Source organism: Microbulbifer rhizosphaerae (genome assembly GCF_014191725.1).
Classification (GTDB): domain Bacteria; phylum Pseudomonadota; class Gammaproteobacteria; order Pseudomonadales; family Cellvibrionaceae; genus Microbulbifer; species Microbulbifer rhizosphaerae.
This window is the reverse complement of the sequence record NZ_JACHWZ010000015.1, coordinates 1-115,343: the sequence shown is the minus strand read 5'-3', so window position 1 is coordinate 115,343 and position 115,343 is coordinate 1. Positions and strand designations below refer to the sequence as shown.

At 60.8% G+C, this 115,343-nt stretch carries 92 protein-coding genes, 1 other RNA gene, 1 pseudogene and 1 riboswitch (1 of these 95 running past the window's edge); of the genes and pseudogenes, 64 read left to right on the top strand and 30 right to left on the bottom strand.

The window, feature by feature from the left end; translation table 11 throughout:
- Positions 1-435, top strand: the 3' end of a protein-coding gene (locus tag FHS09_RS15710; RefSeq protein WP_183461625.1) for a U32 family peptidase. 468 nt of this gene lie to the left of the window's left edge; 435 of the gene's 903 nt are visible here — the last part of the coding sequence; the start codon falls outside the window, past its left edge; it ends in the stop codon at positions 433-435.
- A 36-nt stretch (positions 436-471) separates the two neighbouring features.
- Here FHS09_RS15710 and FHS09_RS15705 read toward each other — a convergent pair whose 3' ends face one another.
- The 3 genes from FHS09_RS15705 to FHS09_RS15695 all read right to left on the bottom strand — a co-directional run bounded on the left by FHS09_RS15705 (position 472) and on the right by FHS09_RS15695 (position 4,687).
- Complete coding sequence (locus FHS09_RS15705) at positions 472-1,341, bottom strand: universal stress protein (RefSeq protein WP_183461623.1); 870 nt, start codon at positions 1,339-1,341, stop codon at positions 472-474.
- A gap of 88 nt (positions 1,342-1,429) precedes the next feature.
- Positions 1,430-3,190 carry a bifunctional protein-serine/threonine kinase/phosphatase gene (locus FHS09_RS15700; RefSeq protein WP_343057501.1) on the bottom strand — a complete coding sequence of 587 codons (1,761 nt, stop codon included), beginning with the start codon at positions 3,188-3,190 and terminating at the stop codon, positions 1,430-1,432.
- A gap of 21 nt (positions 3,191-3,211) precedes the next feature.
- Entirely contained in the window at positions 3,212-4,687 is a 1,476-nt protein-coding gene (locus FHS09_RS15695) for a NarK family nitrate/nitrite MFS transporter (protein WP_183461618.1), read from the bottom strand.
- A gap of 321 nt (positions 4,688-5,008) precedes the next feature.
- Between FHS09_RS15695 and FHS09_RS15690 the strand changes: the two genes are divergently transcribed.
- The 16 genes from FHS09_RS15690 (at position 5,009) to FHS09_RS15615 (ending at position 19,127) form a co-directional block, all read left to right on the top strand.
- Positions 5,009-6,295, top strand: coding sequence for an MFS transporter (locus FHS09_RS15690; protein ID WP_183461616.1), 1,287 nt, complete (start codon positions 5,009-5,011; stop codon positions 6,293-6,295).
- A gap of 145 nt (positions 6,296-6,440) precedes the next feature.
- Entirely contained in the window at positions 6,441-7,652 is a 1,212-nt protein-coding gene (locus FHS09_RS15685) for an alginate export family protein (protein ID WP_183461614.1), read from the top strand.
- A gap of 59 nt (positions 7,653-7,711) precedes the next feature.
- Positions 7,712-7,851: riboswitch (molybdenum cofactor riboswitch) on the top strand.
- Positions 7,840-8,817, top strand: coding sequence for a GTP 3',8-cyclase MoaA (gene moaA, locus FHS09_RS15680; protein WP_183461612.1), 978 nt, complete (start codon positions 7,840-7,842; stop codon positions 8,815-8,817). It overlaps the preceding riboswitch by 12 nt.
- Positions 8,818-8,820: 3 nt before the next feature.
- On the top strand, positions 8,821-9,387 hold the full coding sequence (mobA, locus tag FHS09_RS15675; protein ID WP_221192042.1) for an NTP transferase domain-containing protein: 567 nt from the start codon (positions 8,821-8,823) through the stop codon (positions 9,385-9,387).
- A gap of 16 nt (positions 9,388-9,403) precedes the next feature.
- Positions 9,404-9,943 (top strand): molybdenum cofactor biosynthesis protein B, encoded by a 540-nt coding sequence (moaB, locus tag FHS09_RS15670; protein ID WP_183461608.1) that lies wholly within the window; start codon positions 9,404-9,406, stop codon positions 9,941-9,943.
- A gap of 4 nt (positions 9,944-9,947) precedes the next feature.
- Positions 9,948-10,460 (top strand): cyclic pyranopterin monophosphate synthase MoaC, encoded by a 513-nt coding sequence (moaC, locus tag FHS09_RS15665; RefSeq protein WP_183461605.1) that lies wholly within the window; start codon positions 9,948-9,950, stop codon positions 10,458-10,460.
- The gene (moaD, locus tag FHS09_RS15660) at positions 10,460-10,705 is read left to right on the top strand and encodes a molybdopterin converting factor subunit 1 (RefSeq protein WP_183461603.1); all 246 of its coding nucleotides are present in this window, start codon (positions 10,460-10,462) and stop codon (positions 10,703-10,705) included. The genes moaC and moaD overlap by 1 nt, the downstream gene beginning before the upstream one ends.
- A gap of 1 nt (position 10,706) precedes the next feature.
- A complete protein-coding gene (gene moaE, locus FHS09_RS15655; protein WP_183461601.1) occupies positions 10,707-11,171 on the top strand; it encodes a molybdopterin synthase catalytic subunit MoaE in 465 nt (154 codons plus the stop codon).
- On the top strand, positions 11,156-11,914 hold the full coding sequence (gene modA / locus FHS09_RS15650; RefSeq protein ID WP_183461599.1) for a molybdate ABC transporter substrate-binding protein: 759 nt from the start codon (positions 11,156-11,158) through the stop codon (positions 11,912-11,914). Before moaE ends, modA begins: the two co-directional genes overlap by 16 nt.
- A complete protein-coding gene (gene modB, locus FHS09_RS15645; RefSeq protein WP_221192041.1) occupies positions 11,895-12,623 on the top strand; it encodes a molybdate ABC transporter permease subunit in 729 nt (242 codons plus the stop codon). Before modA ends, modB begins: the two co-directional genes overlap by 20 nt.
- Positions 12,614-13,687 (top strand): ATP-binding cassette domain-containing protein, encoded by a 1,074-nt coding sequence (locus tag FHS09_RS15640; RefSeq protein WP_183461595.1) that lies wholly within the window; start codon positions 12,614-12,616, stop codon positions 13,685-13,687. The genes modB and FHS09_RS15640 overlap by 10 nt, the downstream gene beginning before the upstream one ends.
- Positions 13,688-14,021: 334 nt before the next feature.
- The gene (locus tag FHS09_RS15635; RefSeq protein WP_183461593.1) at positions 14,022-14,651 is read left to right on the top strand and encodes a bactofilin family protein; all 630 of its coding nucleotides are present in this window, start codon (positions 14,022-14,024) and stop codon (positions 14,649-14,651) included.
- 144 nt (positions 14,652-14,795) lie between these two features.
- Entirely contained in the window at positions 14,796-16,019 is a 1,224-nt protein-coding gene (locus tag FHS09_RS15630) for a hypothetical protein (RefSeq protein WP_183461591.1), read from the top strand.
- 3 nt (positions 16,020-16,022) lie between these two features.
- On the top strand, positions 16,023-17,330 hold the full coding sequence (locus FHS09_RS15625) for a MotA/TolQ/ExbB proton channel family protein (RefSeq protein WP_183461589.1): 1,308 nt from the start codon (positions 16,023-16,025) through the stop codon (positions 17,328-17,330).
- Positions 17,320-18,024: an OmpA/MotB family protein gene (locus FHS09_RS15620; protein WP_183461586.1), complete on the top strand. Its 705-nt coding sequence runs from the start codon at positions 17,320-17,322 to the stop codon at positions 18,022-18,024. Before FHS09_RS15625 ends, FHS09_RS15620 begins: the two co-directional genes overlap by 11 nt.
- Positions 18,024-19,127: a hypothetical protein gene (locus FHS09_RS15615; RefSeq protein WP_183461584.1), complete on the top strand. Its 1,104-nt coding sequence runs from the start codon at positions 18,024-18,026 to the stop codon at positions 19,125-19,127. Before FHS09_RS15620 ends, FHS09_RS15615 begins: the two co-directional genes overlap by 1 nt.
- 222 nt (positions 19,128-19,349) lie before the next feature.
- Here the strand turns inward: FHS09_RS15615 and FHS09_RS15610 are convergent, their stop codons facing one another.
- Positions 19,350-21,293 carry a cytochrome c/FTR1 family iron permease gene (locus FHS09_RS15610; protein ID WP_183461582.1) on the bottom strand — a complete coding sequence of 648 codons (1,944 nt, stop codon included), beginning with the start codon at positions 21,291-21,293 and terminating at the stop codon, positions 19,350-19,352.
- Positions 21,294-21,459: 166 nt separating this feature from the next.
- Between FHS09_RS15610 and FHS09_RS15605 the strand changes: the two genes are divergently transcribed.
- The 8 genes from FHS09_RS15605 (at position 21,460) to FHS09_RS15570 (ending at position 30,196) form a co-directional block, all read left to right on the top strand.
- Positions 21,460-21,939, top strand: a complete 480-nt coding sequence (locus tag FHS09_RS15605; RefSeq protein ID WP_183461580.1) for a glutathione peroxidase — start codon at positions 21,460-21,462, stop codon at positions 21,937-21,939.
- 22 nt (positions 21,940-21,961) lie between these two features.
- Complete coding sequence (locus tag FHS09_RS15600; protein ID WP_183461578.1) at positions 21,962-22,432, top strand: MarR family winged helix-turn-helix transcriptional regulator; 471 nt, start codon at positions 21,962-21,964, stop codon at positions 22,430-22,432.
- A 267-nt stretch (positions 22,433-22,699) separates the two neighbouring features.
- Positions 22,700-24,115, top strand: coding sequence for an MBOAT family O-acyltransferase (locus FHS09_RS15595; RefSeq protein ID WP_183461575.1), 1,416 nt, complete (start codon positions 22,700-22,702; stop codon positions 24,113-24,115).
- Positions 24,090-25,301: a hypothetical protein gene (locus FHS09_RS15590; RefSeq protein WP_183461573.1), complete on the top strand. Its 1,212-nt coding sequence runs from the start codon at positions 24,090-24,092 to the stop codon at positions 25,299-25,301. The genes FHS09_RS15595 and FHS09_RS15590 overlap by 26 nt, the downstream gene beginning before the upstream one ends.
- Positions 25,302-25,663: 362 nt before the next feature.
- Entirely contained in the window at positions 25,664-27,199 is a 1,536-nt protein-coding gene (locus FHS09_RS15585; protein ID WP_183461571.1) for a 2-isopropylmalate synthase, read from the top strand.
- The gene (locus FHS09_RS15580; protein ID WP_183461568.1) at positions 27,199-27,990 is read left to right on the top strand and encodes a hypothetical protein; all 792 of its coding nucleotides are present in this window, start codon (positions 27,199-27,201) and stop codon (positions 27,988-27,990) included. Before FHS09_RS15585 ends, FHS09_RS15580 begins: the two co-directional genes overlap by 1 nt.
- Positions 27,987-28,463 (top strand): ribosomal protein S18-alanine N-acetyltransferase, encoded by a 477-nt coding sequence (rimI, locus tag FHS09_RS15575; RefSeq protein WP_183461566.1) that lies wholly within the window; start codon positions 27,987-27,989, stop codon positions 28,461-28,463. The genes FHS09_RS15580 and rimI overlap by 4 nt, the downstream gene beginning before the upstream one ends.
- 344 nt (positions 28,464-28,807) lie before the next feature.
- Positions 28,808-30,196, top strand: a complete 1,389-nt coding sequence (locus tag FHS09_RS15570; RefSeq protein WP_183461564.1) for an MATE family efflux transporter — start codon at positions 28,808-28,810, stop codon at positions 30,194-30,196.
- 93 nt (positions 30,197-30,289) lie between these two features.
- On the opposite strand, the gene FHS09_RS15565 is transcribed toward FHS09_RS15570, so the two are convergent.
- Complete coding sequence (locus FHS09_RS15565; protein WP_183461562.1) at positions 30,290-32,074, bottom strand: aminopeptidase P family protein; 1,785 nt, start codon at positions 32,072-32,074, stop codon at positions 30,290-30,292.
- A gap of 262 nt (positions 32,075-32,336) precedes the next feature.
- On the opposite strand from FHS09_RS15565, the gene FHS09_RS15560 reads away from it, so the two are divergent.
- The 13 genes from FHS09_RS15560 (at position 32,337) to rtcA (ending at position 45,967) form a co-directional block, all read left to right on the top strand.
- Entirely contained in the window at positions 32,337-33,920 is a 1,584-nt protein-coding gene (locus FHS09_RS15560) for a peptide chain release factor 3 (RefSeq protein WP_183461560.1), read from the top strand.
- 133 nt (positions 33,921-34,053) lie between these two features.
- Positions 34,054-34,662, top strand: coding sequence for a lysophospholipid acyltransferase family protein (locus FHS09_RS15555; protein ID WP_343057500.1), 609 nt, complete (start codon positions 34,054-34,056; stop codon positions 34,660-34,662).
- A gap of 17 nt (positions 34,663-34,679) precedes the next feature.
- Positions 34,680-35,447 carry a TSUP family transporter gene (locus FHS09_RS15550; protein ID WP_343057499.1) on the top strand — a complete coding sequence of 256 codons (768 nt, stop codon included), beginning with the start codon at positions 34,680-34,682 and terminating at the stop codon, positions 35,445-35,447.
- A 3-nt stretch (positions 35,448-35,450) separates the two neighbouring features.
- Complete coding sequence (locus FHS09_RS15545; protein ID WP_183461559.1) at positions 35,451-35,795, top strand: hypothetical protein; 345 nt, start codon at positions 35,451-35,453, stop codon at positions 35,793-35,795.
- Between the two features lie 25 nt (positions 35,796-35,820).
- Positions 35,821-37,227, top strand: a complete 1,407-nt coding sequence (locus FHS09_RS15540; RefSeq protein ID WP_183461557.1) for a M20/M25/M40 family metallo-hydrolase — start codon at positions 35,821-35,823, stop codon at positions 37,225-37,227.
- Between the two features lie 375 nt (positions 37,228-37,602).
- Positions 37,603-38,046 carry a hypothetical protein gene (locus FHS09_RS15535; RefSeq protein ID WP_183461555.1) on the top strand — a complete coding sequence of 148 codons (444 nt, stop codon included), beginning with the start codon at positions 37,603-37,605 and terminating at the stop codon, positions 38,044-38,046.
- 674 nt (positions 38,047-38,720) lie between these two features.
- Positions 38,721-39,044 carry a hypothetical protein gene (locus tag FHS09_RS15530; protein ID WP_183461553.1) on the top strand — a complete coding sequence of 108 codons (324 nt, stop codon included), beginning with the start codon at positions 38,721-38,723 and terminating at the stop codon, positions 39,042-39,044.
- Positions 39,045-39,742: 698 nt separating this feature from the next.
- Entirely contained in the window at positions 39,743-40,273 is a 531-nt protein-coding gene (locus FHS09_RS15525) for a reverse transcriptase domain-containing protein (protein ID WP_221192040.1), read from the top strand.
- A 128-nt stretch (positions 40,274-40,401) separates the two neighbouring features.
- Entirely contained in the window at positions 40,402-41,364 is a 963-nt protein-coding gene (locus FHS09_RS15520) for an acyl-CoA desaturase (RefSeq protein ID WP_183461550.1), read from the top strand.
- A 236-nt stretch (positions 41,365-41,600) separates the two neighbouring features.
- A complete protein-coding gene (locus tag FHS09_RS15515; RefSeq protein WP_183461548.1) occupies positions 41,601-42,434 on the top strand; it encodes a sulfotransferase in 834 nt (277 codons plus the stop codon).
- 143 nt (positions 42,435-42,577) lie between these two features.
- The gene (locus FHS09_RS15510; protein WP_183461546.1) at positions 42,578-44,023 is read left to right on the top strand and encodes a catalase; all 1,446 of its coding nucleotides are present in this window, start codon (positions 42,578-42,580) and stop codon (positions 44,021-44,023) included.
- A 196-nt stretch (positions 44,024-44,219) separates the two neighbouring features.
- On the top strand, positions 44,220-44,933 hold the full coding sequence (locus FHS09_RS15505; protein WP_183461545.1) for a DUF72 domain-containing protein: 714 nt from the start codon (positions 44,220-44,222) through the stop codon (positions 44,931-44,933).
- On the top strand, positions 44,930-45,967 hold the full coding sequence (gene rtcA, locus FHS09_RS15500; protein WP_183461542.1) for an RNA 3'-terminal phosphate cyclase: 1,038 nt from the start codon (positions 44,930-44,932) through the stop codon (positions 45,965-45,967). Before FHS09_RS15505 ends, rtcA begins: the two co-directional genes overlap by 4 nt.
- Before the next feature lie 99 nt (positions 45,968-46,066).
- On the opposite strand, the gene FHS09_RS15495 is transcribed toward rtcA, so the two are convergent.
- On the bottom strand, positions 46,067-47,950 hold the full coding sequence (locus tag FHS09_RS15495) for an MFS transporter (protein WP_183461540.1): 1,884 nt from the start codon (positions 47,948-47,950) through the stop codon (positions 46,067-46,069).
- A 197-nt stretch (positions 47,951-48,147) separates the two neighbouring features.
- On the opposite strand from FHS09_RS15495, the gene FHS09_RS15490 reads away from it, so the two are divergent.
- Positions 48,148-48,570: a hypothetical protein gene (locus tag FHS09_RS15490; RefSeq protein ID WP_183461538.1), complete on the top strand. Its 423-nt coding sequence runs from the start codon at positions 48,148-48,150 to the stop codon at positions 48,568-48,570.
- On the top strand, positions 48,567-48,758 hold the full coding sequence (locus FHS09_RS15485; RefSeq protein ID WP_183461536.1) for a helix-turn-helix domain-containing protein: 192 nt from the start codon (positions 48,567-48,569) through the stop codon (positions 48,756-48,758). The genes FHS09_RS15490 and FHS09_RS15485 overlap by 4 nt, the downstream gene beginning before the upstream one ends.
- A 255-nt stretch (positions 48,759-49,013) precedes the next feature.
- On the opposite strand, the gene FHS09_RS15480 is transcribed toward FHS09_RS15485, so the two are convergent.
- Complete coding sequence (locus FHS09_RS15480; RefSeq protein ID WP_183461534.1) at positions 49,014-51,071, bottom strand: M13 family metallopeptidase; 2,058 nt, start codon at positions 51,069-51,071, stop codon at positions 49,014-49,016.
- A gap of 204 nt (positions 51,072-51,275) precedes the next feature.
- Complete coding sequence (locus tag FHS09_RS15475) at positions 51,276-52,448, bottom strand: TonB family protein (protein WP_183461532.1); 1,173 nt, start codon at positions 52,446-52,448, stop codon at positions 51,276-51,278.
- 306 nt (positions 52,449-52,754) lie between these two features.
- Here FHS09_RS15475 and FHS09_RS15470 point away from each other — a divergent pair, with 306 nt between their 5' ends.
- The 4 genes from FHS09_RS15470 (at position 52,755) to FHS09_RS15455 (ending at position 58,916) form a co-directional block, all read left to right on the top strand.
- The gene (locus FHS09_RS15470) at positions 52,755-53,465 is read left to right on the top strand and encodes a Crp/Fnr family transcriptional regulator (protein ID WP_183461530.1); all 711 of its coding nucleotides are present in this window, start codon (positions 52,755-52,757) and stop codon (positions 53,463-53,465) included.
- 521 nt (positions 53,466-53,986) lie between these two features.
- A complete protein-coding gene (locus FHS09_RS15465; protein ID WP_183461527.1) occupies positions 53,987-55,174 on the top strand; it encodes an efflux RND transporter periplasmic adaptor subunit in 1,188 nt (395 codons plus the stop codon).
- Entirely contained in the window at positions 55,171-57,963 is a 2,793-nt protein-coding gene (locus tag FHS09_RS15460; RefSeq protein WP_183461525.1) for an efflux RND transporter permease subunit, read from the top strand. Before FHS09_RS15465 ends, FHS09_RS15460 begins: the two co-directional genes overlap by 4 nt.
- A gap of 32 nt (positions 57,964-57,995) precedes the next feature.
- A complete protein-coding gene (locus FHS09_RS15455) occupies positions 57,996-58,916 on the top strand; it encodes a phosphoribulokinase (RefSeq protein WP_221192038.1) in 921 nt (306 codons plus the stop codon).
- A 159-nt stretch (positions 58,917-59,075) separates the two neighbouring features.
- On the opposite strand, the gene FHS09_RS15450 is transcribed toward FHS09_RS15455, so the two are convergent.
- Positions 59,076-59,786 carry a hypothetical protein gene (locus tag FHS09_RS15450; RefSeq protein WP_246395069.1) on the bottom strand — a complete coding sequence of 237 codons (711 nt, stop codon included), beginning with the start codon at positions 59,784-59,786 and terminating at the stop codon, positions 59,076-59,078.
- Positions 59,787-60,027: 241 nt separating this feature from the next.
- Between FHS09_RS15450 and FHS09_RS15445 the strand changes: the two genes are divergently transcribed.
- On the top strand, positions 60,028-60,870 hold the full coding sequence (locus FHS09_RS15445) for a hypothetical protein (RefSeq protein ID WP_183461521.1): 843 nt from the start codon (positions 60,028-60,030) through the stop codon (positions 60,868-60,870).
- A gap of 46 nt (positions 60,871-60,916) precedes the next feature.
- Here the strand turns inward: FHS09_RS15445 and FHS09_RS15440 are convergent, their stop codons facing one another.
- The gene (locus tag FHS09_RS15440) at positions 60,917-61,321 is read right to left on the bottom strand and encodes a hypothetical protein (protein WP_183461519.1); all 405 of its coding nucleotides are present in this window, start codon (positions 61,319-61,321) and stop codon (positions 60,917-60,919) included.
- A 206-nt stretch (positions 61,322-61,527) separates the two neighbouring features.
- Here FHS09_RS15440 and FHS09_RS15435 point away from each other — a divergent pair, with 206 nt between their 5' ends.
- From FHS09_RS15435 to FHS09_RS15425, 3 genes are all read left to right on the top strand, one after another.
- Entirely contained in the window at positions 61,528-62,517 is a 990-nt protein-coding gene (locus tag FHS09_RS15435; RefSeq protein ID WP_183461516.1) for a metallophosphoesterase, read from the top strand.
- A 64-nt stretch (positions 62,518-62,581) separates the two neighbouring features.
- Complete coding sequence (locus tag FHS09_RS15430) at positions 62,582-63,043, top strand: methylglyoxal synthase (protein ID WP_183461514.1); 462 nt, start codon at positions 62,582-62,584, stop codon at positions 63,041-63,043.
- Positions 63,044-63,220: 177 nt separating this feature from the next.
- Positions 63,221-63,643, top strand: coding sequence for an ExbD/TolR family protein (locus FHS09_RS15425; RefSeq protein WP_183461511.1), 423 nt, complete (start codon positions 63,221-63,223; stop codon positions 63,641-63,643).
- 195 nt (positions 63,644-63,838) lie between these two features.
- On the opposite strand, the gene FHS09_RS15420 is transcribed toward FHS09_RS15425, so the two are convergent.
- A complete protein-coding gene (locus FHS09_RS15420; protein WP_183461509.1) occupies positions 63,839-64,621 on the bottom strand; it encodes a tryptophan 2,3-dioxygenase in 783 nt (260 codons plus the stop codon).
- Between the two features lie 127 nt (positions 64,622-64,748).
- Between FHS09_RS15420 and FHS09_RS15415 the strand changes: the two genes are divergently transcribed.
- From FHS09_RS15415 to FHS09_RS15395, 5 genes are all read left to right on the top strand, one after another.
- Entirely contained in the window at positions 64,749-65,999 is a 1,251-nt protein-coding gene (locus FHS09_RS15415; protein WP_183461507.1) for a Zn-dependent hydrolase, read from the top strand.
- 126 nt (positions 66,000-66,125) lie between these two features.
- The gene (locus tag FHS09_RS15410; RefSeq protein ID WP_183461505.1) at positions 66,126-67,049 is read left to right on the top strand and encodes a dimethylarginine dimethylaminohydrolase family protein; all 924 of its coding nucleotides are present in this window, start codon (positions 66,126-66,128) and stop codon (positions 67,047-67,049) included.
- Positions 67,050-67,217: 168 nt separating this feature from the next.
- Positions 67,218-67,997, top strand: a complete 780-nt coding sequence (locus FHS09_RS15405) for an enoyl-CoA hydratase (RefSeq protein WP_183461503.1) — start codon at positions 67,218-67,220, stop codon at positions 67,995-67,997.
- Positions 67,998-68,285: 288 nt separating this feature from the next.
- Positions 68,286-69,944 carry a glucose-6-phosphate isomerase gene (pgi, locus tag FHS09_RS15400; RefSeq protein WP_183461657.1) on the top strand — a complete coding sequence of 553 codons (1,659 nt, stop codon included), beginning with the start codon at positions 68,286-68,288 and terminating at the stop codon, positions 69,942-69,944.
- Positions 69,945-70,115: 171 nt separating this feature from the next.
- Positions 70,116-74,294 carry a GH32 C-terminal domain-containing protein gene (locus tag FHS09_RS15395; RefSeq protein ID WP_183461501.1) on the top strand — a complete coding sequence of 1,393 codons (4,179 nt, stop codon included), beginning with the start codon at positions 70,116-70,118 and terminating at the stop codon, positions 74,292-74,294.
- Positions 74,295-74,422: 128 nt separating this feature from the next.
- Here the strand turns inward: FHS09_RS15395 and FHS09_RS15390 are convergent, their stop codons facing one another.
- The gene (locus FHS09_RS15390) at positions 74,423-75,664 is read right to left on the bottom strand and encodes an MFS transporter (RefSeq protein ID WP_221192037.1); all 1,242 of its coding nucleotides are present in this window, start codon (positions 75,662-75,664) and stop codon (positions 74,423-74,425) included.
- Positions 75,665-75,691: 27 nt separating this feature from the next.
- Complete coding sequence (locus tag FHS09_RS15385) at positions 75,692-76,729, bottom strand: LacI family DNA-binding transcriptional regulator (RefSeq protein ID WP_183461499.1); 1,038 nt, start codon at positions 76,727-76,729, stop codon at positions 75,692-75,694.
- A 251-nt stretch (positions 76,730-76,980) separates the two neighbouring features.
- Between FHS09_RS15385 and FHS09_RS15380 the strand changes: the two genes are divergently transcribed.
- From FHS09_RS15380 to FHS09_RS22890, 7 genes and pseudogenes are all read left to right on the top strand, one after another.
- Positions 76,981-78,447 (top strand): glycoside hydrolase family 32 protein, encoded by a 1,467-nt coding sequence (locus tag FHS09_RS15380; RefSeq protein ID WP_281383163.1) that lies wholly within the window; start codon positions 76,981-76,983, stop codon positions 78,445-78,447.
- A gap of 14 nt (positions 78,448-78,461) precedes the next feature.
- Positions 78,462-79,415 (top strand): PfkB family carbohydrate kinase, encoded by a 954-nt coding sequence (locus FHS09_RS15375; RefSeq protein WP_183461494.1) that lies wholly within the window; start codon positions 78,462-78,464, stop codon positions 79,413-79,415.
- 8 nt (positions 79,416-79,423) lie between these two features.
- Positions 79,424-81,652: a glycoside hydrolase family 32 protein gene (locus FHS09_RS15370; RefSeq protein WP_183461492.1), complete on the top strand. Its 2,229-nt coding sequence runs from the start codon at positions 79,424-79,426 to the stop codon at positions 81,650-81,652.
- Positions 81,653-81,805: 153 nt separating this feature from the next.
- Positions 81,806-84,604: a TonB-dependent receptor gene (locus tag FHS09_RS15365; RefSeq protein WP_183461490.1), complete on the top strand. Its 2,799-nt coding sequence runs from the start codon at positions 81,806-81,808 to the stop codon at positions 84,602-84,604.
- Between the two features lie 287 nt (positions 84,605-84,891).
- Positions 84,892-87,015: a cadherin repeat domain-containing protein gene (locus FHS09_RS15360; RefSeq protein ID WP_183461488.1), complete on the top strand. Its 2,124-nt coding sequence runs from the start codon at positions 84,892-84,894 to the stop codon at positions 87,013-87,015.
- 170 nt (positions 87,016-87,185) lie between these two features.
- Complete coding sequence (locus tag FHS09_RS15355; RefSeq protein ID WP_183461486.1) at positions 87,186-89,936, top strand: TonB-dependent receptor domain-containing protein; 2,751 nt, start codon at positions 87,186-87,188, stop codon at positions 89,934-89,936.
- A gap of 34 nt (positions 89,937-89,970) precedes the next feature.
- A pseudogene (locus FHS09_RS22890) lies at positions 89,971-90,323 on the top strand (hypothetical protein); the annotation flags it as partial.
- A gap of 171 nt (positions 90,324-90,494) precedes the next feature.
- Here the strand turns inward: FHS09_RS22890 and glpQ are convergent.
- From glpQ to FHS09_RS15280, 15 genes are all read right to left on the bottom strand, one after another.
- Positions 90,495-91,556, bottom strand: a complete 1,062-nt coding sequence (glpQ, locus tag FHS09_RS15350) for a glycerophosphodiester phosphodiesterase (RefSeq protein WP_183461484.1) — start codon at positions 91,554-91,556, stop codon at positions 90,495-90,497.
- A gap of 68 nt (positions 91,557-91,624) precedes the next feature.
- On the bottom strand, positions 91,625-92,980 hold the full coding sequence (locus tag FHS09_RS15345; RefSeq protein WP_183461482.1) for a GntT/GntP/DsdX family permease: 1,356 nt from the start codon (positions 92,978-92,980) through the stop codon (positions 91,625-91,627).
- Positions 92,981-93,313: 333 nt separating this feature from the next.
- A complete protein-coding gene (locus FHS09_RS15340; protein WP_183461480.1) occupies positions 93,314-94,768 on the bottom strand; it encodes a M48 family metalloprotease in 1,455 nt (484 codons plus the stop codon).
- Positions 94,769-94,799: 31 nt separating this feature from the next.
- The gene (locus FHS09_RS15335) at positions 94,800-95,477 is read right to left on the bottom strand and encodes a hypothetical protein (RefSeq protein ID WP_343057498.1); all 678 of its coding nucleotides are present in this window, start codon (positions 95,475-95,477) and stop codon (positions 94,800-94,802) included.
- Between the two features lie 12 nt (positions 95,478-95,489).
- Positions 95,490-96,161, bottom strand: a complete 672-nt coding sequence (locus FHS09_RS15330; RefSeq protein ID WP_183461478.1) for a hypothetical protein — start codon at positions 96,159-96,161, stop codon at positions 95,490-95,492.
- A gap of 191 nt (positions 96,162-96,352) precedes the next feature.
- Complete coding sequence (locus FHS09_RS15325) at positions 96,353-97,357, bottom strand: vWA domain-containing protein (protein ID WP_183461476.1); 1,005 nt, start codon at positions 97,355-97,357, stop codon at positions 96,353-96,355.
- The gene (locus FHS09_RS15320) at positions 97,354-98,436 is read right to left on the bottom strand and encodes a vWA domain-containing protein (protein ID WP_183461474.1); all 1,083 of its coding nucleotides are present in this window, start codon (positions 98,434-98,436) and stop codon (positions 97,354-97,356) included. Before FHS09_RS15320 ends, FHS09_RS15325 begins: the two co-directional genes overlap by 4 nt.
- Complete coding sequence (locus FHS09_RS15315) at positions 98,426-99,730, bottom strand: hypothetical protein (RefSeq protein ID WP_183461472.1); 1,305 nt, start codon at positions 99,728-99,730, stop codon at positions 98,426-98,428. Before FHS09_RS15315 ends, FHS09_RS15320 begins: the two co-directional genes overlap by 11 nt.
- A 148-nt stretch (positions 99,731-99,878) precedes the next feature.
- Positions 99,879-100,673 carry a MotA/TolQ/ExbB proton channel family protein gene (locus FHS09_RS15310; RefSeq protein ID WP_183461470.1) on the bottom strand — a complete coding sequence of 265 codons (795 nt, stop codon included), beginning with the start codon at positions 100,671-100,673 and terminating at the stop codon, positions 99,879-99,881.
- A 12-nt stretch (positions 100,674-100,685) separates the two neighbouring features.
- Complete coding sequence (locus tag FHS09_RS15305; protein ID WP_183461468.1) at positions 100,686-100,895, bottom strand: hypothetical protein; 210 nt, start codon at positions 100,893-100,895, stop codon at positions 100,686-100,688.
- Positions 100,892-102,997 (bottom strand): SUMF1/EgtB/PvdO family nonheme iron enzyme, encoded by a 2,106-nt coding sequence (locus FHS09_RS15300; protein WP_183461466.1) that lies wholly within the window; start codon positions 102,995-102,997, stop codon positions 100,892-100,894. Before FHS09_RS15300 ends, FHS09_RS15305 begins: the two co-directional genes overlap by 4 nt.
- Before the next feature lie 421 nt (positions 102,998-103,418).
- Entirely contained in the window at positions 103,419-104,978 is a 1,560-nt protein-coding gene (locus FHS09_RS15295; RefSeq protein WP_183461464.1) for a tetratricopeptide repeat protein, read from the bottom strand.
- A 125-nt stretch (positions 104,979-105,103) separates the two neighbouring features.
- Complete coding sequence (locus tag FHS09_RS15290) at positions 105,104-106,315, bottom strand: hypothetical protein (protein ID WP_183461462.1); 1,212 nt, start codon at positions 106,313-106,315, stop codon at positions 105,104-105,106.
- A gap of 17 nt (positions 106,316-106,332) precedes the next feature.
- On the bottom strand, positions 106,333-107,532 hold the full coding sequence (locus FHS09_RS15285) for a hypothetical protein (protein WP_183461460.1): 1,200 nt from the start codon (positions 107,530-107,532) through the stop codon (positions 106,333-106,335).
- A 216-nt stretch (positions 107,533-107,748) separates the two neighbouring features.
- On the bottom strand, positions 107,749-109,047 hold the full coding sequence (locus FHS09_RS15280; protein WP_183461458.1) for a hypothetical protein: 1,299 nt from the start codon (positions 109,045-109,047) through the stop codon (positions 107,749-107,751).
- 632 nt (positions 109,048-109,679) lie between these two features.
- Between FHS09_RS15280 and FHS09_RS15275 the strand changes: the two genes are divergently transcribed.
- Together FHS09_RS15275 and FHS09_RS15270 are read left to right on the top strand one after the other, a co-directional pair.
- Positions 109,680-110,756 (top strand): branched-chain amino acid aminotransferase, encoded by a 1,077-nt coding sequence (locus tag FHS09_RS15275; RefSeq protein WP_183461456.1) that lies wholly within the window; start codon positions 109,680-109,682, stop codon positions 110,754-110,756.
- A 314-nt stretch (positions 110,757-111,070) separates the two neighbouring features.
- Positions 111,071-111,667: a Yip1 family protein gene (locus FHS09_RS15270; protein ID WP_183461454.1), complete on the top strand. Its 597-nt coding sequence runs from the start codon at positions 111,071-111,073 to the stop codon at positions 111,665-111,667.
- 140 nt (positions 111,668-111,807) lie between these two features.
- Here the strand turns inward: FHS09_RS15270 and FHS09_RS15265 are convergent, their stop codons facing one another.
- Complete coding sequence (locus FHS09_RS15265) at positions 111,808-112,284, bottom strand: hypothetical protein (protein ID WP_183461451.1); 477 nt, start codon at positions 112,282-112,284, stop codon at positions 111,808-111,810.
- 167 nt (positions 112,285-112,451) lie between these two features.
- Positions 112,452-112,524: non-coding RNA, sX9 sRNA (locus FHS09_RS15260), on the bottom strand.
- A 123-nt stretch (positions 112,525-112,647) separates the two neighbouring features.
- Here FHS09_RS15260 and FHS09_RS15255 point away from each other — a divergent pair.
- On the top strand, positions 112,648-113,949 hold the full coding sequence (locus FHS09_RS15255; protein ID WP_183461449.1) for a parallel beta-helix domain-containing protein: 1,302 nt from the start codon (positions 112,648-112,650) through the stop codon (positions 113,947-113,949).
- Entirely contained in the window at positions 113,942-115,075 is a 1,134-nt protein-coding gene (locus tag FHS09_RS15250) for an SO2930 family diheme c-type cytochrome (RefSeq protein ID WP_183461447.1), read from the top strand. Before FHS09_RS15255 ends, FHS09_RS15250 begins: the two co-directional genes overlap by 8 nt.
- Positions 115,076-115,343: the final 268 nt, after the last annotated feature.

Here is a 115,343-nt window from a genome sequence, read left to right as displayed (position 1 = left end):
AAGCCCGAAGTCGAGCTGTTCGCCTACGGACATATGCCGCTCGCCTATTCGGCGCGCTGCTTCACCGTCCGCCACCTCGGACTCGACAAGGACAACTGTGGCTACCGCTGTATGGAATACCCCGACGGTTTGCCGTTGTTCTCCCAGGAGGACGAAAAGCTGTTCGTGATCAACGGTATCCAGACGCTGTCCGGGGAGCCTGTCAATCTATTGCGCCATTACCCGAAACTGCGTGCGCTCGGGATCGACATTCTGCGCATCTCCCCACAATGGTTGCGTATGGAACAGGTGGTCGCTGCCTTTGACAGCGCCCGCCGTGGCGAGTTGAACCCAGATCTTCTACCGCAGGGCGTCGACGGTTACTGGCGCGACCATGCGGGCCTCGAACTGATTGCGCGTAGTGGTGCAGATTCTACAGACGGGTGCCACACCTGAAGCCGAAGCTGTTTTCAGTGTCGAATGGCCGATCGCTCAGGGCACGATCAGCACATCGGTATTGGACCTGGCAAGTATTCGCTCCGCGGTGTTGCCGAGCAGCAAGCCGGCGGGGCCCTTGCGCACACCGCGCCCGACCAGCATCAGGCGGGCCTTGTTGCGGTCGACGATCCGGTTGACCTCGCGCGCCGGTTTGCCGGACACCAGGTGCATCTCACTGCAGCTGGCGCCGCTGTCAGCGATCATCGCCTGCAGATGCTCGCGCAGCGAGCGCTGCTGTTCGGCGGAGGTGTCCGGCCTGGGCGCCAGTCCCAGCTCCTCGAGCACGCCGACGCCGGGCAGGCAGGCAACCGCTTCCATCTGCGCATTCAGCAGCTGCGTCAGCCGGTCGCCGATGGTCAGTACCCGCAGGTTGAGTTCCTGGTGCAGGGGGTTGTCCACGGAAGGGTCCAGTGCCGCCACGAGGCGCTCGCGTTTGACCCAGGGCGTGCTGACCGCGAGCCACAGGGGCACCGGTGAGCGCTCGATCAACTGCCAGTCGATGGAGCCGAAGCCGCCGCGGCCAAACTGTTTCTGGGCCGTCTTGATGACCAGGTCGAAGGGCTTCCGCACCAGCGCCTCCTGGGTCCAGTTGGCGATACTGTAGTGCCACACGGCTTCGGTCACCGTGTCCGCGGGAAGCTGGTGGCGCTTGCGGAGTTCCTCCAACCAGTGTTCGCGCCCGCTCACCATTGTCTGCACCAGGTCTTCCGTTGCCTCGTGCACGCCAGGCAGGGTCAGCTGTGGCTCGTAGGCGAAACTGACCAGGTGCAGTCGCACGCCCGCCGCCTCGGCCAGCGCCATGGCTCGCTGCAGGGCGATCTGTTCATGTTTGGGCTTATCGAGAATCACGAGAATGTTTTTCATTGGATCATCCTTATAGGTACGGTTTTCCCATTGAATCTAACGCTAACTGCTCGCGACTTCTTGATCCAGATCAGTGGGCGGGGACCAATTACTCTCCGGTGGAAAACAACGCAATAACGGCCAGCAGCGTGACGATCCACAGGCCGGAGAGGATTTTCCAGAACAGCGACGCATTCCGGCTCTTGTATTCGGACGGGTCGTCGCGCAGGTATTCGGGGTTGGGGTTGCCGAGATCGGCAATGAACCCGGCAATGGTGTGGTAGCGCTTTTCCAGATCGACGGCGCAGCCCCTCTCCAGGGTACGGTCGAACCAGATGGGAATTACCGGATTGAACTGGGCCGCGCTGCGGTAGCGCAATTGCTCGTAGTCCACCAGAGAGCGGCACTCATTGATCTCCTCGCCATAGGGCAGCTCGCCGGTAAACATCTCGTAGGCGATGGTGGCCAGGGCGTAGATATCGCCCTGGATCGCCGTGTTGCGGCCCATCAGGTAATGGGGGTCCGAATAGGAAGCGGTGCCCAGCGCTCCGGGATGTTCCAGTGGGCGGAAAATTTCCGCGCTGCCCGCCACATACACGGAACCGAAATCCACGATTTTAACCCCGCCCTTTCCGTCGATCATGATGTTGGCGGGCTTGAGGTCCTGGTGGATGGTTTCCCGGTCGTGGAAGGCTTGCAATCCTTCGGCGATCTGTCTGACGATACGGAATGCCTCCGCCGGTTTCGGAAAGCGGTGGCGCTCAATCCAGGTTTCCAGGGTGCAACCTTCGATATATTCCATCAGGTAATAGAGCGCAGTTCTGGGCCGCTTCTGGCGAAATACGCGTACCACCCGCTCGCTGTGGATACGCAGGCCTATCCACTCCTCCTGCACGAAGCGGTCGATATAGTGGATGTCGTCTTCGTAGTTGATCGAGGGGGTTTTCATTACCAGTGCCGCCCCGGTGTGGGTGTCCCGCACCAGGTAGAGCTGGCTGCGCTGTGAAGAAAAAATTTCCCGCTCGACAGCAAAGCTGTCCAGGATCATACCCGGGGTCAGCGGCGGGGGAAAAGGCAGGCGTGCGATTTTGTGGCTGTATTCATCCAGGGTCGCATCCGGAAGGCCGCGGACCGAAACGACCACCGCTGTCAGGTTGTCGTCACTGCCGTTTTCTTCGGCGAGGCGGACCAGGGTTTCGGCCATTTCGCCTTCTTCCAGTTCCTCACGCTGCAGGATGTCCGCCAGGACTTCCCGGGGAACAAAATCGTGCACCCCGTCGCTGGTCAGTAGAAAGCGGTCGTCCCGCTCCATTGTGATCCTGCCGTAATCCACCTGCAGCCCGGTATCCATGCCAAGGGCCCGGGACAGCATACTCTGGCGATGCCCGAGGGCGACGCTGTGATCGCGGGTCAGGCACTCCAGTTTGCCGCCCCTCAACAGGTGGATGCGGCTATCGCCTATATGAAAAAAATGAGCGGTGCGGGACTTGAAAACCAGGGCGGAAAAAGTGCACAGAAAACCTTTTTCCTCCCGCGGGTAGTCGTGGCTGCTGCGGTAGAGTTTGCTGTTGATGGAGGCGAGCGCCCGTTGACCCGCACGCGCAGCGGACCAGGTGTCCGGCGCGCTGTAGTAGTCGCCGACAAATTGGCTGGTGGCCATACAGCTGGCCAGGGCGCCGGCCTCGGCGGAACTGACCCCGTCCGCCACCGCGGCCACAGCGCCCAGGTAGTCCTGCAGGTGCGGGTCTGCCGGCCAGTGGAAAACCGCCGAATCCTCATTCTGCGGCTTGCACCCGGCGCGGCTGCAAATACCCGCGGCCAGTTGCAGCCGTCCGCGCTGTTCGCTCTCGGTGGCAGTACTGTTGTTCACCGGCGCGGCCATGGAATCGGATCACTCCACGCTGATCAGCTGCACCGTGCCGTCGGGCAGCACTTCCGCGATCTTGCCCCTGGGCTCCTCGATAAACGCACAGGCGAAAACGACCAGCGCGGCGGAGGCGGCGATGATCAGGAAAAAAGTGCTGTAGTCCACGTAGGACAAGGCGGTGAGATAGGTGACTGCACCCACATTGCCGTAGGCACCAGCCATGCCCGCGATCTGTCCGGTCATACGGCGTTTGATCAGTGGCACTATCGCAAATACCGCACCTTCCCCCGCCTGTACGAAGAAGGAGCAGGCCATGGTCGCCAGTACCGCCAGCGATACCCACCAGCCGCTGTCGATCTGGCTCAGTATCAGATAGCCGACGGCCAGCCCGGAAATCAGGAACATCAGGCTGCGGCGGCGTCCCAGCTTATCGCTGAAGTGGCCGCCGGTGGGGCGGGAGACCAGGTTCATAAAGGCGAAACCGGAGGCCAGCAGGCCCGCCTGGACGGCGCTGAGACCGGAGAATGTCTCAAGGAAAAACAAAGGCAGCATGGACACCACCGCGAGCTCGGAGCCGAAGGTGACGAAGTAGGCCAGGTCGAGAATGGCCACCTGCTTGAACTGATATTTTTCCAGCTCCGGCACGCCCTGCTGCAGATGCTCCCGATTCACCAGCCAGATCTGCCGGGTCTGGAAGGCGAAGAGGACCAGCAACAATATCCACAGAATATAGGTGGTGCTCCCGGACAGCAGGCCGACGCCGGCGGGAGACAGTTTGTATGCCAGGATGGCCAGGGCCAGGTACATGGGGACGTTCATTGCCAGATAGAAATACAGGTCTTTTTTGCTGCTGACTTCCAGTCCGCCACTCTTCCTGGGCTTGAAGTAGGTGGAACCCTTGGGGGTGTCGCGCGCGATGCGATAGTAGAGAAGGCCGTACAGGCCGGCGACGACACCGGTCAGTCCCAGCGCATAGCGCCAGCCGTCTTCGCCGCCGAACATCAGCGCCACCGCGGGCAGGGTCATGGCACCGGCAGCGGAACCGAAATTGCCCCAGCCGCCGTAAATGCCCTCGGCGAGTCCCACTTGCCGGGCTGGGAACCACTCGCCCACCATGCGGATACCGATCACAAAGCCTGCGCCCACAAATCCGAGCAGGAAGCGGAACAGGGCCAGGGCCCGATAACTGTCGGCGGTGGCGAAACCCAGGCAGATAACGGATGACGTTACCAGCAGCCCGCTGTACACCAGGCGCGGCCCGAACCTGTCCACCAGCATGCCGATCACGATGCGTGCCGGGATGGTCAGTGCCACGTTGAGGATTAGCAGCGCCTTTACCTGCTGGCTACTGAGATCGAAAGCTTCCTTGATAAAGACCATCAGCGGCGCATGGCTGAACCAGACGACGAACGTGAGGAAAAAAGCAAACCAGGTGATATGCAGTGTCTTTATCTTTGGATCGTGCCATTTAAAAAAATTGAGCCCGCTGGATGTGGTCATGACAACTCCTTCGGCTTGTCCGCCCGTTAGCTACCAATTATTGACGCACAGTTTAAAAGTGGGCCCGCTCCCGAACAGCGGACAGGAGTGGTAGTTTTGCCGGAAAAAAACAGCAAAGTGCGGCCACCTACCTCCGCCCGGTAGTCGCGGCGAACGGCGGGGCGGCGGTGATCCCGGTGATTCCACCGGCCGTCTACCCCGTTGGTGGTAGCTGGTCCGCACTGTTTACAGCGCCGATGTTTTTGTGGGTAGTTGGGACGGAGCGGCGCAGAAGAGAGGCGGGATTGCGTAGAATTCCAGGCGGTAAAACCGGGATTTATTATGCAATACACCGAACAGCTCGCCGGCCGGGCTCTTGTGTCCGCCACCGCCATGTTTGCTGCCAACTTTTCCGTCTGGACCCTGTATGCGGTGCTGGGGGTGTCCATTCGCGAACAGTTGAATCTATCCGCGACCGAATTCGGTGTGCTACTGGCAGCCCCCATGCTGAGCGGCGCCCTGTTGCGGTTTCCCGTTGGGCTGCTGGCGGAGCGGCTTTCCGCAAAGAAAATAATCCTGGCGCAGGCGTTGTTGCTGTTGCCTATTCTGCTGCTGCTTCCCCGTGTTCACAGTTACTCCGGCCATTTGCTGGCGGGGTTGTGGCTGGGTATTTCCGGTACCGCCTTTGTCTCGGGAATCCGCTATATCAACCCCTGGTTCGATCGGCGCCGGCAGGGCACTGCCATGGGAATATTCGGTGCCGGCAATGCCGGCGCCGCCGTCACGCTGGCACTGGCGCCGGCCATTGAAAACTGGTTGGGGAGGGAGATGGTGGGGCCGGTGTACGGCGCCGCGATGTTTATCGCGATCCTGCTGTTCGCGTACTGGGCGCCGGAGGAGATACCTTACATGCGCAGCCGGCGCCGGCCTGAACTGGAATTTCACCTGCGCCCCTTATCCGAAATCAGGGTGTGGCGCTTCGGGCTCTATTACTATTTTGTCTTCGGCAGTTTTCTCGCGCTGCTGCTCTGGTTGCCCCAGTACTACCTGGATGCCTACGGGGTTTCCACGCAAACGGCGATGGCCCTTACGCTGCTGTTTGTGGCGCTGTCCAGTACGGTGCGCGCTTTGGGAGGCTGGTTTGCCGACCGCTATGGTGCCCGCGCTGTCAACTGGAGTGTCTTCTGGACCTGCCTGGTGTGCCTCTTCTTCCTCAGTTATCCGCCCACCAGCATGACCATTCACGGCATCGAGCGGGACGTGCAGATCGAACTCGAAGTGGGTATCGAACTCTTCACGCTGTTGATCCTGGTGATCGGCATCGCCCAGGGGTTCGGACGCGCCTCTGTGTACAAGATCGTCTACGACAATTATCCCCGCTACATGGGCAGCGTCGGCGGTACCGTGGCCACGATCGGCGCCCTGGGAGGCTTCAGTCTCCCGGTCATGTTTGGTATCGCCCAGGATATTGTGGGTATTCACAGCGCTGCCTTTATGCTGCTCTACAGCGTGCTCGCGGTATGCATGCTGGCGATGTATCTGGCCCTGCAACGGGAGCGCGCCTTGCAGCGCCTCGAATTTGCCAGGCAGCACAATTTTCTGCACCGGGAGGACACCCCTTTCGGGTAATGCCCTCCAGCCATTTGGTATTAGCTCTGTGCACCGGCAGGTGGCAGTTCCACCGCGATGGGAAGGATGGGGCAGGTTTTCACTGTTTTACCTGACGCTGTAACTTGTCGTGCAGAATTCCCAAACGGTTGCAGAGGACCAGAGAATGATTACACAGAAATTCCCCAGCCTTGTTTGTAGCGCATTACTGTGCGCGAGCGGTGTGGCCTCTTCGCACGCCAGCGCCGAAGACACCGACACCGCGCAGACGTTTTCCAGTGCCGTGCAAAACGGCGACCTGGCGATCAATCTGCGCTATCGCGCGGAGAGCGTCGATCGGGACAACCTGTCCAACGACGCCACCGCATCCACCCTGAGAACGCGCGTGAGTTGGCAGAGCGGAAATTACCGCGGATTCAGCGCAATGATCGAAATGGACGACGTAAGCGCAATAGGGCAGGACAATTACAACTCAACCACCAACGGACAGACCGATTATCCGGTAGTCGCCGATCCGCTGGGGACAGAGGTGAACCAGGCCTATCTGCAGTACGGCAACGGGACTTTCAAGGCTACGGCGGGGCGGCAGCGTATAGTGCTGGACGACCAGCGTTTCGTCGGCGGTGTTGCCTGGCGCCAGAACGAGCAGACCTTCGACGGCTACCGGTTTCGCTACGGGCGCGACGGCGCGCTGCAGCTGGACTACAGCTATATCTACAACGTCAACCGAATTTTCGGCGAGGATAGCGAACAGGGAAACCTGGAAGGGGATATACAGATCTTCCGCACCGGTTATCCCCTGACGGAAAATCACAAACTGGTTTTCCTGGCTGTGGATCTCCAGCTGGAGCACGCCGTCGATGCCTCCAGCCGCACCCTCGCGCTGCGTTATAGCGGTGCATTCGGGCGGGTCAACGCGCAGCTGGGCTACGCCCGCCAGACGGAGGCCGGGGACAGCGGCCTCGACTACAGCGCACCCTATTACCTCGCTGAACTGGATACGGATTTCGGACCGGTCAATGTTCGCCTCGGCTATGAAGAACTGGGAGCGGACAACGGAGTGGGATTCTCCACGCCGCTGGCCACCCTGCACAAATTCCAGGGCTTTGCCGACCAGTTCCTGTCCACTCCCGCGGACGGCATCGAGGACCTGTACCTGGGCGCGGCCGGCAAGCTGGCCGGCGGGACCCTGAGTGCCACCTACCACCGGTTTTCCGCAGTGGAGACCTCCGCCGACTGGGGCAGCGAGTGGGACCTCGGCTACAGCCGCAAATTGACCGAACAGTTATCGGCGACGGTCAAATACGCCAGCTACAGAGCCGACGCTTACAGTGTCGATACCGATAAGCTGTGGCTGATGCTCACGGCATCCTTCTGACAGACAAAGGGAGTACCACCTTTGCCCCCGTGCAACACAATCGCCCGCTGATACACTGCAAAGAGTTTAAACACCGAGCCCCCATGCCTAAGCGCCCAGCGTATGGTGTGGGGGCCGTGGCCGACACTGCCGGCCACCAGGGGCGCCCGGGAAACCGGCCGGCCTCCCGCAACTGGAAAGGCGTTTAATGTTAACCGATGAATTTGGGCGCAGGTTTTTTTACCTGCGTCTGTCCGTGACCGATGTTTGCAATTTCCGCTGCAATTACTGCCTGCCGGATGGCTACCAGTGCACAGGAGCGCAAGCGCGGAAAAGACCCCTGAGTGTTGCCGAAGTCCGCACAGTGGTGCGCGCCTTCGCCTCCCTGGGTACGGAAAAAGTCCGCATCACCGGCGGTGAACCCTCCCTGCGCAGGGATCTGCCGGATCTTATTGCCGCAACCAGCGGCGCCGCCGGTATTCGCCGGGTGGCCATCACCTCCAACGGCTACAGGCTCGCCAGTGAAATCGACCGCTGGCGCGACGCGGGCCTGGACCAGCTCAACGTCAGTGTGGACAGCCTGGACCCGCACCAGTTCGAGCGTATCACCGGGCACCACAAGCTGGAAAAAGCGCTGCGCGGAATCGAGCGGGCCCTGGAGCTGGGCGTCGAGACCAAGGTCAACACGGTGCTGCTGCGGGAATACAATCTGGGCGAATATCACAAATTTCTCCAGTGGGTCCAGGCAACGCCGGTGACCTTGCGCTTTATCGAATTGATGCGCACCGGCGATAACCGCAGTTTTTTTGCCAGCAATCACGTCTCCGGCGGCGATATCGAAAAGCGGTTGCTGCGGGACGGCTGGGAACGGCTGACCCGACACCGCAGCGCCGGCCCGGCGCGGGAATACCGGCACCCGGACTACGCCGGCCGCATCGGACTGATCACCCCCTACAGCAAGGATTTTTGTGCGGACTGCAACCGCCTGCGCATGTCCGCACAGGGCGCGCTGCACCTGTGCCTGTTTGCGGAGCAGGGCATCGACCTGCGCGAGGCCATCGTCGGCGGCGACCACCGGGCCCTGGCGGAACTTATTCGGGCGGCGGTGAGCGGCAAGACTGCCGGCCACCAATTGGCGGGCGGCCGGGCCGGGGCGACCCGCAACCTGGCGATGCTGGGCGGCTGAACCGTGGACGAAAGCCCGGTGACAAGCTGCGGCGTGGTGCTGGCCGGTGGCCGCTCCAGCCGTATGGGGCGCGACAAGGCGCTGCTGCCGCTGCCCGGCGGCGACAGTTTTCTCGAGCACGCGCTGGGCCTGATGCGCGGGCTTCCGCTGGCGCAGCTGGTGGTCAGCGGCGCAAGGCCCGGCGGCATTGTAGATCCGGTTCCGGACATGGGCCCCCTGGGTGGACTTTACGCCGTGGCGCGAATTGTAGAGACACAGGGGCTGCTGGTGATGCCGGTGGATATGCCCCTGCTGCGCACCGAGCTGCTCGCGCCGCTGCTCGAAGAGGGGGAGCGCAGCGCACGCGTCTGTCATTTTGCCGGCCACCATTTCCCCTTTTGGCTGCCGCTGTCGCCCGATGTGAAGGATTTTTTGCACCGGGCCGTGCGCGGCAGCGGGGCGAACAGCATCAGCGCCCTGTTGCGCCACGCCGCTGCGCGGCAACTGGAGCCGCCGGAGGCGGCGCGCAGCTTTGGCAATATCAATACACCAGCGCAGTACGCGCAGGAATTCACACATTCAGTTTTTTGATTCAGGTGAAACACTTATGACACACGTTTCAGCGGACTTTATTCCGCTCAATATCGCGGTATTGACGGTATCCGACACTCGCAACGATGAGACCGACACCTCCGGCCAGTATCTGGCGGAGGCTCTGCAGGCGACGGGACACAAACTGGCGGACAGGAAGATAGTGCCGGACGATATCTACCGAATGCGCGCCGAGGTTTCCCGGTGGATAGCACAGGAAGATATTCACGCAGTGCTGGTAACCGGTGGCACCGGCTTTACTGCGCGGGATTCGACACCGGAGGCGTTGCAGCCACTGTTCGACAAGACCGTGGACGGCTTCGGCGAGTTGTTCCGGAAAATCTCCTTTGCGGATATCGGCAGTGCCACAGTGCAGTCCCGCGCCCTGGCGGGGCTGGCGAATCGCACCCTGATCTGCTGTATGCCTGGCTCCACCGGCGCCTGCCGCACCGCCTGGGAAAAGATACTGCTGGAGCAGCTGGACGCGCGCCACCGGCCCTGCAATTTCATACCCCACATTCGCCCCGCGCAGCCAGTGTGCGCCACCAGGGGGTAAGCCGATGGGTAAATTGACTCACCTCAATTCCCGCGGCGAAGCAAATATGCTGGACGTGATGGACAAAGCCGTGACCGATCGCAGCGCCCGCGCCGAGAGCGCCGTCAGCATGAGCGCCGAAGCTTTTGCACTGCTGGTGGACGGCAGCCACCGCAAAGGCGACGCCCTGGCGGTGGCCCGCATCGCCGGCATTCAGGCGGCAAAAAAAACCGCGGAACTGATTCCTCTGTGTCACCCACTCGCACTCACAAAAGTGGAGGTGCAGTTTGAGCTTCTGCCCAATGAGAACAGGGTGCGGATGGAAAGCTACTGCCGCCTGGCGGGCAGAACCGGCGTGGAGATGGAGGCGCTGACCGCGGCGATGGCGGCGGCGCTCACCATCTACGACATGTGCAAGGCAGTGGACCCGGCCATGTGCATAGGTCCCACGCGCCTGCTTAAAAAAAGCGGCGGCAAGCGCGGGGAGTGGCGCCGCGAAGACGCGAACGAGGCGGGCTCAATAAGGAGAGATGAATAGTGATTCAGGTTCTGTTTTTCGCCCGCCTGCGGGCCGAACTCGGCACCGCCGAACACCGACTGCATGGATTTTCTGGCAGTGTGGAAGAGGTGCGCGCGCAATTGTGCACCCTGTTTCCGGACTGGCGGGCTGCCCTGCAATCCGCGGATATTCAGGCGGCGGTCAATCGGGAGATAGCCGCGTCTTCAACACCGGTGCGCGACGGCGATGAAGTCGCTTTCTTCCCACCGGTAACCGGAGGCTAGGGTGAAATTGGATTACATCAAAGTGTGCGGGGCACCCTTTGCGGTGCCAGTCGAGTACGCAGCGCTCAGGTCGGCGAATACCTCTGACGGTGCCTGCGCCGTGTTTGCGGGTTCGGTGCGCGACTACAACGCCGGCGCCGACGTCAGCGGGCTGACGCTGGAGCACTACCCGGGCATGACGGAAGAAAGCCTGCGGCGGATAGTGGCCGGTGCCCGCAGCCGCTGGCAACTGGGGCGGGTGCGGCTGTTGCACCGCACCGGTCCCCTGGCAGTGGGGGAGGATATCCTGTTTGTGGGCGTCACCAGTCCCCATCGCCAGGCGGCATTCGCGGCCTGCCACTATATAGTCGACCGCCTCAAGACGGAAGCCCCTTTCTGGAAGCTGGAATCCGGCGCGGCCGGGGAACGCTGGGTGGCGGCGCGGCGGAGTGACAGGCGCGAGTTGGAAAAATGGCGTACCGACTGACCGCGTTGCTGTTGATACTCTGCCTGCCGTTTCCCGCGCCCGCCGCGGAGTGCCGCCTGCGGGTCGCGGTCGCGGCGAGTTTTCGGCCGGCGCTGGAATCGCTGCTGCCGGAATTCCAACGCCGTCACGACTGCGGGGTGCAGCTGAGCAGCGGGAGTTCCGGAGTCCTCTACCAACAGCTTGTGCACGGTGCTCCCTACGATCTCTTTCTCTCCGCCGACCGGCTGCGCCCCGAACTGCTGGAGCGGCAGGGGCTGCTGGTGCCGGGCAGCCGCGCAAGCTATGCTCGCGGCCTGCTGGCGTTGTGGGCGCCGGGGGGCGCCGCGCTGTCCGCCGATACTTTGCGGCGCTGGCGGGGCAGGGTCGTAATCGCCGATCCCGAACTCGCGCCTTTTGGCGCGGCGGCGCGGGAGGCATTGAGCCACCTTGGGCTCTGGTCGCAATTGCGCCCGCGCCTGGCGCGCGCCGCCAACGCGGGGCAGGCTTATCTATTGCTGGAATCCGGGCACGGCGGCATCGGCTTTGTCGCGGCCAGCCAGTTGCGCGCCGCCGGTCGCGGCGGGGATTACTGGCTGCTGCCGGAGAACTGGTATCCGCCCATCGAACACCAACTGGCAATTCCGGCTTCCAGCCGCCGCCGGGCCATGGCCGAGTCGCTTTCCTCCTATTTGCGCAGCCCGGCGGTCCAGCGCAGGTTGGTGCAACTGGGCTACGGACGGGGAATTGACCGTGGCTCCCGGTGACCTCGAGGCAGTGGCGTTGACTTTGCGCTTGTCCGCCATCACCACTGTGCTGTTGCTGCTGCTGGGAGTGCCGCTGGCCTGGTGGTTGAGCCGGTGGCGCAGTCGCTGGCGGCACCTGCTGGAGGTGCTGGTCACCCTGCCGCTGGTGCTGCCGCCCACGGTGCTGGGTTTTTACCTGCTGTTGTTATTCTCCCCGAATTTCCCCGCTGGCCGGTTGCTGGCCAAGGTAGTGGGCGGGCCACTGGTATTTTCCTTTTCCGGTCTGGTGGTGGCCTCGGTGATTTATTCGCTGCCGTTTATGGTGCAGCCGCTGCTGGGCGCTTTCTTCCAGGGAGGGCAGAGGTTGTCCCACGCCGCGGCCACATTGGGAGTGCCCCCGGCCGCGGCGTTGCTTCACGTGGTGCTGCCCGCCTGCCGCCCGGCGGTGATCAGCGCCTGCGCGCTGACCTTCGCCCACACCCTGGGGGAATTCGGCGTGGTGCTGATGATCGGCGGTTCCATTCCGGGGGAAACCCAACTGGTCTCCATCGCCCTCTACCACCATGTGGAGGCACTGGAGTACGGCGCCGCGCACCGCCTGGCACTGCTGCTGTTCGGGCTGTCTACTACGCTGTTGCTCGCCGCCCGCTGGCTGGCTTCGGCGCGCGGCGGTGCGGCTGCCGGGCGCCATACCGGTGAAGCCGCGGTGCAGGGGGCGGTATGGAAATAAATGGGGAAGGGCTGCGCGCGCGGAAGCTGGTCACCCCGCTGAATCCGGGGGCTCCCTGGGACCTGGACCTGCCCGCACGGGGCATCGTGGGGCTCAGCGGCCCCTCCGGCGCGGGCAAGAGCACTCTGCTGCAGGCGCTGGCGGGCCTTCGCGGGTGTAGCGGCGATATCCACTGGAGCGGCATTTGCTGGCAGTCCGGGAACCGGAGGCTGGCGGCTCACCGGCGCGACGCCTGTGTGGGTTTCCAGGACTGCCGCCTGTTTGCAGGAACCAGTGTGGCGGAAAACCTGGCGCTGGTGCACCGCCACAGCCGCAGACCGCTGCCGCCGGCGGAGCGGCAGCAGCTGCTGGCCGGATTCGGCGCGACGGATCTGCTCGACAAGCCGGTGGAGAGCCTGTCCGGGGGAGAAGCGCAGCGGGTCGCGCTGCTGCGCCAGCTGTTCAGCAATCCGGCGCTCCAGCTGTGCGATGAGGCGCTGTCGGCGGTGGACAGGCCCCTGCGCCTGCGGTTGCTGCCGCAGTTGTGGGATTTCTGGCAGCGGCACCAGGCGCTGGTTGTCTGGGCCAGCCACAGTGTGGAGGAAATCCAGCTGCTCGCCGACAGCTGCCTGTGGATGGAGTGCGGCCACTTGCGCGGCCCGCTGCCTACTCCCCAGGTGGCAGCGCGGCTGGCCGACGAGAAAATGCCGGAGTACAGCCGCATCGACGCGCGGGTGACAGAGCAGCGCGCGGGGCTGCTGCGCCTGTCGCTGGAGGGCCACAGCCTCTACGCCGACCGGGCGGCGAATAATTACCGGGTGGGGCAGGCGGTGCATTTCCTGCTGGCGGCCGGGGACATCAGCCTGTCTGTGGCGCACCCGGGGCTCTCCAGTGCGCTCAACTGCCTGCCGGTGCGCCTCGATAACCTGGAGGTCGCCGGCGACGGCCGGGTGCGTCTCCTTCTGTCGGTTGGAGAGGCACAGTTTTGTGCGGATATCTCCGGCATTTCCTGTGAACGCCTGGCGCTCAAAGCGGGAAAAAACTATTTCGCCCAGTTCAAGGCCTGTGCGCCGTTGGGACTCTGAATCCAATCTAAGTTAAGACCCGCGCCCTGCTACCGAGATTTTTTGCGGGATACGCTGTGAATCCATCCACGACATGGCCCGGCGCTTGCAAATCTTTTCATGCCCAAAAATGGTTACCCAAAAAAATGTGACCTTTATCACACAGCAAACAAAAACCCGATACTGGCACCCAAAAAAATGACTCTCGCGACAAGTGCCCGTGACTTGTCGTCCGTATAATCATGCGCCTACATCGCTGCGCAGACGGCGAGTGGAATTCTGCCCGGAACTTTGTGCGATGTATGACAAACGGGGCAACCAACCAGCTATCCCAACTCTAAGGAGTAAGTACAACATGGCAAATGAAGAGCAGGCAAAGCCGAAGGAAGAGAGCTCCAATAGCTTTCTGGATGGATTTATCGACCAAAGTAGCTCCGCCCCCCAGCGCGGCCCGCGGATGAGCGAAGAGGCTGAAAAGTCTGTAATTGGAAAAAACATCAAGTTCCGCGGTGAACTGATCGGTAACGAGAGCCTGCATATCGAGGGTACTGTCGAGGGCACAGTAATCATGGAGGGACATAATCTCTCCGTGGGTGCCGGTGGTGAGCTGAATGCCAATATTCACGCGAAGAACATTACTGTGGAAGGCGCCCTCACCGGCGATGCTCTGGCAGAAGAGCTGATTGAAATCCGCCGCACGGCAGTGGTCAAGGGCAACCTGATAGCGCCGCGCATCCAACTGGACGACGGCGGTAAGTTCCGCGGCTCCATGGATATGGTGGATACCGATGCGGAAATGAAAGAGCGCACCAGCGATTTCAAAGAGAAGCTGGTACATCCCAATTTGCCGCCGCGGGACAATGAGATCGATGGCAAGAAGAAGGCAGGGAAGGGCAGCTCGGCCAAGAGCAGCGGCCTTTTCTCAGCCAAGAGCGCCGCTACCGAAACCTCCGACAGCCCGGCTGAGCTGGTGACCAGCGACTGATCGTACCGCAAAAAGTGTCAGAAGCGGTTTCACAACGACTGCGTTCCATCTTGTGAACCCGTTTCCTGCTAAACCGCGGTCAAGTGGTGCCGGTTGGCATGACGCGGCCGCGATTTTTCCTTGTGGTGTTTCGGGAAGTATTGCATGCAGCATCACTCTTTCGGCTTGGCGGCGCTCAGCCGGGAAATTATTCAGCCGGGATTTCGCATACTGGATTTGGGGTCTCTGGCAGTGGGGACTACCCAGGCATTCCTGCAGATGAACTGTCCCTGCTACATTGAGGACCTGATCGAATTCTTTGCGGAGAATCAACAGAACCCGGATCTCAAAGGCGCCCTGCAAGACCACTTGGTGGCCAAGCCCTCGCGAATAAAATTTGACGTCGTGCTCTGCTGGGACCTGCTCAACTTTATGAGCACCGAGCTGATCGAGCATCTGATCGAACTGCTCCAGCCGAACCTGAAACCCGGCACTCTGCTGCACGCGATGATATACACGGGCACCGCGCCGCAGGGACCCGCGAGATTCCGCCTGCTGCAGGATTTCACCTACGAAACGGCCGAGGCCCCGCATTACCCCCGGATTCCCTGCCAGCGCCACTCAACCGTGGCCCTGACGCAGAGCCTGGGGCGCTTCAGCCTGAGCAATTCACTGTTGCAGCGCCAGGGAATGCGCAAGGATCTTATCGAACATATTTTTGAATTTGACGGCAACGATTCCCGGGGAAAAGTCCGCCCGGGCGGGGCTTCGGATGTGTCGACTTATTTTACCGCGGCGGAAGCTGGCGAGGCGCTGTCGCTGTCCGGCCTGTCGACGGCAATGGGGGCGGCGCGCAGGTCACCGATCAGCAGGGTGATGGATTGCGGGCCCAGGAGCGGGCGCAATGTGGACGCGTTGCAGAAACAGGTGGGCGAGCTGTTCGTGCTGGATATGCACGCGGCCATTCAATGGCACAAGCAGCGCGGCGAGGACGGCTGCTCGGCGACACGCGCGGCTTTTGGCAAGTTTTCCGGGCTTGCAGAGTGCGATGCGATTCTGGCCTGGGACATTATTGGCTTTTACAGCCCTGATGAGGCGTCGGTACTGAGTGAACTGCTGGTGTCGAAGCTGAAGGCCGGTGGGCTGTTGCACATGGTGTTTTGCAAGCGGGAGCGGTTGCCGCAGAAGCCCGCGGTTTTCGAGGTGCAGGTGGACGAACGGGTGCTGGTGAAGGAGTTCCCCCCCGGGGAAGAGCGGGCCCATTTCAACAACCTGGCGGAAATTATCCGCGCCCTGCCGCGCCTGCAACTGGTGGGCCAGGGCCACGGCAAGCTGCCGAGTGGAGCCTTCTATCACGAATTTATCTTAAAGAAATTCTCTGAGGCATAGTGGATGTCGGGATTATTACACCAGATGTTTTTGTCGCTAACCCCCGCGGTGGTCACCGAGGGGTTTATCCTGCTGATGCTGTCGATTTTCTCCCTCGCACTGCTGTTGCGCTTCTCGGGCCGCGGGCGGGATTTCGTGGAGCAGGGGCCCGGCTTTCTCACCTCCCTGGGCATTCTCGGCACATTTCTCGGCATTATTATCGGCCTCTACGAGTTCTCCCTGGAGGATATCGACCGCAGCATCGCGGACCTTATGGAAGGGCTGAAAACAGCCTTTATCACCAGTGTCATTGGGCTGGCGCTGTCGCTGCTGTTGCGGGTTTTCAGCCGTATGCTGAGGCTGCCGTCGGACCCGGTTCATGACACTGCCACTATCGACGACCTGAATCGGAACCTGCTGGTACTGCGCGACTCACTGGATAATTTTGCCCAGCGATCCGCAGTGGAGCTGGTTGCGCAGTTGGAACAGGTGGTGACTCAGTTTAACCAGGGCCTGCAGGCGCAGTTCGGGGACAACCTGCAGGGTTTTTGCGCACAGCTTTCCGAAATGGAACCCGCGCTGAACGCCGCCGCGGCGGAGTACCGCGCACATGCCGCGCGGGTGGAATCCTGGAGCCAGCATTGCGAGGAGAGCCAGCGACAACTGGTCGACCAGCAGGCCGTGCTCGCACAGGTATATGAAAAAATAGCCGAGCTGCCGCATATGTACCGCGGGCTGGACGAGCTGTTGGAGCGGCAGGGGCAGCAGGCGGCGCAGCTGAACCAACTGCTGGATGCGCAGCACGAGTCGGTGCGGCAGCTGTCGGAACTGGCGCCGCAGCTGCCACCGGTCATTGAGCAGCTGTCGCAGGGCGTCGCGGCCGCGCAGCACCGGGTGGACGAGAACCTCTCGGCGATCAACGCGCAGCTGGAGAGCCAGGGTGACGCATTGGCAGAGCGCTTCCAGTATTTGTCTGCGGCGCTGGAAAATCTTCAGGAGCTGGACCCCGAGGCTCTGCAGAAACTGGTGGGAACCTCCGCGCAGGCACACCGGGAGTCGATGCGGGAGCTGGCGCAGATGATCGCCACTACCCACCGGGAAATGCTGCAGGTCCTCACCGAGGTGATCCGCAAGGAATTGCAGGATACGGATATCTCCATCCGCCGCCAGTACGAACAAATGGACAGGGTGATGGCGGAGCAGGTGGAACAGGTGCTCGCCGCCATGGGCGAGTCCCTGGCCACCATCAGCGGGCAGTTTACCCGGGATTATCGCCAGTTGGTGGCGCAGATGCGGCGGATACAACAGCGGGACCTGGAATATGCCGGCTAGCCTCTCTTCGCGGCTGCGCCCGAGTGAAGAGGGCGAGTGGCTCAGCGTCTCGGACCTGATGGCCGGGCTGATGATGGTTTTTTTGTGCATCTCCATAGTGATGATGCGCTCAATGATGGAGGAGCGGGAAAAAATCCGCGCGCTGGCCCAGTCCTATCGCGACAACCAGCTGGCGATTTACCAGACACTGGTGAGGGAATTTGAAGGCGACCTGCCGCACTGGGGAGCCGCCATCGACAAGGACAGCCTGACCATTTCCTTCAACAACTCCGACGCCATGTTCCAGACCGGCGCCGCGGAGATGAACGCAGATGCCCAGAAGGTGATGGAAAACTTTTTCCCGCGCTACCTGGCCGCGCTGAATCCCTATCTGGATTCCGTGCGGGCGATTCATATCGAGGGGCACACCAGCTCCGAGTGGGGTACCGGGGGGAGTCGCAGCGAAAACTACTTCAACAACCTGCGCCTGTCCCAGAGCCGCTCGCGGGAGGTGTTGCGTTTTGTTCACAGCCTGGTGCCGGCGGAAGAGGTTCCCGGCATGTTGGCACTGGTGGCCGCGGTAGGTTACTCGTCCGCCCGTCCGGTTCTGCGCGCCGACGGCAGCGAGGACCCGGAGAAGTCCAAGCGGGTCGCCTTTCGCGTGATAACCAACTCGGAAGCGCAGATCCACCGAATCTTAGAGGAGGCCCTATAGTGGCACTGTGGAAACAGGCGTTGGCAAAGTTGCGCGGCGCGGCGGACAGCGTGCGCCCGCTTGAGCCCGGCGCAGACAGCGAGAGCGACGCCGTTGAGGACGCGGTGACCGAACTGGTAACGGAGGATGCCGAAAACATCGACGACGTCGCGGACGCAACCGGAAGCAGCTCCGACCAGCCGGCGGTCGCGGATGGAGAGGCATTGGCGCGGGAGCTGCGCGCCGGCATCCAGGTGAGCCTCGGCGAACTGGAGTCCTGCGCCGCGGGCTGGCGTTACCGCGGCCACCCGGTGATGGTTTTCGGCGCCGAGGCGCCGGAACTGACAGAGCCGGAAAGGCGCCGGGATTTTTTCTCGCAGGTGCATCTGTTCCCCTGCTGCGGAGTCCTGGAGAACGAAGAGCGCAGCGTGTGGGTGGCTACGGACCTGGTATCGCTCAACGAAGCGCAGTTGCAGGGGCCCTTCAATTTTTGCAGAACCTGCCTGGACGCGAGCGCGGGGCGGGGTTCGGCCCCCACTGAATTTGATTTTCCCGCCCACGTGCGCAGCCACGGGGACAGCTACTTCGCGGCCTCTCCCTGCCATTGGAAGCCGGGGACCAATGCACTGCCGCTGCAAGCGCCCGCCGCCGAAGCGGAGGGCAGCTGCCCCAATTGCGGCTGTGCGTCGGAAGAGCCGGGCTGGCAACTGAGTGCCGGGGATGTGGAGCAACTGGCACTGCCCGAGGGCATCTGCCTGCTCTGTGCCGAGCGCCAGGTGGACGGCTGCCTGCACTTGGGGGAAACCGTACTGCTGGAGGCAGCCTGGGCCCGCTATCACTATCTGGTCGCCCAGGCGGCACAGGCGCCGGCGCCCTCCTGGAAATTGACGGAGGCGATTTTGCCCATGGCCTGGCAGCCGCTGTTGCGCAGCCTGCAGCAGATGCTGCCACCGCCGGAGCTGTTTTACCCGATCGAGGAAGATGTACCGCCGACGGTGCTGGCCTGGCCGGCCCTGAGCCGGGGAATTGTCGTGGACGAGGCCCTCGCCCTGGAGGGTGTGCCGGGCTGGAGTCTGTGGTCGCGGGCGCAGATAGAGTCGGAGCTCGGGTTCAAATTGCGCTGAGGTGGCGGGGCGGCCAAGACTACGAATCAAGAGACTGGGCGATCCTGCTGTCGGGGGCTTTTTGCGGGACACGGGCTAGGCGCCCCCCTTAAATACGTCCTTGTACGCTCGTAATCGGCATCCATGCCTCATACGGTCCCGCAAAAAGCCCCCGACAGCAGGATCTTCACATCACGTCCATCACTTAACCGAACGGCATTACCGCTTTAGGCCACCAGTGGCTCAGCCGGTGGATTTTGCCGGGGACGAAGCCCCGGATTTCCTACCTTTGAGCAACAGCCAGGCCGCGGCCACCAGTATGGCCGCCTGCAGGCCGATGCCCTCCCAGGTGGAATAAATCCCCAGCCAGTCGAAGCTGAAGGAAACCGGCAGCGGGGTGATGCCTACCAGGGCGGCTTCCTGCAATGCGGCGATCGCCTTGCCGGCGAGCACGAATGACAGGGCCAGCAATACGAAAGTGGTTGCGGAGAAGAATTTGCCGATGGGCAGGCGCGCGGAGTAACGTACCAGCGCCCAGCCGACCACTGCCAGCAGCGCGGCGCCGGCGGCGATGCCGCCCCACAGCTCGCTGTACTGCCCCTCGGCGGTCTGGGTGAGCAGGGACTGGTAGAACAGGATGGTTTCAAAAATTTCCCGATACACGGCGATAAACGCCAACCCGGCAATGCCCCACAGGGTGCCCGCGGTCAGGTTGCGGTTGATGCTGTCCTGAATGTATTGCTGCCACTCCTGGGCCTGGGTCTTGCTGTGCATCCAGAAGCCCACATAGAAGAGCACCGCGGCGGCCAGCAGTGCCGCGGCGCCCTCCATCACCTCGCGGCTCGCTCCGCTGATGGTAATCACTTTCTGCGCGAGCACCCAGGTGGCGAAGCCAGCGATAAAAGCGGCTATCCAGCCGAAGTGCACGTATTTCAGGGCATCGCCGCGCTGGGTCTTGATCAGGATGGTGGTCAGTGCGATCACCACCAGCAGCGCCTCCAGTCCCTCGCGCAGCAGGATGATCAGGCTGGCGATAAACAGCGCGCTACCGGACAGGTTGGATTCCTCCAGCAGCGCCTGGGCCTGATCCAGTTTTTCGAGCACGGCGCTTACTGCCTGTTCCACCCGCTGCGGATCGCTGTTTGCATTCAGCTGGGCGCGCAGGCCGAGCAGGTCGCTCTCGATGGACCTGCGCAGATTCGCGTCGCGGGAGTCCAGCGTATTTTCAACCAGTTCGAAGCCGTCCAGGTAGGCACTGATCGCCAGGGTACGGGCGCTGCCGTAATCCCCCTGGCGATAGGCGTCCAGGGCTTTTTGCAGCTGGCTGCGCGCGGTCTCCATGGGGTCTCCATCCCGAGAGCTCTTTTTCACAAACAGCGGCGCCGGGTCCGCGCGCAGGGCGGCCACGGATTCGGTGGGCACTTCCGGGCGATCGTTGCGCAGCACTGCGGGGCTGTACATCACCAGGTCCTGCAGGCTCAATTGCGTGTCGGCCGTTGCCGGCTCCGCGCCGGCAAAGGCGAGTCCGCCCACGTAGAACGCCAGGGACCAGCGCTGCTGGTCTGTCAGGTTGCCGAACGCAGTCATGGCGGTCCCGTCGATGCCGTTGCTGATCGCATCGTAGAGGCCGAGCAGGGACCGGTTCTCCGCGCGCTCGCGCTCATGAAAGTTGGTGGGAGGCGGCTCCAGCTGTGCCGCCAGCGGGCCATCGCCCTCGCCGGATGGGCCGTGGCAGGCGACGCAGTTCTTCTGGTAGAGGGCTCGGCTCTCATCCAGGCTGAGCAGCGACTGGGGCAGGGACAACGCTGGGGAAATGGACAGCAGCCCCTGGCGCAGTTTGGCGGTGTGGCCCTGTACCTCGGCGAGGCTCGCCTTGCCGGCAATAGCCGCCTGCAGCGCCTTGGCCTCGCCGCGGATGCTCTCGGCCTCCGGCGAAGGGGACAGCCGCTGGCCGCGGTCGACCAGCAGTTGGGCGAACTCCTCCATCTCCGTGTACTCGCCTCTGTTGATGATCTCGCCATCCTTCACCGCTTCCGGGTAGTCCACGCCGATGTATTCGGCCATCTGCATCAGCTGGCGCAGCTCCTGTTCGCTGAGGCCGGCCTCCTGGGCCGGGGCGGTGATTGCGGTGGCGGCGAGGAATACCGCGAGCAGTAGACGGGCTAAATACAGGCCGGGATTGCGCATGGGGGAGTGTGTCCGTTTCCATTAAAAATTTTGAACGTAATATTATTGATAATTATTCTCACAATAAACCCCGCGCCGCCTCTTCTTTAATGGATCTCGCTTGTAATTTGAGTTGTGCACAATATAATTTCCCACAATCTATTGTGTTCAATTGAGGAAAACTCCCATGAGTGATCTCTATTCCATTCCCCTGCAGGCCGCGGATGGCAGTACCACCTCCCTGGAGGAGCAGCGGGGCAAGGTGCTACTGATCGTCAACACCGCCAGCAAGTGTGGCTTTACCCCTCAGTACCGGGGGCTGGAGGCGCTGTACAACGAATACCAGGACCGGGGGTTGGTGGTGCTGGGGTTCCCCTGCAACCAGTTCGGTCAGCAGGAGCCGGGCGGCGACGAGGAAATCCAGCAGTTCTGCGAGCTGAACTACGGCGTCAGCTTTCCCGTCTACGCCAAGCTGGAAGTGAACGGCCCCGACGCCCACCCGCTGTTCGTCCATCTCAAGCGCGAGGCGCCGGGGATTCTGGGCACCGAGGGGGTCAAGTGGAACTTCACCAAGTTCCTGGTCGACCGCGAGGGCCGGGTGGTGAAGCGTTTTGCTCCGAAGGACAAGCCGGAGGCGCTGGGGTCGGAAATCGAGCAACTGCTCTGACTGTTCAGCGGAGAATACTCTGATGTCTCTCTGCGAAGACAGCGGTCCGCTGGCGCTCAACCGTCAGCTCTGCTTTGCCCTCTACGCCGCCTCCCGCGCTGTGACCCGGGCCTACCAGCCGATGCTGCAGGATCTGGGCATCACCTATCCCCAGTACCTGGTGCTGCTGGTGCTGTGGGAGCGGGATACAGAGGAGGGCGGGGATGCCGGTACCAGTGTCGGCGCCCTGGGCGAGCGCCTGATGCTGGACTCCGGAACCCTCACGCCGCTGCTGAAGCGAATGGAGCAGCGCGGCCTGCTCGAACGCCGCCGCGCCTCCCGGGACGAGCGGGTGACGCTGGTGTCCATCACCGATGCCGGCCGCGCGCTCGAGCCGCGCGCGCGGGCCTGGGTGGAACAGCAGCTCGACGCCTCTGCGGTGTCGCGGCAGGAGGTGGAGCAGTTGCATCGCCAGCTGTGGCAGTTCCTGGAAAAGCTGGGGGGCTCCGGCTGATATTCCTGGCGACAACTGCATCCAAATCCCCCGCCCGCCACATCCTACCCCCGTAGCACCCGGCTCGCAGAATGATCTCATCTCTGGCCTACCGGGCAACTCTGATGAAAAACACGTAACTACTCCGCCTCGTAGGAGCGGCCGTTGGCCGCGATCAGCCACTGTCGCGGCCAACGGCCGCTCCTACAGGAAATATCAGGAATATATCGGTTCCCATTGTCCCTCGGGTGAGCCGTTACGGAAAAACAATAACAAGACGACAGCCATATGATTTTCAATACGCCCCTGTTCTTTGCCTTTTTTATCGTCTTCCTGCTGTTCTACGGGTTCGTGTTCCTGCAGCGAAGGCCGCGGGTCTACCTCATCCTGGTGGCCAGCCTGGTGTTCTACGGGGCCTGGAACTACGCCTTTATTCCGCTGCTGGTCGGCAGCGCGGTTGTGGATTATTTCCTCGCCCAGGGGATTGCCGCGGCACCCGCGGGAAGGCGCCGGAAAATACTGCTCGGTATATCCATCGCGGTGAACCTGGGGATACTGGCGGTTTTCAAGTACGCGGACTTCGCCATCGGTTCGGTAGCCGATCTGCTGCGGCTGCTGGGATACGAGCCGTCGCTGTCGTCGCTGGAGCTGATACTGCCGGTGGGCATCTCCTTCTACACCTTCCAGAGCATGAGCTACACCATCGACGTCTACCGCGGCGACATGCAGCCGCGCCGGGGGCTGGTGGAGTTCACCGCGGCGCTGGCCTTCTTTCCGCAATTGGTGGCGGGCCCGATACTGCGCGCGCGGCAGATATTGCCGCAGTTCCACCGGCTGCCGCTGCCGACCTGGACCAACGCCAAGTACGGTTTCCTGCTGATCACCGTCGGCCTGATGAAGAAAACCGTGGCGGACCTGCTGGCCGGCCCGGTGGCAACCGCATTCGATAGTTCGGGGCCTGTCAGCCTGATGGAATCCTGGACCGGTGTGCTGGCTTTCGCCGGGCAGATCTACGGTGACTTTTCCGGCTATAGCGATATGGCCATAGGCCTGGCGCTGTTGCTCGGCTTCCAGATTCCGTTGAATTTCCGCCTGCCGTACTTTGCCCTGTCGCCGGTGGATTTCTGGCGCCGCTGGCACATCTCCCTATCCAGTTGGCTGCGCGACTACCTCTATATCCCGCTGGGCGGCAACCGTGGAGGCAACCGCTATCGCAATATCTTTATCACCATGCTGCTGGGTGGTCTCTGGCATGGCGCCGCCTGGACCTTTGTCGCCTGGGGTGCGTTTCACGGTGCGCTGATCGGCGCGACCCACAAGCTGAGTGAGCTGCGCTTGTTCGCGCCCTTTGTGCAGTCGCGCTCGCTGTGGATGCGCCTGTTCAAGTGGGCGTTCACTTTCTACCTGATACTGATCGGCTGGGTGCTGTTCCGCGCGGCCAGCCTGGAGGGCGCTTGGCAAATGCTGGTGACCCTGCACAGCATCGGCGCCGCGCTGCCGTCGCCGTCCCAGGGTGCTGCGCTGGTGTTTGGGCTCGTCGCGGCGGCGTTGCTGGCGATGCACCTGATGGACTACGGGGTTTTGGAATACGGCGAGCGTCTGGCGCAAAAGCCGTGGGGATTCTGGCCGGCACTGGTTACGGTGCAGGCCCTTTGCCTGATGATAGGAGAGCCAAGCAGTGAATTTATCTACTTCCAGTTCTGAGCGCGCGCTCTTCGCCCGCATCGTTCTCGTTATCCTGCTGGGAATGGGTGCCGCCCTGGGGCTTGTGCGCCTGTTTCACACCGGGACCGGGATCACTGCGGACGCTTTCCTCGGCCGCGTGCTGCAGGCCAAGGCCGCGCTCCCGCGCATCACCGCGGAGCCGCAGGAACTGGTGATGTTTTTCGGCTCCTCCAGGGTGGAGGCCGGCTTTTCCCCGCGGCAGTTCGACCGCGAAATGGCCGCGCGGGGCCTTCCGGTGAAATCCTTCAACTTCGGTTTCGGCGGCCTCAATCCGCTGTTCCAGGACACTCTGTCCCGCCGTATCAGGGAGCAGTTCGAGCGCGACGAGCGCCGCCTGAAAATCGCGCTGATCGAATTTAATCCCTTCCAGGCAACCGTTACCCGCCGCAATCGCGCCCGCGAAGCCGAGGAGACGATGCAGGCCATACTGGGCACGCCGCAGGAGTTTTTCCCTGTGCTGATACGGGACCCGGAACGTGGCGTGCGGCTATTCAATATCCGCTACCTGCGGGGCGGCATTTCCGCCGAGGCCTTCACCAGTTTTGTCGCCGCGGGGCTCGCCCCGCCGCGCCCGCGCACCGGGATTCCGGAAGATGAGGCCGCGAAAGCCCGGCGTCGGGAACTGAACCGGATTCTCGATCAGCGTTTCCAGGAGGACTACCCGGATTACCGGGCGAAGCAATGGCACTACGGCTGGCAGGGCGGCGGCACCATTGCGGAAGAGCGCTCCGCCGAAACCCTGGCGCTGTTCGATGAGTTCTACGCGACACTGCGCACCGAGCACAAGTTGGATGACGACCGCCTGCACCGCATCAACACCGCCGATATCATCGAGCTGAACTTTGATCCGGAGCTGGTGGAAGCGTTTATCCGCATTGTGAAAAATTTCCAGGCCATCTCCGACCGCGTGGAAGTGCTGATGCTGCCGAAGAACAGCCGCTGGATTCAAAATACGCCGGAGGCCACCGAGCGGCTGGCGGCGGCGGTGGCGCGCATCGAAGAGGAGACCGGTCTCCGCCTGCGGAACGATCGCGAACTGCCGGCCATCACACCGGAGATGTTTGTGGACACCACCCATCTGGCCCGCTACACCGGCGGGGTGGCCTATACCCGCCACTTGGTTGAAGAGCTGGCCCCGCCGGAAATGGAGGCGGCAATCGATTAGCGCGGACGGCTCCGGTTCACGCCGGGGCCGGAGACTGCTGCATCCGTTTTTCTTAGGAAAATGAGATTCACATCCTAATTTTTACTAATTTTACTGTATCTATTAGGATGGCTGTTGACCGCTTGGACGCGAGGGGGGCATAATGCGCACATTCCACCCAGCGCCGAAACCGCCATGCACACCGACCATTTCAACACCTGGCACCTCTATCGCGCACTAGCTTTTTCGCTGCGACTACCGCGTTGCGGCATATAATTTTACTCCGTTACCCTCCGGCAGAATTCCACACTTTATTTGATCGGCGCGTAGACAGCAGTACAGCCGCTGTTTAGCCTCGGGCCAGATGAGGAGAAAGAGCCCAGATGAACACCAAGAAAGATAAATTAGTCATATTTGATACCACCCTGCGCGACGGCGAGCAGAGCCCCGGCGCCTCCATGACCAAGGATGAGAAGGTCCGCATCGCGCGTATGCTTGAACGCATGCGTGTGGACGTGATCGAAGCCGGCTTCGCCATCGCCAGTCAGGGGGATTTCGAGGCGGTGCAGGCGGTGGCTGAGGCCGTCAAGGATTCCACCGTATGCAGCCTGGCCCGCGCCGTGGGCCCGGACATCATCCGCGCCGGTGAGGCGCTGCAGAAAGCCACCGCCCCCCGTATTCACACTTTTATCGCCACCTCCCCCATCCATATGAAATACAAGCTGCAGATGGAGCCGGAACAGGTTTTCGCCCAGGCGGTGGATGCGGTGAAGCGTGCGCGCCAGTTCACCGACGATGTGGAGTTTTCCCTGGAGGACGGCAGCCGCTCCGAGCCGGAATTCATGTACCGCATTATCGAGGCGGTAATCAATGCGGGCGCCGGCACCATCAATATTCCCGACACCGTCGGCTACGGCGAGCCCGGTGAGTACGGGGCCATGTTCAAGCGGGTGATCGAGAATGTGCCCAACTCCGACAAGGCCATCTTCTCCACCCACTGCCACAATGACCTGGGGCTGGCGGTGGCCAACTCCCTGTCCGCGGTGATGAACGGCGTGCGCCAGGTGGAGTGCACCATCAACGGTCTGGGCGAGCGCGCCGGCAACGCCTCCCTGGAAGAAATCGTGATGGCGGTGCGCACCCGCCAGGATCTCTACCCGGTGGAGACCGGCATAGACACCACCCATATCGTGCCCACTTCGCGTTTGGTCAGTTCCATCACCGGCTTCCCGGTGCAGCCCAACAAGGCCATCGTCGGCGCCAACGCCTTCGCCCACGAGTCCGGGATTCACCAGGACGGCATTCTCAAGCATCGCGAGACCTACGAAATCATGCGCGCCCAGGACGTGGGCTGGGGCCACAACCGCCTGGTACTGGGCAAGCACTCGGGCCGCGCGGCGGTCAAGGCGCGCTACGAAGAACTGGGAATCAATTTTGACGACGCCGGCGAGTTCGCCCTGGTGTTCCAGCGCTTCAAGGATCTGGCGGACAAGAAGCACGAAATCTTCGACGAAGACCTGCAGTCGCTGGTCACCGGCAGCGAGGCTCCCGTGGAGCACTACCAGTTGGAAGACCTGGAAGTGCGCAGCAAGAGCGGTAGCCTCCCGCAGGCGCAGCTGCGCCTGCTGATCGACGGCGAGTCCCACCGCGCCGAAGCCTATGGCAGCGGCCCCGTGGACGCGACCTTCAAGGCCATTGAATCGGTGGCGGAGAGCGGCGCGGACCTCAAGCTCTACTCGGTCAATGCGGTCACCCAGGGCACCGACTCCCAGGGCAATGTTACCGTGCGTCTGGAGCTGGACGGCCGCCTGGTCAACGGTGTGGGCGCGGACACCGACATCCTCGTGGCCTCGACCCTGGCCTACCTGGACGCCCTCAACCTGCTCGCCTCCGGCGGCGGCAAACGCAAGGGCGTCTGATGCACGAACTGCATCGCGCGGAATATCTGTCGGCGCTGGGAGTCATCAGCTATATGCCGCGGTTCCGGCTGCCCCTGGCGCCGGAACCGCGGCAGGCCTGGCTGCCGGTTGAAGAGCTGCCGATCGAAAACAGGGAGCCACCCCCCGGGACCGCGGAGCTCCAGCTCCGCCAGCGGGCCGAAGGCCCGCCCGAGATCGCGGAATCCCCGCAAGCTGCGAACACCGCGCTACGCGATATCGGCGCTCTCACCGAACAGATGCGAGCTGCCCCCCAGCCGCAGTCCGCCCCCGCCGAACTGACCCCGCCACAGCAACAGGTGCAACCTTTTGTCCTCAGTTGCTGGTGGCTGGGAGACGAACTGCTGGCGGTGGACAGCCGTGAGCCCGGCGCCGCGCTGCCGGTGGAGGCGCTGTTCAACAATATCGCCCGCGCCCTGGGTTGGCACCAGTTGCCCCGGGAGCAGGACCGGCTGCGCTGGCCCCTGGCGGAAAACCGCTTCGGCCCCGCGGCCGCCGCCTCGGACGCGCGGGATACCTGCTCCAGTTGGCTGGAAGCGGCCAGCGTCCGCCGGCCGGTTAAATCCATCTGGCTGATGGGCCGGCAGGCCCGCGATTTCTGTTCACCAGTGCCCTTGGCAGAGCCGGTGACCGAGTGGAACGGCATCCGCCTGCTGGCCATGCCCAGCCTGACCCGGCTGTTGCAGCAGCCGGAGCGCAAGCGCGCACTGTGGAAGCTGCTGCGGGAAACCTATCCAGAGCACACTCGTTTCCCTGATTCCGGGGTCCAATGACCCCCGAATTCGACCTCACCGATGCCCGCCTGGTCGCCGCCACCGTCGCGGACTGCCCGACCCTGGCCGCGCTGGCTTGCAGCGCCCACAGCCACCCCTGGAGCGAGAGACAGTACCGCGACAGCCTCAAGGTCGGGCACGACAGCTGGCTGCTGTGGTCTCGGGAGGGCGAGGCCATCGCCTGCTGTGTGATTTCCCGGCTGTTCGACGCGGCGGAGATCCTCGATATCGCGGTGGCGCCCCGCTGGCGCCGGCGCGGCGTGGCCGGGGCGCTGTTGAGACAACTGCTCGCCCAGCTGCCGCCGGAAATCGAACGGGTCCTCCTGGAAGTTCGCGCCTCCAATCGCGCCGCGCGCTCCCTCTACCGCAAACTGGGTTTTCGCGAAGACGGACTGCGCAAGAATTACTACCCGGCAGACGGTGGCGCCCGCGAGGACGCGGTGCTGATGAGCCTCTGCCTGGAACACCCGTAACCAGCTTCGCCGGATCTCCCTCCCTTGTAGGAGCGGCGGGGCGGCCATCCGCCGCTGGCCGCGATCGGACTGGCTTCGTAGCACAGACCGATCGCGGCCAACGGCCGCTCCTACCCGTGCGTTTTCGTCATTCGGCAGAGGCCGGAAGGATGGGCAAGGCAGAGGTAGAAAAACTGCTCACGCGTTTCCTGCCTTCGCTTTGCCCATCCTACAAAAATGCGGACTTTCGGCTTAAGTAAGTACCATTCATCAAGGGAATGGTAAAATAATCTTATTCTATTTTTCTTTTTTTCCGCTTCGCTGCGATCCAGCGGAAGCGTCCATCTTTCCGCAAAGAGTTGTTCATGGCGTTAACCTCCAACAATCCCTCCCTGCTAGAGGGCCCGGTCGCCGGTCACCTGCGGCGCCTGGCCCTGCCCATGGTGTGGGGCATTCTCGCCACCATGTCGTTCAATGTGGTGGATACTTGGTTTGTCGCCCAACTGGGCAGCGGCCCGCTGGCGGCGATGAGCTTTTCTTTCCCGGTGGTGATGGTGATCAACAGCTTCGCCATCGGCCTGGGCGCCGGCACCTCCTCGGCGGTGGCGCGGGCCTACGGCGCCGGCGATATGGCCCGGGTACGGCGGCTGGTGACCGACGCCTCGCTGCTGGCGCTGCTGGTGGCGCTGGCGATCAGCGCCGTGGGATTGCTCACAGTGGGGCCGCTGTTCCGCCTGCTGGGCGCGCCGGCGGAGATGCTGCCGCTGATCGCCGACTACATGGTGCCCTGGTACCTGGGCGCGGTGTTCGCGGTGGTGCCCATGGTGGCACTGTCGGCGTTGCGGGCCATCGGCAACAGCGCGATCACCGGGCGCATCATGGTGGCGGTGGCGCTTTTCAACCTGCTGTTGGACCCGCTACTGATCTTCGGCCTGCTGGGCTTTCCGCGCCTGGAGTTGCAGGGGGCGGCCCTGTCCACGGTGATCGCGCGCGGAATCAGCTTCTTTGCCGCGCTCTATTTCCTGGTGCGCAGGGAAAAGCTCCTGGCCGCGCCGGAATGGCGCTGGTCGGTACTGGCGGATTCCTGGCGCACCGTTCTGGCGGTGGGGCTGCCGGCAGTGGCCACCAATGTGATCATTCCCATGGCCGGCGGTGTGATGGTGGCGCTGGTGGCGGTGCACGGCGCCGATGCGGTGGCGGGCCTGGGGGTGGCGCTGCGTATCGAGCCGGTGGCGCTGATCGTGTTCTATGCGCTGTCTTCGGTGGTGGGGCCCTTTATCGGGCAGAATGCCGGTGCCGGCAAGGTGGGGCGTATGCAGGAGACGGTCGCTGTTTTGGCGCGCTTCTGCCTGGTCTTCGGGCTAATGCTGGCGCTGGTGTTGTACCTGGTGGGCGGGTTTCTCGCGCAGCTGTTCAGCGATTCCGAGGCGGTGCTGGCGGTGGCGGTGGCCTACCTGGCGGTGGTGCCTTTCAGCTACGCCGGCTATGGCTTCGTGATGTCCGCCAACGCGGCCTTCAACGGCCTCGGCCGGCCACTGCCGGCCACGCTGATCTCCTTCCTGCGCGTACTGGGCGTCTACCTGCCGCTGGCCTGGGTGGGCAATCAACTGTGGGGGATCAGCGGGCTGTTCGCGGCCACCGCGGCGGCCAACCTGCTGCTCGGCGCCCTGTCCTGGTGGTGGTTGCGGCGGGAAATCGGCGGGCGCCCCGGAGCGGTGGATATGCCCGCGAGTGCGGCTGTGGGGCGGGATTGATGCGGTCGCGGAAGCTCCCCTTTTGTAGGAGCGGCCGCTGGCCGCGATCGGCCTTTGCTGCGTAGCTAGCCCGATCGCGGCCAGCGGCCGCTCCTACAAGGGCAGTGGTTCGGTGACGTCCTTCAGCCAGCGCTGGGTGTTTTCATTCACCAGCGGCATCAGCGTCTCACGAACCCTCCGGTGGTAATCGTTCAGCCATTTCCTCTCCCCTTCGCTCAACAGCGCCGGCTCGATCAGCGTGCGATCGATCGGCGCCAGGGTCAGCTCCTCGAACTCCAGGAAGCCATAGTGCTCCGCGGATTCCTTCACGAACACCAGGTTCTCGATACGAATGCCGTACTGCCCGGTGAGGTAGAACCCCGGTTCGTTGGAGACGATCATGCCCGCCTGCAAGGGCACGCCGGTGCCCGCCTTGCCGATCCGCTGCGGGCCCTCATGCACGCTCAGGAAACTGCCCACCCCGTGGCCGGTGCCGTGGGCGTAGTCGAGGCCCTGGTCCCACAGCGCCCGACGCGCAAAGGCGTCTATCTGCTCACCGCAGGTGCCGATGGGAAAGCGCAGAGTGGCGATGGCGATATGGCCTTTGAGTACGCGGGTGAAATGCTCTTTGGCCAGGTGCGGAAAACTCCCCAGGGCCACGGTGCGGGTGACATCGGTGGTGCCGTCCGGGTACTGGGCCCCGGAGTCCACCAGGTAGATGCCCTCGGGCTTTATCGGCAGGCTGGACTCGCGGCTCACCCGGTAGTGTACGACGGCGCCGTTGGGGCCGTAGCCGGAGATGGTGTCGAAGCTGTCGTCGCTGAAGCCCTCGCGCTGTTCGCGCTTGCTGCGCAGCAATTGCACCGCCTTCAGTTCGCCAAAGCTGTTATCGGGAGTGGCGGCGGCCACGGCGCCGGGCAGCTCGGCGAGAAATTCACACAGGGCGGCGCCGTCGCGCTCGTGGGCGGCGCGGGTGCCCGCCAGTTCCACCGCGTTCTTACGCGCCTTGGCGGCGATGATGGGATCGCGCTCCTGCAGTAGTTCGATATCCAGTGCGCGCAATTGCTGTAGCGTCCAGCAATTGGTGATCAGCGGGTCCACCCAGACTTTCGCCACATGGTGGCGCCGGGCGGCGGCGAACAGCTCGCGCTTGTCGCTAACAATACTCACTTCGTTATCGAGGTGTTCGATCAGCGCATCGCCCACGGCTTCCTTCGCCAGGTAGAGGGTGGCACTGCCGTCGCGGTAGAGCAGGGCGCTGGCCAGGGCCACCGGCAAATGGGGCACATCGCTGCCGCGGATATTGAACAGCCAGGCGCACACCTCCGGGTTGGGCAGCCACAGGGCGTCGGCGCGCTTGTCCGCCAGCAGCGCGGCGATACGCCGGCGCTTGTCCGCGGAGTGTTCGCCGGTAAACGTATAGGGATGGGGACGCGCCGGCCCGCAGGGTGTCGCCGGCCGGTCGGTCCATACGGCGTCGATGGGGTTGTCGTCCAGGGGGCGCAGTGCGATATCCCGCTCGCCCAGACGCTTGTGCAGCAGTGCCAGGCCCGGCTCGGTGTGCAGGCGCGGGTCGTAGCCCAGGGCCTCGCCAGTCTTCAACTGGTCGCACAGCCAGTCGGCGATGGCGTCCTGGTTCAGGTCCTCCTGGTCGATGGGCTGGTCGCCGATCTGCTGCTGGGCCTGCAGGGTATAGCGGCCGTCCACGAACAGCGCCGCGTGTTCCATGCTTACCAGGGCCATGCCGGCGGAGCCGGTAAAGTTGGTGAGCCAGGCCAGGCGCTCGTCGGAGGCGGGCACATATTCGTTCTGGTACTCGTCGCCGCGGGGCACCAGGAAGGCCTGTACCCCCTGCCGCGCCAGCTCTTCCCGCAGTGCCTGCAATCGCTCCCTGCTCATAGTTCTTCTCTCTTCTAAATCTTGTGGCGCCCCTGCTACCGGTGGCTTTTTGCGGGACACGCTGTGAATACATCCCTGTACGCTCTCCGCGGCCATCCATGGCCGCAGAAGGTCCCGCAAAAAGCCCCCGGCATCAGGGGCTTCGCAGCACGTTCGTTGATTGGATTTCGATTCCGAAAGCCGCAGTCTATCAGCCCCCTGTGCGGCTTGCCGACGTGTATAATGCGCGCCTTGTTTTCCAAGCTGTTCAAGCACAGAGATTATGGCCCAGAGTTCCAGCCTGGCGGGTATCGCCGGCCGTCGCACCTTCGCGATTATTTCCCACCCGGACGCCGGTAAGACCACGGTGACCGAAAAGTTGTTGCTGTTTGGCAATGCCATCCAGCTGGCCGGCTCGGTCAAGGGCAAGAAGGGCCCCCACGCGCGCTCCGACTGGATGGCCATGGAGCAGGAGCGGGGCATCTCGGTGACCTCCTCAGTGATGCAGTTCCCCTACGCCGGGCGCACGGTCAACCTGCTGGACACCCCCGGGCACGAGGACTTCTCCGAGGATACCTATCGGGTGCTCACCGCGGTGGACTCGGCGCTGATGGTGATCGACGGCGCCAAGGGTGTGGAGGACCGCACGGTTAAGCTGATGAACGTCTGCCGCCTGCGCACCACGCCGATCCTGTCGTTTATCAACAAGCTGGACCGGGATATCCGCGACCCCATCGAGGTGATGGACGAGATCGAGGAGGTGCTGAATATCCAGGCTGCGCCGATCAACTGGCCGTTGGGTTCCGGCAAGTATTTTCGCGGGGTCTACAATCTCTACACCGATACTATCCACGTCTACAAACAGGGCCAGGGCCACACCATCCCGGAGGATATCCGCATCGAGGGGCTGGATTCCGCCGAGGCGGACGCGCTGCTGGGCGAGTACGCCGACGATATTCGCGAGGAGATCGAACTGGTGCGCGGCGCCACCCACCAGTTCGACCTGGAGGCCTACCTGGCCGGCAAGCTGACCCCCGTGTTTTTCGGCACCGCGCTGGGCAATTTCGGCGTGCGCGAAATGCTCGATGGCTTCGTGGAGTGGGCGCCGGGTCCGCAGCCGCGCGCCACCAACGAGCGGCAGGTGCAGCCGGACGAGAAAAAATTCTCCGGCTTCGTATTCAAGATCCAGGCGAATATGGACCCCAAGCACCGCGACCGCATCGCCTTTATGCGCGTCTGCTCCGGCACCTACAGCCGCGGCATGAAGATGAAGCACGTGCGCCTGGGCAAGGATGTGAAGATCGCCGATGCGGTGACCTTTATGGCCGGCGACCGCACCCATGTTGAGGAGGCCATCGCCGGCGATATTATCGGCCTGCACAACCACGGCACCATCCAGATCGGCGACACCTTTACCGAGGGCGAACAACTCAAGTTTACCGGTATTCCCAACTTCGCCCCGGAACTCTTCCGCCGCATCCGCCTGAAAGACCCGCTGAAACTGAAGCAGTTGCAGAAAGGGTTGCAGCAGCTCTCGGAAGAGGGGTCCACCCAGGTGTTTTTCCCGCTGGACAACAACGACATTATCGTCGGCGCCGTGGGGGTGCTGCAGTTCGAAGTGGTGGCCTACCGCCTGAAAGACGAATACAAGGTGGAAGCCATTTACGAAAATGTGAATGTAAGCACCGCGCGCTGGGTGGATAGCGAGAGCGCCAAGGAGCTGGATGCGTTTAAACGCAAGGCCAGCACCAACCTGGCGTTGGACGGCGCCGGCCACCTGACCTACCTGGCGCCCACGCGGGTGAATTTGCAGCTGGCGGAGGAGCGCTACCCGGAAATCCGCTTCTACGCCACCCGGGAACACTAGCCGGGACCCCGGGACCGCGGAGCTGTTTATTTGGCGCTGAAGGCTCCAGCTCCGCAAGCGGGCCGCAGGCCCGCCGTAGGAGCTGCATGTCTACAGTGATCAAACGGGCAGTAAGATTGAGAGAAGGATTGACGTGAGTATTCCAAAGAATCTACCCGAAGAAATGCCGCGTATCGGCAACTGGTTTACCCAAGGCATTGGCCTGCTGATCGTAAAGGCTCTGGGCTGGCGCCTGGAGGGCGAATTTCCGCCGGAGAAAAAAGTAATGGTGGCCCTGGCCCCCCACACTTCCAACTGGGACTTTGTGGTGGCTATGCCGTTCATTATGGCGCTCAAGGCCAAGATTTCCTTTATGATGAAAAAGGAAGCTTTTTTCTGGCCATTCAAGCGCCTGTTTATATGGCTGGGCGGCCTGCCCACCGATCGCACCGCGCCGGGCGGCCTGGCCCAGCAGATGGCGAAATCCTTTCGGCAAAACGAAAAAATGTGGGTGGCCATCACTCCCGAGGGCACCCGCAAAAAGGTCGACAAGTGGAAAAACGGTTTCCTGCGAATCGCCTATACGGCGCAGGTGCCGATTCTGCTGGTTGCCTGGGACTTTCCCCGCAAGCGTATCTGCGTGGATTCCCTCTACCAGCCCACCGGCAACCTGGAACAGGATATGCGCGAGATACAGCGCCGCTTCAACAAGTACCGGGGCCGTAACCCGGAAAACCAGATAGACTTTATCGAGGACGAATAAATCCTCCCGGGAACAAAGTGGCGGAATTTACCGGCGACCTCCCATTAATCACTTACCTGATCCTGACCTCAGTGGCCTTTGCCGCGGGCTTTATCAGTTCCATCGCCGGTGCCGGCGGTATGATCACCCTGCCGGCCCTGCTGTGGGCCGGGATACCGCCACTGGATGCCCTCGGCACCAATAAATTCCAGAGCGTATTCGGCACCCTCTCCTCCGCATTCAACTTTTTCCAGAAGGGCCACCTGGACCTGCGGCCATTGTGGCCGGGGCTGCTGGCGGCAATTTGCGGGTCGGCGCTGGGTACCTGGACTGTAACCCAGCTGGGTGGCGAGCAACTGCGCATCCTGCTGCCGGTGCTCTTGATCGCAATCGCGTTGTATTTTGCCTTTTCGCCACGTATATCTGACATAGATACCAAAGCCCGGCTAAGCAACGGCCAGTTCAACCTGCTGATCGGCGGCGGCATAGGTTTTTACGGCGGCTTTTTCGGGCCGGGCATGGGTTCCATCTATGCGCTGGCATTTGCCGCTTTGCTGGGTTACAACATGCGCAGGGCCACGGCGCACACCAAGCCGCTGGTGCTGGCGACCAACGCCACCTCGATGTTTATCTTTATGGCCGGGGGGCATCTGCTGCTGTGGCTGGCCATCTGTATGTCGGCGGCGCAGATTGTCGGCGCGCGCCTGGGTTCCAACCTGGTGATCGCCCGCGGCGCCAGCCTGGTGAGGCCGGTCATTGTCCTGGCGACCATTGCAGTGGCGATCAGGTTACTGCTGGAGACCTGACCGATGGAAATATTTATAACCCTTTTGCTCTCGTTCGCGGCATTCGCCCTGATCATCTGGGCTTTTATGCATATGCGCACACCGCGTTTCCGCATGAGCCGCGAGCAGTTCGTCAAAGGGCTGGAGGACGTGATCGCCGGCCAGGCGGACGATAACGAATGGCGTGTGCTCACCAGCTATCCCATGCGCCACGATCCGGAGCTGGAGCGTCTGCGCCAGGAGTGCCTGGACATAGAAAAATCTGAGTACACCGGTGCGTCGCCCTACCTGTTTACCGAAGCCGGGATCGAGCGGCTGCGCGTCATGCGCCGGCAGTTGCTAACAGACAACACCGACAACCACCAATAAGTTGTAAACCGAGGACGAAAAAACCATGTTCAGACCATTGCTGACCCTTACCGGGGGACTGATCGCGACCCTGGCGGTTACCGCCGCCCAGGCCAAGCCGCTTTCCCAGGAGGACCTCTCCGTGGCGGAAGTGCTGCGCGACCGCGCACTGGAATCCTCCGATGCCTACAGTATCGTCGAATCCCTCACCGTCGAGGTGGGCCCACGCCGCGCCGGCACCGAGGGCGACCGCCGCGCGGTGGCCTGGGCCCAGGAAAAAATGAAGAAGCTCGGTTTCGACCGCGTCTACACCGAACAGATCGACGTGCAGCGCTGGCACCGCGGCCACGCCCACGCCGAAGTCGTCGCGCCTTTCCCGCAACCGCTGGTGGTCACCTCCCTCGGTTACAGCGCGCCCACGCCGGAAGGTGGCCTTTCCGCGGAAATCGTCGAGTTCTCCGATGTGGAAGCCCTCATCAAGGCACCGGCTAAGAAGGTGAAGGGCAAGATCGCCTTTATCAACAAGCGCATGGAGCGTGCCCGCACCGGCGAAGGTTACGGCCCCGCAGTACAGGGCCGCAGCAGGGGCATGCGCGCCGCCGCGGAAAAAGGCGCGGCCGCACTGCTGCTGCGCTCCGTGGGCACCGACTCCGACCGCTTCGCCCACACCGGCATGATGTCCATCGACGGCGTTGAAAACCCGGTGCCGGCCCTGGCCCTCTCCGCCCCGGACGCCAACCTGCTGGAAGCCATGCTCGAGCGCGGCAAACCGGTGGAAGTCAAACTGGACGTGCACAACGAACGCCTCGCCGACGGCCCATCCTTTAACGTGATCGGCGAAATCACCGGCCGCGAAAAACCGGAAGAGGCGATGATCATCGGCGCCCACCTGGACTCCTGGGACGAAGGCACCGGCGCCCTGGACGACGGCGCCGGCGTAGCCATCCTCATGGAAACCGCGCGCCTGATCGCCGAACTGCCCCAACGCCCGCGCCGCACCCTGCGCGTGGTTTTGTTTGGAGCCGAGGAAATCGGCCTGGTGGGCGCCAAGCAATATGTGGACGCCCACCGCGGCGAACTGGACAACATCATCGCCGTCTCCGAATCCGACTTCGGCGCCGGCAAAATCTGGCGCTTCGACACCCGCCTGCCGGAGAACAAATTCGATATCGCCGACCAGATGATGCAGGTACTGGCCCCGCTGGGTATAGAGCGCGGCAACAACCAGTCCAGTGGTGGCCCCGACAGCAGCGTCTTCGTCGCCCAAGGCGTACCCGCCTTCGGCCTCTACCAGGACGGCACCGACTACTTCGACTACCACCACACGCCCAACGACACCCTGGACAAGGTGGACCCGGGCAACCTGAAACAGAATGTGGCGGCCTGGGTGGTGATGTCATTCCTGGCTGCGGAAATGGAAGAGGATCTGGGGCGGGTGCCGACGGAAAATTAAGGCCGCTTACAGGAATAACTGGCTGTTGAACCGAAAGCACCGCCAGCCACCCGGAAACCCCGCCTCAGTGCGGGGTTTTGTTTTTTGAGCAGGGCTAAGTTCGCCCGGGATCAGCAGCGCCCGCTTCTATCTGCCTGGAAAATTGCGCAAGTGTTTGATTTATATGGGGATGTCGATATGATCAATAGCGGTAACGATTGGGGAGATATAGAGCAGCTGCTATCTATTTCTGGGGTGGTAGATCTGATGGATCTTGTAACCAGTTGATCTTTAAAGGGAATTCCTGTACTTGGTACTATGGTTCTTAATCGGATAGTGAGCAAGTAAATATAAAGCAGCGTCTTTTGAATTAACTGTTAAGCATCAAGGAAAGTCATGAGAACAGAAGAAATAGATGCATTTGAGACTTGCGTAAAAAATAAACTTAAGCTTATTTCAGAATATGGTTTTACTTACTCTGGAGTAGAAGTCTCAGAGTTCCCAACCTTGGGCAAAGCATATGCTTTCCAATTTAAATCCGAGAGCTCAGATAGAATGCTGTCTATCGCCTTTATGTCTAAAGGCAAATCTCCACGAGATATCGTGATAACCAAGATTTATCAAAATCCAGATCTATCGACCGAAAAAAATGACTATGAGCGTAGCCTATCGGTGGAGATTAAAACTCGTAAATTCTATGAATTAACCGGTGACTTTAAATCTAGGGTTGTTGAGTACATTTCTGGAGTAGAGGAAATTTTATCCAAAAACTATGTAGATATAATTTCTGGGAAAGTTTGGAAGCCAGATTCTCCAGGTTTCGGAGGGAGCTACAAGTAAATGCTTAACCAGGCAATACAGCCGACGACCAACTTTGTGCACTTTTTGCGCGGTCGCTACGCTCCCATTATTGCGCAAAAAGCGCACAAAGTTGGCCGCGGCTGATTGCGGCGTTATTGAGGCTGTAGAAAAACTCAAGCACTTCTTGAATAGGAAAATTTTCCGAGAGGAAAGTGCTCTGAAATACGTTACACGAGGAGAAATAGACTCAGAATTCACTCAGGATCGCGATTTCCTGAGTGAAATTCAATCAGAAGGAAGGGGCTGGAGTTCTTCTACAGCCTCGTTAAGTTTGCAGTCGAGTGATTGTGAAAAATCAAAAGGAGAATGTATTGAAGTTGATACAAAGATGGGTGCTGACGCTGCTGTGTCTCATTGCCGCAATTGCATGTTATGTATTCGGGATTCCGACAGGCGGCGCCATTTTCCTGGTCCTAGGTATAATTGTTGAAGGCATATTTTGGACACGGCTTTTCAAGCGTAAATCTACTAAAGTATAGAGCTGCTTAAGGGGGCACGGTGCCAATCAAACTAAACCAGACCAGACTGTCCGCTCCGGCGCTACGCGCCTACGCGGGGCGACCTACGCTATGCGCTGCGCGCATAAACAGTGCAGGCCGCCCCAGCTGGTAACGTTATACACATAATTAAGTAATGGAGAATGGAGCGCAAAAATGAAAAAACTAAAAATCGCATTATTTGGAGTTATCGTTGCAATAGCTTTCTCTGCGCATGCCAAGGGATCATTTCGGCTTCCAAATGGAAAACTCATCCTAGAAGGGAAGAGCAAGCAGGAAATTATCTATATAGCCGGTGCTCCAATGTATCAAGAGGTAGAAACTATCGCTGTAGATGAAGGAACAGGCGGAACCCCAATAAAAAGGGAAATTTTAACATATCGCCTTCCTGGCTCTCTTGGTGGTATGTCTTTGGTTGTAGTAACCATAGAGAACAACAAAGTAGTTTCTGTAGAGTCAAAGCAAGAGAGTAGAATATAGCTGCTCTGCGGTGCTGTCGCTCTCATTTTCGCACAAAAGGCGCACAAAATAAGCTGCGGCTGAACACGGCGTTATCGCGCTGGGCGAAGCCCGGCGTATCTTGCAGGGTGAAAGTCCCTGCCGGGTAAGGGCTAGCCGCCCACCCGTATCGAGTGTTGATCTCATTGCGGAGCAGGTAACTGCGAACAATATATGAGGTAAGCGTACACAGAGAATCCAGTAGGCCGTAGGGGAGATCGCGCTCCCTGAAGCGCTGTTACAGCTTCGAAACGTCGTCGAGGTCGCCGAGGGCTTTAACGCACTCGAAGGCAACACAAAGCATCCGTTAATGGCAAGGATGTGGAGGGCCTCCGGAGTATAGGCCGTGGCATGCTGGAAGAGATACGTCGAGGAACCCAGGAAGCCCCAAAAAGCTCCCGGTACGAAGTGACGTGACGACATCGACAGAGTTGGGACACGGAAGGGTGAGGAACCCGGACACGGTGTGGGCTCGGATGGAATCACGGAACATGGAAAGACCGGGCAGGCCTGTAAAGGCCGTATGCCGAGGGGTGTCTTATCAGGCATAGTACTCTGAGAGCGGGAAAGCCGTTTACATGGGGAAGGACCTGACGGAAGTACGTAGCCCGTAAAGGAAACTCATGCCGGACACAGCAGGATCGGAATACTTTGAGTCAACCTCACTGCGGGGAATAGCCATGCGGGCACGCGCCTGCAAACACCACCGTTTCAGGAATCTCTACCGGGAAATCAACGTCGACCTCCTGCGGCGCAGCTTTCGAGAACTCAATCCGAAGGCCGCCAAGGGTGTGGACGAAGTCACCTACGATGACTACGCCAACGGACTGGAGGAACGGCTGAAGGACCTGGTGGAGCGCCTGAAACACAAACGCTACCGTGCCCGACTGGTGCGGCGCGTCATGATCCCAAAGGGCAAAGGCAAAGAGAGGCCCCTCGGCATCCCGGCGCTCGAAGACAAACTCGTCCAGCGGGCGGCAGCCAAACTGCTCAACGCCATCTACGAGCAAGACTTCATCCAGAGCAGCTACGGATACCGACCGCGGCGGAGCCCGAAAGAGGCCATAGAAGACCTCACCTTCAACCTCCAATACGGCAGTTTCGGTTACCTCGTCGAGGCCGATATCAAAGGCTTCTTCGACCATCTGAACCACGACTGGCTCATCACCATGCTAGACAGCGTGTGGATGACAAAGCCTTCCTGCGCCTGATCCGCAATGGCTGAAAGCCGGCATACTCGACACAGACGGGCAAATCCTCCACTCGGAAACGGGCAGCCCGCAAGGCGGCACTGTCAGCCCCGTAGTCGCTCGTTAGCCGATCCCGAATAGGGCTGATTATGAATAACTCTATCCCAAGAATGAATGAAACCTCATTAACCAATGCGAACGAAGGTATTGTTCGGTGGGCGCCAATTAGGTCTCTCTGGTATTTGTCACATCTCAGTATTGCAGTTATTGGTGGGTATTTCTTTTTCACATGGTCAGCCTTTTCGATATTTCTGATCTTTACCATGTTAACTTTGTGTCTTGGCCATTCGCTGGGAATGCATCGCCGCTTAATCCACAACAGCTACGAATGTCCAAAATGGTTGGAGTACTTTTTTGTGCATCTGGGCACCTTGGTCGGTATGGCCGGTCCCTTCGGTATGATTCAGCCGCATGACTTGCGGGACTGGGCCCAGCGCAAAGGCAGCTGTCACCCTTACCTACGACATGGCAAAGGTTTCTGGAAAGACGGCTGGTGGCAGTTGAACTGTGACCTGAAACTGAAGCATCCACCTGTTTTCGAGCTTGAAGAGCGTATCAAGCATAATTCTGTATATCAGCTCATGGAACGTACATGGATGCTCCAGCAACTACCTTGGGCGCTCTTGCTTTACGCTATCGGCGGTATTCCCTGGCTTGTCTGGGGAATTTCTGCTCGAGTGGCTGTATCGATTACAGGGCATTGGCTTATCGGTTATTTTGCTCATAATCAGGGAGAGCGGGATTGGCATGTAAATGGTGCCGCGGTGCAGGGGCATAATGTTCGATTTTCCGGCTTTATTACTATGGGAGAATCATGGCACAATAACCACCACGCATATCCTGGTTCCGCTATGTTGGGTATCTATGAGGGGCAAGCCGATCTAGGTTGGTGGGCGTTGAATGCTTTGCGCAACCTCGGTTTAGTTTGGAATGTAAAGCTTCCCAATGAACTACCAGAAAGGCCGGAGCTGAGTAGAATAGAGTCCACTCGGCCAACACGACGCTCAATAAGAACACCAAAAACCTGTATTTTTTCAAGGCTATTAACTTGATTATTAGGAAGTATGAGAATATAAATGGACGATATATATAAAGCTCCAAGCAGTAATTGAAAAGAAAATACGGATGCTCAATTCAGTCCACATGGGTTCTGGAAATTATTCTTCTGGATTCATGTTGTGCTGACACCTTTAGTACTGCTTGTAGTTATTTTTGAAGAGAGCATCGGTGTATATGATTACATTGATTTATCAGTATTCCTTTTTTTTGTTAGCTTGGAGAAAGTATTGTGGGACCGGATTTTATTTGTGTTGGTTTGCAGAAGGCTGGAACTCGGTGGCTACACGATCAGCTGCGTCAGACTGGTGGGGCGTGGATGCCACCTATTAAAGAGATTAACTATTTCCATAAAAAATCTTTTAAGCCGGGGAATATGGAGGAGCTGAAGTCATTACGCAAAAGGTTCTTGAATTTTAAAAGCCTCCATCGTTCTTTAGATCGTAAGTTCTACTCCGCTTTCGAGAAGGGACTTATACCTGGAAATTATACTGATGATTGGTACTTTTCTTTGTTTGCGGATAAAGGGACCTATATATCAGGTGACATTTCCCCTAATTATTCAAGCTTAAATGATGCACAGGTGTCACGTATTTCTGAGCAGTTGCCTAATGCGTCGGTATTGCTGTTGTTAAGACACCCGGTCGATCGAGTTAAATCAGCAATGTCAATGAAGGTTCGCGATGGAAGTATCTTAGAGGAAGATATTAATTCTATTGACAGAGTTAGGAGTTTTGTCTCCAGAAAAGGTGTCGCGCGGCTCTCATATCCCACCCAAATATGGCAGAGATGGCTTGAATATTTTGGTTCTGAGCGTTGCAAATTTTTCTTTATGGAGGATATCAAATGCAATCCTGAAATGGTTCGCAGCCAAGTTTCGGATTTTATTGGTCTTGAAAGTCCGAAATTCAGGTTGCCTGCTAATTTCAATCGTAAATCAAAAGAGAAGAAGTACAGGTTTTCGAATGAGATTGAATTTTATCTGTACGAATTTTTCCACGATGAAATAATTAAGTGTCAGGAAATGTTTAAAGGTCACGCGCTGAATTGGAAGTCGAATTTCTAATTCGCGAAACGTCAAATACTATAATTGACTTGGCCTTTGCGCGAAATTCCCTCCAAGGGTCCCAATAGTGCACTATTGTATCCTCTGTCTGGTGCCCGATTAAGAAGAGTGCTTTAAGTGACAGTTACAGAGGATACAGCGCCGTGAAAAAAGACGACTCCAGCCGCACCACCAACGATGCCGGCATCCCCGTAGCCAGTGATGAGCATTCCCTCACGGTCGGGCCGGATGGCCCGGTTCTTTTGCAGGACCACTACCTGATCGAGCAGATGGCGAATTTCAACCGGGAGCGGATTCCGGAGCGGCAGCCCCATGCCAAGGGATCGGGCGCCTTCGGCTATTTCGAGGTGACACAGGATGTGAGTGCCTATACCAAGGCGGCGGTATTCCAGCCGGGTGCCAGGACGGATACGCTGATCCGCTTTTCCACCGTGGCCGGCGAGCGGGGCAGCCCGGATACCTGGCGCGATCCGCGCGGGTTTGCGTTGAAGTTCTATACCTCCGAGGGCAATTACGACATGGTGGGGAACAACACGCCGGTTTTCTTCGTCCGCGACCCGATGAAGTTCCAGCACTTTATCCGCTCCCAGAAACGCCGTGCGGACTCCGGTCTGCGCGATCACGATATGATGTGGGATTTCTGGACCCTGTCGCCGGAGTCGGCACACCAGGTGACTATTTTGATGGGGGATCGCGGTGTTCCGAAGAGCTACCGGCATATGAATGGCTACTCCAGCCACACCTATATGTGGGTCAATACCAAGGGCGAGCGTTTCTGGATCAAGTATCATTTCAAAACGGATCAGGGCAATGACTTCCTGACCCAGGAGGAGGCGGATCGCCTCGCCGGTGAGGACGCCGATGTCCACCGCCGCGATCTGTTCGAGTCTATCGCCAATGGCGACTACCCCAGCTGGACCCTGAAGGTGCAGATAATGCCGTTCGAGGAGGCGAAGGATTACCGCTTCAATCCCTTTGACCTGACAAAGATATGGCCGCATGGCGACTATCCGCTGCAGGAAGTCGGCCGGCTGACCCTGGACCGCAATCCCACCGATTTCCACACGGAGATCGAGCAGGTCGCGTTCGAGCCCAACAATGTGGTGCCCGGCATCGGCTTCAGTCCGGACAAGATGTTGCTGGCGCGTGTCTTTTCCTACGCGGATGCGCACCGGGCCCGTATGGGCGTGAACTACAAGCAGATCCCGGTGAATCGGCCCAAGTGCGCGGTGCACAGCTACAGCAAGGACGGCCTTATGCGGGTGGAGAATGTGTCCGACCCGGTCTACGCCCCCAATTCCAAGGGCGGGCCGGAGGCCAATCACACCTATACAGAGAAGTGGGAGGCCAGCGGCGAGTTTATGCACGCGGCCTATACCTTGCGCGAGGAAGACGATGATTTCGGCCAGCCGGGCACCTTGGTGCGCAAGGTGATGGATGACGCGGCGCGGGAGCGGCTGGTATCCAATGTGGTGGGCCATTTGAAGGCGGGGGTTTCCGAGGCGGTGCTCAAGCGCGCCTTCGAGTATTGGCGCAATATCGACAAGGATGTCGGGGACCGGATTGAGAAGGGGGTGAGGGGCAACTGACTTCGATTGCAAACACCCCTTCTTGCGTAGATTTCGTAGGATGGGCAAAGCGAAGTGTGCCCATCTTGTGCCGTGTTTGATGGGCACGCTTCGCTTTGCCCATCCTACCATTGCTACCGGAAGTTCGGCCGGGCGGGATTGTCGCCGTGCTCGGTGTAGGTTTTAGGAACCATTCTCTTCCGCAAGGGAGGACCACGTGCAATTTCATATAGGCACATCCGGCTGGGTGTATCCGCACTGGCGAGAGCGTTTCTACCCCGAGGATCTGGCCGAACCGGACTGGCTTGCTTTCTATGCCGAACGCTTGAAGAGCGTGGAAATCAATCGCAGTTTCTACCGGCTTCCCTCGTCTGAAAACTTCGCCACCTGGCGCGATGCCACCCCGGATGATTTTCGGTTTGCGGTCAAGGCGAGCCGCTACATCACCCATATGAAAAAGCTGAAGGATCCGAAGGAGACCCTGCCGCCGCTGTTGGATGCCATCGAAGGGTTGGGGGACAAGCTGGGGCCGCTGCTGTTCCAGTTGCCGCCGCGCTGGCACGCCAATCCCGACCGGCTGAAGGAGTTTCTGGAGACCTTGCCCGAAGACCGGCAGGCCGTATTCGAGTTGCGCGACCGGACCTGGCATTGCGACGAGGTTCTGGAGGTTCTGTCGGATTTCAACGCCGCCTTCTGCGTGTACGATCTGGGCGGCTTTACCAGCCCGAAGGAGATCACCGCGGATTTTATTTACCTGCGCCTGCACGGTCCCGTGGACACCTACCGCGGATACTACGATAAGGAGGTGCTTGAAGACTGGGCCAAATGGTTGCGGGACCAGAAGGTGGATACGGCCTACGTCTATTTCAATAACGACGAGTCCGCCTATTCCGTGCGCAATGCTTTGGAACTCAAGGAACTGCTGGAGTGAGCTGGCTCGCCATCGACGGAAGCTTCGGCGAGGGCGGCGGCCAGTTGAGCCGCTATGCGATGGCCCTGGCCGCAATCAGCGGTCGTTCCCTCTACCTCAGAAATATCCGCGCCCGGCGCGCCAAACCGGGACTGATGGCACAGCACCTCACGGCGCTGCGGGCGGTGGCCGCGGTCGGCGGTGGCGCGCTTGAAGGCGCCGAAATCGGGGCCACGGAAATTTATTTCAGGCCAGGCCGCATTCGCGGCGGTGAATACCATTTCGATGTCGGCACCGCGGGCAGCGTTGTGCTGGTGCTGCAGGCGCTGCTACCGGTGGCGCTTCACGCAGACGGCTCGGTGCACCTGTCGATCACCGGCGGAACCGACGTGAGGATGGCCCCGCCGGTGGATTACCTGCGGTTGGTCTTTCTGCCCTGGCTCGCTCGCATGGGAGTCCAGGTATCTATCGAATCGATCCGCCACGGTTACTACCCGAAGGGCGGCGGCCTGGTGCGGTTGCAAGTGGAGCCGTGCGGCTCACCGCGGCCACTGCTGGCGGAGGTGCCCGGGGCGTTGCAGCGGATCAGCGGTGTATCCCATGTCGCACACCTGCCGTTGCATATCCCCGAGCGCATGGCCGCCGCGGCAAGCGCTGTGCTGGCTGATTTCGATGCATTGCAGATTGAATTCAGGGTGCTGGGGGACTCCGAGGCATTCGGGACGGGCGGGGCCATAGTGCTGACCGCCGAGACCGAAAACAGCGTACTGGGGGCGGCAACCGTGGCGGAGCGGGGTGTGCCCGCTGAACGCTTGGGGGAAGACGCCGGGCACTCACTACGCGCGGAACTGGAGGTGGGTGCGGTCATTGATATTCATGCCTGCGACCAACTGCTGATCTATGCGGCGCAGGCACAGGGGACCTCACGACTCGCCGTGCGGAAAGTGAGTGAGCACACGCGCACGGTGATGTGGCTTGTCGAGCAGTTCCTGCCGGTCAGGTTCAGCGTTGAACCTCGGCAGGACCTGTACCTGATTGAGGTCGATCCGGGCTAGTGCCGTAGGGTGTGCCGTGCGCACCGCCCGAGGCTCACGCGGGCTTCAGGCGGTGCGCACGGCGCACCCTACGACTCATCAACTCAACAGAGTCGGGCGTCAGCGCTGCTCCCCCCGCAACCCCAACACCTGCTCCTGCAAACGCTCGGCCTTGGCCGCCGCCGCATCCAGCGGTTCGCCGGCCACAACGCTGACCCGCGACCAGAATCTGCGCGGCCAAGTGGAAAACGCGGTTCCGCCGCGGTGGCTGAAGAAGCTGCCCCAGAGGCCACGCAGGGCCATGGGAACCACCGGCACCGGGGTGCGGCTGAGGATTTTCTCGATCCCCGCCTTGAACGGCTGCAGCTCTCCGTCTTTGGTCAACTGGCCCTCGGGGAAGATGCACAGCAGGTCGCCGTCCTTTAAGCCCTGTTCTATTTCCTCGAAGGCCCGTTCATAGCCTTCCGGGTCCTTCTGCTTCGAGCAGATGGGTATGGCGCGGCCGGTGCGGAAGATAAAGTGCAGCACCGGTATCTCGTAGATGGGCTTGTACATGATAAAGCGGATCGGGCGGCGCACGGCGCCGGCCAGCAGCAGGGCGTCCACATAACTGACGTGATTGCAGGCGATGATCGCCGGGCCCTCGTCGGGTACCCGCTCCAACCCTTCGTGATTCACCCGGTACATGGTGTGGGACAGCAGCCAGACCAGCAGGCGCATGGCGAATTCAGGCACCTTGGCGAATACGAATACCGCCACTGCGGCGTTCATCAGTGCGATCACCATAAAGAACTGCGGGATGCTGAAGTCGAGCAGGCTCAGGAATACGATGCCGAGTAGGGCGGAAATCACCATAAACATTGAGTTCATGATGTTGGTGACGGCGATCACCCGCGCGCGCAGGGCCTTTTGGGTGCGCTCCTGGATCATCGCGTAGAGGGGCACGATATAGAGGCCGCCGAATACGCCGATCAGTGCCAGGTGCAGCAGGAACGCCTTGGCCCCCGGGCTGGCCCAGAAGGCGGCCAGGGAGACCTCGGTCAGCGGCGCCAGGTTGCCCCCGATCACCGACAGGGCGATACCGCCGTAGGTCAGGCCGGCGGCCCCCAGTGGCACCAGGCCCAGTTCGATGCGGCCGCCGGACAGCCGCTCGCACAGCAGCGAGCCGATGGCCACACCGATGGTAAAACTGCACAGCAGCAAGGCTACCAGCGGTTCATCCCCGCCCAGCACATTCTTGCCGAAACTCGGTATCTGGGTCAGGTAGGCGGCACCGAGCAGCCAGAACCAGGAGATGCCGACGATGGCGTAGAAGATCGACGGTGTCTTGACCACCTCCCGCAGCATGCGCGTTGTCTGGCTGATCGGATTCAGGTCGATTTTCAGCTCCGGAACCGGCGCCGCGGCGCCGGGAATCGCGCGGCATACGAGATAGCCCACCAGCGCGATACCGATAATCAGCCCACCTATCCATTGACTGTTGCCATCGGTATCACTGGCGCCAGAGAGAATAGTACCCACGATGGTACCGCCGAGGATGGCGACGAAGGTGGCCATTTCCACCAGGGCGTTGCCGCCTACCAGCTCCGATTTGCGCAGGTGCTGGGGCAGAATCGCGTACTTGATCGGGCCGAAGAAGGCGGACTGCACACCGAGCAGAAAGAGCACCACCAGGCACAGGGAGTTGCTGCCGCTGACCAGCGCCACAACGCCCACCATGCTGATGCCGATTTCCGCCAGCTTGATGCGCCGGATCAGCAGGCTCTTGTCGTATTTGTCCGCCAGTTGGCCCGCGGTGGCGGAAAACAGGAAGAAGGGCAGGATAAACAGCCCCGCGGCCAGGTTGTTCAGTGCATTGGCCTGATCCGCGGCGAGGCGAAAGGCGATCATCACCATCAGCGCGCTTTTGAACACATTGTCGTTGAAGGCGCCGAGGAACTGGGTGAGGAAAAACGGCAGGAAGCGGCGGCTGGCCAGCAGCTGGAACTGGTTCTTGTGGGCCATGGACAAGTCCCTAATAGAGATTTCCCCCTATGTTACGCAAATTTGCGCGGGAGCGAATCCTCTGCAATGGGCTGGGTGGCGATTGAGCGAAATGTAAAGGGAGTTTGACATTTGTGGTTGAGAGGGCTTACGCTTAGTAAAGTGTACTTTACATCTCCATTTTGGACCGCTGACTATTACGACAAGAGGAATACTTGATGGATACCAGACAAAAGGCGCCGGAGTCGCGCCGTGCCACTATATCGCGAAGCACCCGCCACTTGGCGCTTTGGACTGGCGCCTGGCTGCTGGCCACTGCCCTGATGACATTTGGCAACCTTTTCCTGTGGTCGGACAACGCTGTATTTAACCTGTTGGCCATTGTGCTGAACCTGGCGGTGGGCTGGGGCATGATCCTGGCGACGGTTCGCCACCTCAAGACCCAGGATGAGATGGAGCGAAAGGTCTTTCTTGATGCGGCGGCCATGACACTCGGAGTCGCGGTGGTTGCTGGTACTGCTTTCCAGTTTTACGGCAGTTTGCCATCGGCTGTGGTGGAACTACAGATTCCACACTTGATTCTGCTTATGGGGATAACGTTCCTGGTCGCCACGGTTGCAGGTTGGCGGAGGCTCCGGTGAAAAATCATTTGAAATCATTGCGGGCGGAGCGGGCCTGGACCCAGGCGCAGCTGGCGGATCTGCTGGATGTGTCGCGCCAGACGGTCAATGCCATTGAAAAAGGCAAATACGACCCGAGCCTGCCATTGGCATTCAGGATTGCGCGGGTGTTTGGCCTGCCTATCGAGCAGATATTTATCGAGGAGTAGAGTGCGCGAAGCAAAGTGCCAGCTTCATGCCGTAAAACGATCAGTTGCAGGAAGAGAGGCATCGCGTCGCCGCAGGGCAGGTCTGGCCGGTACAAAAAAGCCCCGCAGTGCGGGCCCCCTCCCCCGACCCCTCCCCCGCAAGCGGGAGAGGGGAGTTACATTAGCGAGGAGAGTGGGAAGCCGCCGTCACCGGGTTCTGTTCAGGCACTAAACAGTACCCTCTCCCCTCGGGGAGAGGGTTAGGGAGAGGGGGAACTACCAGATTACCACCCGCTCTTCCTCCGGCAGGTACATCTTGTCGCCTTCCTTAACGTCGAATGCTTCGTAAAAGGCGGAGATATTCGGCAACACCCCGAGCACCCGGTATTTGGTGGGGGAGTGGGGGTTTGTCTTCAGTTGCGCGCTCAGCGCCTCGTCGCGAATCGCGCTGCGCCACACTTGGGCCCAGCCCAAAAACAGGCGCTGGTCGCCGGTGAAGCCGTCGATAACCGGGGCCTCTTTGCCATTCAGGGACATCTTATAGGCCTTGTAGGCGATGCCAAGGCCGGAGAGATCGCCGATATTTTCACCCAGGGTCAGGTTGCCGTTGATGTGTTCCCCCGGGAGTGGTTCGAAGGCGTCGTACTGGGCCACCAGTTTGCCGGTGAGCTGCTCGAAGTTCTCGCGGTCGGAGTTGGTCCACCAGTTGTTCAGGTAGCCTTTGCCATCGAACTTGCTGCCCTTGTCGTCGAAGCCGTGGCCGATCTCGTGGCCGATCACCCCGCCGATAGCACCGTAGTTGACCGCGTCGTCCGCTTCCAGATTGAAGAAGGGCGGCTGCAGTATGGCCGCGGGGAAGACGATTTCGTTCATGGGTGGGTTGTAGTAGGCGTTCACCGTCTGCGGGAACATATGCCACTCGCCCCGGTCCAGGGGTTTGCCCAGCTTGGCGCGCTCGTAGTTGGTGGAAAAGGTGCGTGCGGCGAGCACGTTGCCGACCAGGTCGTCGGCGCTGACTTTCAGCGCGCTGTAGTCCCGCCACTCGTCCGGGTAGCCGATCTTGGTGGTGAAATTATCCAGCTTGGTGAGGGCTTCCTTTTTGGTCTCTTCGCCCATCCATGAGAGCGATTGAATGGATTCGCCGTAGGCGGCCTTGAGATTGTTCACCAGTTCCACCATGCGCGCCTTGGCTTCCGGCGGGAAGTGCTTCTGTACGTAGCGTTTGCCCACCAGTTCGCCGGCGGAGCCGTTCACGAACTCCACCGCGCGCTTCCAGCGCGGTTCCATTTCCTCCACGCCGCGCAACGCGGTGCCGTAGAAGTCGAAGCGCACCTGGGCCAGCTCCCCGTGCATATAGGGCGCCATGGTGGTGAGCAGTTTGATTTTCAGGTAGCGGCGCCAGGTGGGAAGGCTGGTATCGGCGATAATTTTATTGGCCGTTTCCAGGTAGTCCGGCTGGCCGACGATCACCGCCTGGGCTCCCTTCAGTTGGGCCTCCGGCAGGTAGCGGTCCCAGTTGATGGTCGGCAGCATCTGCGCCAGCTCTTCCGGGGTTCTTTTGTTGTAGGTTTTGTCCGGATCGCGGTTGTCCACGCGGGTCCACTGGCGTTCGGCGAGGCTTTTTTCCAGTTGGTAGATCTCTTCGGTTCCCGCCTGAGGATCTTCCAGCCCGGCCAGTTGCTGCACCTCGGTAAGGTACTTCTTGTAGGCCTGCTGCAGCTTTTTGCCTTTTTCCGAGTCGTCGAAATAGTAGTCGCGGTCCGGCAGACCCAGACCCGCCTGCCAGAAGTAGGCGATATAGGATTCCACGTCCTTGGCGTCCTGGTTGATAAAGACACCGAAGGGAGCGTCGTAGCCCACGGAATCCGCGTAGGCGAAGTAGCTGGAGAGGTCGTCGCGGGATTTGATGCCGTCGATTTTCTTCAGTTCGCCCTCGATGGCCGCAAGGCCCCGGGCTTCCACCTGCTTCTCGTCCATAAAGCTGTTGTAGAGGTCGCCGATTTTCTGCGCATCGGCATCTTCCGCTTTCTCGCCGGCTTCGGCGATCAGGGCCTTGACCCGCTCGGTGCTGGTATCGCGTAGTTGGTCGAAGGAGCCCCAGCGGGATTTGTCCGCGGGAATTTCGGTGCTGTCGATCCAGCCGCCGTTTACGTAGGCAAAGAAGTCGTCCTGCGGGCGCACCGAGGTATTCATGGCCTCCAGGTCCACACCGGAGCCGAGTGCGGCCGGCTGGACGGCGGCGCCTGCGGACTTTTCGCCCGCTTGCGGCGCCTCTGATTTGGAGCAGCCAGCCATTAGACCGGCGAGGGCGAGAGATAGAAGGAATTTGTTCATATCGGGCCTTTGCGTTGGCTGATTATTCAACGCAATAGTATGCCCGATATAGAGGACAGCAGACAGAAGCCAGGGGACAGAGTGAGATATTGAGGGGACAGAATCGTCTGTCCCCTGACATCTGTCCCCTGTTTTCTGGTGACGGGCCACATCCTGTGGCCCGGCCTTCGGCCAGCAGAGCTGCCCTAGTTTGCTCCCGGCAAACTAGTCAGGCAGGCGGAAGGTGATCGGCACTGTGAAGCGGTACTCGCTCTGGGTCAGCTGCGCCGGCGCCTTCGGGTAGGGGCTGGAGCGCTCGATGGCCTCGCGGGCCTCGCGGTTGAGGCTGGAGTAGCGGGATTCCTGTACCGTCTGGATATCCTTTACCTGTCCCTGGGCGTCGATGACCACGTTCAGCCGCACGCTGCCTTCCTGCCCGCGCTGCTGGGCGCGCTGGGGATAGCGGGTGTTCTTGAAGGTGTGGCGCAGCAGCATGGAATGGTAGAGCTGGCGGGCGAGGATAATGTCGGCGGTGAGCGGAGCTTCCTCTTCCTCCTCTTCCAGTTCCTCTTCTTCCGGAGCCGGGGGGCGGCGCTTGGCAGCTGCTTGTGGCTTGGGGAGCTGGGACGCGGCTTTGGCCACTGCCTGCGGTTTTCCGCCCACGGAGGCGAGGGTGGGCGGAGGAATATCGGGGGCCAGCGCCGGTTTCTTCGCTGCAGGCACGGCCGCCGCGGTTTTGGCTGCGGCCACTTGCTGTCCCTCAGCTGCCGCCTCTGTTGCTTCGGCCTCCCGCGCGCCCAGCTGTTCGGTCAGCTGCGCGATCCGCTCCGCACTGGGTTCGAGCAGTTCGTAGCGGCCGAGCAGCGACGAGGAGACCTGCCCCTCGGCCAGCAGGCCTTCGCGAAAATCAGAGGAGGGGGGCACCGGCCCGATCCAGGCCCGCAGCAGGGTGTTGAAGAAGGCGCGGTCCTCGACCTTGCCGAGGGGCAGGCCGTTCAGGGCTACGCTGGTGGTGCCGCTGTCCGCGGCGAAGGCCACGCTGAGCCGGTCGCCCTTTTTCAGGCGGCCGGAGAAGAGGTTGGCGAAGGTCACCATGTTCTCCGCCTGGCCGCTCAGGATATTCCCTTGGTTGTTGATCGCGATACCCTCCATCCACTGGTTGCGGAAGCTGCGCGCGGAGAGACTGTCGGCCAGAATGCGCACTTCCAGGCGGCGGGGTGTATTGTTGTCCAGCAGTGTGCCGGCGCTGGTGGCCAGGGTTTCAGAGTAGACTGCGGCGATATAGCGGTCTTTGTTGAACTGTTGCTCCAGAGCGAGACCGTTCAACAGTGGTGCAGCTTTGGCGGATAGCGCCGCGGCAAACACCAACAGGGCGGTGAAGAGTGTTGTCGGTTTCATTGTTTTTCGGCGTCTGTTTTTCCGGACGGGAAGTTTCCGGCGGATAAGAGTTTTGGCGCCCCCTCCCCCGAGGCGCGCCGGCCAGATTAAAAAATAGGCTACCAGGTAGCACTATTGACCAAATTAATCTGGACTCAGCCTAACTCTACTGCAACTGCAATGGAGTTCAAGCCCGAAATGGGTAGAATGTCCCGTTTTCTCAAATTTGGCGATTTGCGGGGGAGACAGCGGTCATCCCGCCGATAGAATGCGCTGGGCCTGTTGCCCCAATATAATTTTTTTCAATCAATATGTAATCAGTGACGGATGGAAAGTAAACCACTTGGTGATTATCCGCGGGACGCCGTGGACCGCCTGCTCAATGTCATTCACCTGTTTCGCGATATCCGCGCCACCAGCGAATGGCAGTACGACGTGTTGCTCAAGCGTTCCCAGCTTGTGAGCCTGCAGGCGGGTGAGCAATTATTGAACGCGGGTGACGTGGACCAGTGGGTGTACTTCCTGTTGCGCGGCGAACTGCAGGTACACGTCGAGAGCGCGGCGACGGGGAAAATCGACGCGGCGGAACGCCCGCTGGCGGTGATCCGCCCCGGCGAGGTGTTCGGCGATCTGTCCATGCTGCTGGCGGAGCCGCGCAGTGCCACTGTCGTGGCGGCGCCGGCCAGCCGCGATACCCAGGTTCTGGCAGTGGACTGCACCCTGTTCGGCGACCTGGAGGATTTCTCCCTGCTGCAGCTGCCCACCAAACTGGTGTTCTACCGCAATATGGTGCATTCCCTGCGCTGGAAGCTGGAAGTCTATCGTTCCAAATACCCCGCTCACCAACTGGCGGACAGCCACCGCAAACTGAAACTGTACACCGGGCCGAAGAACTGCCGCGAGGAACTGCTGGCGCTCGCGGACCAGGCCCGCGCCCTGGCGCGAATCCTGCTGGATTGGAATGCGGAATTCGGCAGCGGCGAACTGGTGGACGAGAGTTCCGATATGTTTGACTTTCTCGAATCGATGCTTTCCTGATACTCGGGACTCGGATGTAGGGGCGGGTACAAGATTTGCCCCAGCAACCCTCTTTCGTCGTTCCGGCGCAGGCCGGAACCTGTGGATACCGGCCTGCGCCGGTATGACGAATTGATAACTCAAGTTTCGGAGTGCGCGGAACCAGCCTTAGTACTGTTGGGTCATGGGACCGAACCCTGTCGGAGCCTGCCCTGCAGGCGAATAGTACGTTGCCATTTAGCACAGCTTTTTCGCCTGCAGGGCAGGCTCCCACAGCAGACACAGTGCACAACCAAGCGGCACGACGCCCTGATCTGAACTAATTTCCCATCTGTCACCACTCCTTGACTTTGACCCGCGGCAGGCTTGCAGGCTCTATCGTGGCGATGTGCCGGAGACTGGCGTGATAACCCTTGTGAATTTCACATTCCGCTAGAAATGTTCACTGCGCAGGCCGCATCCGCCGCCTACAATTTGCCTTCCGCCAGAATACGGAGGTTTTGGCGGAAGCTGGATTTTTTCCCCTTCGCAAGGTTTTCGAGATGAAAGTTTTTGCAACCTTCTGGCGGCAGCGCAATTATCGTGTGGCCGCGGTCGTCGCTCTGTTGGCCGTGTTGTGGCTGTTGAGCGGCCTGGTATTTTCCGTTGGACAATCGTCGGCGCCGGGGGATGGCGACAGCCGGGCAACTGCCCCCGGCGAATCACTGCGGGTACAAGCGAAAAGGCTTAGGGCCCAGTCCTACCTCACTCGCGTACAGGTAAACAGCCGCACGGAGCCGAATCGCAGCGTGCGCCTGCGCGCGGAACTGGACGGCGCCATCGTCGCGCTGCCGGTGGAGGAGGGGCGTGCAGTCAAACGAGGCGAGGTGATCTGCGAGATCGAAGCGGAGGACCGGCCGGAAAACTTGGTCCGGGCCAAAGCCGCGCTGCACAAGGCGGAACTCGATTACCAGGGCGCCCAGCGGCTGAAGAAAAAGGGGCTGCAATCGAACACCGACCTGGCTGGGCAGGAAGTGGCGCTGGCCGACGCGCGGGCGGAGTTCAAGCGGGCTCAAGTGGCAGTGGACAACCTGAAAATCCGCGCGCCCTTCGACGGCGTGGTCAACAGCCGCGCGGTGGAACTGGGGGATTTCATTCGCCGCGGCGAGGAGTGCGCCACTCTGCTGGACCTGGACCCGATACTGGTGGTGGGCGAGGTGTCCGAAGCGCAGGTGGGCGGCCTCACTATCGGCGGCCCTGCCAGTGCGCAGCTGCAGGGTGGGCAGACGGTGCGAGGGCGCCTGCGCTATATCAGCCGGCAAGCGGACGAACTGACCCGCGCCTATCGGGTGGAAGTGGCGGTGGAGAATTCCTCGGCCGCATTGCGCGCGGGACTCAGCGGGCGCCTGGCGCTGCCCATCGGTGAGATATTGGCGCACAGGATCAATGCCTCACTGTTGACTCTCGACGACCGCGGCGACCTGGGCGTGCGTATCCTCGATGCCGGCAACCGGGTGCGTTTCGCCAATGTTGAGCTGTTTGGGGATGCGGATGAAGGTGTCTGGGTTGGAGGCTTGCCGGCCCGGGTCACGCTGATCACTGTCGGCCAGGAATATGTCTCCGTCGGCGAGGTTGTCAGTGTGGAATTTGAGCCCGGAGAGGGCGACCTGCCCGTGCCCGGCGAAACCGCAATGGAGGTGCTGCCCACGGCGAGTGAAGTGGTGTCACCGGCGGGGGGTGACGCGCAATGAAATTGCTGGACAACGCCATAGATCGCAGCCGCAGCTCGATCAGCCTGATGTTGTTGATTGTGCTCGTCGGCCTGGCGGCGCGGGTGGGCATGACCGTGGAATCCAGCCCGGAGGTGAATCCACCGGTGGTGATCGTGCAGGTGACCCACGAGGGGATTTCCCCGGAGGACGGTGTGCGCCTGCTGGTGCGTCCGCTGGAACAGGATATGCGCGTCCTCGAAGGCGTGGAGGAAATAATTTCCACCGCGCGGGAATCCATGGCGTATCTGGTGATTGAATTCGATGCCGCCATGGACGTGGATGACGCGGTGGACGAAGTGCGCAATGCCGTGGACCGGGCCAAGGCGGAACTGCCTCGGGACGCGGAGGAGCCGGTTGTCGAGGAAGCCTCGGCACAACCGTTCCCGGCAATCGTGGTCACTCTGGCCGGTGAACAGGTCAGCGAGCGGGTGCTGTTGCAGAGTGCGCAGCACCTGCGGCGCAAGATCGAAAACCTGAGTTCGGTACTGAGTGCCGACCTGCGCGGCAACCGCGAGGAGGTGGTGGAAGCCACCATCGATCCGGTGCGCCTGGAGCACTACGGGGTGACCAGCGGCGAGTTGATCAACGCGGTGCTGAACAACAACCTGCTGATTCCCGCCGGCGAACTGGAGACCGGCCGGGGCCGCTTCTCCGTCAAGGTGCCGGGGCTGATCGAAACGGCGCAGGATATATACGAAATTCCCCTGAAGAATTCCGCCCGCGGTGTGGTGACCCTGGGCGATGTCACCGAAATTCGCCGCACCTTCAAAGACGTTTCCAGTTACACCAGCGTCAACGGCCGCCAGGGGCTGGCGATCAACGTGGAAAAACGCACCGGCGCCAGCTCGGTGGAAGTGGCGGACGCGGTGCGCGCCCTGGTGCGGGAGGAACTGCAGTACCTGCCGCGGGGTGTCGAGGTGGATTTCGTCTTCGACCAATCCCAGTTCGCGCGGGATATGGTCAGTGAGATGCAGGGCAATATTCTCACCGCGATGCTGCTGGTGATGGTAATCGTGGTGGCGGCGCTGGGTTTTCGCTCCGGCATGCTGGTGGGCCTGGGCATTCCCTTCTCGCTGCTGTTCGGCTCCATTGTCACCTGGTATCTGGGCTACTCATTCAATTTTATGGTGATGTTCGGCATGCTGCTGGCGCTGGGCATGCTGATCGACGGCTCGATTGTGATCACAGAATTCGCCGACCGGAAAATGGCCGAGGGGCTGTCCGCGCGCGACGCCTATGTGACTTCGGTGCGACGCATGTTCTGGCCGGTGGTTGCTTCCACCGGCACCACCCTGGCGGCCTTTCTGCCGATCATGTTCTGGCCCGGTGTTGTGGGCGAGTTTATGCGCTACCTGCCGGTGACGGTGTTCGCGGTACTCTCCGGCTCGCTGCTCTACGCGCTGTTTTTCGCTCCGGTGTTGGGAGCCATGTTCGGCAGGAGCGCGCTGGACCCGGTGACCCGGCAAAACCTTCGGGAATTGGAAGTGGGACAGCCGGGGGCGCTCGACGGTATTACCGGCGCCTACGCGCGCTCCCTGGAGTGGGTGGTGCGCCGCCCGCTCGCGGCTTTTGTCACCACCCTGCTGGTGCTGGTCTGTATCTTTTTCGCCTTCGGCCGCTTTGGCGCCGGGGTGGAGTTTTTTACCGAGACCGAAGAGCAGTATGGCAATGTGGAAGTCCGTGCACAGGGCAATTTGTCGGTGGAGGAAAAGAAAACCCTGGTCGCGCAGGTGGAGCGCGCGGTGCTGGAGGTGCCGGAAGTGCGGGTGGCCTACACCGCGATCGGTTCCGGCGGTCTGTCCGGCAACACCGAACGGGCGCCGGACCAGATCGCCAACATACTGGTGGAGCTGCTGCCGGCGCAGGAGCGCGAGCGCCGCAGTCGGGAGATTTTTGCCGACCTGAATACCCCCCGCGGCGCGGTGCCCGTCAGCAGTTTCGTGCACACCGAAGCCAGACCCGAGGTGGATAAAATAGAGCGTATCGACGGAACCACCCGCATGCAGGTCAAGGCCGATGTGCAGGAGGGGGTATTGGCGGACGACAAGGTCCGGGAGATCCGCGCCTGGCTGGAGGAGCACCCGGTGGACGGCGAGGTGGATTTGCTGTTCCGCGGTGCCGATGAGGAGCAGAACGAGTCACTCAGCTTTCTCGCGGTGGCTTTCCTGCTGTCGCTGTTCCTGATGTTTATCCTGTTGGTGACCCAGTTCAACAGTTTCTACCAGTCGCTGCTGATTCTATCCTCCGTGGTGATGTCCACCCTCGGTGTGATGCTGGGGCTCACTCTCACCCAGAGCACCTTTAGCGTGATCATGACCGGCGTGGGCATAGTGGCGCTGGCCGGTATCGTGGTGAACAACAATATCGTGCTGATCGACACCTATAACCATGTGCGCGGAGCCGATCCGGAACTGCCGCCGGCCGGGGCGGCGGTCAAGGCCGCGGCACAGCGGCTGCGCCCGGTGTTCCTCACCACTGCCACCACTATTCTCGGACTGCTGCCGCTGGCACTGGGGGTGAGCGTGGATATGGTGGGGCGCAATATCGTGGTGGGCGGCGTGATCGCCTCATTCTGGGTGAAGCTCGCCAGCGCCATCGTCTACGGCCTCACCTTTTCCACCCTGCTTACATTGATCGTAACTCCGGTTATGCTGGTACTGCCCGGGCGCCTGCGGGAACTGCTGCGCAGCGTTTTGCCACCGCGGCGTCCCCCTGGGACAAGGGAGGCGAGGGCTGAACGATCTGTAGAGGCGGAACCGGACGGGTAAGTACTGTCCGTGAAACAGGAGAGCCGGCATAGATGGCGAGCGAATGGCCAACTGCGATCACCGAACAGGCGGAGCGGCTGTGCGAACGGCTGCAATCTGAAATCGACGACTTTATTTCCGACCACCAGTTGCCGGCGTCGTTCCGCCGCCAGGTAGAGCACTACTATGTGCCGCTGGCTCTGTGGCTGGCGGGGCGCAAGGAGAAGGATAAAACCCTGGTGGTAGGTATCTGCGGCGGCCAGGGTTCCGGCAAATCCACTCTCACGGATTTCCTGCAATTGGCCTGGGAACATCTGGGGTTTGGCAGTGCGGGTTTTTCCCTGGACGACATTTATCTCACCAGGATCGAGCGCCGGCAGCTCGCGCAACAGGTGCATCCACTGCTGGAAACCCGCGGTGTGCCAGGCACCCACGATGTATCCCTGGGGCTGGAGACGATCTCACGCCTGTGCAACAGCGATGGCGACACCGAGATCGCTATTCCCCATTTCGACAAATCCATCGACGAGCGCACACCCGAGGGTCTGTGGCCGCGTCATAGAGGGCCGGTGGATATTCTCCTGTTTGAAGGCTGGTGTGTGGGCGCCAGGCCTTGGGAGAACAGCCCCGAGCCGATCAATGCGCTGGAACGGGAGGAGGACAGCCGGGGCGTCTGGCGCAATTACGTCAATGCGCAGTTGGAAGGCCCCTACCAACAGCTGTTCGCACCGCTGGATACCCTGGTGATGTTGAAGGTGCCGGATATGGAGTGTGTGCTGGAATGGCGTCGACTGCAGGAGAGAAAACTGCGGGCGCGCCATGGCAATGGTATGAGCGACGACGAAATAGCGCGTTTCGTCCAGCACTACGAGCGAATCACCCGCAACCTGCTGGCCGAGATGCCGTCCAGGGCGGACTGTGTACTGGAGCTGGGCGGGGATCATCAGATAAAGCGGGCGCGGTTGAATAATTAGGCCGGGAACGCCGAGCCCCAGCTCGGCACGCGGGCCGCAGCCCCGCCGATGGCGGCCTTACGCTCACCACTTATCATTCACCATAAAAAACCCGGCTGAAGCCGGGTTTTTTATGGTCTTGTGCTCGCCTTCCATAACGGGCGACTACAGGGACCGTCCTTACGCCCTCTTCGGCGGACGACCGGGGCCTCTCTTTCCAGCAGCGGCTTTCTTCGGGCGGCCCGGGCCTTTCGCAGTGGTGGCCTTCTTCGGACGGCCTGGACGCTTCTTCACCGTGGTGGCCTTCTTGGGGCGGCCTGGACTTTTCTTCTCACTGGCAGCCTTCTTGGGGCGGCCTGGACTTTTCTTCTCACTGGCGGCCTTCTTGGGGCGGCCCGGAGCTTTCTTGGTCTTCTTCGCTGCAGCCTTGGCCTTGGCGGCTGCTTTTTTGGCCTTGGCTGCGGCCTTCTTCTTGGCAGCGGCGGCTTTCTTGCGCTCTGCAGCGGCGGCTTTCTTGGCGGCAGCGGCGGCCTTCTTCTTCTCCGCCGCAGCCTTCTTCTTAGCCTTTGCTGCGTCTTTCTTGGCTTTGGCAGCAGCTTTCTTCTTCTCCGCAGCGGACAGCTTCTTGGCGATGGCCGCCTCTTCCTTGGCTACGGCTTTGGCTACCTTGGTGGCCAGCTTGTTTTCCGATTCGATGGTGGCCAGCTGAGTTTTGGCCTCGGTTGCGGCGGCCTTGGCCTGCGCAGCCGCTTTCTTGGCTGCCGTGGAGGCGGCGGTGGCCGCTTTCAGCTGCTTCTGCTGTGCCGGGGTCTTCTTCTTCGCCCGTACAGCTTTTACTTTATCCTGTGCGGCCTTGGCTTTGGCGGCGGCTTTGTCGGCATCCTTGGCCAATTTATCGGCAGCTTTGGCCGCATCCTTTTCCTGTTTTGAGCGCGCCTCCTCCAGTTTGGATTTCAGAGCGCTGAGTTCCGATTCCAGTTTGGCGACAGGACTGATTGTCGAAGTTTTTTTACGTGGAGCCATAAAATTTCCCTGTATTTAAGAGTTGTTATGGATGAGTGAAAATCATCGCGCTAATTGCAGCTCATTTATATACTGGAATGCAAGTGTTTTAAGGGATTTTTACCCCGCAATGAATAAATTTAAGAGTTTTTTTACCTTTCTCGCTTTTATCTGGCTCTACAGCTGCGGTTTTTGGGCTCTGTTCCGATGGATTTCCGTCGGCGGCATCGCCTGGCTGGGGTTAGCAGTAAACGCCCTGGCATTGCCGGTTTGGATGATCCTGCGTTTGTGGCGGCCAGCCAGATATCGCGGTTCACTGCGTGAAGATCCGGCATTTGCGGCAGTCTTGCTCGGGCTGGCGGTTGTCCTCGTCACCGACACCGGCAAGGGAGAGCCCGCCTACCTGGCGATTTACAACCTGTTTATCCTGCTCGCCTACCTGTTTCACCTCTCCGCATTGCGCCAGCCGGAAATGCCGGGGGTCAACGAGCGGTTTCCCCCTTTATGCACCGTGGAGGGGCAGCGATTGGACCCCGCTGCCGGGGTGAGAGAGGGAAATATCGAGGGGCTGGTGCTGGTATTTCTGCGCGGCACTTTTTGTGCAGACAGCCGCGCCCTGTTGTCGAAGCTGCCGGAACTGGGGGAGCTATTGAACCACTACAACGCACAGCTGATTTTGTTCAGCACTGAGGATAAAAGGAGGTGGGCGCATTTGTGGCGCGGCGGGCAGCTGCCGGAAATTGTTCAACTGGCGGAGGAAGAGGAAGCTAACCGGCCCTTTGTCGCCGCCGGCGGACAGCCGCTGTGGCAGCGCCTGTTCAGACCTTCCACACCCACCGCAGGGGTCTGTCGCCCCGGTTTATGGCTGCTGGACGGCGAGGGTTTCGTGCTTTGGCGACATCTGCCGGGGAACTATCGTACCCCGGGAGATGTGGATTTGTTGAAAGGGCAGTTGTCCCGTTTGGGGGAATAGAGGGTAGTGGTCCGTGGCCGATGGATCGCTACCCACTAACCTTTCGTCAGAGAGGGCCGTAGGGCAGGTAGCGATTGTCCGAGTGCTGTTTGATCCACAGCAACTGATCCCGGTCCAGCGGTGTCCCGCGCTGGCGCAGTGATTTGGCCATCGGGATCACCGGTGACTCGGCGCCGGCATCCCAGCCGGGGAGCTGCGCTTCGGCCAGGGTGAAAAACCGGATCAATTGCCAGAGCTGTTCTTTGTTCCAGGCTTCGCTCTCCTCCAGCCAGCGCTGTGTCGGCAGGCGCACCAGGTACGAGGCCTGCCGATCCTCCGGGGACAGGCTTTCAGGCAGCGGGGCGGCGGACTGTGCGGCGGAGATATACCGCTGTAACAATTCCCGGTTAATCTTCTCCCCCTCGCCGCTCTGTTGCGGTGCTTTCTCTGGTTCCCAGGCGCCGACGCTCATTGCACAACTCCTCCGATGGAAAATGCCGCGCATTATAACGATCCGGGCGCCGCTCTGCCGAGCTCGGGCGGCGAATACTTGCAGTTGTGTGGCGAAACTGGGTAAATTGCAGCCCGGTTCCCGATAAGGAGGGCCGCCAAGAAAAATAATGGCCGTGGGCGCAGCAGGAAGCGCACAACCCGCGGTACGAACCGGACTGGTTGTTTATGCGCTTCGTGCCTCTGCTTTTACTGCTCTCCCTGCTGAGCGCCTGTGGCGACTCCCGCTCCTGGCTGGAGCAGCGCCCCGACTCCCTGGTGAAAGACGACCAGTTAATCTGCATCATCGGCGACCCCGGCACCGGCGATGAAAACCAGTGGGCGGTGGCCCGGGCGCTGCAGACCATGGAATGTGACCAGATCCGGGTGCTCGGCGATGTCATCTACCCTTCCGGTATCACCAGCCCCCAGGACCCGCTGTTGCAGTCCAACTTTATGCAACCCTACGCCGAGCTGCTCGGCAAGGGCGTCCCCTTTTACCTGGTGATGGGCAATCACGACTACAAGCAGAACGCCGGCGCCTGGCTGCAGGTGGCCGCGGAGAACCCCGATATCGTGTTTCCCAACTGGTATTACGCCGAGCGCTGGGGCGATATCTGCATCTTCAGCCTGGAAACCACTTGGTACAACAAGCTCTACTTTATTCACAAACGCTTTGCGGAGACCATGTGGCTGCGCCGGACCATGGAGGCGCAGAGAGATCGCTGCGGGTTTTCGCTGGTGCTCGGGCATCACCCGCTGATGAGTTCCGGTCGCCACGGCGACGCCGGCTACGGTGAGGCCCTGTTTCTGCGCGACGAGGTATTCGGCAAGGTGGATCTGTATATCGCCGGTCACGACCACTACCTGTCCGACGAAGGCGACTATAAAGGTACCCGCCAATTGGTCAGTGGCGCCGCCGGAAAATTGTCCCACCTGAAGGGCGACGAACAGGAAGACGAGGACTACCACAGTTACGGCGCGGAGGGTGCCGTATTCGCGGCCTGGGAGCAGGGTTTCGTCACGCTGCGCTTCCAGCGGGACAAAGATGGCGATAGTGTGATGGGCGACTACCGTTTCTACGCGGTCACTCCGGATGGTGAAGGTGGCTATCAAGAGCTGCGCCAGGTATGGGAAGGCCAGGTGCGCGGTCGCGGCCTGCGACTGGGAGACGGGTGATATTTCCGGCCGGGCGGCCGCCGAAGTCGCCAGTATAGATGTAAGAAGAGCAACCGAGGAAATCATGGAGTTTATCGCGCAACCCTTGCCGGCCACCAAGCGGGTGGCCCTGGTGGCCCACGACAATCGCAAGAGTGCCCTGGTCCAGTGGTGCAACCGCCACCGCGGCCTGCTCGAACGGCACCGCCTGCTGGCGACCGGAACCACCGGGTCACAGCTGGAAGCGGCTACGGGGCTGGAAGTGGAAAAGCTGTTCAGCGGTCCAATGGGCGGCGACCAGCAACTGGGGGCGAGGATCGCCCAGGGGGAGATCGATCTGCTGATCTTCTTCTGGGACCCCTTCGAGCCCATGCCCCATGACCCGGACGTCAAGGCCCTGCTGCGTATCGCCGCGGTGTGGAACATCCCGGTGGCCTGCAATTCCAGCAGCGCGGATATGATGGTGCAGTCGACGTTGATGGACGCCAGCTTCGAGCGGGAGGTGCCGGACTACCAGGGTTATCTGGCCGAACGGGCCGGAAAATGACTGGTCAAATATTGACCTGTCCAGTTAAGGTTGAATTGTAACTTATTGATTTTAAATGGTTTTTGTCCCGGGTGGCAGGTTTCACTTGCAATACTGGCAATTTCCCGGCAATCTTGCCCACCTGATTAGACCGGTCAACCCGGCGCCATTTGCATTTAGCTAATTGTACGGTGTTTTATGAGTAGACGACGCGGTAAGGCTGTAGAAGAGGAAAAAGCCGATATCGACCTGACGCCCATGTTGGACGTCGTATTTATCATGCTGATCTTCTTTATCGTGACGGCGTCCTTTGTTAAAGAGAAGGCGCTGGATGTGAACGTCCCCGATCCGGATCAGACCCAGGAAACTCCTCCGAATGACGACAAGCAGAACATCCTGCTGACGGTGAACGCCACCGACGAGATCTGGATGGGCACCACCCGCATCGACAGCCGCGCGGTCCGTGCCCGTATCGCCCAGCTGTTCGCGGAAAACCCGCAGGCCATCGTCATTGTGCGCGCACACAACAAGTCCAGCGCGGACGCTTATGTGCAGATTGCCGACGCGGCCAAGGAAGTGAGCTCCGGAATCCAGGTCTCCCTGGTGCCTTACGAGGACTGATCCTCCGGCGGACACGAAAAAAGCCAGCTACGCGCTGGCTTTTTTTTATACCGCCAATATCACCCTCTCCCTGTAGGAGCGGCGGGGCGGTCAGCCGCCCATAGCCGCGATCGATCTCTGCTTCGTAAGCGCAATCCGATCGCGGCCAGCGGCCGCTCCTACTGCGCACAATCATTGCGGGTCTCCGACCCCGAATTAAAGCTCTGCCCGAATCGCCCACAGATCCGGAAACACCGGCTTGAACAGCGTGCTCTGCAGGTAGCCCACACCGCTGGAACCGCCGGTGCCCATCTTGCTGCCGATGGTGCGCTCCACCATTTTCACATGGCGGTAGCGCCACTGCTGCAGTGAGGCGTCGATATCCACCAGCGCTTCGCAGATCTCGCTCACCAGCGGATCGTTGCGGTACACGTCGATCAACACCTTCTGCACTGCCCGTGAGGGCTCCGTCACCCGACTGAAATCCCGCTCCAGTTCGCTCAGGGGAATCTCGTGCCCCTCCTGGGCGAGGAAGTTCAAAAAGGCGTCCCACAGGGTTGGCGCCTGCAGGCGCCTCTCCAGCCGCTGGTAGTGCTCCGAGCCCGGCTTGTAGTTTTCCAGCTTCTTCGGGTCCTTGGCGCCGAACAGGAATTCCAGCTCGCGGAACTGGAATGACTGGAAGCCACTGGCACTCGCCAGGCGATCGCGGAAAGACATGAATTCCAGCGGGGTCAGTGTCTCCAGGATGTCCACCTGCTGGATCAGGGTGTGGTAGATGGTTTCCACCCGCTTCAGGGTGTGCAGCGCACGGTTGCGTTCGCCGCCGTTGAACAGGCGCACGAGAAAGTCCAGCTCGTGCAGCAGCTGCTTGAACCACAATTCGTAGCTCTGGTGAATCACGATAAACAGCAGCTCGTCGTGCTCGGGTCCCTCGGACAGAGGCTGTTGGCACTGCAGCAGCTCGTCTACTTTTAGGTAGGAACTGTAGGTAACGGTCATAGGGAAAGAACCTGCTCAAGAAGCGAGTGACGGCGAAATAAACCGCTCTTTAAACCGCCCGCTTCAAAAATAAAATTGCGGAAAACACATTAATATTGGTGCCATTATAAGGTCTGGAACCATGCGAATGGAAAATACTGCGCAATCCCTGCGAATCGATGGCGCCCGCCTGTGGGCCAGCCTGATGGAAATGGCCCGTATCGGCGCCACCCCCGCCGGCGGCTGCAACCGCCAGGCATTGACCGATGAGGACAAACAGGGGCGCGACCTGTTTTTGCAGTGGTGCCGCGAGATCGGCTGCGAGGTCCGCATCGACCGCATGGGCAATATCTTCGTCCGTCGCGCCGGCAGCGAGCCGGACGCGCCGCCGGTGGTCACCGGTTCGCACCTGGATACCCAGCCCACAGGGGGCAAGTTCGACGGGGTCTACGGCGTGCTCGCCGGGCTGGAAGTGTTGCGCACCCTGGAGGACCAGGGTGTGCGAACCCGGGCATCGCTGGAACTGGTGGTGTGGACCAACGAGGAGGGCGCGCGCTTCTCTCCTGCGATGATCGGCTCCGGCGTCTGGGCCGGCGAGTTCAGCCTCGAATACGGCCACGGCCGAGCGGACAAATCCGGTGCCACCATCGGTGAAGAGCTGAGGCGTATCGGCTACCTGGGCGAGGAACCCGCCGAGCCCAAGCCCATAGCCGCCGCCTTCGAGGTACATATCGAGCAGGGCCCGATACTGGAAAAAAAGAACGAGGTGATCGGCGTGGTCACCGGCGTCCAGGGCATCCGTTGGTACGACGTCACCTTCCACGGCACACCCTGCCACGCGGGCCCCACGCCCATGGCCGATCGTCGCGATCCGGTGCAGGCACTGGCGCTGTTGTGCGAGCGCCTCTACAGCGAAGTGAAGGCCTACAGCGACGACGCACGTATGACCTGCGGCGATCTGCGCGCCGAGCCCGGCAGCCGCAACACGGTACCGGAAAAGGTCGCGCTGGCGCTTGACCTGCGCCACCCGCAGCCAGAGGGGTTGGAGCACCTTCACCGGACCCTTTACCGCATGGCGGACCAGGTCGAGGAGGCCACCGGAGTCGCAATCGATGTGCGCGAGGAGTGGCACTCGCCGCCGGTGGTCTTCGATTCCCAGTGCATCGAAGCCGTGGACGACGCGGCCAAAGCCCTGGGCTGCAGCCACCGGAAAATGGTCTCCGGGGCCGGTCACGACTCGGTCTACGTCTCTCGCGTGGCACCGGTGTCGATGATCTTCGTACCCTGCGCCGGAGGCCTCTCCCACAACGAGGCCGAATCCGCCGAACCGGACCACCTGGAGGCCGGCTGTAACGTGTTGCTGCAGGCCATGCTGGCCCGCGCCGGCACCGCTTCCTAGTCTCCCCTCTCCCGCTTGCGGGAGAGGGGCCGGGGGAGAGGGCCCCCCGGGACCGCGGAGCTCCAGCTCCGCCAGCGTGCGCAAGCCCGCCCCAAACCACCGAAAACGAATCCGGAACGAAAATAAATGAAAGAATTCACTCTCCGCCGCCGCAAAGAAGAGGGCGGCACCAAACCGCTTGAAAAGTGGGGCATGGACTCTGAATACGGCCTGCTGCGCGACGTGCTGATCGGCCCGGTGGATAACTTCAGTTGGCGCACCGGCAATGCCAGTGCCCGCCGTGCCGAGCGCCTGGGGCTTGTGTTCGACCACAAGGTGGCCGCCGCCCAACACGCGGAAATGCTTGACGCCTACCGCCACGCCGGGGTCAACACCCACCTTATTCCGCCGGACAGCAATCTGCCCTACCAGATTTACGGTCGCGACTCTTCAGTAATGACTCCCTGGGGCCCTATCGTGACCCAACTGTACAGCCCCTGGCGCCGCGGCGAATGGGTGCCGATCGTGAAAAAGTACGCGGAGTTGGATATTCCCATCTACGACGTGATCACCGCTGGTTCCCTGGAGGGAGGGGACTTCATGGTGTTGGAACCCGGCATCATCCTCTGTGGCTACTCCGGCGAGCGCACCAGCCCCCAGGGATTCCAGCAGATGAAGCGCTGGGTGGAAAAAGAGGGTTGGGAAGTAAAAGGCTACCAGTTCGACCCCTTCTTCCTGCATATCGACGTCATGGTGGCCATGCTTGCGGAAAAACTCGCCGCCATCTGTGTGGATGCGGTGGAACCGGAGCTGGTGCAGTGGTTCAGGAGCCGCAATATCGAGATCATCGATATTCCCTTCCCGCAGGTGCTGGAACTGGGGGTGAACGTGGTGGCTCTGGGCAATGACCGTGTAATGCTGCCCAGCGCCAATAAGGGGCTGGCGGAGAAGTGCCGCGCCCACGGCCTGGAGGTGATAGACCCCGATATCTCCATGATCACCCCCGGCGGCGGCGGCGTACACTGCATGTGCCAGCCGCTGCGCAGAGATTCGGTTAGCCAATCTGGTTGAATCGGCCCTCGTGCGGGCTGTGGCAGTGGCTAATATGGGTGTCTTTGAGGAGCGGCCTCGCTTCGTAGTGCAGACTGATCGCGGCCAGCGGCGGATGGCCGCCCCGCCGCTCCTACAGGGTGCCGATACCCAGGCCAACCTGCTTATCTTTGTAATCCGGAGAAGCCCATGCAAACCCCATGCGCAGAAATCCAGTCCCAGGTCACAGACCGCGTACTGGAAATCACCATCAACCGCCCCGAGCGCAAGAATGCCCTCACCATGGCCATGTACAGCGCCCTGGCCGAACTGCTCAACAGCGCCGCGGGCAATATCGAAGTTCGCGCCGTGGTCCTCTCCGGCACCGAGGGCGTGTTCACCAGCGGCAACGACCTGACGGATTTCCTCGGCGGCTCCGCCTCCAGCGAAGAATCGCCGGTCTTCCAATTCTTGGTCGCCCTCTACAACTTCCCGAAACCGGTGGTGGCCGCCGTCAACGGCCCCGCCGTCGGCATAGGCACCACCATGCTGCTGCACTGCGATATGGCCTTCGCCGGCGACGACGCCGTGTTCCAGATGCCCTTCGTTAACCTCGGCCTTTGCCCGGAGTACGCTTCCAGCTACTTCCTGCCCCGGCTGATGGGGCACGTGAAGGCTTCCGAACTCCTGCTGCTGGGCAAAAAATTCGGCGCGGACGAGGCGGTGGAGCTCGGCATCTGCAACGCCGTAGTGCCCGCCAGCGAAGCTTTGGACATGGCGCGCGCTGCTGCCGGCGAACTCGCAAAAAAAGCCCCCGAAGCGGTGCGCCTCACCAAACAGCTGTTGCGCCAGGGTACCCATTCCGCCGGAATGGAAGTGATCGAGCGGGAGGCCGGATACTTCCAGAAGCGCCTGGCGTCGGAGGAGTTCAAGGAGGCGGCCACCGCCTTTATGGAAAAGCGGCCGGCGGATTTCTCCCGGTTCGAGTAGTTTTATCGAAAATTACAGAGCGGTAGTGCAAAATCGCCTTTTTGTAGCTCGCACTGTACATCTACGGTAAAGCCTAGGGGTCCTGTTGGGGCGGGCTTCCCTAAATTGGGGCGCTTAACTCATTTCTGGCGAATACCCTTTGGGCTTCTCGCGGAGTTATTTTTGCAATATTATGTCTAACGATAGACATTTTGTTGATGGATTCCGGGTGTACCCGGATACCGGTCTGTGAGCGGTTTCTTTGAACAAAAAGGCCAGCTTATGGCGCGGCTGGCCGGGGAGAACAATATGAATGAATGTCACGAGGAAAGCGATAGAGCATCGTCACGGTTGACCGAACAGGGGGCGATTGCCCGGGAGGCTGGGCGCCTCAGGACTGCGAGTCTGGAGCAGTTGTTCGAGGCGGATCCGGAGCGTGCGACCAGGTTCACCTTCAGCGCCGCGGGTATCACGCTCGACATGTCAAAGAACCTGATCGATGCGCAGGCACTGCGGCAGTTGATGGACCTGGCCAGTCGCCGCCAGATGGCGGAGCGGATTCGCGAGCTGATCGCCGGCGCGCCGGTGAACAATACCGAGGGGCGTGCGGCTGCGCACACGGCTTTGCGGCTCAGCGAGCCGGTCGAGTTCGCGGCCATGGCCCGGAGTGTGTCGGAACGGATCGACGACTATGTCCGGCGCGTACACAGTGGTAATCGCTGTGGCTACTCCGGCCGCCCCTTCACCCGTGTCGTCAATATCGGCATCGGCGGTTCGGATCTGGGGCCAAAGATGGTGGCCAGCGCACTGCAAGCGCATACCGCACACTTGGACACCCGCTTTGTGTCCAATGTGGATGGTGCGGATATCGCCACGGCGCTCGCCGACAGCGACCCGGAGACCACTTTGTTTGTCCTCGCCTCCAAGACCTTCACTACGCAGGAGACCCTGCGCAATGCACAGACGGCGCGCAGCTGGCTGCGGGGGGCGGCCGGCGGGCGCGATATAGACAGTCACTTCGTAGCGGTGACGGCCGCGCCTGAACGGGCCGGGGAATTTGGGGTTGCCCCGGATCAGGTGTTCCCCATGTGGGACTGGGTCGGCGGACGCTATTCTTTCTGGTCGGCGATTGGCATATCCATCGCGCTGCGCTTCGGCTGTGAGGCTTTTGCCGATCTGCGCGCCGGCGCCGCAGAGATGGATCGGCACTTTGCGGACACGCCGCTGGAACGGAATCTGCCGGTGCTCATGGGGTTGCTCGGGGTCTGGTACGGCAATTTCTTCGGTGCACAGACCCAGGCCATCATTCCTTACGCGCACAATCTGCGCCTGCTGCCGTCCTATCTGCAGCAGCTGGAAATGGAGAGCAATGGCAAAAGTGTCACCCGCGACGGCAAACCGGTTGCAGGCGCTACCGCACCGGTCATCTGGGGGGATGCGGGCACCAACGGCCAGCACTCTTTCCACCAGCTGTTGCATCAGGGCACGCATCTGATCCCCGTGGATTTCATTCTGCCGCTCACAAATCCCGCATCCCCGGAGGGCCACCAGCCCCTGCTGGTGGCCAACTGCCTGGCGCAAAGCCGCTCGCTGATGACAGGCAAAGATCTGGCACAGGCCAAGCGCGAGTTCATCGACAGCGGCTGTTCGGATGCCGAGGCCCAAGCGCTGGCACCGGCCAAAGTCATGCCCGGCAACCGCCCCAGCAACCTGTTGATGATGGACAGACTCACGCCAAAAACGCTCGGTGCGCTGATCGCTCTCTACGAGCACAAGGTCTACGTACAAAGTGTGATCTGGGATATCAACGCTTTCGACCAGTGGGGTGTAGAGCTGGGAAAACAGCTCTGTGGTGATGTGCTGGCGGCCATGTCCGGTGACGAAACTGCTGTGTTTGATACTTCTACCAATACCGCGATTACCCAATATCGCGCGCTGCAATCCCAGTCTGAAAATAACACCAAATAATAATTTGCCGGGCGGGAGGGATCCTCGTCCGGGAATTCCGCGATTCGAGCTATACCAAAATCGCATTCCGTGCCCGCTCACCCCGGCGATCAACCGGTTCAGGGATAGAAATCCGGGTGGCGTGGATGGGAGGGGCACAATAACAATAACGAACCTCAAAGGTGAACAGCGATGATCAAAAAAATAATAGTCGGCCCGCTTCTGGTGGTCGCCGGCACACTGTCTATTCCCGCCTGCGACGCAGGTGAACCGGCCTCGCCCGGGCCCGATGATCAAGTGTTTCTGAATTACGATCAGGAAAATGGCACTGCGCAAGTGAGCAACAGTGCCGGTGGCGACTATTTCGTGCAGCTCAAAGACAATCCCCCGGAGCGGGTACCCGGCGTTTTCGGCAATGCCTTCCGATCCGACGGTTACTCCACCTGGGTAACCGGTCCACTCAATCTGGACGGGTTGGAAAGTTTCTCTGTCTCCACCTGGATTGCCCTGGAGAGTTACCCCTCCACCGTAGAAGGTGCCCACCAGAATTCTGCATTGCTCCATAGCTGGAAAGACAACCGCGGTTTTCGTCTGGGCATGGATACCTACGGCAATTGGTGGCTGGACGTAAACCTGGGCGGGGCCATTGAGCGCCTGCAGGCACCGGATGTGTTTCCGCTCTATGAATGGAGTCATGTGGCAGCGGCGGTCGACAATGGGGCGCTGAAGCTGTTTCTCAACGGCGATCCGGTTGCGCTGCGCCAGGTAAGCGCAGCTCCGCTGCAAGGGTCTTCCGCCAATCAACTCATTATTGCGCGCAGCGACGCACCGCAGATGTCCCACGGGGTGTTTGAGGTCAATGCCATCAATGCCGCCTACGATGATACCCGGATTACCGCTGCGGCCCGCAGCGATACCGATATAGCGGACGAAGCGGCAGCCGGTGCCGGCGCGTCCTGGCAGGCATCCATTGCGGTGCCGGCGACGCGCTTTGCCGACGACCTGCACCGCCCCCGGATTCACGCCATGCCACCGGCCAACTGGACCAATGAGCCGCACGGTATGGTGGAGAAGGACGGGCGCTATCACCTGTTCTACCAGCGCACGCCCAATGGTCCTTACAAGTGGATGATGCACTGGGGCCATATGTGGTCAGATGACTTGGTCAATTGGGTGGATGCCAAGGATGCGCTTTATCCGCAGCCAAACAGCAGTGGCGTATTTGGTCTCGGCAGCAAGGGAATCTGGTCTGGCGATGTGGTGATGGACAAGGGGGTGGCTCACGCTTTCTATACCACGGTCAATTACGATGGGCAGTTTGATCAGGGTATCGCCCGGGCAACCAGCACAGACATCGATCTGGAAAGCTGGCAGCGCCGCGGCGGCATCATCGACAAAAACACGCCCAACCCCGGCGGCATTGCCGATTTCCGCGATCCTTACCTGTGGCGCGACGGCGACCGTTGGCACATGCTCATCGGCGCCGCCATGGGCAGTGCCGGCGGAGTCGAGTATTACACCACCGACGATCTCGATGCAGACAACTGGCAGCGTGCGGCGAGGCCATTTTCCAGTCTGCCTTTTACGGAAATGGATCCGAGTTCCGCGATCTGGGAAATGCCGGTGTTCGAATATATCGGTGAGCACAATGGTGTGGATAAATACGCGCTGGTAGTAAGCCCCATCGGCGGGTCCATGCGCAAGAACGATGCGCCCTTTGTGCGTAGTGTGTATTGGACCGGAACCTGGTCGCTGGACGGCAACGGCGAGGGGCAGTTTGTGCCGGACAGCGCGGAGCCAAAATTCCTTGACCTGATTCACGGCCACCTGTCGCCCGCCGTGGCGAGACAGAATGGAGAGCCGGTGGCCATCGGCATCGTCGACGAACGCAGCAGCTCGGAAATGCAGAATACCCAGGGCTGGGCACACACCTTCAGCCTGCCGCGGATATGGTCACTGGGGGACGACGGCCAAACCCTATGGCAGCGCCCGCACCCACAACTGCAATCCCTGCGAGATACCGCAGAGCTGCAGCAATGGGGCGTGCAGACCGTCAACGGCGAGTTGCTGCTGGTGGATGCCGGTCACCTTTATGAGCTGGAGGTCGAGCTGGCGGAGCCTCTGGCGGAGCAGACGTTTGGTTTCAATCTGGCCACCTCGCCGGATGGCGACGAAACAACGCGGATCTACCTGCAGGGTGGCACCATCACCATCGATAAGCGGCAATCCAGCAACAACACAGCGCAGGAAGAGCTGCGACAGTACAGTGCGGATTACGATGTCGCCGCCTTCGGTGCACCCCAGTTCTTGCGCCTCTATGTGGACCACTCCGTGGTCACGGTGTTTATCAATGATCGCGCGGTTTTCTCCAACCGTATCTACCCCACTCGCGCCGACAGCACTGGCCTGTCTCTGTTCAGCGATGGCGATGTGGCACTGGCGGAAGCCAGCTGGTACCCGCTGCGGCCGATTTCGCGCAATGTGGGCCCGAGCGCTACCCTGATCAGCGATGGTCATATCGGCGAGGGATTGGAGAGCGGGGAACGGATTACCGTTGAAATCCGCAACGACCTTCTGCTCCCGGACCTGGATCAGGCGCAGTGGCAGTTGATGAACCTGCCGGCCGGAGTCGATCTCGGAACCATAACGCGGATTGACGATACCCATGTGGAGTTGACTTTGTCTGGCAACGCCAGTGAGGATTATGACACTGATATCACCAATGTGGTTCTGGATATCCCCGCAGCGGCATTGCAGAAATCCGACCGGAATATCCAGGCCGGCGGCGTTGTGTTCACTGCCGAACTTGAGCCGGCGACCAGCCTCACCCTGTCCTCGGGCGGGACCATCCGGGAAGGCAGTGAAGACGGGGCGGAAATTACTGTCCGGGTGGAAAACAACAGCTTCTCCCTGCCGCTTGACGAGGCGCACTGGCAGCTCGACGGTATACCGGATGGCTTGGGTTATACGCTGGTTCGGGTGGATTCCCAAACGGTAAAGATACAGCTGACTGGCCAAGCTGCCGATTACGATTCCGATATCGACAATATCAGTCTCACCGTCGATCCTGCGGCATTCGTTCATCCCGACCCGGAATTGCACGGGGCCTCACCCACCGGTAGTGGCGGCGTGGTGTTTGAGGCGGTCAGCGGGAGTCTTGTTTACGACTTCGAGAGCGGCGACCTCGGCAACTGGTGCCTGATGTCCGGCAGCGCTTTCTCCCAGGCGGCCGTGGTCAGCGATGTGCAATGGCACGGAGGAAATTTTGACCACCAGGGGGTGTTCCACCTTTGGGGTTTTGCCGCGGAAGGTGACGGCGCTACGGGCTTGATGCGCACCGGAAATTTTGTGTTGGAGGGCGACGGACAGATCCGTATGCTGATCTCTGGCGGTGCCGACAGTATCAATCTCTACGCGGCGCTGCGCCGCACCGATGATGATGCCGATCTGATACGGGCCACTGGCCACAACTCCGAAACCTATGTCGAAGTTGTGTGGGATGCGTCGGCGTATATCGGCGAGCAGCTGTATATCGAACTGCAGGATAGCGCTCAGGGCGGCTGGGGGCATATCAATCTGGACAATCTGCGCGTTCCCGTAGCGGACAGCGCCGATGGGCTTATGCCATCGGCGAACGTCTATCCGCTGGAAACCATCTCTGCAGCACCCGCGAGCCTGAATCTTACTCAGGGAGAAACAGTGCAGATAGCGCTGGACCTACAGCCCGCCTTTGCCTGCAGCCAGCCCATTTTGTGGCAGAGCACAGATACCTCTGTGGCCACGGTCGGTGACGGCTTGGTGACTGCAGTAGCGAGCGGCAGTACCACGATATTGGCGCAGAGCGCGGATGCTACCGCGAGCACTTCGATCCCGGTACTGGTCGGTGCTGCGCCGGAGGCCGGCGACGAGCTGCACTGGGATTTCGAAAATGGTGATCTGAGCGGTTGGCAACTGGAGGGCGACGCCTTCAACGTTGCGGATATCTCCACAGCGACTACCTTTTGGGACGGAGTGCCCTTCAATCACCAGGGGCAGCGCCACCTGTGGGGTTTTCAGGATGGGGGCGACGGCGGTATCGGGCGCATGATCAGCGATGAGTTCCTACTCGGTGGCGACGGCCGGGTCTGCTTCCTGATTTCCGGCGGCAATCAGCCGGACGCCCTGTACCTGGCGCTGGAGCGTGTGGCGGACGGTGCGGAGCTGATGCGCACCACAGGCCACGACAGCGAGGCGTATCGCGAGCACTGTTTCGATGCCGCAGCGCATATCGGCGAACGCCTGCGCCTGCAATTGGTCGACAACAGCAGTGGGGGCTTCGGCCATATCAACCTGGATGACGTGCGCATTCCCCTGGAGGGTGGGGGCGCCTGAATCTGGACGGGATCCGTACCCCGCTACAGGCCAGTAAGAATCATCGCTGGAAGCAGCGATCAGCAATAATAAAAAGGCCCCGGCGATTCGTCACCGGGGCCTTTTGGGTTTTGGGATTTGGAAGCTGTTCAGCCTGCCGGCTTGGCCACAGCGAGGCCATCAAATTCCGCATCGCGGTCGTTGCACAGAGCCAGGGCGGAGATGGCCAGGAAGATCACCACCACGGCGCCGAGTACGAAGTAGGCATTGGCGAAACCTATCCGGTCGTACATCATGCCGGCGATCACAGACAGGCCGCTGGCGGCTACCTGAGTGGTGAATTGGAAACCGACCAGATACAGAGTGGAAGACAGGCGCGGGTCAAAATTCCTGGCGATATACTTGAAAATGGCCACCAGCATGATCGGCAGTTCCGCAGCATGCAGCAGCTTGATCACTGAAATCGATATCGGATCGGAGGCAACGCCGGAGCCCAGAATCCGCACAGCCATGATGACCCCGGCCAGCAGCAGGCCGTTCTTGGCGCCGATACGGTTGACGATAAACGGCGCAACGAACATGCCACCGGCCTCGAGAAACACCTGCACCGAGTTCAGGTAGCCGAACATGGCGGTGCCTTCAGCCATGTTATCGAAAAGGGAGGCGAAGTAAACTGGGAACTGCTGATCGTAGACGGAATAGACGCAGGTCACGCCCATCACATAGGTGGCAAAGGCCCAGAAGGTGGGCAGCTTCAGAAGTGCCATGGCATCGCGCATCTGCACTCTTTCCTGGTTTTCCAGTTTGGCTTCCACCTTTTCCGGCGCCTTAACCATGAGTATCGCCAGACAGAAAATCAACGCCGAGGAGCTGGCCAGCCAGAAGTTGATATCCGGATTGATATTGATCAGCGAGCCGGCAAAAAATGTAGCGCAGGCCCACCCCAAGGAACCCCACATGCGCGCCTTGCCGAATTCAAAGCCGGTCAGGCGGCCGCAGCGGTCGATATAGGTTTCCAGGGCACCCACACCGGACATGAATGCCAGCGCGAAATAGCAGGCGCCGATGGAAACGCCCAGGTAAAACTGTGCCTGCAGCAGCGGCGCATACACGAAGATGAAAAAGGGACCGGACCCCAGGAGGAGGAATCCGACAGTGTAGAGCAGGTTTTTCCTCAGCTGCAGCTTGTCTTGCAGATAGCCGTAGCAGGGCATCACCAGCAGGGCCGCTAAGGCATTGATGCTGAAAATCACTCCGGTTTGTTCGCCACCGAGGCCGACGATTCGGTTCAGCCAGATGGGAAACAGGGAAAAGGCGAATGACCAAGTGAGGAAGAACGCAAACAGCGCGGTACTCAATAGCCAGTAGTTGCGGGTGGAGGTTTTCATCATCGCTGGACTCTCGGTTGTTATCGTTTTTTATCGAAACCCGGTGGACCCCCTTACGATGAGATCGCCACCGATTCTGAACTGCTTCTGTTTCTGCCTCTTGCCATTCTTCAACTCACCGGGTTCCGTCTGGTCACCGATAGCCAGCTCCGCCGCCAGCTCTCCCATGCGGAAGTAAGGCAGAGAGACGGTTGTCAGCTTGGGCACCAGGTTTTCCGCAATCATGCGGTAGTTGTCGTAACCGACAATGGATAAATCGCCGGGAACCCGAAAGCCCAGGGTGATGGCCTGCATGTAAACGCGCATGGCCATTTTGTCGTTACCGCACAGGATGGCGCTGGGCGCATCCGGGCCATCCAACAGCGCTTTCAACCGCGCCTCCAGGCCGGAAAACTCGTCCTCCGGATCCCGGAACACCCCTGCGACGACCAGCGACGGATCGATCTCGATCCCGCGCTGCTCATGTGCCCGGCGATACCCCCGTGTCCGCAGTGGAGTTGCCGGCATGTCCTCAAACAGGGTGAGGAAGGCAATCCGTTTATGTCCTCGAGCCAGCAGGTGCTCGGTGGCATCGAAGGCCCCCTGCTCATCATCCGGGACGATACTGGGGTAGCCGCTGTGCGCATCGAAGCAGTTCAGCAGGATCAGCGGGCAGCGCTCGAAAGACTGTTTGATCTCCACCTCGCGGTGATACATGGTGGCGAAAATGATGGCCTGGGCGCGCTGCCGGCGAAAGTCCTCCACCAGACTCTGAAAGTTTTTATCGCTGCCGCCGGTCTCGCCAATCAGCAGCAGTTTGCCGTGCCGTTCGCACACACTCTGGATACCCGCCACGATTTCATAGGCGTCCGGGGTGGTGGTCAGGTGATCGGTAATCAGGCTCACCAACCCCGTCTCCTTGCCCCGCAGAGACTGTGCCGCCGCGGAGGGGTAGTATTCGAGGCGGTTCATGGCCTCCTGCACCCTCTCCCGGGTGCGCGGACTCACCCCCTCAAACCCGCCCAGAATGCGGGACACTGTCTTGACGGAAACGCCGGCCAGCTCAGCCACGTCTTTGATTGAACTCATAGGCTCGCATGTCTATCGATTGAACAAGCCGGCACTATACCCGATTGGAGCCGGGACTCACCAAGTTGGCGCCATCTATTGACAGATACTAAACCCCTATCCGTATAATGTCCAACGGTAGACATTTCGGAATTGGCAATTCCCGGCGGGAAGGAGAATCCGGAGTTTCTTCTGCACACCGGCCCCATGGTGTTGGATGTGCGCTGAAGGCGCGCAAAATCGAAACAAAGCAGATATAAAAAGCAAAATTTATGGAACAAGAATTCGCAACCGCAGGGACTAGCGCCCTCTCAACGCAAGATACACCCACTGAAGCGGTCCGCTCCCACTGGCGTCCCCGCAGGCACTTTGCGCCGGCGCGCAACTGGATGAACGATCCCAATGGCATGGTGTACCTGGACGGGGTCTTCCACCTGCTTTTCCAATACAACCCCGGCGATTCCGTCTGGGGCGATATTCACTGGGGACACGCCACCTCCAGAGACTTGCTGAATTGGGAAGAGCAGCCGGTGGCGCTGGCCTCCGAGCCGGACGGCCTCGGTATGATCTTCTCCGGTGGCGCGGTGGTGGACGGGGAGAATACCTCCGGCTTCCAGCGGGGCGATCGGCCGCCGCTGGTGGCCACCTTTACCCACCACGACAAGCACGAGGTACAGGTGCAGAGCCTGGCGGTCAGCACCGACGGCGGGCAAAGCTGGGAGAAGTATCCCCACAACCCGGTGATCGCCAATCCGGGAATCAAGGATTTCCGCGACCCCAAAGTCATCTGGCACCGGGCCGGCGGCCACTGGGTGATGGTGCTGGCGGTGGGGGACCGGGTGCATTTCTACCGTTCGGGAGACCTGAAAGACTGGGCGCTCGCCGGTGAGTTTGGCCGCACCCGAGGAGCCCATGGTGGCGTCTGGGAGTGCCCGGACCTGTTCCCGCTGCCGGTTCCAGATGGGAAAGAGCGCTGGTGCCTGCTGGTGAGCATCAATCCCGGCGGTCCCAATGGCGGTTCCGCCACCCAGTACTTTATCGGCGATTTCGACGGCGAAGCGTTTGTGCCGGAACATGAGGATATCCGCTGGCTGGATTACGGCACCGACAATTACGCCGGCGTCACCTGGGATGGGCTGCAGAGGGTCGATGATCGCCGGCTATTGATTGGCTGGATGTCTAACTGGCAGTACGCCAACAAAGTGCCCACATCCCTGTGGCGCGGCGCCATGACGATTCCGCGGGAGCTGTCCCTCTACCGGGATCGGGATACCCTGCGCCTCGCCAATGGCCCGGCGCGGGAAGTGGATAAGGCGCGGCGGCGGGTGGCGGCCATGCAACTGCGTGCGGGCAATTCGATATCTCCGCCGGGAGACAGCGCGCTGGACCTGGTCCTGAAAATCGGAGAGGCGCCGGAGCTGGAGCTGGAATTCTCCACCGGCATTGGCGAGCGGCTGCTGCTGGCGCTCTCCGCCGAGCGCGGCGAACTGCTCGTCGACCGGCGCGAATCCGGCTGGATGGAAGAGGGTTTTGGGTGCGAGATTTCCGCCCCGCTGGTGCACGGATTGCACCGGGATAGTGAGCTGCGGATTCTGATCGATGGCAGTTCGATGGAAATCTTTATCGACGGCGGCAAGACGGCGCTTACGGCGCTGTTCTTTTCCAGCGAGCCGCTATCCCGTATGGCATTGCGCCGGACGGCGAGCGCGGCCGTTCCCCTTGCGCTGTATCGCCTGTAAGGACGAGGTGTCCCATGAGTGAGTTGCGCGTTTCCGTTTTTGGCGAGGCCCTGATCGACCTGATCGAAACACCCGGCGGTTACTTCGAGCCCCATGTCGGCGGCTCGCCGTTCAACGTCTGCCGGGGCTTCGCCCGCATGGGGCTGGCCTGCGATTACCTGGCCCCCATCTCCAGTGACAGGATGGGGGAGCGGATTGCGGCTGCCGCGCTGGCGGAGTCGATCAATATCGGCAGGGTGGCCCACTCTCCTCGTCCGACATCGCTGGCGCTGGTTTCCATCGGCAAAGACGGCCAACCGAACTACCGCCTGTATCGGGAAGGCGTCGCGGATCTGGATATCGATACGGAGGCTTTAGTGGAGGCTGTACATCCGCAGTGCCGCCTGTTCCACAGCGGCTCCCTGGCCCTGGTGGCCGAGATGGAGGCCACGCTCGCCGAAGTATTTGCCCGACTGCACGCGCGGGGAGTCCCCGTCAGCATCGACGCCAACCTGCGCAGCGGCGTCGCCCGCGATACGGACGCCTATGTGGCTGCAGTAAAGCGGTTGATCGGCTGCGCCGATATTCTCAAGGTCAGTGACGAAGACCTGCAGTTGCTCGGTGTGCGCGAACCGCTGCGGTTTTGCGAAGCCCTGCTGCGCGACGGGCGAACCCGGCTGGTGGCGTTCACCGAGGGCGCGCTCGGCGCAACCCTGATTTCCCGCCGAGGGCGGGTGCAACAGCCGGCCGCGGTGCCGGAGGTTCTCGGCGATGCGGTGGGGGCGGGCGATACCTTCTTTGCTGTGCTGCTCTCCCACCTGGTGCGGAACGACCTTCTGTTGAACAGCGATGCCGCGCTGGATTCCGCCGCGCTCGAAGCGGCATTGGCTTTTGCCCAGCAGGCGGCGTCGATCAATGTTTCCCGTCGTGGCTGCAATCCGCCCACGCTGGGAGAGGTGCAAAGCGCTCTCGCGGCTGAGAAAGTGTAGGAGTGATCATGTCGGGTTTACAAAGACTGTTCGGATTTCTTTTCCTGGTGCTTGTCACCCCATTGCCTGTTGCAGCGGAAGAGCTGCCGGTGTATCGACAGGATTTCGAGCGGCTGGATGCCGACACCCTGGCGCCGATGCGCCTTCACACGCAGTTTGCCGCGCCGGATTCCGTGCCGGGAGTCGTTGGCAGGGCCTGGCGTAGCGACGGGTTTTCCAGTTGGGCGGAATTGCCGCAAAAAACCGCCAAGGAATTTTCCCTGACCATCTGGCTGGCACTGGAAAGCTATCCGTCGGATCTGGAAGTGCCGGTATCCAGCTTGTCGCCCTCCTCGATTGTCCATCAGTGGGACGACAGAGGCGGCTTCGATATCCATATCGATACCTTCGGACGCTGGGGCGCGCGCCTGCAGACGGATAAAGGAGAAGTGGGTCTGGCAGCCGAAAAAAACTTCCCCCTTTACCAGTGGGTGCAACTGGGGCTGTCCGTAAATGAAGGGGAGGCTGTACTGTATCTCGACGGTAAAACGGTCGCCCGCAAAGCGCTTCCCGCTCCGCTGCGCCCGGCCGGGGTGCCGATTCGCCTGGCGCGCGCGGTCGATGAGGCGGAAATGCTCAATTTCACCGTAAACCGGTTAAACGGCGCGTTCGACGAGTTGCGGCTGTACCGGCGCGGCCTCTCCGCGGCGGAAATGCGGGCGATCCGCGGGCGTTACCCGGACACCATCTCCGCGGAGCTTTCGCTGGCGGTGCCGGAAAGCCGTTTCGCGGGCGATCATCTGCGGCCGCGGCTGCACGCCATGCCTCCTGCCAACTGGTCCAATGAGCCACACGGCTTTGTGAAGGTGGGGGATCTGTGGCACCTCTTCTACCAGCGCACGCCCAATGGTCCCTATAAAACCCAGATGCACTGGGGGCATATGGTGAGCCGGGATTTGTTGCGCTGGGAGAATATCGAAGACGCCCTGTGGCCGGAATTGCAGACCGACAAGTTCGGCTTCGACATGAAGGGCATCTGGTCCGGCGATGTGATCTACGACGGCGGCAAGGCCTTTGCGTTCTACACCAGCGTCAATCACTTTGACCGCCTGAAGGCCAGCAACCCCGGCGTGTCCATGGCGGTGAGCGAAGACCCGGAGCTGCGCCACTGGCGCAAACTGGGGCCAATTATCAACAGCAAATACGTGCGGGATTTCCGCGACCCCTACCTGTTCCGGGACGGCGGCACCTGGCACATGCTGATCGGCGCCGCCCTGAAAAGCGGCGGTGGGCTGGATTACCATGTACTGGAGAAGAGCGAAGAGGGAGGCAACTGGGAGCACCGGCGCCGCTTTGTCAGCGAGCCCTACCGGGAAATGGATATCGGCTCCCTGATCTGGGAGATGCCCGTATTCGAGCCGATATCCGATGACACCCACATCCTGGTGGTAAACCCCATTGGCGGCGAAGTCTCCAAATACGGCGACCCCGCCACCCGCGCGGTCTACTGGATGGGCCGGTGGCGCGACGGACTCTTCCATCCCTACAGCAGCGAACCCAAAAACCTGGATCTGTTGCCCGGACATCTGGCGCCGACCGTGGAGCGCGCCTCGGACGACAGCCTGCGGGCCATCGGCATCGTGGATGAACGGCGCACCCCCCAGGCCCAGGAAGACGCCGGTTGGGCGCATACCTTCAGCTTCCCGCGGCGCTGGCAGTTGCTGGAAGACGGGCGCACGCTGGGCCAGTCGCCTGCCCCGGAACTGACCGCGTTGCGGGGCCGGCCGTTGCTGGAAACCGGGGCTCAGATACTGTCCCGCGAGCCCCGTGAGTTGCTGCGGCCGGAAGGGCCCTATGAGCTGTTGATCGAAGCCGGCGATGACCAGCCGCTGGTGCTGGAGGTGGACCTGCTGGTGTCCCCGGATGAGGAATATACGCGCCTCGGGTTTGATGGCGAGCGCAACACCCTGGTGTTGGACAAAACGCATTCCTCCAAGAGCAGTCAGGGAGAGGGTCCGAACCGCTTACAGGCGGATTACGACAGCGCCGCCTTTGGTCCGATGCGCACACTGCGCATTTTCGTGGATGCCTCGGTGATTGAGGTCTTTATCAACGACGCCGCCGCCTTCTCGTTTCGCAGTTACCCGCAAGACCCGCAGGCGCGGGGTGTGCGCCTGTCGTCGCCAGGAGGTGAGGGACGGCGGGAAAAAGTTACCGTTTGGCCGCTGCACGTGCCCGGAAATCAGCAACCAAATTGAAAAGCTGGTCGCACTTTGGTGTTGACAAGTGCGTGGATATGGAAGAACAATGTCTACCGATGGACATAGGTTTTCCGGAGGGAATGTCCAACGATAGACAAAATTGACTAATAAATTTAAAAAGAATAAGACGCCTCAAGGAGGTATCCCGCGATGAAGAGAGAGTTCGACCGGCTGGTGTTTGTTGTCGCACCCCTGGCTCTGGCTATCAACACTGCAGTGGCACAAGACCCAGATCAGCGGACCGTCGACACGAGTAAGAAGCCACAAAAAGAAGCACTGGAGGAGATCATTGTCACCGGTGTGGTGGAGGAGACCTCCAAGGCCGACGCCACTTTTTCCATCAATACCCTCAACCGGGAAGACATGCAGCGGCTGGCCCCAGTGAGCACCGCGGACCTGCTGCAGAATGTGCCTGGCATCTTTGCGGAGGGCGGCACCGCCGGTGAAGCGGGCAACAATATCACGGTGCGTGGACTGCCGGTCACCGGCGGTTACCGCTACGCGCCCCAGCTGATCGACGGGCTGCCCTGGTACGAGGAGCCCGAAGTCCAGTTCATGAACAACGACGTGGCTGTCCGTGGCGATCTGATGACGGAGCGCGTCGAGGTGGTCAAGGGGGGTACTGGTGGCATTCTCTATTCCAACGGCCTGGGTGCCACCGTCAACCACGTGACCCGTACCGGCGGCCAGGCATTCGAAGGCGCCTACAAGGTGGAGGCCAGCGATTACGGCCTGTTGCGCAACGATTTCTACGTGTCCGGCCCCGCCACCGACAACCTGACCTACGCCCTGGGTGGCTTCTACCGCAACTCCGACGGTATTCGCGATACCGGCTACACCGCGGACGAGGGCGGCCAGTTGCGCGGCAACCTGGTGTTCACCAGTGACGACGAGCGCACCCAAGTGCAGCTGCATGCGCTGTTTATCAACGACCACACCGCCTTCTACCAGAATCTTCCTTTCCAGGTGCCGGCATTCAGTGAGCCGGGAACGCCGGAAGACCCGATCGAAATCAAGCGGGATGAAGTCTGGCCGATCGGCATCGACTTCGCCGACGGCACGGTGGCGTCTCCCTACAATCGCCATTTCAGGATGTTGGGGGAATACGGCGAGCGGGAAATCGATATCGCCGATGGCAACCACGCGGACTTCGACATTTTCACGGTAAAGTTCCGCCACGAACTGGAATCCGGCTGGCGTTTCAATGCCGGCGTGCGCCACACCGTTGGCACCAACGACTTCAACGCCATGTTTACCGGCAACGACTCCACTTCGGCGGCCGAATTCCTCAATGCCCGCTACCAGAACGACATTGTCAGCGCCGCGCACGGTCAGGCCCTGCGCGGCGAATACGATACGGCCAAGCTGAACGGCTTCTTCCAGGTGCCGGAAGACCCCTCCGCGGTATTCCCCGGCATCAGCCGCGACGATTTCGTCAACAACCATGCGCTGGCCCAGTCGGTTGGCGCCTTCTACCTGGATGACGGCAGCCGCGTTGCCGACAATACCGTCCTCAACTTCCTGCTGCCGTTTATCACCGATGTCGAAGCGGAGAGCACCAGTATCGACCTGCAGGTGCAAAAAAGCTTTGAGCTGATGGGCCAGCACGACTTTACTCTTGGCGTTTATGCCAGCGAGTACAAAAACGACCAGGTGCACCAAGCTTCCCTGCTGGTTTCCAGCATGGAGGACCGATCGCGGCTGGTAGAGCTTTACGGCCTGGATACAAACGGCAATCGTGTGGGCCCGAGCCTGACCTACAACGGCGCGATTCTGCCGGGCTTCTTCGGCTACAACTCGGATATCGAGGTCGAGGGCCGGGCGGTGTACCTGCACGACCACTGGGAGTTGCTGGACAGCCGCCTGAAGCTGGACCTGGGTGTGCGCTGGCAGGACCAGGAGTCTGTCGTTGCGCGCCGTAATCGCGAACTGCAGGCAGGCTCCGACAGGACGCCGAACAGCGTAGTGCCCGGTTCAGTTGAAGATACCACGGCCGATAACGAAATTTTCTTGCCCGGTGCACTGCGCACGCACGAGGACACCTTCGAAGGCAGCGGCTGGTCAGTGGGTGCCAACTACTCCTTCTCCGACCGCCTGGCGGTGTACGGCTTGATCTCAAATTCCTTCCGCCTGCCGAGCCTGGAGGACCTGAACGAGTTTCGTGTGGATTCCAGCCGCGACGAAGAGCAGGTGGAGCAGATCTGGCAGTATGAAACCGGTGTGCGTTTCTATACGGATACCTGGGATACCCAGGTGGCGCTCTTCTACAACGATTTCAGCCCGCGGGAAAATATCAGTATCTACCGCGACTTCACCTCCAGCGAGTGTGTGGTCAACGAGGATATTCCCGATATCAACACCTGCCCGGAGGTGCGCGAGTTCTACCGCAAGGGTGTCGAGAACCTCGGTATCGAAGTGGAGGCCACCTGGCAGCCGGTTTTTGCCGAGGGGCTGGAGTTGACCGGTAATGTCGTCTACCAGCAACCGGAAATCGTCGGAGCCAACTACAACGTCGTGCAGGAGCTTACCGAAAACGGTGTAGTGATCGGTTACGAGTTCCGCGAAATCGGCGAAGACGGCCGCACCCCGCGCCGCCTGGCCGACTTTATGTTCAACCTGCAGATGGTGTACGACACCAAGCCTCTCACCGGCCTGCCGTTCAAGCCGTACATGAAGTACACCTACTTCGGCGAGCGCTATTCGGAGTCCCGGGATTTCGACGTCACCCTGTATCCGGCGTACTTCCACGTGGATGCGGGCTTTATCTGGGACTTCAGCCCGAACCTGGCCGCCCAGGTGCACGTCGCCAACCTGACCGACGAGTGGTCGTTCACCGAGGGGGACCCACTGTTCGTGGACCTCAAGGGCCCCAACGGCGCAACCAACCGCGGTGTCGCCCGGCCGCTGTTTGGCCGCACCTGGCGCGCGAGCCTGCACTACAGGTTCTGATGGCTGCGGGAGGATTCACCCCCGTACATTCCATACGGCAAAAAATACTTAGCACGTAACTACTCTCCCCTCCCCCGCTTGCGGGGGAGGGGCTGGGGGAGGGGGCTTCGATCAGCGCCGCCCCCCCCCCCCCCCCCCCCCCCCCGCGGGGGGGGGGGGGGGGGGGGGGGGGGGGGCCCCCCCCCCCCCTCGATCAGCACCCCCCTCTCCCTAACCCTCTCCCCCTAAGGGGGAGAGGGGACTGTTGGGGTGAGTGGTTACCTTAGAACAATAAAAGGAAAACGATTATGTGGCTGAAAAAATTTCCACTGCTCCCGCTCGCCTTGATGCTGGGCGCCTGTAGCAACGATGATGCCGGCCCGCTGCCGGAAAACACTTCCCCGACCTTGGTGGACCCCGGTGTGATCGAGGTTCAGGAGGGCGTCAGGAACCTGACCACAATTGAGGTCTCCGATGCGGAGGGCAACCCGGTCAGTCTGTCGCTTGTCGGCTCCGATGCTGCGGTCTTTTCGATTACTGGAGAAGGGGTGCTGAGCTTCGCCATCCCCACCGACTTCGAGCAGCCCGCGGACGCGGATGGTGACAACACCTACCGGTTTACGGTGATCGCCTCCGACGGATTTTCCGCGGATGCGGAACTTCCCGTGACGGTGGTGGTGACCGACAACGAAGAGGAAATCGAGTCCAACGTCTACGCCAACGTCACCGTCGATGACTCCACTTTTGTTCAGGAAAACATCATCACCAGCTTCGAGTTCCCCGTGTCCATGCAGGCGGAGCCGGAAAAATACGTTGTGACCGGGGTATTCGCCGACCCGGGCATCGCCACCGCGGGATGGAACAGCCTGGAATATCGCCCGGAAATCGTCGATACCGCGGCGCGAATCGGCGAGGTATCCGTGTCCACCTGCGAAATCGGCGGCCTCAGCGGCTGTGACGAGCACGTGGGCAGCATCACCATACTCGATATCGAAGTGACCCACGATTTCATCACCTTCCTGATGTCCGGCGGCAACGGCTCCAACGACCTGGGTGTGGAAGTCATTCTCGCCGCGGACGATACCGTGCTGGCCAGCTATACACCCAACAGCTGCGGCGACGCCTGGCTGAAGGGCGACCAGCATTATGTGCATTTCGATACCAGCGGCCTGATCGGCGAGACCATCAAACTGCGTCTCTACGACAACGAAACCGCCGGCTGCGGTTTCCTGGCCATGGATCACTTCTACCAGACGGACGCCCCCCGTGGTACCAATGCCGGTGCAGCCGTTAAACCGCTGAACCCGAAGAATGTCACCTTTGACGAAACCCAGGGCATGGCGGGGCTGATACCCAATGCCAGCTTCGAAAACCCGCAGGATATGGTGGAGAAGCGCGGTTGGACGGCAAGCGGCTCCTTCGCGGAACCGGGTATCGACAGCTGGGAGGGCACCACAATTGCCGATGACGGCGCCAGGGTGGGGGAGCGCGCAATCAGTACCTGCGAGATGAACGATAACGCCGCGGGCTGTGACGCGCCTGTGGGTTCCGTGATCTCTCCGGCATTCAAAGTTACCCAGGACTACCTCAACTTCCTGATGGGGGGCGGAAACGGCAGCGCGCCGGTGGGCGTGCGTCTGCTGGACACCTTCGGCAACGTTTTGCACACCTATATTCCGAACAGCTGTGGCCCGTCCTATATCGACGGCGATGACGACTGGACGTCGATCGACATGGCGGCGGTGAAAAATGCTTATGTGCAGCTGCAGGTTTTTGACGAAGAAGCCGGCGGTTGCGGATTTGTCAGCGCCGACCATTTCTACCAGGCGGCGGAAGCCTGGAACCCCGCGGACAACGCCATAGACGGCGGCGGCGTAACGCTGACTCCGGCAACGGAAAAGCAGCTCGGCTTCAACGTCACCCTCGGGGAGGATGCCTTCGCCCAGGTGATCGGCGACTTCGACGATGCCACTGCCTCCGACTGGACCGCCACCGGCGACTTTGCCGGCCCGGCGGGCGCCGACGCCTGGCGCGGTGTAAGTGGCGAGGCGCGGGTGGGCGCTATGGCGGTGAGCACCTGCGAACTCAACAACAATGAATTGGGCTGTGATGCGCCCACCGGCACCCTGACTTCCCCGGCGGTGACCGTGGACGCGGAGCGCTCCTACCTGAACTTCCTGATGGCCGGTGGCAACGGCACCGCACCGGTGGGCCTGGAAGTGCTGAGCGCGGCGGACGAGAGTGTTATCGCCTCCTACACGCCCAACTCCTGCGGTCCCGCCGCGATCAATGGCGACGACGACTGGGTGACCATCGACCTCGGCGCCCAGGCCGGCTCCGACGTGAAGATCCGCATCTTTGACAACGAGCCAGGCGGCTGCGGTTTTGTCAGCTTCGACCACGTACATATGAGTTCAGAGCCCCGCAATTAAGTCGGTTTTCAGCCCCTGATCTGCAGGGGTTTTTTTGCGGTACCACTCCAGTGTACCGCGCAATGCGCCCATAAATGGATCGGTGTACGCTTATTGGCGGGTTGGGTTGTGCCTGTCGATTGGATCTCTGATCTGAAATAAAAACGGGCATTTCACACACGGAGAGAAAAATGAGCAAGTACCAACCTACCCCTCTGGCCGCGGCCATCGCGCTGCTGGCAATGGGTTCCGCTGATGCACAGGCCGAGGAGGCCGTAGCGCGGCAGACCACCGAAGCTGTTGAAGAGATCATCGTTACCGGGGTGGCAAAGGAAACCCGCAAGTTCGATGCTACTTTCAATATCAATACCCTCGACAATGAGGACATGAAACAGCTGGCGCCACACGGTACGGCGGATCTGCTGGGGAATATTCCGGGCTTTTTTGCCGAGGGTGGCACCGCCGGCGAAACCCATAACAACGTACTGGTACGAGGCTTGCCCCAGGCCGGCGGTTACCGCTATGTGCCCAACCTGATCGACGGCCTGCCGGTTTACGAAGAGCCCGAAGCGCCGTTTATGAACAACGACGTCTTCATCAAAACCGACCTGATGACCACCAGCGTCGAGGCTGTCAAAGGCGGGCCGGGCGCGGTGCTGTATTCCAATGCCCTGGGCGCGGCGGTGAACTATGTGACCCGTACCGGCAGCCAGACTTTCGAGGGCGAGTACCGGGTAGAAGTGGGGGACTGGGGCCATGTGCGCAACGATTTCTTTGTGGCCGGGCCGATCAACGAAAACTTCACCTACGCTGTGGGCGGCTTCTACCGCCGCGCCGATGGCCGCCGCGATCCGGGCTTTACCGGCAACGAGGGCGGCCAGCTGCGCGGCAATATTCTGTATACCAGCGACGACGGGCGCACCACGGTCAAGGCCCAGGCCCATGTCATCGATGACCAGACCATTTACTACCAGAATATTCCCTTTTCCGTACCCAACAACCGCGCCCCGGGCACCGAGAATGATCCTTTTGAAGTCGACCCGGACAGTGTGCGGAGCCTGGGGGTCGATTTCGGTAGCGGCACCCAGCTTTCCGACAACATCGCCGACTACGCGCTGTTCGATAGCAACGGCGAGCCGCTCGACTTGGATATCCGGGATGGTATCAATCCCGAGTTCGACATTTTCACCCTGGATCTCGCCCACGAACTGGAAAACGGCCTGCGACTTGAAGCCCGTTTCCGCCATACCGACGGCCGCAACGGCTTCAATGCCCTGTTCAACGACCCGCCGGGGGAAACCGCGCGCCTGACTGCGGATCAGTACAGCCGGCTTCAGAGCTTCACCGGCGATCTGGCTACCGCCTACGCCGATGCCACTGCCGTCAAGGCCTACTACTCAGATACGGTGACCGGCACTGACCTGTCCGGCGCTACTGAGGCTCCGGCCATTCTCGCGCACAATATTCCCGTATACGGCAATGTGGATGCCACCAACTTCACCAGTGACTTCCGCGTGAACCAGTCGTTCGATATCGCCAGCAGCACTCACGAGCTGACCCTGGGCGCCTACGGCAGCGACTTCACTTACGATGTGTTTTCCGTATTTGCCAGCGCCTGGAGCGATATCAGCGACAAGGCGCGCAGGGTGGATCTCTATGCGGCGGATGCCAACGAGCAGCAGGTAGGCCCGTCCATCACCAGCGGAGGTATGGATCAGCCGGCCATCTTCGGCCTCGGCGCGGAAGCCTCCATGGAGACCAGAGCCTTCTACCTGCACGATCATATCGCCCTGATGAATGAGCGCCTGAAGCTCGATCTGGGCGTGCGCTGGCAAGAGCTGGACGTGGACCGTGTGACCACCAACTCATTCGACCCGGGCAACACCTCCAACGACTTCACTCCCGGCGACATTGTGGTGGGTTCCACCGACGACACCCTGGCGGACAACTTCGTCAATGTGCCCGATGGCACACCGCAGCAGGCACAGGAAAGTTACGACGCCTATGGCTGGTCTGTCGGCGCCAACTATCTGCTGGTGGAAAATGGCAGCTGGGGCGACGTATCGGTGTTCGGCACCCTATCCGACTCCTTCCGCCTGCCCGGGTTCGAGGACTACATTTTTGGCGGCCCGGCCACCAACCCCAGCACCGGTGAGGTGGCGCGTGGCGACTTGGTGGAAGACATCCAGCAGTTGGAAGGCGGCTTCCGCATTGCACAGGATGAACTGGACCTGGGAGTCTCCCTGTTCTACATCGACTTCAAGGCCAAGGAGAACCTCGGTGCGACCCTGGACGATCTGGATGCCACCGGCTTTGGCAGAGTGGCCTGTAACAGCGTGCCGGCCCCGGCCGATTGCCCGAAAGTGCGCGACAGCTTCCGCCAGAGTCTGACCAACTTCGGCGTTGAGGTGGAGGCCTCCTACGCGCCCTCCGCATTGCCGGGCCTGAACCTGCAGGGCAGCCTCGTATGGCAGGACCCGGAACGGGCACAGGACAAGGCCATTCGCAGCGGTATAGTCGACGTGGACACCGACAACGACGGGGTAAACGACCTGCGCGAGTACGAAGTATCCACTACCGAAGGCCGCCGGCCGCGCCGCCAATCGGAAGTGATGCTGAACTTCCGTCCGTCTTACACCCTGAACGGCATCCCGCTAACCGTCTATGGCCAAGTGCAGTATTTCAGCGAGCGTTTCGCCAGCGATGAGAGCGCCAACGTGACCGTGTACCCCGAGTACACCCAGGTGAACCTCGGCCTGCAGTACGCCGCGACCGAAAACCTGGACCTGCAGTTGCACATCAACAACCTGAACGATGCGGATTCCTTTACCGAGGGTTCCAATATCACCAGCGGACTGGCGTTCAGCGATGGCACTTATACCGGTGTGGCGCGTCCTCTGATGGGCCGCTCCGTGAAAGCGAGCATGAGCTACCGCTTTTGAAAGTACGATTGGCTCAGTCTTCTCGCCCTTAGGGTGGCCATTGGCCACCCCTTTGGGAATACAAAAGCGCCACTCGGACGTGCTGACAAAGTCCGGCCTGATGGTGGCCTCGGCGAGGAGAAGGAAGAAATCTTCGCCGTACTCGGCGATATGCGCGCACGATACCGGCATGCTCACTATCGGCCAGTACCTGCAGCCGAGCAAGCAACACCGCCGGTGTATACCCGGGCGAATTCGAGGAATACGGCCGCTACGCCGAACAAACACGCCGCATGTGGGCCGCTTGCCAGGCTCTCATATCACGCGGACAAACAGGCACATGGAGAAAAGGGCGGCTCGAAAGATAAGCAGGATTCCACTAGGTTCGCGGTCTTCAAGGCGGAGTGATAGTGTTGCTACACAGGGTGAGTGGGGAATGAGAGGGATTCCGCGAACTTTTATAAATTTATGGTAAAAATCGCCTTATAGATTTTTGCTGAAACCCATATTAGCTAACTGATTTTACTAGGCTTTGTTTATAATATTCTGCTGAGCTGCACACTTACGGGTCCGTTTCTGTCAGCGGGAGCCCCGGGAGATAAACTCCACGGCCTTGTCCGGATGGTCGGTGAACAGCCCGTCCACGTTCAGCTGGTCGATAAACAGCTCAAGCAGTCGCTCGAAACTGCCGATCTGTTGGGGGATCTTTTGCGAGTCGGCACGGAAGGTGTAGGGATGCACCACCAGGTTGTTGCGGTGCGCCCGCTGTACCAGGTCGGTAGTTACCACCTGGTTGTCATCAAGGAGGGCGATCATCATCATCAGCCAGGGACCTATAGCATCGGCATAGGTGGCGATTTTTTCCAGGCCGCCGGGTTGCAGCATCCAGTCGTAGTCATAGTTTTCCAGTTTTCCCTGTACCTCTACCTGCTTTTCACTCCACCCCGTTTTGGCGATCAATTGTACGAGGGGCAGGTCCATTTCCAGCTGCGGCATCAGCTCGCGCTTTATCCGCTGGAGTTCCTCGGCGTCGAAGCACTGAAGGTAGATCTTTTTGTTGCGGTCGGTGTAGCCGTATTGCTTGAGTTTGACCAGCGTCAGGACGGCGATATCCCGGCCCTCGCGGCGATGGAAGGCGGGATTTTTAATTTCGGGGTAGATGCCGATATCGTAACCGAGCGTCTTGTTGAGCCCCTGGATCAGTTCGATTTCCTCTTCCAGAGTGGATAACTGGAAGCTGGATTGCCATAGCGGGAAGCGCCGGGGATATTTCGCAGCGATATTGCCGTCCTTATTTCTGAACGCCTCGGTAACTCTCAATCGCTTGAGTTCCGTCAGGGTAAAATCGATGGTGTAGTAGCGCCCGTCCTTGCGCACGCGGCCAGGGAAAACCTGGGCGACATCGGTAATATCATCCAGGTAAATATCGTGCATTACTATCAGCCGGTTGTCTTTGCTCAGCACCAGGTCCTGCTCGATATAGTCCGGCCGCATGGCGTAGGCCAGGGCCTTGGCTTCCAGGGTATGCTCGGGCAGGTAACCGGAAGCGCCGCGGTGCGCGATCACCACGGCGGCATGTGCACTGCCGGCGGCGAGGATGAGGACCAGGGAAAGGCAGAGGGGCAGGGTGCGATGAATCATCTTCTGTACTCTGTTTGTTCGGTGCTCGGGAATTTCGGTATACAGGATCATTGTGACAGGCGATTTACTCAAATCAGCACAAGGCCCAGTAGCGACACCACTGCCATGGCACTTACTCCCTGGATCAGGGTGGCGGTGGTCTGGGCGCGGTAGCCGAGTGTCACGTCCATCTTGCTGAACTGGGTAACCACCCAGAAGTAGCTGTCATTGACGTGGGACACTGTCATGGCGCCGGCACCGATCGCCATGACGGTGAGCACTCTGCCTATCTCGCTGTCCAGTCCCATCTCAAACAGAAGTGGCGCCACCAGTATTGAGGTGGTGGCCATGGCGACGGTGGAGGAGCCCTGGGCGCTTTTCAATGTTGCGGCAACCAGGAAGGGCATAAACAGGCCCATGCTGGAATGAGACAGGGACTGACTGAGCAGGGTGCCGACACCGGAAACTTTCAATACTTCACCGAGAGCGCCGCCGGCACCGGTGATCAACAGCACCGGTGCGGCGGCTTTGATTCCGGCTGCTATATGTTTTGACAATTGCACAATTTTCTGCGGCCCGCGCAGCAGAAAACAGGCCAGTCCCAGGCCCATAAGCAAAGCGTTCAAGGGCTGGCCGAGGAACGTGGCCAGTTGGAGTAGGGCTGGAATATCACTGATCGGGTTACCGGGAAGGTTGGCGATGGAGCCCAGGCACATCAGTACAATGGGTACGAGAATTGGAGCAAATGCAATGGCGGAGTTTGGCAGGCGGCCGTAACGTTCCACCAGTTCCCGGCAATACTCGTCGCTTACTTTGCTGTCCTCGCCGATTTCCAGGTGTACGTCGGCAAACTGTCGCGACCAGATCCATCCGGCCAGTGCTGCCACCGCGGCTACTAGCAACCCCAGTATAATTACCGTGCCGAAGCTGTTGCCCAGGCCCAGGCTGGTGGCCGCAGCGACGGGGCCGGGAGTGGGAGGGACCAGGGTATGGGTTGCGAAGAGCCCTGTGGCCAGCGCTACACTCATGGAACAGTTGGAAACCCGGAGTTTTTCCGCGAGAGAATTTTTCAGCGAGTTCAGGATTATGTAGCCGGAATCGCAGAACACAGGGATGGCGACCAGATAGCCGATAATGGAAACAGCCAGAGTCGGCATCCGCTCTCCCAGCAGCCGGATGGTGGTTTCCGCCATGGTGATGGCAGCGCCGGATCTCTCGAGAATAATGGCGATTACAGTACCCAGCATGATTACCAGGCCGATATAACCGAGTACACTGCCAAAACCGTTGCCGATGACAGTGGCAATACTTGCCACCGGGATGCCATAGACAAAGCCTGCGAGAAAGCTGGCCAGCAGCAGGGTGAGAAAGATGTGCAGCTTGAGCCTAGTGGTTATCAGTATGATAAAACCGACAATGGCGAGCAAAATCAGAATCTGGATCACGCTCTCTCCCAGCCCTGGGGCTAGCCCGGATATCCCACCGCGCCGTTTAAATTGAGTCTTGTCCTTTTGACATCAAAAATTTTCTGTAACGTTCCCGGGTTACAGATCGCTACCGGTCATCGTGGTCCGCAGTGATTGAGCGATTCCGCTGTCGGCAAAATTGCACTGGGGTGGCGCATAACGGGTGTGTTGGGATCGCCTCATCATCCCGGGCGTGATCCCTCCCTTTTGCTATCAATGGCTATCGCGACCGGATTCCAGATGGCGGCCAATGGCGGCTGATCGCGGTCATGGGCCGCTCCCGCAATTACGGCGTTCCGGGCCCCGGACTTTTCACTGCACAATCTTGATCCACTCTCCCGGCTTGGGCTCACCGCGGGGAAAGTAACCATTGAGCAGGCGCAGTTGCTCCTCGGCGTATTCGCCGATCTCCATATGGCGGGCCAGTGATGCGAAAGTGGTTTTTTCGTTGGCTTTTACATAACGCACCCGTTTGATATTCGGCTGGATAATGTCGCTTTTGCGCAGGGGGCGGAAGCTGCGAATGCTGGTGAGAAAGAGGTTGTCATACTCCTCGCCGGCCTTTTCCTCTCCCTCCGGCAGATTGTTGATCTTACCCTCGAAAACATACTGGCGACTGCCGTAGAAAATTACCGCTACCCGGTCCGGGTCCTCGCTGCCGGCCTTCGGCAACTTGCCGGTGTGGCCCTGCAGGCGGTACTGCTGTAGCTGTTCGTCCTCTTCGAGACGACGCACGTCATAGGTTTCCCGCAGCGCCATATCCGGGGGCTGGTTGCTGTTGCGCCTGTCCACCTTGAGGGTGATGGTGGCGGAATTGTCCGGCGCAATGCCGACGATGGCTTCGCGCTGGTTCTCGACTTTCCAGCCCTCCGGGAACAGCAGAGAAAATCCGAGCCGCTTGTGGTTGTAGCGGTTCTTTTCCGACTGTCGCGCGTTCTGCCCGTAGACCAGACCGTCGGTCTTCTCGCGGTAGTATTCGACTTTGGTTACCTTTTTGTCCTCCGGCAGCTCTCCAGCTGCCGCCACAACTTCCTTCAGGCGGATATCGTTGCGAGGGTGGGAGGAGAAAACTCCGTGGTAGGTCTGCTGCTTTTTACCTTCCACCCTGGCGCGTCGGCGGGAGAAGGTCTCCTGGTCTTTCAGCAGGGCGATCACATTGATCATCGCCTGCGGATCGTAGCCGGCGTTGTACATATACTGTGCGCCAAAGCGGTCCGCTTCCAGTTCCATATCGCGGCCGTAACCTTTCACCGCCGCGGTGCTCCACAGGTTGGCCACGTCGCCGACGACACCACTGCCGGTCACCAGTACGGAGAGTACCGAGGCGACGCCGGCGCCGGTGGCGGCGGTTTTCTGCCGCACCGCGTGGCGGGCGGTTATATGCCCAACTTCGTGGGCTAGCACCGCGGCCATTTCCGCCTCCGAGTGCAGATAGGTGAGCAGACCGCGGTTGATATACACATAACCCCCCGGCAGGGCGAAGGCATTGATATCCTGGCTGTCGATGATGGTGAAGTGGTATTCCAGGTCCGGCCTGTCGCTGGCCGCGGCCACCTTCTGGCCCACATGCTCCACATAGGCGTTCAGTACCGGATCGTTATAGATCGGAGTGCTCTTCACCAGCTTCTGGTGCATTTCCCGGCCGATTTCAATTTCGCGGGATTCCGACATCAATACCAGGTCCGGCCGGTTGGTGGCGGGGTTGAAGGCGCAGCCGGCGATGGCCGCGATTACCGCGGTGGCGAGTATTTTGTGTAAAGTGTGCATTGTTTTGGTCCTCCGCTGAATTTGAGGAGCGTCAACTACTCGAAGATTTGCCGCCGGCAGGTTGTGCCGGCAGCAGGAACTGCTGAAGCTGTGCCGCCATTCCCTTGCAGGCGTTGTTCTGTACGCGGGCGATCAGGGGAATGGGCACTACGATGGCGGGCATATAGGAAGTGCCCTTGGCATCCGCACTGAGCTTTCCGGAGAGCTCCCGGTCGCGGAAGTCCCAGACCGATGCCTCGTAGTCGGATTCCTTGTCCCAGGTGCCGAAACCGAAACAGCCCGCGCCACCGGTGCCGATGGAACAGCCGATGGAACCGGCGCTGGCGGTGGTCTCGGTGGAGCCATCGATCCACACGATGTATTTCACCCCGTAGGTTTCCATGCGCTCGCGCACTTCGGGGATATCCACCAGTCGGTCCAGGGATTTCAGGTGCATCGGCGCGGTGCGCGGTTCGAACCAGGGGTACATGGCGTCGACGAAGTGCTGCTCGGGAATAACGGTGACCCCTCGCTTGGGATTGTGCAGGCGCCGGCCCACACAGTCGATCAGGTCCGGTTCGGTTTCGTACTCGCTGGAGTGGCGCCGGCCCAGGATAACAACGGAGTCGCCGCGGGCGAGTTCGCCATCACTGCGCCGGTATTCGTCGATCACCACCGTGGTGCAGCCGCTCAGCAGCACCAATGCGAAAACAAAAATTGACTTGGCCACAATAACCTCCTGTTACTCCGTGGTTTCTTCGCCGGCGGTTTCGTCACCCTTCATGGAAAGCGCCCGCTGCTTGTTGGCCAGGAACGCCTGCAGTTCCGGCACCCGTTCGAAGCCGGTGTACAGGGTGGCGCCGGCATCGCGCAGGGCGATATTGATGGCCTGGGCCAGGGCGTCCTCCTGGGACTTGAGAAAAGCAGTGGGCGTTTTGCCGTAGGCAGTGATCACCCAGTTCGCCACTGACTCGCCGCGCTGGTCATAGGCGTGCATATCGTATTTGATCCACACCTCGAAAATATTGACGCGGTTTTCCCGCGGCATGGTGAACTGGAGTTCGCGCACTTCCGGCACAATGACCAGCTCGACATTTTTCGGCAGGTCCTGGGGGTACTGGGAGAGGGAAACCGCCTCGGTAAACATGGAGCCGAGCACCGTTTCGAAAAGGTTTTTCTGCGCCTTGCCTGTGTTGATATTCCACTCGTCACGGTCCGCGCTGTCCTCGTGATGGGTGAACTTACGGAATTCATCGCTGAGATAGATGCCCACCGTAAGGGGATGCTGCTGCCCGACCGGCTGCGGGTAGCGTCCATCGACACTTACCGTGTGCGAGCAGGCAGCGGCGAGCAGCAGCGCCGAAACCAGGGTGATTTTCCAGACCGCGGAAAATCCATTTTTTGACCAAGCCATAACTCGCTCCTGGATAACCCTTTAACCTAGCAGTCACAGGTCATCCTGACCTGTTTGACTGTCGCCCTTGAAATCCTGGCACAAATACGCGGATTTGCTGGTATTTCAAGGGCTCGCGGCGGCCTGCCGCCGCGGCGGCACATCCTTGTGCCGCATTAGCCCGGCCACCTATTTGGTTGCCGGGCTAATAGTTACCGGAAATCATTTAACCCCACAAAAGTCCCGCCATTGCGATAGGTGAGTTCGCGCATCAGCGCGGCAAATCGCAGCCCGGTTGTTTGCAGGTGCCGCGGTCGGGAAAACTGAATGGGAAAGCCGATGGCGTGAATACGTACCATACGCTGGTCTTCGCCGCGCTGGGCATTAACCCTGTCCACTGCCATCATCACATTGCGGATGGATTTGCCCGTGAATTCATCTCCCAGAACATAGATGCTGATTTTCTTGTTGGGATCGTAGAAGCTGCGCACCGCCTTCTGGATACCTTCCACCGGGCTGGAGTTGCTGAACGGGTTCCAGGACCTGAGGCGCTGCAGTATCGCCTGGCGGCGCCCGGGGGTGTCGGGTATCCATTTGCCACGGTAATTGTTGAACATATAGTCCCCCATGTCGTTCATTACCTGGATGCCTTTGACGTTGGGGTAGATGTCCAGGGTGTTGACCATCTCCGTCATCATGCGGTCCCAGCCGTAGTTGAACATACTACCGGAGGTATCGATGATGAACAGAATATATTCGCTGTCTACCGGGATGCCGCCGATCACATTGTTCTTGCGCTGGTAGTTTTCCCCCAGCAGGCGGCGCATTTCCTCGGTCAGGGTCTGCAGCGCCACGGTCAGCTCACCCTTGAGTTTGCCCTCCTCGCTCTCGCCCTCGGTTTTGCGCGCGTAGAGGGCCTGCAGAGTGTCCAGTTCGCCTCTCAACTTGGCAATGCGCTTGCGCTCGATGTCCAGTTGTTCGCGCTTGGCATTGAGGTCGCGGTTGAGAATGCTGGTTTCGCCGCGGATTTCCGCCAGCTGCTGCTGCAGGTCCTGGACCTGGCCGTCCAGATCCAGTTCGGCTTCCTCGAGCACAATCGGCTCGATGGTCTTGGCGATCATCAGCAGCAGGACGATGGCGCCGAAGCCACAGCAGATGACGTCGAGAAAGGAGATGCTGAATTCTTCCTGTTGACGTTTGTTGCGGTTGCGTTTCATGGCCAGTCCCTCGAGGGCGCCAGAAACGAGCCGCGGGTATCCATGGCCAGTTTCCAGAACTCGCTCGCGGCAAAGGGATCGCCCTCCATCGGCGCCAGGATGACATTGACCGGAACGTCTTTCGGCAGCACTTTTATCGCGCGCCTGAACAGATCGATACGGTCCCGGCCGGAAATGGTATTGCCGCGGGGCTTTTTCATGCCCTGGGTGGGCAGACCGTCGGTGATCAGGATGATGTTGTCCGGCAGGGGCGACAGGTTACTGACCGCGTGGAACACCCGCTCCAGGCTGGTGCCGTTTTCGGGTACGACTTTGTCCAGTTCCTCGATGGCCTTATCCAACTGGTCGCGGTCGTCCACGTTCAGCCAGCGGCCCTCGGTGCCGGCGATGGCGGCGCGAAAGCCGGTGTCGAAGGTGTAGATCTGGTACTGGCTGTCCTGGGGAAACTGCGCGGTCAGCCAGGATACGGTATTGATTGCGCGGCGCCACTTGTCGGTCTTGCGTTTGACATGGGACGACATATTGCGCGTGCGGATCACCTTGATGAGCTGGTCCGCGAGCATACTCGCGGAGGAGTCGAGCAGGATCAGGATGCGGTCGCCGCCCAGTTGTAGCCCGGTGAGATACTGGCGATCGCCGTCGCCCACATACTTGCGTACGTTGTTGCCGAGTTTTTTGTTCTCCGATTCCAGCTCTTTCTTGGCCTGCTCCAGCTTTTTCAGTTTTTCCTGCAGTCGCTTGACGTCCTGCTCCTCGTCGGCGCTGTCGACCTCGGCGATATTGCCCTTGACCTCCTCGATCTGCTCGATAATGCGCCGCGCCAGGCCCTGGGCATCCGCCAGTTCGTCGCTGGTGGTATCCAGGGTGTTGCGCGCCAGCACCAGATGTTCGCGGCCGAATTCCACTTCCTCCTGCAGCAGGTTGACCTCCGCGGCCAGGTCCTGGTTCTCCGCCTCTATGTCGCGGTCGGAGCCGTGTTTGATAATCAAAAAGATCAGCGCTACGGCGCCGAAGCCGCAGGACATGATGTCGAGGAACGACAGGCTGAAGGTGCTGAACCGCCGGTTCTTACGCGCCATAGTGCTCCACGCTGATCGCAGTGATTACATCGTCGATATCCGCCGCGCCGATTTTGTCGCCGGCGGCGAGGTTCACCGGCGCGGCGATCTGCTCGCCGTTCAGCATCAGCCGGGCTCCGGCGTCCACACGCAGCGCGAGCCGTCCGGCGTGGTTGGTCACCGTGGCCGCGGGGTGGTGCGGCGGGGTTGCGGTCACCTCGAGTTTGCCATCCTTCCAACTGACAAACAGTGGCTGTTGCGCCGCCAGAGCCCGGTGGCCGAACAGCAGGTGGGTGGCCGCCGCCTCGGCGGCGCTGTTGACCTGGACTGCCACTTCGCTGGCGGGGGCCGCGCTCAGTGCGGTGACCAGGCGCAGGGCACCGGCATCGCTGTGGATTTCCCCCCAGCGCCGTGTCACAGCCTGGGCCACACAGTTGTGGGGCAGCAGATGTATGCGCTCCGCCAGCTGCGCGCCGCCGGGAATTTCCGCCCAGCGATGGGAGACGAAGACCACACTGTTGGCTTCCGCCAGGTTGTCGATCAGTGCGCGCACCCGCGACAGGATCGGCGTGCTGGCGTCCTGCAGCTGACGTAGATTTACTTTCGCTGTGCGGTCGTCCAGTTCCGCCATCACCTCACCCTGGCGCATAGCGCGGCCGACCCACTGCGGCAGCATGTCGTAGAGCTGCTGTTCCGCTTCCGCGGAGTAGAGCGGATCGAAGCGGCACTGCATTATGAAGGCGTCGGTAAACACCCGCGCCCAGGCGTCCAGGAAACTTTGTATACCGGCGTCGCTGACGGTTTCCGCCATATCCAGTACCGCCTGTTCATGGACCGCCACGCGGCTCACCAGGCTCTGGTGGCGCTGTAGTTCGACGTGCAGCTGCACGCCGCGGGGGGCGCAACTGCCGATACAGGCGGTGGCGGCATCCACCAGGCCCACGGCGTTCACCGGACTTTCCTTGACGATCCCCAGCAACAGCGCCAGCTGTTCGCGGGTAAAATTGCCGGGCACCGCCAGCACTATTTCTCCCGGAAGATCGCAGTGCTCGGCGATTTCCTCCAGGTGGCAGTACGCCAGGTCCGCGTGGTGGCGGCAGCGGGCGTTGTTCGACTTCAGCGACTCCAGACTGAGTCGGCGCCAGAACTGGCTGTTTACCTGAGTCGGATGGCTGCGCGCACGCATCAGTGCCGCGGCGCCCACCAGTATCTGCCGGTTCTCCACCACGGCGACGCCGGGGCTTTCCAGTATTTCATCGGTGCCGGTGAATACCCGCAGCCCGCAGTCGTTGATTTCCAGTACGCCTTGGTTCATGGGCGATTCCTTCTTTGGCTCGCCAGCAGGCCCGTGCCCAACTGGCTAATTACCCTGTAGGAGCGGCCGTTGGCCGCGATCGATCTCACTTCGGAGCTGGATTTGATCGCGGCCAACGGCCGCTCCTACAATTCTTTTAACCCGGCGATCAGCTCACTTTCAAAAACCGCAACAGGTTGTTGTCGCAGTAATTCTGCGTATCCAGCACCAGCCGCTCCTGCATCAGTTGCAGTTGGTGGGTGAAAAACATGATCACGATGCTGATCACCAGCGCGACAAAGGTGGAATTGAAAGCCACGCCCAGGCTGACGGTCACCCCGGCGATATCCCCTTCCACCGCCCGGTGCGCCTGGGACAGCGCCTCGCCGATACCGCGCACCGTGCCGATAAAGCCGATGGAGGGTATGGCCCAGGTGATGTAGCGCACCATGGCCAGTTCGCTGTCCAAACGGTCACCCTCGGTGTCGCACACCTCTTTCACGGAATTGGAAACCGCTGCCACATTGCGGGTGGAGCCGAAGCGCTGCAGGGCGGTGAGCAGGGCGCGGGGCAGCAGGAAGTTGCGCTCTTCCTCCGGCAGGGCCTGTATGGGGCGGGTGAGGTCCCGCGCGTCTTCCGGCAGGATCGGCGTGCCTTCGCTGATATTGAGCAGGGCGCTATCGAGCAGGCGGCGTTCGCGCAGGCTGCGTCGGGCTTTCAGCCCCATAATCGCCATGGCCCAGAGCATCAGTACGAAGCAGGCCTCCTGTTCGTAGTCGCGCATCACGATGTAGAGCGAGCGCTGCTGTATGTAGGTTTCCCCGGCGGCTTCGCGGGCCAATTGCTCTTCGATCAGCGCATCCGCGTTGGGGCGGATAATTGCCACATAGATGGCGTGCACCAGGATGATGGCACCCAACAGGGCGAAGAGCTGAAAGATAAAATCGGAGGTTTTGAATTTCATGACAGTGCTCTTTTAAATATCGATGGGATAGGAGACGGACAGGTCCTCGGAAATCTCCTCCGAGGGGCGGTAGTCGTCGGCTTCTTTCTCCGTTTTTTTCTTGTCGCGATCGGCTTGTGCCACCTGCACTTCTTTCTCCGTGTTTTCTTCTTCCACTTTATCCTGCGCTGTCAGCGGCGCGGAAGTGAATACCAGACTGAGAAAAATTACTGTCCATTTCATGGTGTCGTCTCCCCATTGACCCAGCGGGCTACGCGGAAACCCACATCGTTGCGGGGGTCGGCGCCGTAATCGCGAAAAGAAAGTCGCAGCTCGGTGAGGCCGGCGTGGCGCCAGCTGGAGCCGCGAATTACGTGATAGTCGCCATCCTGCGGGCCCACAGGGTTTTCCTCCCGTCTCAGCGAGAGCCCGGTGCCGATGGTGTAGAGGTCGTGCACCCACTCGGAAACATTGCCCCCCAGGTCGTGGATGCCCAGGGAATTGGGGGAGTAACTGCCCACCGGCGAAGTGGCGGCGTATCGGTCGCTGTAGGTGCGCAGTACCGCGGGTACCAGTTGCGCGGCGCTGGTGTCGGCGAAATTGCCGGAGTTTTTTTGCACCGGCAGCTCATCGCCCCAGGGGAATTTGCGCATGGCTCCCCGGTCGTAGCGGGCGGCCCAGGCCCATTCCGCCTCGGTGGGCAGGCGGTAGCCGTCGGCGGCAGTGTCGAAGCCAATGATGCGGCCGCGTTCGGTCAGGTACACGGGGTTGAGGCCGTCGCGCTCGGACAGCCAGTTGCAGAAGAGAGCCGCGTCGGACCAGCTGATATTCACCACTGGCAGGTTGTCGTTGTCCAGGCTGACTCCCTGCACGTGGCTGGAGCTGTGCATGCGCTGGTAGCGGCGATACTCGCCGTTGGTGACTTCGGTGGTAGCGAGGTAGAAGGGGCGGGTCAGGGAGACCTGGCGCAGCACTTCGTTGGCGCGGCGGCCCTGTTCGCGGCGGGAGGAGCCCATGGTGAAGCGGGCATCGGGGCGCATCAGCCTCATGCGGCCGCCGGCGCCGTGGGTGATTTCCGCCGGCACCTTGGACCAGTGGGCCTGTTCGGCGGTGAGCAGTATCGCGCGCACGGTCTGTTCCAGCTTACCGCTGGGCACTATGCTGGTCTGGTAATCCTCGTAGCCGGCCTTGCGCACCACGATACTGTGGCTGCGCGCGGGCAGGGTAAAGGTCTGGCCGGCAATACCGGCGAGTTCGCCGTCGATAAAGACTTGGGCGTTTTCCGGACTGCTGGTGATGCGTACGCGGCCGAATACGGCGGAGAGGTCGACGGAGAGATCGCGCTCGACGCCAGCGGCTATGTCGATGGTGCGATCCACCGAGCTGTAACCGTCCTTGAAAAAACGCAATTGATGGCTGTGCCCGGAGGCCAGTTCCAGCCGCAGTGGTGTGCGGCCGCGAAATTCGCCGTCCACGGTGACGCTGGCGTCTTCCGGGACACTGGTCAGGTGCAGGATGCCGTCCGCGGGCCCCAGGTCCACCGGCGCCAGTGTCTGGTCGACGCCCGCGGTCACCTCCACGGGGATCTTTTCGGTTTTGTGGTCCGGCATCGACAGTTCCACCAGCCTGTCTCCCTGAATGAGTTCCGCGCTCAGTGGCGTGGTGCCGAGCACCTCACCCTCCACGGTGACGGTGGCGCCGGGTGGATTGGTGCTGATATGGATACTGGCCCAGGCGGGGCGCAGTTTTGCCTGCAGTGTCTGGGTGTTGTCCAGGCCCTCGATATCCACTTCGCGGGTAAAGGGCAGGTAGCGTTCGCTCAATATGGTGATGCGCTTGCGTCCGGCGGGAATATTCTTTGCCAGGCCGTGTTCGCTGGGGACTTCGTCGCTGTCCACCAGGATGCGCACCGCCACCGGCGGATCGGTGATCACCCGCAGGTGCCCGGGGAGTTTTTCCAGTTTGACGATGTGGCGGCTGTGGCCGTCGCTGTCGACTTCCACCTCGCCGCTTTTTGGCAGGTAGCCCTCGGCGCTCACGGTGTAGCTGTAGTGACCCGGCAGGACCAGATGGCCGTCGCCCAGGGGCAGGGCGAGGCCGCTGACGCTGACATCGGCGTCGGTGGGCTGGGTTTCAAAAATCAGCGAGCGGGCGACCAGCAGGTAGACCAGCGCCAACAAGCCCAGCAGCAGGCAGCCGGCAATAGACAGCGCGCGGGGAGAAAACAGCAGTTTTCTGCCGCCGGCTTCGACTTGGACCGGCGTGAAGCCGGTGGGCTCTATGAGCAAAAAGTCGTCGTCCGCTCGATCGCTCTCGCGAACGGGTACCGCTTCCTTCGCTGTCATTTATGCTTTCCTGTTACTGCGCACTTAGGGCTCGCGCAGGAATAACTTCTGCATTCGAGCGCATCTGCGCCACGCCTGCTGCGTTGCACTTCTTGACAAGGGCGCGCCATTGCCTGCGAAGTGCGCCTTGCCGGCATGGCGCAGCTGCGCTCTCGGTGCGACGAAGTTATTGCTGCGCGAGCCCTATCAACTTATCGCGTGTGAAGTCCTCGCGCGGGTTTCGGGAAACCGACGGACCGGCACGAAGTATTCATGGTGCCCTACAGCTTAGCCCGCAACTGGTACCGCCAGTGTCTTTGTAACGCCATTTGGCACAAAAGTCATCTTATCGCGGGAACCGCCCTGGCGTTTGTGTCCAGGTTTTTCCACACATGAAAGTCGTGCAGTTTTTGATCAATAAGCGGAGGGGTCGTTCGCGCGCTCAGCTGTTATTGACGCCGTTAATTTTCTCCGCGCACTGGATGACCACAGTGGGTGGTTCGGCGGTGGGGTCCACGGTAAATTCCCGGCGAACGTCCCGGTAGCCCTCGCGGGTGCCCACGGCGGTGTAGCGACCCGGCTTCAGAGTGATCTCGCGCTCGGCAAAATTGCCCAGCCGGCCCACGTGATAAATCGTCACGCTGGTGCTGGTGTCGGATTGCAGGCGCACCGGGATGGGGATCAGCGCTTTGGTGATCGCGTTTTCCAGTTGTTCGATCTGGCCTTGCAGGCGCGGCGTGCCGCTGTCGAGTTTGCGCGCGTCGGCGAGCACTTCGCGGGCGTAGCGGTTGCGCTTGCCGCCGCCGAGGGAGAGCGGGTCTTCGAGCAATTCCTGCAGTTGGTCGTCCAACTGGGCGCGGGCTTCGGCGCGGGCCTTTCCGGTGATGGCGGAAACCAGGCTGGAATCCATTTTCAGCAGTTTGCGGTAATTTTCCGCGGCGGCGTGCCATTCTTCCGCCGCCTCCTGTTGGCGCGCGCGGCTGAATAATTGGTTGATACGCTGTTGTTCGAGGCCGTTGTCGGCCTGCCGCAATCCGACGGCGGGGTCTTCAGCCTGTGGCTTCAGCGCCTGCGCTTTCTGGAAGGATTTTTTCGCCGCGGAAAAATTCTCCTCGGCGATCGCCGCATAGCCCGCGGACATGGCCTCGCTGTAGTCGCGCTCGGTGATGTCGGCGAGAACCCGCGGCAGAAGTTCCTTGGCCGGGCGGGTCTCCGGGTCCACCGCCAGGGATTTCTTCAGGGCGTCGCGGGCTGCGTTCAGGTCGTTTTTTTCGAATGCCGTTTTGCCTTCGGTGAAGTGTTCCCAGGCCTCGGGCAGTTTTTCCGCACGGGCCTTGCCCTTGACACCACGGGGGTGATCTTCGGAAATGGTCAACACCAGGTCGAAGGCGGTATGCGCGGCCTTGGCGTCGCCGCGATCAAGGGCTTCGTTGCCTTCGGCCAGGTGTTTTTCGATACGGTCGGGAATGCCATCGCGCAGCGACTGTATCGCGGTCAGGGCTTCGCGGTATTTGTCCAGGGCCTGCATGAATTTGCGCTGGCGGTAGATCCCGTCCGCTTCCTCCGCCAGAGCCCGGGCCGCGGAAAACTCCTCGCCGGCCCAGAGATCTATCTGCCGTTCCTCCAGTTCCTCCTGCAGCATCAGGATATCCTGCAGCACTTTCTGGACCTCGCGTCGCTGCTGGGCCATTTCCGCTTCGCTGTAGGGGGAGGTCTCGATTTTTTTCGGGGCGCCGGTTTGCGTATCGGCGGTTTGGGCGACGGGGAGTTGCGGCCTGGGTTTTCCCACCAGTTGCGGCAGGCCCCAGAAAACCCCGACCAGGGCCAGTAGCAGACCCGCGCCCACCACGACGGCCAGGTGCTGCTGGTTTCGCGGATTTTTTTGCGCGGCCGCTGCGCGGGTCTGCTGGGACTCCGCTTGCGCGGGCTTTTCGCCGCCGAAAGTAAATTCCGCCGGTTGGATGAATCCGTTGTCTTCTGGTGACGGGTCGCGGTGTTGCATAGTCGTTCCGCACTGCTGTTTATTTTCTGTAGGAGCGGGCCATACCCGCGATCGGCAGCGATTTCCGCCGCCGATCGCGGGTATGGCCCGCTCCTACCGGATCTTGTGGGTCATTACCATTCGGTTCAGATACTGGTTTCCAGCGCGCCGGTTTCCGCCTGGTAGATTTCCCTGAGCAGTTCGCGCCACTGGCGGTACTGGTTTTCCACGGTGCCGGTGAGGGTCACGGTGCGGTCTTCCAGCTCGACGATCTGTGGCTCCACCTCCGACTGCATGGAGTCGCCCAGTTCCTGCAGCGCCTCTATGTGCATCTTGGCTTCCGCGCGGCGGTCGAAACCGCTCTTGATCAGGTAGCCGCCGCCGGCGATTCCCACCTGGCCGGCGGCGCGGGCGGCGCCGGTGCCGCCCCCGGCGGCGGCAATTCCGCCGATAATCGCCGCCGCGCCCATGATGGTATGGTTGCGGGCCTTGCGCTTCAGTTCGCGCATCTGCTGCACTTCCTCGTAGCTCAAGGCGCGCCACTCCTGATAGGGCGTCTCCATGGATTTCACGAAGGTGCCGTAGTAGCCCTGCAGGGTATCCACGAACAGGTAGTCCCGCTCGCGGATGCGGCGCACGCGCTCGAGCATGGGGTCGTTCTCCGCGGGCAGGGCGGTCAGCTGGTAGAGGCCATCCTCGTTCCGGATCAGGTAGCGGTCGAACGCGTGGGGGGAAAAACTGCGCGCGAACTTCATTTCGGAAATGGTGCGCAGCTCGGCGATGTACTGGTCTGAGAGCCGCTGCCGATAGATCAGCATGTCGTTGGCGATGCGGTTGTAGACTCCCTGGAAGGCGTCGCCCTCGGTGGGGTGCTTGCGGTCGTAGGCGTACTGGGAGGCCTGCTCGGTATACTCCTTGTTGAACCACACTTGGCCGCGGGAGTCGGTGACGGTGACATCCACGGTGAGGGTCTCGCCGTCGGACTGCAGGATGGTGCCGGTGACGGTGACATCGATATTGGTGCGCTCGCTGGGGATGACCCGTACCGCGCCCCAGCCCTGGCTGGACTGCAGCGACTCGGCGAGGGTGACGGCGAGGTAGCGGGATTCCGCGCGGCGGAGTTCGGGGAAAACCAATTCGTCCTCATCCACCTCTGTGCTGTCCAGACCGGGGTTGAACTGCACTATGCCCACGTCCAGCAGGCGGTCTTCGGGAATGGTCGCGTCCTCCACCGTGAGCGGCGTAAAGGCAGTGGTGCGCACGTCGGTGGTGGTGCAGGCGCCGAGAGCCAGCAGCGCCGCCAGCAGCAGGCTGCGCCCCAGAGCGTCAACGCAGAAATTCGTCCTGGACAAAAGCATACCGACTTCCTCCGTTGTCACTTCTGTGCTTTCTTATATTTTCGATATTCTTCCCACAGTTTTTCCCGCAATTCCGGGTCCGACTCGCGGGTGGCCGCCTCGCGGATCTGGCGAGCCACCACATCGTCGTCGTCGCCTTGGGGAATGTCCGCCGGCACCACCGGGGTGGTTCCGCTGTGGTCGTACTCGCCTTTGCGACCGGCGGTGGGCAGGCCGGGGCCGGTGGCCTGGCCGCTGGAGTTGTTCATTTCCGGGCCGCTGCCGCCCTCGCCACCGCCTCCGGGGGGCGCGGGGATTTCCGCTTCGGCGGATTCGATCAGGTCCTCCAGGGATTCCCCGGGGGGCGCTTCATCCATGCCTTCCTCTTCCTCTTCGGGGGAGGCGGGGCGGTTGCGCACATAGTCCCGCGAGCGCAGGATCATGCCGTCGTAGCTGGCCATGGTGGCATCGAACTCGCCCTCCAGTTCCGCGACCCGCTCCGCGGAGCTGGCCGGCGCTTCATTGGGGGCGCCGCTGCCGCTCGCCGGGCTGCCGGCGCTGGCCTGGGCACTGGAGGAACCTCCGGCCGAGGCGCTGCTGGAGGAAGACGCGCTGTTGGAAGCGCTGCTGGATGAGGCACTACTGGAAGAACTGCTGGAGCTGGAAGAGGACGCGGTCTGCTCCTCCTCGGAAAAGTCGACTTCGTCCGGCGGCTCGCCCTCGCTGTTGGTGGAGGGGTCCGGGGGCATGCGGCTCTCCTCCGCGCGCTGGTCGGACTCGCTGTACACCGGTGTGGAGCGCTCGCCGCTGCGTGTGCTGTCGGGCCCGCTGTCGCTGGCGGAGCGGCTGCGCTGCGATTTCTCACCGCTGTTTGAGGCGGTGCTGGACTGCTGGCTGGACTCGCTGCCGGATTCGATGCTCGGCAGATCCATGCTGGGGCGGTTGCTGTCGACGGTGACGCTGGGCATGCCCTGACTGGGACTGCTGGAAGAACTGCTCGAGGGCATGCCGGAGCTCGCGGTCGAGGGCTGGCTATTGCTGGAGGAGCTGCTCGATGAGGAGGAGCTCGACTGGGATTGGGAGGAAGAACTGGAGGACGACTGGGACTGCGACGGCTGTGCCGGTGGTTGCGATTGGGTCTGTTGGCTTTTGCAGCCTGCGAGCGCCGCGCTCAGCGCCACAGCGGAGACCAGCGTGCGCCAGCCAAATTCTTCGAGTACTGCTTTCCGTAGTGTCATTGTGTCTCTCCCGAGCTGCGTGTCCGGTGCTGGCCCGGTTTCTGTAGGAACGGCGGGGCGGCCATCCGCCGTTGGCCGCGATCGGACCAGCTTCGTAGCGAGTTCGATCGCGGCCAACGGCCGCTCCTACACGGGGCTGTGTTTACACCTTATGTTCGACAGCTTCTGTTATCCAGAGTTGAAACTTCCCGTCCGTTCCCACGCCATTTTCCCGCTTCAATCGAATACGAAGCGCTGCACTATGCCCGTGGTGTCCACCGGTTCACCGTCTTCGAAGCGCGGACGAAATTTTGCGCGCTTGAGTACATTGCGCACCCGCGAACGGATGCTCACACTGTTTTCCGGCTTGGCATCCAGTACCCGGATATTGCGCACCTTGCCGAAAGCGGTCACGTCGTAGGAGACGGTGACGTAGGACTGCGCCAGCGCTTCGCGGTCCTCTTCCAGTATCGGCAGTGCCGGCAGCGCCGCGGGGCGACCGAAAATATCCTCGATCTCCCGGTTGGTGGCGCCGTTGTCCCACAGCGCCTGGTAGGCCTCACCGTAGGTTTTCTTCGCCGAATGCCATTTGTTGAACATCATATACCAATCGCCCAGTTCCACCTTCGCCTTGGCGGAGGCCGCCGGAGGGGACTGGGGGTTTTTCTGGTAGACGTCCACGATGCGCGCAATGGCATTTTTGCCAGAGCTGAAACTGTTCATGCGGTAGTGATCCAGTTTGGATCTCTGTGGGTCCATGCCGTTGCCTCCGCCAAAGCTGGTGTTCACCACTATCGCTTCCTGCGGCTCACCCTTGTAAGTGGCCAGGTAGTAGTTGGTGGCCTTGAGGCCGCGCAGGGCCTCCACAAGGCGCAGGTCGTTGGCGCCGAAGTTCTGGGTGATGATATCCACCGCCAGGGTGTAGAGGTTGGTGGCGCTGATCAGGTGCTCGAACAGCGTAGCCCCTTTTTCCTCTACGTAGGACTGCAGGTGCCAGCGGCTCAGGTTGTTGATGACCGGCAGCATGCGGGGGTCCTTTTCCCCGTAGTTGCGCGCGTGCAGCCAGAAGAGATACTGCTGGTTGTCATTGGCTTCTTCCCATTGCTGCAGCGCGATCTGGCTGCTGATCATGCGCTCGATCATGGGCACCTGATTCAGCGAGTAGAGACCCTCGTTGACCCGGTTGATCAGCATGGCGCGGCGGAATTCCCCGATCGCCTCTTCGTGAGCGCCGGCTTTCTGCAGCGCCGTGGCCAGGCCCAGCAACTGCTCATCGATGCCCGCGCCGTAGGCACCCTGTTCCGCCTCCAGTTCTTCAATGCGGGCGCGGTAGTTCTCCACCGCCTCCGAGGGGCGCAGCTGTCGCCTGGGCGTTTCCAGGGGTTTCGACGCGGCCTCGATATAAGCGGGGGGCGGAGCCTTGGAATCGACGGCGGTGGCTGTGCCTTCTTCCGCGTAGGTGTCACCACACAGCAGAGCTGTGGCTGTAAACATCAAGCCGATAGCAAAATTGTTGCCGATTTCTGTCTGTGTCACGGTTGAACCACTTCTGTTCCATGTTGTACTTCACCCGTCTCGCACTCTGTTGGGAGCGGAGAGGCGGGCACGAATTCCGCTCGGGCGCTGTGGCCGTGCGGATTTTTCTCTCCCTGAAGTGTGGTTCTTGCACAATCCCTGACTGTGCCCGGAGTGATTGTTCTTTCCGGTGGCAGGTTACCGGCCCGCCGATCCAGGCGGCGCCATTACCTGTGAAAGTGCGCCCCGTTTCTGCCGGCGGCGGCCTGGGGGTGCGTAAAAATGAGTATAGCCAAGGGGCGCTTGTCACTTGCGATTGTGGCGGCAGTTGCGCCCGATGCATCAGGTCCTGTTCACCTATTCGGTGTAGCAGCCCGGCGGGGGGAAGGCGCGGGCAATACACGGATATTAGGAAACAGGTGCCAGTAATTTTGTGTCGCAGTTAAAAAAATGGATCGGCATCACAAAAAGTTTTTTTCCGTGGGCGCCGCTCGCCGGCTGCCGGTATTTCAGTGAATTGCGCAATGTCTGTCCTAATCCATTTGGTCATAATCTGCAGAGTTGTGCGCGAATCCCCCTTCCCTTGGGTGGAGGATTTGGATTCGATCCCGGCAAGCGCCATAATCGGCCCGTGTGTTAGCAGGAGATAGTCAGTGAGTATTGAAATTCACCCCGCTGTAGCCAGCTGTCTGCGCGGCTTCGAAGTACCCGATCGGCTGGGTTTCGGCACCGTGATGGCGCCGGTGATGTTTCGCGCCCGCTGCCAGGACGGCTGCTGGAGCACCGGCGAACTGGTGCCCTACGGACCGCTGGCGCTGGACCCCGCGGCCAAGGTGCTGCATTACGCCCAGTCCTGTTTCGAGGGCATGAAAGCCTATCGCACCCGGGACGGTGGGGTCAGCCTGTTCCGCCCGGAGCGCAACGCCGCGCGCATGGCCCATTCCGCCGAGCGGTTGTGCATGCCGCCGGTGCCGGAGTCTCTATTTATGGAAGGCGTGCGCACGGTGACCGCCTACTGCGCCAACCTGGTGCCGGCGAGCAGTGGTGAGTCCCTCTACCTGCGCCCGTTCCTGCTGGGCACCCAGCCGGACCTGTCGGTTTCCGCCAGTGCCTCCTACGAGTTCTACGTAATCGCCAGCCCCTCCGAGGCCTATCACGCCGGCAATATGCGCCTGTGGGTGGAGCGGGAGGACTCCCGCGCGGCGGTGGGCGGCACCGGCGACAGTAAAGTGGGCGGCAACTACGCCGCCTCGCTGCTCTCCATCGCGAGGCTCAAGAAGCGGGGCTACGACCAGTCCCTGTGGTTGAACCCCGGCAACCGGCGTACCGTGGACGAGCTCTCCGGCATGAACTTCTTCGCGGTGATCGACGGCGAGCTGCACACGCCGGCCCTGAGCGGCTCGATCCTCGAAGGGGTCACTCGGGACTCGCTGATCACCCTGGCCCGGGAACTGGGTTACACCGTGCGCGAGCTGGACATCGATATCGAAGAGTTGCTCGCCCGGGTGCGGGACGGCAGTTGCAGCGAGGCATTCGCCTGCGGCACCGCGGCGATCGTCAGCCCGATCAGCGTTCTGGGGGACGACAACGGGGAATACCTCCTCTCCTCGGTCCCCGGCCCGGTGGCCGTGTGCCTGCGCGAGGCGCTGCTGGATATCCAGGAGGGGCGCGCGGAGGATCGCTTTGGCTGGATGCGGCCGGTGGAAGTGGTCGATATCAATGACCAGTGACCAATGATCGCCCCCCTTGTAGGAGCGGCCGGACCGCTCCTACAAGAATTTTTTCGGATCTCGGGGTAATCGGTATCAATTTTTCCCTGCAGAATGTTTCCAGAGGAAACGCGAACAAAACTTTCCCGCCAATTTAATTTCGATCGTTGACTTGTGCGACCCAAGTGTTACAACGACAAGTGCAACAATAAGAAAGACTGGAGCTTTGGGAATGGCCTCTTAGCGGTATTCCTCACTTTGACAAGCAGTATCCAGATCAAACTGAGCAATTGAGGACTCTCCCGAGTTTCTTGCAGTGTAGTGAGGAAAACGGGATGTTGAACCATACGTTCGGACTGCTGCTACAGCCGCGTCGGCAGTGGCAGCTAATCGGCAGCCTGTCGGAGAAAAATCTCCGCCGGCAAATTCCCTATGTGATCGTGCTGGCGCTGCTGCCGGCGCTGGCCTGGTATTTCGGCACCACCCGGGTGGGCTGGAGTATCGGCGGCGGGGAGCCGGTGCGGATTACCAGCGACAGCGCCCTGTCCCTGGTGGCGGTGTTCTACTGCACCATGGTGCTGGCGGTGGTGGCCATCGGTTATTTTATTCACTGGATGGCGAAAACCTACGGCGCCAGGACCTATCCCATGAAGGGCATGGTGGTCGCCGGCTTTACCGCAACGCCCATCTTTATCGCCGGTGCGGCCGGCTTCTACCCGCTGTTGTGGCTGGATATCCTGCTCGCCACCCTGGCGGTGGCCTATGCGGTGTACCTGCTGTATCTGGGTATTCCCATCGTGATGGAGGTTTCCGAGGAGCGCGGCTTCCTGTTCGCCAGCGCGATTGTCACTGTATCCATGGTGATGGCGGTGCTGGTGATGGTGGGCACGGTGCTTTTCTGGAGTTTTATTTCCGCGCCGGTATTTCACTAAATTATCGGGATCGAAAATTCCCCTCCCTGTAGGAGCGGCCGTTGGCCGCGATCGGCTTGTGCTACGGAGCAAGGCAGATCGCGGCCTACGGCCGCTCCTACAGGGTGATGGTGCCGGTTCCTACTTCAGTTCCAAAAAAATCACGGCGTATAGCGATATTCCAATACATAGCCATTGGCCAGTTGCACCTGCTGCGCCGCAGGGCTGCCCCTTTCCAGTTCAATTTCCACCAGTGACTTCACCACCTGCCGCGGTTCGGTATCGACGCAGTGCACACTCATCGCGGCGATGGCCCGGTCCTCGCTGATTACCGAGTGCTCCAATATTTGCAACAGCAGCCGTTCGTTATTGGCGCGCAATTGGTAGCCGGGCCCGCTGGGAAGAGTGACGCGGTACTTGAGGGCGCCCCAGGGTCCGCCGCAGCGGATCGCCAGGTATTCCCGCGGCGGCCGGTCGCCGGGAATGGCGCCGGAATTGAATGACTCGAAAGTCTCACCCAGCTCCTGCCGGGCCCGGTAGTTATTTTCCCCGGTGCGGATTTCCAGTTCCAGGGTTTCTGCGGCTGCGGCGGCCGCAAGGCAGGCGGAGAGTGCGGGGGCAAGGCGGATAAAATTCATGTTTGCGGAAACTATTCTGTCCCTGTTATTTCCCAGACCCTACAGCTCACCGGAGCTTCCGGCAAGGCCGCTTGCTGGCCATCGGTCGATTGGATACCATCGACTCACTGGCAGTCACTAATTTTTTCGCGATTTAATTGGTACAAACGTACCTATCTGGAAGCCGTCTCAGAAACGTAGCGAGCGGGTGCCTGGCGGTGGCCGCCGGAGCGCAAGAAGCGGAGTGTACAAGTAGTACATGAGCATTCCGACCGGGCTGGCGCACCAGCACCGCCGGACGCCGTCAGGCGCACGCGCAGTAGTTTATGAGGTGGCTTGCGCTGCCGGACGGAACAACTCGAATAATCAGCAAGGAAAACTATCATGAAGACCGCAGCTTATATTGGCGTGGCCCTGGCGGCCGTGCTGGCCGTAGCCTGTTCCAGGGATGCGGACACCGCGAAAACCGAACAGTCACAACCGTCGGCCTCCGCCGATTTCCAGAAACAATTGCTCAAGCAGCTGATTTCCGCGCAGTCGGGCGACGTGATCGAAATTCCCGCCGGCCGCTTCCAACTCAATCGCAGCCTGTCCCTGAACGTGGACGGAGTAACAATTCGCGGCGCGGGCATGAGCGAGAGCGTTCTCTCCTTCAAGGACCAGATTCAGGGAGCAGAGGGCCTGTTGGTGAATGCCAGCGATTTCACCATCGAGGACCTGGCCATAGAGGACACCATCGGCGATGGGCTCAAGGTCAACGAGGGTGAGAATATTATTATTCGCAATGTCCGGGTGGAGTGGACCAACGGTCCATCCACCGACAACGGAGCCTACGGCATCTACCCGGTGCAGACGAAGAACACCCTGGTGGAGGGTTCGGTGGCCATCGGCGCTTCCGACGCGGGCATCTATGTGGGCCAGTCGCGCAACGTGATCGTGCGCAACAACCGCGCCGAATACAACGTGGCCGGTATCGAAATCGAAAATACCATCGGTGCCGACGTATACGGCAATGTGGCCACCAACAACACCGGCGGCATCCTGGTTTTCAATATGCCCAACCTGCCCCAGCCGGGCCACAGCACTCGTGTTTACAATAACCGGGTGTTCAAAAACAACACCGACAATTTCGGCCACGAGGGCACACCGGTGGCAGCGGTTCCCGCCGGCTCGGGTGTGGTGATCAATTCCAACGACCTGGTGGAAATCTTCGACAACGAAATTTCAGATAACGACACCGCCAATATAATCGTCAGCAGTTATTACACCTCCGGTTTCTACAGCGACAAATCCACCCAGGATGATTTCGACCCCTATCCCGAGGGCATCTACATTTACGACAACCAATTCAGCGGCGGCGGCAAGTCCCCGGATCATCTGGAGTTGAAGGCGCTGAAACTGGCCAAATTCGGACTGGGCGGTAGCCTGCCGGATATTTTGTGGGACGGCGTGGTGAATCCGGAAAAATTGGTGGACGGCGAGCTGCCCGAGAAACTCCGGGTGTGCGTCGGCAACGGAGAAGCGGGCATTGTCAATGTGGACGCCGCCAATGACTTCAAAAATATTTCCACCGATATAACCCCGCACCGCTGCAGCCTGAAAAAACTGCCACAGATAGTGCTGGAATTTGACAGCCCGGCCGGCGAAGGGGATGAAATCGCACAAGCCGAGGCCGCCGATGCATAAGCTGTTTTGGGGTGGCGTGCTGGCCCTGGCGCTCGCGGGGTGCGAAGCGCCCCGCGAGCAGGTGACCATCCACGGCCGCGATGCGGTGCCGGAGCGGCTGAGCGACTGGCATATCGTGGAAGTGATCGACGGCGAGCTGTCTCTCAACGCCGGCGTCACTCCCTACGACCTGAACACCCAGTTGTTTACCGACTACGCCCACAAGCTGCGCACCGTGTGGATGCCCGCGGGCAGCTCCGCCCGCTACGCCGAGGAAGCCTTCGATTACCCGATGGGCACGGTGCTGAGCAAGACCTTTTATTACCCGAAAGCCGGGGGCGGAGGGGTGTTGCGCACCGCGGATTACAGCGCGGACTTTTCCCGTTCAGGGCTGAACCTGGAAAAAGTGCGGCTGGTGGAAACCCGCCTGCTGGTGAAGCGCGAGGACGGCTGGCAGGCACTGCCCTACGTGTGGAATGCGGGGCAGACGCAAGCCACACTGGAAATCGCCGGCGATGCCATCCCCATGCAACTGGTGGGCGGGGAGGGCGGGAGCAATGCCTTCACCTATGTGGTGCCGGATGCCAATCAGTGCGCCGGCTGCCACGCGGACAATCACACCAACAAGGCGATCCGCCCGCTGGGCCCGCGCGCGCGCCACCTGAACAAGGAGTACGTCCACAAACTGGGCAGTTACGCCGAGGGTGCGCAGAACCAGTTATTGCACTGGCAGCAGATCGGCTATCTCAGCGAACTGCCGGAGTTGGCCGCCATACCGCGCAATGCCAGCTACTCGGATAACGGCTTCCCTCTCGAGGAGCGCGCTCGCGCCTACCTGGACATCAACTGTGGCCACTGCCACAACCCGGCGGGTCCGGCGGACACCTCCGGGCTGATGCTGCACAGGGCCGAACAGGACCAGCGCCGCCTGGGGCTGTGCAAGCCCCCAGTGGCCGCCGGCACCGGCAGCGGCAACCGCCGTTTTGCCGTAGTGCCCGGCCGCCCGGAAGAGTCGATCCTGAGTTTCCGAGTGGAGTCCACCGACCCGGGGGCGATGATGCCGGAGTTGGGGCGGAGCCTGGTACACGAGGAGGGTGTGGCGCTGTTGCGCGAGTGGATTGCGGGTATGCCGGGGGATTGTCAATGAAAAATGATCAGTAATCATTGGTCCGTGGACCATGGTGAAGCCGGTGGTTTAGTTGATCATTGTTAATTGGTAACTACTCATCCCGACAGTCCCCTCTCCCCCTTTTGGGGGAGAGGGTTAGGGAGAGGGGGAGCCGGCCAAGGGGGGGGCCCCCCCCCCCCCCCCCCCCCCCCCCCCCCCCCCGGCGGGGGGGGGGGGGGGGGGCGGCGCGGCCGCGGGGGGGGGGGGGGGGGGGGGTGGGGGGGGGGGGGGGCGGGGGGGGGGGGGC

Excerpts from the sequence above, each read along its gene's own strand:
- FHS09_RS15310 (WP_183461470.1), bottom strand. The coding sequence starts at position 100,673 with ATGAAATTCAAAACCTCCGATTTTATCTTTCAGCTCTTCGCCCTGTTG.
- FHS09_RS15380 (WP_281383163.1), top strand. The coding sequence starts at position 76,981 with ATGGAACAAGAATTCGCAACCGCAGGGACTAGCGCCCTCTCAACGCAA.
- FHS09_RS15315 (WP_183461472.1), bottom strand. The coding sequence starts at position 99,730 with ATGAACCAAGGCGTACTGGAAATCAACGACTGCGGGCTGCGGGTATTC.
- FHS09_RS15330 (WP_183461478.1), bottom strand. The coding sequence starts at position 96,161 with ATGGCTTGGTCAAAAAATGGATTTTCCGCGGTCTGGAAAATCACCCTG.
- FHS09_RS15390 (WP_221192037.1), bottom strand. The coding sequence starts at position 75,664 with ATGATGAAAACCTCCACCCGCAACTACTGGCTATTGAGTACCGCGCTG.
- FHS09_RS15520 (WP_183461550.1), top strand. The coding sequence starts at position 40,402 with ATGAATAACTCTATCCCAAGAATGAATGAAACCTCATTAACCAATGCG.
- FHS09_RS15325 (WP_183461476.1), bottom strand. The coding sequence starts at position 97,357 with ATGAAACGCAACCGCAACAAACGTCAACAGGAAGAATTCAGCATCTCC.
- FHS09_RS15695 (WP_183461618.1), bottom strand. The coding sequence starts at position 4,687 with ATGACCACATCCAGCGGGCTCAATTTTTTTAAATGGCACGATCCAAAG.
- FHS09_RS15435 (WP_183461516.1), top strand. The coding sequence starts at position 61,528 with ATGCGCTTCGTGCCTCTGCTTTTACTGCTCTCCCTGCTGAGCGCCTGT.
- modA (WP_183461599.1), top strand. The coding sequence starts at position 11,156 with ATGGCGTACCGACTGACCGCGTTGCTGTTGATACTCTGCCTGCCGTTT.
- FHS09_RS15405 (WP_183461503.1), top strand. The coding sequence starts at position 67,218 with ATGCAAACCCCATGCGCAGAAATCCAGTCCCAGGTCACAGACCGCGTA.
- FHS09_RS15600 (WP_183461578.1), top strand. The coding sequence starts at position 21,962 with ATGTCTCTCTGCGAAGACAGCGGTCCGCTGGCGCTCAACCGTCAGCTC.
- FHS09_RS15440 (WP_183461519.1), bottom strand. The coding sequence starts at position 61,321 with ATGAGCGTCGGCGCCTGGGAACCAGAGAAAGCACCGCAACAGAGCGGC.
- FHS09_RS15635 (WP_183461593.1), top strand. The coding sequence starts at position 14,022 with ATGGCAAATGAAGAGCAGGCAAAGCCGAAGGAAGAGAGCTCCAATAGC.
- FHS09_RS15445 (WP_183461521.1), top strand. The coding sequence starts at position 60,028 with ATGAATAAATTTAAGAGTTTTTTTACCTTTCTCGCTTTTATCTGGCTC.
- FHS09_RS15490 (WP_183461538.1), top strand. The coding sequence starts at position 48,148 with ATGGATACCAGACAAAAGGCGCCGGAGTCGCGCCGTGCCACTATATCG.
- FHS09_RS15610 (WP_183461582.1), bottom strand. The coding sequence starts at position 21,293 with ATGCGCAATCCCGGCCTGTATTTAGCCCGTCTACTGCTCGCGGTATTC.
- FHS09_RS15595 (WP_183461575.1), top strand. The coding sequence starts at position 22,700 with ATGATTTTCAATACGCCCCTGTTCTTTGCCTTTTTTATCGTCTTCCTG.
- FHS09_RS15430 (WP_183461514.1), top strand. The coding sequence starts at position 62,582 with ATGGAGTTTATCGCGCAACCCTTGCCGGCCACCAAGCGGGTGGCCCTG.
- FHS09_RS15300 (WP_183461466.1), bottom strand. The coding sequence starts at position 102,997 with ATGACAGCGAAGGAAGCGGTACCCGTTCGCGAGAGCGATCGAGCGGAC.
- FHS09_RS15685 (WP_183461614.1), top strand. The coding sequence starts at position 6,441 with ATGATTACACAGAAATTCCCCAGCCTTGTTTGTAGCGCATTACTGTGC.
- FHS09_RS15415 (WP_183461507.1), top strand. The coding sequence starts at position 64,749 with ATGGAAAATACTGCGCAATCCCTGCGAATCGATGGCGCCCGCCTGTGG.
- FHS09_RS15255 (WP_183461449.1), top strand. The coding sequence starts at position 112,648 with ATGAAGACCGCAGCTTATATTGGCGTGGCCCTGGCGGCCGTGCTGGCC.
- FHS09_RS15545 (WP_183461559.1), top strand. The coding sequence starts at position 35,451 with ATGGAAATATTTATAACCCTTTTGCTCTCGTTCGCGGCATTCGCCCTG.
- FHS09_RS15340 (WP_183461480.1), bottom strand. The coding sequence starts at position 94,768 with ATGCACACTTTACACAAAATACTCGCCACCGCGGTAATCGCGGCCATC.
- FHS09_RS15620 (WP_183461586.1), top strand. The coding sequence starts at position 17,320 with ATGCCGGCTAGCCTCTCTTCGCGGCTGCGCCCGAGTGAAGAGGGCGAG.
- FHS09_RS15305 (WP_183461468.1), bottom strand. The coding sequence starts at position 100,895 with ATGAAATGGACAGTAATTTTTCTCAGTCTGGTATTCACTTCCGCGCCG.
- FHS09_RS15410 (WP_183461505.1), top strand. The coding sequence starts at position 66,126 with ATGAAAGAATTCACTCTCCGCCGCCGCAAAGAAGAGGGCGGCACCAAA.
- FHS09_RS15455 (WP_221192038.1), top strand. The coding sequence starts at position 57,996 with ATGGCGAGCGAATGGCCAACTGCGATCACCGAACAGGCGGAGCGGCTG.
- FHS09_RS15250 (WP_183461447.1), top strand. The coding sequence starts at position 113,942 with ATGCATAAGCTGTTTTGGGGTGGCGTGCTGGCCCTGGCGCTCGCGGGG.
- FHS09_RS15365 (WP_183461490.1), top strand. The coding sequence starts at position 81,806 with ATGAAGAGAGAGTTCGACCGGCTGGTGTTTGTTGTCGCACCCCTGGCT.
- FHS09_RS15385 (WP_183461499.1), bottom strand. The coding sequence starts at position 76,729 with ATGAGTTCAATCAAAGACGTGGCTGAGCTGGCCGGCGTTTCCGTCAAG.
- FHS09_RS15705 (WP_183461623.1), bottom strand. The coding sequence starts at position 1,341 with ATGAAAAACATTCTCGTGATTCTCGATAAGCCCAAACATGAACAGATC.
- FHS09_RS15375 (WP_183461494.1), top strand. The coding sequence starts at position 78,462 with ATGAGTGAGTTGCGCGTTTCCGTTTTTGGCGAGGCCCTGATCGACCTG.
- FHS09_RS15420 (WP_183461509.1), bottom strand. The coding sequence starts at position 64,621 with ATGACCGTTACCTACAGTTCCTACCTAAAAGTAGACGAGCTGCTGCAG.
- FHS09_RS15285 (WP_183461460.1), bottom strand. The coding sequence starts at position 107,532 with ATGACACTACGGAAAGCAGTACTCGAAGAATTTGGCTGGCGCACGCTG.
- FHS09_RS15560 (WP_183461560.1), top strand. The coding sequence starts at position 32,337 with ATGGCCCAGAGTTCCAGCCTGGCGGGTATCGCCGGCCGTCGCACCTTC.
- pgi (WP_183461657.1), top strand. The coding sequence starts at position 68,286 with ATGAATGAATGTCACGAGGAAAGCGATAGAGCATCGTCACGGTTGACC.
- FHS09_RS15605 (WP_183461580.1), top strand. The coding sequence starts at position 21,460 with ATGAGTGATCTCTATTCCATTCCCCTGCAGGCCGCGGATGGCAGTACC.
- FHS09_RS15570 (WP_183461564.1), top strand. The coding sequence starts at position 28,808 with ATGGCGTTAACCTCCAACAATCCCTCCCTGCTAGAGGGCCCGGTCGCC.
- FHS09_RS15535 (WP_183461555.1), top strand. The coding sequence starts at position 37,603 with ATGAGAACAGAAGAAATAGATGCATTTGAGACTTGCGTAAAAAATAAA.
- FHS09_RS15290 (WP_183461462.1), bottom strand. The coding sequence starts at position 106,315 with ATGCTTTTGTCCAGGACGAATTTCTGCGTTGACGCTCTGGGGCGCAGC.
- FHS09_RS15475 (WP_183461532.1), bottom strand. The coding sequence starts at position 52,448 with ATGAAACCGACAACACTCTTCACCGCCCTGTTGGTGTTTGCCGCGGCG.
- FHS09_RS15370 (WP_183461492.1), top strand. The coding sequence starts at position 79,424 with ATGTCGGGTTTACAAAGACTGTTCGGATTTCTTTTCCTGGTGCTTGTC.
- moaC (WP_183461605.1), top strand. The coding sequence starts at position 9,948 with ATGGGTAAATTGACTCACCTCAATTCCCGCGGCGAAGCAAATATGCTG.
- FHS09_RS15265 (WP_183461451.1), bottom strand. The coding sequence starts at position 112,284 with ATGAATTTTATCCGCCTTGCCCCCGCACTCTCCGCCTGCCTTGCGGCC.
- FHS09_RS15565 (WP_183461562.1), bottom strand. The coding sequence starts at position 32,074 with ATGAGCAGGGAGCGATTGCAGGCACTGCGGGAAGAGCTGGCGCGGCAG.
- FHS09_RS15465 (WP_183461527.1), top strand. The coding sequence starts at position 53,987 with ATGAAAGTTTTTGCAACCTTCTGGCGGCAGCGCAATTATCGTGTGGCC.
- FHS09_RS15360 (WP_183461488.1), top strand. The coding sequence starts at position 84,892 with ATGTGGCTGAAAAAATTTCCACTGCTCCCGCTCGCCTTGATGCTGGGC.
- FHS09_RS15625 (WP_183461589.1), top strand. The coding sequence starts at position 16,023 with ATGTCGGGATTATTACACCAGATGTTTTTGTCGCTAACCCCCGCGGTG.
- FHS09_RS15630 (WP_183461591.1), top strand. The coding sequence starts at position 14,796 with ATGCAGCATCACTCTTTCGGCTTGGCGGCGCTCAGCCGGGAAATTATT.
- FHS09_RS15470 (WP_183461530.1), top strand. The coding sequence starts at position 52,755 with ATGGAAAGTAAACCACTTGGTGATTATCCGCGGGACGCCGTGGACCGC.
- moaB (WP_183461608.1), top strand. The coding sequence starts at position 9,404 with ATGACACACGTTTCAGCGGACTTTATTCCGCTCAATATCGCGGTATTG.
- FHS09_RS15580 (WP_183461568.1), top strand. The coding sequence starts at position 27,199 with ATGCACGAACTGCATCGCGCGGAATATCTGTCGGCGCTGGGAGTCATC.
- rimI (WP_183461566.1), top strand. The coding sequence starts at position 27,987 with ATGACCCCCGAATTCGACCTCACCGATGCCCGCCTGGTCGCCGCCACC.
- FHS09_RS15480 (WP_183461534.1), bottom strand. The coding sequence starts at position 51,071 with ATGAACAAATTCCTTCTATCTCTCGCCCTCGCCGGTCTAATGGCTGGC.
- FHS09_RS15640 (WP_183461595.1), top strand. The coding sequence starts at position 12,614 with ATGGAAATAAATGGGGAAGGGCTGCGCGCGCGGAAGCTGGTCACCCCG.
- FHS09_RS15295 (WP_183461464.1), bottom strand. The coding sequence starts at position 104,978 with ATGCAACACCGCGACCCGTCACCAGAAGACAACGGATTCATCCAACCG.
- FHS09_RS15540 (WP_183461557.1), top strand. The coding sequence starts at position 35,821 with ATGTTCAGACCATTGCTGACCCTTACCGGGGGACTGATCGCGACCCTG.
- FHS09_RS15585 (WP_183461571.1), top strand. The coding sequence starts at position 25,664 with ATGAACACCAAGAAAGATAAATTAGTCATATTTGATACCACCCTGCGC.
- FHS09_RS15395 (WP_183461501.1), top strand. The coding sequence starts at position 70,116 with ATGATCAAAAAAATAATAGTCGGCCCGCTTCTGGTGGTCGCCGGCACA.
- FHS09_RS15425 (WP_183461511.1), top strand. The coding sequence starts at position 63,221 with ATGAGTAGACGACGCGGTAAGGCTGTAGAAGAGGAAAAAGCCGATATC.
- FHS09_RS15690 (WP_183461616.1), top strand. The coding sequence starts at position 5,009 with ATGCAATACACCGAACAGCTCGCCGGCCGGGCTCTTGTGTCCGCCACC.
- FHS09_RS15530 (WP_183461553.1), top strand. The coding sequence starts at position 38,721 with ATGAAAAAACTAAAAATCGCATTATTTGGAGTTATCGTTGCAATAGCT.
- FHS09_RS15355 (WP_183461486.1), top strand. The coding sequence starts at position 87,186 with ATGAGCAAGTACCAACCTACCCCTCTGGCCGCGGCCATCGCGCTGCTG.
- moaA (WP_183461612.1), top strand. The coding sequence starts at position 7,840 with ATGTTAACCGATGAATTTGGGCGCAGGTTTTTTTACCTGCGTCTGTCC.
- FHS09_RS15495 (WP_183461540.1), bottom strand. The coding sequence starts at position 47,950 with ATGGCCCACAAGAACCAGTTCCAGCTGCTGGCCAGCCGCCGCTTCCTG.
- FHS09_RS15525 (WP_221192040.1), top strand. The coding sequence starts at position 39,743 with ATGCGGGCACGCGCCTGCAAACACCACCGTTTCAGGAATCTCTACCGG.
- FHS09_RS15460 (WP_183461525.1), top strand. The coding sequence starts at position 55,171 with ATGAAATTGCTGGACAACGCCATAGATCGCAGCCGCAGCTCGATCAGC.
- FHS09_RS15270 (WP_183461454.1), top strand. The coding sequence starts at position 111,071 with ATGTTGAACCATACGTTCGGACTGCTGCTACAGCCGCGTCGGCAGTGG.
- FHS09_RS15320 (WP_183461474.1), bottom strand. The coding sequence starts at position 98,436 with ATGGCGCGTAAGAACCGGCGGTTCAGCACCTTCAGCCTGTCGTTCCTC.
- glpQ (WP_183461484.1), bottom strand. The coding sequence starts at position 91,556 with ATGATTCATCGCACCCTGCCCCTCTGCCTTTCCCTGGTCCTCATCCTC.